Origin of the sequence: Roseobacter sp. MH60115 (assembly GCF_015644665.1) — a bacterium.
GTDB lineage: Bacteria > Pseudomonadota > Alphaproteobacteria > Rhodobacterales > Rhodobacteraceae > Roseobacter.
This window is the reverse complement of record NZ_JADOBQ010000004.1, coordinates 175283-288512: the sequence shown is the minus strand read 5'-3', so window position 1 is coordinate 288512 and position 113230 is coordinate 175283. Positions and strand designations below refer to the sequence as shown.

Here is a 113230-nt window from a genome sequence, read left to right as displayed (position 1 = left end):
GTCAGGATACGCTCTGGGCGGCGGCTGCGAACTGGCGATGATGTGTGATTTCATCATCTGCTCGGATACCGCCAAGTTTGGCCAGCCGGAGATCAATCTGGGCGTGGTTGCGGGCATCGGCGGGACGCAACGGCTGACCCGCATTGTCGGCAAATCCAAGGCGATGGACATGAACCTGACCGGTCGCTTCATGGACGCGGAAGAGGCGGAGCGGTCCGGTCTCGCCTCCCGCGTGGTGGCGTGCAAGAAACTGCTGGAAGAAGCACATAGTGCTGCTCAGAAGATCGCCGAAAAATCGATGGTCTCCGTGATGGTTGTCAAAGAAGCCGTCAACCGGGCCTATGAAGTGCCGCTGCGCGAGGGCCTGCTTTTTGAACGGCGGATGTTCCATTCGCTCTTTGCCACCGAAGACCAATCCGAAGGCATGTCCGCCTTTCTGGAAAAACGCGAAGCTCAATTTCGCGACAAGTAGGCGCCACGCGGTTGCGTGGGCACCGCGGGATCCTTCGAAAGACACCCCCGGCCATTACGCTCTTCTGCCAAAGGTCAATGTTGATTTTTGATAGGGGCATTCGTAAGAATTCGTCCTTAGATTGAACAAATGCGAGCCGCAGTTGGTTGGACAGATAGACAGATACAGTCTGACATGGCGGGTCACCCCGGACCTGTTGGGCATTCTCGACAAATCCGGTGTGTTCACGGATACGAATCCAGCCTGGCTCACGACACTCGGCCGACTTCCCGAAGACATTGAAAACCGGCAGTTTTTCGACTTCATTCACCCCGATGACATGCCGAAAACCGAACAGGCCTTTGTCGATATTCAGAACGGTGAACCCATCCTGAATTTCGAAAACAGGTATCGACACAAGGACGGCAGCTATCGGTGGCTATCCTGGAACGCGGTGCCCGAGGAGAACCTGTTCTTTTGCAGCGCCCGCGACATCACAGACGCCAAGGACAACGAAAAGTCGCTCCAGACCAGAGAGGACGAAGCGCAGCTGCGCGAGCAGTTCATCGCGGTGCTGAGCCACGACCTGCGCACCCCGATTGCAGCGGTCAGTTCCGCAATCTGGACCGCGTTGCGGCAGGAACAGACGGAAAAGTCACGCAGGCTGCTGACGACGGCGGAACTATCGCTGGGCCGGATGACGGAGCTCATCTCCGACGTCATGGATTTTGCGCGGGCGCGTCTTGGCGGGGATATCGGGATTGATCCGAAGCAGACTGTTGAACTGATACCAGTTCTGGAACAGGTGGTTCAGGAAATTCGGCTGTCCAATCCTGATACGACTATCATCGAAGACTTTCACTTTTTCGACAACGTGCAATGTGATGAAGACCGGATCGGCCAGTTGCTGTCGAACCTTGTCTCAAATGCTGTTTTTCACGGTGAGCAGGATGAACCCGTTCGTGTCCGCGCGTTCGACGAAGGCGAAAATCTTGTTCTGACCGTCGCGAATTTCGGGAAACCGATCCCACAAGCCGCGCAGGAAAAGCTGTTCGAACCCTTCACCCGCGCCGAGGTGCAGCAATCCCAGAACGGTCTGGGTCTGGGCTTGTTCATCGCCAAACAGATCGCTTTGGGACACGGTGGGACGTTGAGCGTGAGCTCGGACGATATCGAAACCGAATTCCGGCTTGTCCTGCCCAAGAAGGCCCCCGCCTCGGGCTGAATTTGCGGTTTGCAAATCCCGCCAGCTTCTTTATAGAGCGCCCGATACATGCGCGTGCAGCCCGCTTTGGCTAGAATCACCTTTGGTTGAGCATCAACCGAAACGGGGGGCATCGTGCAATCGAGACACATAACGCCCCGAGAAAAGGTGAAGCACACATGGCCAACTCGCCACAGTCCAAGAAACGCGCCCGTCAGAACGAGGCACGCTTCCAGATCAACAAAGCGCGTCGTTCGCGCATCCGTACCTATCTGCGCAAAGTCGAAGAGGCGATTGCCTCCGGTGACAAGGACGCCGCGGCAAGCGCTCTGAAAGCAGCACAACCCGAATTGATGCGGGGCGTGACAAAAGGCGTCTTCCACAAAAATACTGCAGCGCGGAAAGTCTCCCGCCTGTCTGCACGCGTCAAAGCACTGGGTTAACGTTCCCCAAAAATAGCGATGAAAAGCGCCGAGTCTTCGGCGCTTTTTTGCATTTATGAGACTCTTTCCGCGTGGCTGGAGATTCTTTTTTGAAAATTCAGAGTCAAGATTGAAGTTCAGTTGCCGTGCCGCTCACGAACTTGCTACCAGTATACAGCGATTCATTTCGCCATGGGGGGACAGGCTCTGATCGATCACTTCGCACTGCAGCGAAGACCATGACGTCAGGGACTGGGTGTCGCGGGTAACCGTAACACCTTCAGTCTGCAAAAGCTGCTCAACAGCGTTTTGCCCTGTCAAAAAAAGAGCGGACGGTGTCGTCTGATGGATCAGTGTTTCCGAGCAATCGGAGCCGCATTCCAATCAGGCTTTACCTAATCTGTATATGTCCATCGGGCGTTCACCTGTTTCCGTGTGGGAGCGGGACAGGAGAGCTGTGTCCGGTGGCAAAGAAGGTAAAGGCGGTGCGGCATACCAAAAAATGGATGCGGCGCCGGAATTGGAACGCTAAAGGGAAAACAGGTCAAACATGACTAATGAGAAGTGGGGGCAGTTGAGGCAGCGACTGCTGAAAACCGTAGGGCAAAACAACTATACGAACTGGATTGAGCCGATTGAGTTTCGCGCCGCACAGGATGGAATTGCAACATTTGATGTGCCAACCAACTTTCTGGGAAACTACGTTAACCAAAACTTTGCGGATCTGATCCTACATGAGCTGAAGACAGAAGATCCTACTGTGCGCCGCCTGTGCTTTGCCGTGCCCGCACCGGTGGGCGCACAGGAGACAGCAATGAACGATCAGCCCGCCGTAGCACCCGCGCCGCGTGCCGCGAAACCCGCAAACTCCGGCACGCTGACCACCGCGCCGCTGGACAAACGGTTCACCTTTGACACCTTCGTGGTCGGCAAACCGAATGAATTGGCCCATGCCGCCGCGCGCCGTGTGGCCGAGGGCGGGCCGGTGACATTCAATCCGCTCTTCCTCTATGGCGGGGTTGGCCTGGGTAAGACCCACCTGATGCACGCCATTGCGCATGAGCTGCATCAGCGCCGCCCGGAAATGAACGTGCTCTACCTGTCGGCTGAACAATTCATGTACCGGTTTGTGCAGGCCCTGCGGGACCGCAAGATGATGGACTTCAAGGAGATCTTCCGGTCTGTGGACGTGCTGATGGTGGATGACGTGCAATTCATCGCCGGCAAGGATTCCACGCAGGAAGAGTTCTTTCACACCTTCAATGCCCTGGTCGACCAGAACAAACAGATCATCATCTCGGCTGACCGCGCACCTGGTGAGATCAAGGACCTCGAAGATCGTGTGAAGTCGCGCCTGCAATGCGGTCTGGTCGTCGATCTGCACCCCACGGATTACGAGCTGCGCCTCGGCATCCTGCAGAGCAAGGTGGAGCAGCAGCGTGTGAACTACCCTGGGCTGGAGGTTGAAGCGGGTGTGCTTGAGTTCCTCGCACATCGGATTTCGACCAACGTGCGGGTGCTTGAAGGCGCGTTGACCCGGCTCTTTGCCTTTGCCTCGCTGGTGGGGCGCGAGATCAACATGGAACTGACGCAGGATTGCCTGTCGGATGTGCTACGCGCCTCGGAACGCAAGATCACCGTCGAGGAAATTCAGCGCAAGGTTTCGGATCACTACAACATCCGCCTCAGCGACATGATCGGGCCCAAGCGCCTGCGCTCTTACGCGCGGCCGCGGCAGGTCGCGATGTATCTGTGCAAGAAGATGACAAGCCGGTCGCTGCCGGAGATCGGGCGCCGTTTTGGCGGTCGTGATCACACCACCGTCATGCACGGGGTCAAGCGGATCGAGGAGCTGAAATCGCAGGACGGCCAGATTGCCGAAGACCTCGAATTGCTGCGCCGCGCGCTGGAAGAATAGTCACACATCCGGCCCGCAGCCTTGCAAAAGGACTGCGGGTCTTGACGCCCTGCCCTTTCCAACAGACAAACCAATAAAAGTCTTGTGAAGTCGGTGGAACAGGGTAATTTGCCTGTCCCGACTGGTGGGAAGGATAAGGCATCATGAAGATCAGCATCGAACGCGCGGCCCTGCTCAAGGCGGTGTCTCAGGCACAGTCCGTTGTGGAGCGGCGCAACACGATCCCCATCCTTGCCAATGTGTTGATCGAAGCCGAAGGCAGCGACGTGAGCTTTCGCGCCACCGATCTCGACATTGAGGTTGTCGACAAGGCCCCGGCTCAGGTCGAACGCGCTGGTGCCACCACTGTTTCCGCAACCACCTTGCATGAAATCGTACGCAAACTGCCGGATGGCGCACTGGTCACACTGACCGCAGATGGGGCAACCGGGCGTCTCACGGTCGAGGCGGGACGCTCCAACTTCTCGCTGGCGACGCTGCCAAAGGAAGACTTCCCGGTGATGGCATCGTCTGAATATGCCTCGAATTTCTCGGCTGCGGCGCCGGTGTTGCGGCGGCTTTTTGATAAGTCCAAATTCGCGATCTCGACCGAGGAGACCCGCTATTATCTGAACGGCGTCTACATGCACATCTCGGACGCCGAAGGCGGGCAAGTGCTGCGCTGCGTGGCGACCGATGGTCACCGGCTGGCCCGGATCGACGCCGATCTGCCAGAAGGTGCCGCAGACATGCCCGGGGTGATCGTCCCTCGCAAGACCGTCGGCGAATTGCGCAAGCTTCTGGACGATGACGAGATGAAAATCGCGGTATCGGTGTCGGAAACCAAGGTGCGCTTTGCCACGCCCGATATCACCCTGACCTCAAAGGTCATCGACGGTACCTTCCCGGACTACACCCGTGTTATCCCGCAGGGCAACACACGCAAGCTGGAGGTGGATGCCTCCGACTTCGCGCAGGCCGTGGACCGGGTGGCGACAGTGAGCTCCGAACGGTCCCGCGCGGTGAAGCTGCAGTTGGACGAAGACCGGCTGGTGCTGTCGGTCAATGCGCCGGATTCCGGGGCCGCCGAGGAAGAACTGGCTGTGGCCTACGGTGACGAACGTCTGGAAATTGGCTTTAACGCCAAGTATTTGCTGGAGATTGCCAGCCAGGTAGATCGCGAGAACGCGGTGTTTCTGTTCAACTCCTCCGGCGATCCGACCTTGATGCGGGAAGGCAATGACCAATCCGCTGTTTATGTCGTGATGCCGATGCGTGTTTAGATTTTTGCCTTCGGCGAGCATATTTTTGGAACAATGAAAGCCGGGCGATGGCGCTGTATCTGACATCGCTGACCCTGTCGCATTTCCGATCGCATAAAGTGGGGCGGCTGGCGCTGGATGGGCGGCCTGTGGCCTTGTATGGCGCGAATGGCGCGGGCAAGACCAATGTGTTGGAGGCGGTCTCGCTGTTTTCTCCGGGCCGCGGGCTGCGCCGGTCCAGTGCTGAGGATATGACGCGGCGGCCGGAGGCTTTGGGGTGGAAGCTGTCTGGTGTTTTGCAGTCGGTGCACCAATTACATGAAATCGAGATCTGGTCCGAAGGCGGTGCAGCCCGGCAGGTCAAGATCGATGACAAAGCGGCCGCGCAGGTGGCGTTGGGGCGGATTGCGCGGGTGCTGTGGCTGATTCCGGCGATGGACCGGCTGTGGATTGAAGGGGCCGAAGGGCGTCGGCGGTTTCTGGACCGGATGACGTTGAGCTTTGAGCCCGGGCATGCCCAAGCCACGTTGACCTATGAGCGCGCGATGCGTGAGCGGAACCGGCTTTTGAAGGACATGGTGCGGGACCCTGCGTGGTACGGGGCGCTTGAGGCGCAGATGGCGCAATCTGGCGTCTTGATCCACGCTAATCGTTGTGCGGCTTTGGCGCAGTTGGCCAAGGCGCAGACAGATGCGACAACTGCTTTCCCAGCAGCGGCGTTGACGCTTACCCATGCGGAGGGGGAACTGCCGGACACCGAGGAGGATTTGCGCGCGGCATTGGCCGACAGTCGCGCGCGTGACATGGCCGCGGGGCGCAGTCTGATTGGCCCGCATCGCGCTGATCTCTATGGGGTGTATCAGGCCAAGGATGTGCCGGCGAAAGACTGTTCAACCGGGGAGCAGAAGGCGCTTCTGGTCTCGCTGATCCTTGCCAATGCGCGGGCGCTGGCGCAGGGTTTCGACGCACCGCCGCTGCTGTTGCTCGACGAGGTTGCTGCTCATCTCGACCCGGACCGGCGCGCCGCGCTCTACGATGAAATCACCGTCCTCGGCGCGCAGGCCTGGATGACAGGCACGGAGCCTGCGCTTTTCGAGGCTCTGGGAGATCGCGCGCAATACGTCGAAGTGCGCGATAGCGATGGGCTTTCTGAACTTCTGCCCCGGTCATGAGCATCGCGTGGTCTGATCTGATTTTATACGCGGGCGCGCTGGTGATCCTGTTTCTGACGCCCGGCCCGGTATGGCTGGCACTGATGGCCCGGGCGCTGTCCGGCGGGTTTCGTGCCGCCTGGCCGCTTGCCGTGGGTGTCGCGGTGGGAGACATTCTGTGGCCGCTGGTTGCGGTGCTGGGCATCTCCTGGGTGCTATCGGTTTTTGATGTGTTCATGGCGGTGCTGCGGTGGGTGGCCTGCGGCGTATTCGTCGGCATGGGGCTCTTGCTGATCCGACACGCGGATCAGAAGATCAGCACGGACAGCCGCCTGACACGGCCCGGCCTTTGGCCCGGATTTCTCGCGGGTCTCGTTGCGATTCTCGGCAATCCCAAGGCAGTGCTCTTCTACATGGGCGTGCTGCCGGGGTTCTTTGACCTGCGCAGCGTAACGGCGGGAGACGTGAGCGCGATCATTGTGGCATCGGTTGCAATCCCGCTCATCGGAAACCTCTTGCTGGCGGGCTGTGTGAGCCACGTGCGGGCCCTGATCACGGCACCTCGAACCCTGGCGCGCATCAATGTAATCTCCGGATTTTTGCTGATCTTGGTCGGTGTGGTTCTGCCGGTCATCTGACACAAAATATTGTGCCCGTGACGTGACATTCCCCTTTAGAAACCTTATAAAATACCAAAAATACGAAGGTGTAGCGGCATGTCCGACAACGAGCAATCGCCAGAAGAATATGGCGCCAATTCCATCAAGGTTCTCAAAGGCTTAGAAGCTGTTCGCAAGCGCCCCGGCATGTACATCGGGGACACGGACGATGGCTCTGGTCTGCACCATATGGTCTATGAGGTTGTCGACAACGGCATCGACGAGGCGCTGGCCGGTCACGCGGATGCCGTTACCGTTACCATTCACGAGGATTCCTCGGTCTCCGTCAGCGACAACGGGCGCGGGATTCCGGTGGGCATTCACGAGGAAGAAGGCGTCTCAGCCGCCGAAGTGATCATGACCCAGCTGCACGCGGGCGGGAAGTTCGACAGCAATTCCTACAAGGTGTCGGGCGGTCTGCACGGGGTGGGTGTGTCGGTGGTGAACGCGCTCTCTGACTGGCTTGAGCTGCGCATCTGGCGCGAGGGCAAGGAGCATGTCGCGCGGTTCGAAGGCGGCTTTACCACCAAGCATCTCGAAGTCGTGGGTCCGACGGAGCGGACCGGCACCGAGGTGCGGTTCATGGCGTCGACGGACACCTTTTCCAACCTCGAATACTCCTTTGACGTGCTGGAGAAGCGTCTGCGGGAACTGGCCTTTCTGAACTCCGGCGTGCGGATCATTCTGGTGGACGAACGGCCCGCCGAAAACCTGCGGTCGGAGCTATTCTACGAAGGTGGCGTGAAGGAATTCGTGAAATACCTCGATCGCTCGAAATCCTCCGTGATGCCGGAGCCGATCTTCATTCAGGGCGAGCGCGACGAGATTGGCGTGGAAATCGCCATGTGGTGGAATGACAGCTACCACGAGAATGTGCTGCCCTTCACCAACAACATCCCGCAACGGGATGGCGGCACGCATATGGCGGGCTTTCGTGGCGCGCTGACACGGACGATCAATAATTACGCGCAATCGAGCGGGATTGCGAAGAAGGAAAAGGTGTCCTTCACCGGCGATGACGCGCGCGAGGGTCTGACCTGCGTACTGTCGGTCAAGGTGCCGGACCCGAAATTCAGCTCGCAGACCAAGGACAAACTGGTCAGTTCCGAGGTGCGGCCGGCGGTTGAGGGTTTGGTGAACGAAAAGCTGGCCGAATGGTTTGAGGAAAACCCCAACGAGGCACGCATCGTCGTGGGCAAGATCATCGAGGCCGCGCAGGCGCGGGAAGCCGCGCGCAAGGCCCGCGAGCTGACCCGGCGCAAGACGGCGATGGATGTGAATTTCCTTGCTGGGAAGCTGAAGGACTGTTCCGAGAAAGACCCGTCGAAGACCGAGGTTTTCCTTGTAGAGGGGGACTCTGCCGGGGGATCGGCCCAGACAGGCCGTGACCGGCAGACGCAGGCCATCCTGCCGCTGAAAGGGAAAATCCTGAATGTGGAGCGGGCGCGGTTTGATCGCATGCTGTCCAGCCAGGAGATTGGCAATCTGGTGATGGCCCTGGGCACCGGCATTGGCCGCGATGAGTTCAACATCGAAAAACTGCGCTACCACAAGATCGTCATCATGACCGACGCGGACGTGGACGGCGCGCACATCCGGACGCTGCTGCTCACCTTCTTCTACCGGCAAATGCCGGAGCTCATTGAGAACGGGCATCTCTATATCGCGCAACCGCCGCTCTACAAGGTCTCGCGCGGCAAATCCGAGGTCTACTTGAAAGACCAGGCGGCGATGGAGGATTATCTGATCCATCAGGGCATCGAAGGGGCGATGCTCAAGCAGGGCAACGGCGAGGAGATCACCGGACAGGACCTCATGCGCGTCGTCGATCTCGCCCGCCAGATGCGCCGCGTGCTGGAGGCTTTCCCGACACATTACCCGCGCCATATTCTGGAACAGGCGGCGATTGCCGGTGCCTTTGCGCCTGGCGTCGTGGACGCGGATTTGCAGGGCACGGCGGATAAGGTCGCCGCCCGTCTGAACCTGATTGCGCCCGAATACGAGCGCGGCTGGCAGGGGCGGATCACACAGGATCACGGCATCCGGCTGGCGCGGATTCTGCGCGGCGTGGAAGAGGTGCGCACGCTTGACGGGCGCATCCTGCGCGGTGGCGAGGCCAAGCGGACCGGCAGCTTTACCCGGAGCCTGCAGGATGTCTACAACTTGCCCGCCACGCTGGTCCGCAAGGACAGAACCCAGATGATCCTCGGGCCGATGGACCTGCTGGACGCAATCTTGCAGGAGGGCGAAAAGGGTCTGTCACTGCAGCGCTACAAGGGTCTGGGTGAAATGAACCCGGATCAGCTCTGGGAAACCACGCTGGACCCCGACGCGCGCACGCTCTTGCAGGTCAAGGTGGACGACATGGCCGAGGCCGATGATCTTTTCACCAAGCTGATGGGAGATGTGGTGGAGCCGCGCCGCGAGTTCATCCAACAGAATGCGCTGAGCGTGGAGAACCTCGATTTCTGACAAAAGGCTTTGTTAGGGTCTAGTCGTCCGCCCATTCCGGCATCGGTTTCTTGGTGATGAACGCGTCGATCCCGCGTTCGGTATCGCGCGCCATCATGTTTTCTGCCATGGCGGCACCCGTGTACGCGTAGGCAGAGGCAAGATCCATATCCGCCTGTTTATAGAACGCCTCCTTGCCGATTTTCACAGCAGCGGGGGCTTTCCCAACAATGGTGGCAGCCATCTTGCGCGTTGCGTCAGACACCTCCGCATCGGGCACGACGCTGTTGATCAATCCGATCTCTGCCGCCCTCTCCGCCGTCTGGAATTCACCCAGCAGCAGCATTTCCATCGCCTGTTTCCGTGTCACATTGCGCGACAGGGCCACCATGGGCGTGGAGCAAAAAAGTCCGATATTCACGCCCGACGTGGCAAAACGCGCGGTCTGCGCCGCGACAGCCAGATCGCAGGTTGCAACCAGCTGGCAGCCTGCCGCGGTGGCGATGCCCTGCACTTCAGCGATCACCGGTTGCGGCAGATTCACGATGGACATCATCATCTTGGAGCAAGTCTGGAACAGCGCGTTGAAGTAGGCTTTGCCGCCGTCCGCATCCTGTCGCCGCGCGGTCATTTCCTTGAGGTTGTGCCCCGCACAGAAATGGGCCCCCGCCCCCCGCAGGATAACGGCCCGAACCGACCGATCCGAGGCGATCTGATCCAGGGCGGATTGCAGGGCCGCCAGCACTTCCTCTGACAGCGCATTCATGGATTTCGGGCGGTTTAGGGTGATCGTCGCGATGCCATCCGATTGATCCAGCAAAACTGGCGCGGTTGTCTCTGTCATGGCCGAATGTCCCTCTGATCCCGGATAGGCGGTATCAAAGCGGGAAGCGCGGCGCGACTGCAAGCAAAATGTCACAGGCCGGTCGTCGGGGACTTCGCCGCGATGTCCTTCTCCAGGTGAAACGCCGGGTCCTGCCAGAGCAGATGCGGCACCGGGTCCTTGGTTTTCAGCAGGAACAACCCTGCGATTTGCGCGTAGGAGCGGTAGGCATAGCCGCCATTGCGTTCCAGAAACGCGGAGCGTCGCGCTAAGTAGTAGCTCTGCAACCTGTACCAAGGCAGACGCGGGCAGGCATGGTGCACCGCGTGCAGGTTGTTCTTGAGAAACAGGAAGGACAGCAACCCACGGTCCTCGATGATCACGCTGCGGCAACGGGCGCGTTCGTGGGCGCGGTGTTCCAGAAACGTCCGTATCTTGAGAATGGAATGGCTGGCATAGGCGCAGAGCAGGTAGGGCCAGACCGGCATATCTGCCATCCAGATCCACCAGAGAACGATGGGGATCAGGCCAGCGACGTGGAAAAGATATGCGTCTCTAATCTGCGTGTTTCCTCGCAAAACTGCACGAAAATCATCCCGGTAGAAAACGAGTAGCGCAATAATTGGACCAACCAGCATGCGCCCCAGAAGCGTGTTGTTCCACGTATAGATCACGCGCCGCGCCACACCCCATTTCGCCCAGACCGACGGATCGATGAAATTGCTTTCCGGATCGTCGTAGGGATCGGTGAGCGCGGGGTCGTGGTGGTGCGCCAGATGTGTGTCGCGAAAGCGCGGATAGGGAATGGCCAGTCCCAGTGCCGGAAACACAAAGGCAGTGTTTAGCACCTCATTCCGGAAGGGATGCCCGTGCAGAACTTCATGGCTGAAGGAGGAATAAAGCGTCAAGGCGAGGGCGAGGAGAATGCCGGAAATCCAGGGTCCGAGCCCGTCGTAGGAGGTGGTGGATATCGCGAAACCGACATAGCACATCACACCGATGATCACGGTCGGCCATTCGATGGCAGGAGTAGTCACGTCAGGGGATTTCAATTTTTCCCTTTCTTTCAATGATGTGTGATGTGGTAAGATCCGCGCAATAGGGTGACGGAATTGGCAAATCTCGCAAGAGCGTGAATTTGCGTTGGATGCATTACTTTCGTCACGCTTTCACGAATTTGTTGTGTTTCTGCGCAATTGTCGGATACTCGCAACATGGATAAACGTGATCTCTCCGCCCAGTTCAAAGAACGCCTTGAACAGGTGCTGGCGTCGCATCCCGCCGGTAAGGGGCAATTTCTGCGCGATGTAGGCATGGACCGGTCCGCGCTCAGCCAGTTTCTCAACCCCGAGAGCGACCGCCTGCCGCGTGCCGAAACACTGCGCCGGATCGCGCGGGTCAGCGGGGTTTCGGTGGATTGGCTGCTCTGCCTCGAAAATGCGCCGGAAGGCCGCCAGGAGGTCGCGGAAAGCGTGCAGATTGAGAAGGCCGTACAAGCGGACGGATCGACACCGCTGGATCAATGGCGCAGCGCCGCATCCGGTTTCAAGCTGCGCTATGTGCCATCGACCCTGCCCGATATGGTCAGCCTTGCCCCCGAACCGGAAACCAATGTGTCCGATGCCCGTGGCGGCGGGGTCGAGAACGTATTGGGCCAGATTTCACTGGATGACATGGATGTCGAAATCGCCATGCCGGTGCAGACACTGCAGGATTTATCCGCGCGCAGCGGGCTCTGGCGGGGTGCCGATCCCGATCAATGTCGCGCACAACTTGCCTATATGGCGCGGGTGTGTCGCAAGAATTACCCGGCGCTGCGCCTGCATCTGTATGACGGGACGCAGACGTTTTCCGCCCCGTTCACCGTTTTCGGCAAACAGCGCGTCGCGCTTTACATCGGAGACGCCTATCTGGTGATCAGCAGCCCCGACCAGATCCGCGGGTTTGCAAAGCAGTTCGACAGGCTGGTACGCCGCGCGATCATTGGGGCCGACAGGGTGCATGAGATGCTCTCTGAGCTCGCCGACAAGGTTCGTTGACGTCTAATCCGGCAGCTGCGCGCCAGCGTCCAGGTAGGTCGACATGCGGGACCTGATGTCTTCGGGCCAGGGCACCGGGCGCCCGGAATCCATATGCACATAGACCAGCACCGGCGTCGCCGTCATGCGCAACTGGTCACCACATCGCGCCTTGACGCTCAGATGCGCGGATGTCCGGCCCAGCCGCAGCACCGAGAGCGACCATGTCAGCACATCGCCCATCTTGCTGGGGGCGGTGAATTCCGCCCCGATGGAGACGGTCGGTACCCCGTGCCCTGATTCCATATGCATTTTCGAAAACGAATGCTGCAGGCCGCTGTCATGCCATTCCTCAACGGTCTGGTTCACCATTTCAAAGTATCGCGGGTAAAAGACGATGCCCGCCGGGTCGCAATGCTGGAACAGGACCTTGATGCGATGCTGGAAGATCTCACTCATGCGAGCACCCTGACGGGTCTGCCGCTGGCGTCAAGGGTCAAGCATGATCGTGATCCGCCGCCAGATCAGCCAGGATCGGACAATCGGGCCGGTCGTTTCCAGCACAGGCATCAATGAGGTGAGACAGCGTTGCGCGCATCTGGCCCAGCTCAGCGATCTTGCGATCAATCTCGCCCAGATGGGATTGTGCCAGCTTTTTCACATCCGCACTGGCGCGCGTCTGATCGTTGTAAAGCCGCAGCAGGTCGCGGCAAGCATCTATCCCAAACCCCAAGGATCGCGCACGGCCAATAAAGGCCAGCTTGTGCAGATCACTGTCGGAAAACTGGCGGTACCCATTGGCGCTGCGCGCAGGCGCGATCAGGCCGATATCCTCGTAGTACCGGATGGTTTTGACCGGCAGCCCGGTGCTGCTGGCGACATCGGAAATATTCATGCGATCCCCCGTTTCAATCCACGCAGACGCAAGGCGTTGCTGAGCACGAAAAGGCTGGACAGCGCCATGGCGCCAGCCGCCAGTTGTGGTGACAAGAGCAGCCCCAGACTGGCGTAAAGTACCCCAGCCGCGACCGGAATAAGCGCGGTGTTGTAGGCAAAGGCCCAAAACAGGTTCTGGCGGATGTTACGCATTGCGGCCTGGGAGACCGACAGGGCCGTGCTGACCCCGCGCAGATCACCGGACATCAGTACGACATCGGCTGCACCGATGGCGATATCCGTGCCGCTGCCGATGGCGATCCCGACGTCCGCGCGGGCCAGAGCGGGCGCATCGTTGATGCCGTCACCGACAAAGGCGACCTTGATACCCGCTGACCGAAACGTCTCTAACGCGGCCGTTTTGCCCTGTGGCATGACACCAGCGACAACCTCGTCGATCCCGATCCGGGCGGCCACGGCCTCTGCGGTTTCCTGTTTATCGCCGGTGATCATGACGACGCGGCGCCCTTGTTCCCGCAGTCTGGCGACCACGTCCGCCGCGTTGGGCTTGATCTGATCGGACACCGCAATCAGCGCGGCGGGCTTGCCGTCTATGGCGGCAAAAAACACGGTTTTTCCCTGCGCCGCCAATGTGTGCCCCTGCCCCAGCGCGTCGCCCAGATCGATGCCCTCTTCCTGCATCAGGCGGTCCGAACCCACCAGAACCAGATGGCCGTCCACAGATCCTCTGGCCCCCAGCCCGCTGAGCGCTGTCACATCGCGTGCTTCCGGAATCTGGACGACGTCCACATGCGCGGCCTCGACGATCGCGCCTGCCACGGGATGTTCCACCCGCGCCTCCACTGCCGCCACCAGCGCCAGGGCATGAGCACGGTCAAAATCACCCAAGGCACCGAAGTCGGTCAACACGGGCTCCCCTTTTGTCAGCGTCCCGGTTTTGTCGAACGCAATCAGATCCACATCCGCGAGCGCCTGCAGGGCATCGCCCTTGCGGAACAGCACCCCGAGTTCCGCCGCACGTCCGGTGGCCACCATGATCGACGTTGGCGTGGCCAGACCCATGGCGCAGGGGCAGGCAATGATCAGTACGGCAACACCTGCGACAAGCGCATGTGACACCACCGGTTCTGGCCCAAGAACCAGCCAGATCACCACCGTCAGCGCAGCCAGGCCAAGCACTGCCGGCACGAACCAGAGCGTCACCCGATCAACAAGGGCCTGAATAGGCAGCTTCGCACCCTGCGCCTCCTGCACCATGCGGATAATCCCGGCGAGCACGGTGTCGGCCCCGACCCTCTTGGCATCGAGACGCAGGCTGCCGGGGCCATTGATTGTCCCCGCCGTCACCGGGTCGCCCAGGGATTTTTCCACCGGCATCGGTTCCCCGGTGATCATGCTTTCGTCGATGTGGCTGGCGCCTTCGGTGACCACCGCATCGACCGGCACCCGCTCTCCCGGACGCAGCAGGATGATATCGCCGGGCACAATCTCATCGACAGCGACGGTTTGCGCGACCCCGCCCCGCAGCACCTGCGCCGTTTTCGGTTGTAGTTTCAACAAGGACCGGATGGCCGCGCCGGTCTTGCCCTTGGCGCGCGCTTCCAGCCATCGGCCCAGCAGAATGAAGGTGATGATCACCGCCGCCGCTTCGAAATAAACAACCTGCGCAGCGGCAGGCAGCAATTCGGGTGCCAGAAGAACGCAAAGCGAATACCCATAGGCGGCGGATGTCCCAACAGCGACAAGGCTGTTCATATCCGGTGCGCCCTTGCGCAGCGCTGACACACCGGCCACGTAGAACATCCGACCCGGGCCCAGCAAGATCCCTGTGGTGAGCAGCGCCTGTATCCACCAGCTTTGCGTCGTGCCAAGGGTGCCGGCAATGAAGTGGTGGAACTCCGGGATCATGTGCCCGCCCATTTCCAGCACGAAGACTGGCAGCGTCAAAAGCGCAGCAATCCATGTGCGTTTCCCAAGCGCGTCGGCCTGCGCGCTCTGGCGGTTGGCCTGGTCATCCGCGTCGCGGCCCTGCAGGACTTTGGCAGGGTATCCGGCATCCGTCGCCTGAAGCGCAAGGGTTTCCGCAGAGGGGCCATCGCCCCGCACATGTACGGTTGCCTCTTCCGTTGCGAGGTTGACGGCAACGTCAACGACACCCGGCACCTCCGCGAGGGCACGGTCCACCCGTCCCACGCAGGAGGCGCACGACATGTTTTCAACGGTCAGTGTGATCTTTTGAGTGTCCAGCACGCGCAGGCCCCCGAAGCAGTTCAGGGATAGAGATAAGGCCTCCAGTTACTGGAAGGTCAAGACCTCAGGCGCGTTTCTCTTCCAGGGCGGGCTCGCTCTCAACCACGTCGACATCGGTTACATCCGGCTCCAGCAGCTCCGCGTCTTCGATAACGTCATCCGCAGCATCGTCATCCGGTGCCTTGCTCACGTCATCTTCAACCGCGCCCACGATCAGTGGCAACATCTGCACGCCCCCGGGCATCGCCACCTCGGAAAGGGGTGGTGTCTTCCACGCCAGCGTGTCGAAACTCTCGCAGTTTTCGCAGATCGGCGCCCATTCCGCGTGGATATGCTGGCAATTGTCACAAATCCACTGCGGACCGCGCGATACGGTCAACGCCCGCGCCAGCCAGCCGCGCACCACCGCATCATCCGCACCCTCGCCCCGCTCGATGGCCGCCATCAAGGTCACGGATCGCGCGGTCGGATCGGTTTCGACCAAATCCCCAAGGGCGCGACGGGCTTCGGGGAAATCCTCATTTGCGATGTGGAGTTCGGCCAGCAGCATGCGCGTTTCAGGGTGCTGCGGATTGCTGCGCGTCAGAGCGGCAAAGCGCTTCAGGCGCTGCTCCGACGTTTCTTCGGGTTCAATGGCGGCAAAGGCAGCGGCGAGATCAGGGTGCGGCGCCACGTCCCACGCCTTTTTCAGCAACCGCGTGGCAAGGCGCGGCTTGCCTTTTTCGATGTAGCTGTGCGCCGCCATGACCGCCGCCGGGATCAGATCAGGTGACAGCTTGTTGGCCTCGATCGCCTTTTCCTGTGTCTCAATACCGCTGCCGTCCGACAGGACATCCTTGGCCTCGGACAAGGCCAGCACCGCATCGCGCCGCTTGTGCACGTCGCGCGGCAGATTGCCGTGCTTGAGCTTCGCGCTCAGCGTCTGACGTGCGCCGGACCAGTCTTCTTTCTGCGCCTGCAGCCGCAACAACACATCCTGCGTCTCTTCATGTTTGGGTTTGATTGCAAAGGCTTTTTCCGCCAGTTTCAGCGCCGTTTCAGTATCCCCATCCGCCAGTTTCTGCTTGAGAATACCGCGCACGCCCACAAACCGCGTGGCGTCATTGGTCACCAGCTTCTTGTAGGTTTCCTCCGCCTTCTGTCGGTCACCTGCCATCTCAGCCGCTTGCGCCGTCAGGAGGTTCGTCAGCTCCGGTTTGCCAAGATATTTCTCGGCCTTGGCCGCCTTGGTCATGGCCAGCCGCCCCTCGCCACTGGCCAGCGCCATCATGCCTTCGGACAGCGCGTCGAACCCTTTGCGCTCGCGGTTGCGGTCAAAATATCGCGACAGGGCCGTCTCGTCTCCGTTCAGGAAACGCCATGTTGCCACCAGCAGGGACACCAGTTTGAGCAACACCCAGAGCGCCACCACCAGCACCGCGATGGCAATCACCGACTGCAGTGGGCCAAAGGTGTATTCGCTGCCCATGACGGTGACCTGAACACCGCCTTCGCTTTCCAAAAGGTATCCGGCCCCAAGCGCCAGCAACGCGACAACACCGACAAAAAGGATAATCTTGATGAGGGACCAGAGCATGAATTCGTCTTCCTTAATTTACCGTCAGGCTGTCAGACAGAGCCTGAGCAGCGTCGCGTGCCTCTTTGCGGGCATTTGCCCCGTCCAGCCAAGTCTGCATCGCAGATTTCGAAGTCTCCGGCAGCGCGGCCAATTCGGTCAGCGCAGTCTCCAGATCACCGGACCTGACCGCTGCCTCGGCCCGCGACAGCACGGCGTCCGGGTCTGACCCCTCGCGCGGGGTGACGGAACGGGCGCTCAGTTGCCGCCGCAAAAATCCACCAATGCCCGCCACCTCCGATTCCGGAACGTCCGCCCGCGCGGCGGCCAATGCGGCCCGTGCGGCATCCGGGAAATTCTCTCGCAATGTCGTCATGCTGGGCACCCCTTCCGCCGCAGCGCTGCGCAGGGCATCCGGCACCTCCACGGGCGCCACTTCTTCGAGCGCGCCCAGGGCAGGCTCAAACGCCTCCCCATTTTCCACGGCCGTCACAACCTGCGTCAACGCGGCCCGTGCCAACAATCGCGCCGCTTCCGCGCTGGCCTGGGCATCCTGTTCCGCCAAACGCGCTTCGAGCGCCGCGATTGACGATTGCAAGGCTTCGATCTCGGCACTGTTGTCTACCGGCGGTGCGGTGGTCCCGGCTTCAGGGCGGGCTTCCAGCGCGTCAATCCGAGCCGTTTGGGCCTGCAGGGTGGACTGCATCGCCTCAAGCGCGCTGGAGACATCATCGAGGCCTGCTGTGATGGCGTCACCATCCGGCGCGGCGGCGGGGGGTGCGTTTTCGAGATCTTGGACGCGCGCTGTCAAAGCGGCGGTTTCTTCGGTCAGCGGCGTCAGATCGACCGGTTCCGGAAGATCGGCACGGGGGAAATACGCATCCAGCATGTCGCCACGCCCCGCAATGAACCCGAGCATCGCCGCGATAACACCGCCAAACACCGCGGGCCAGAAACTGCTGCGGCGCGGGGCCGGCGCAGGCACCGGCAACGGGTGCTGCAGCACAGCCTGATCTTTTACATCCCGGGTCTCCGACGCATCCTCGGTCTGTTCATCATTCGTTTTTTCGGCGGCGTCCGGTTCGGAAACGGACCACGGCGCCTTGACCGCATCATCCTTTGCAGGCTCCTCAGGCGCGGTCTCATCCGCCGTCGCTGCGGTGGACGAACCCTCTTTGGGTGTGTCAGTGTCCGTGATCACATCGTGCGGGGCCAAGGTCTCGACCTCCGTAGATGGTTCTACCTTCGTCTCGGAGATATCCTCTGTCTTGGGTCCTGCTGTCACATTTTCAGAAATATCGTTGCGCGTTTCACTTGCGGCTTGCTCCGGCGCGGTGTCGTCTTTTGGTTTTTTTGCTTTTGCCACAACATCCACCTTTTCGAATCTACCCCAGCGGCGCACCTAGGAACCTTACTCGCGCGCACCTCACTTCTTCAACCCAAGCTGATGCGCGCCACCACCTTTTCAAGGCATTTGACCACTGTCTGTGCGTCCGGCATGGACGTGATTTCCAGCGAAGCGTAATTCAAGTGTGTCATCGCCGCCGCCACGGCTTCACTCAGGGCGACGATATGTGGACATGCATCTGCCGGGCACTCTTGCGCAAACTGAGCCGCCGTGCGCGGGGAAAAAACCGGCAGAATGACCGGATTGCCGTGCTGCAGCACGCTTTTGGCCTGCGAGGTGAGCGGTCGCAGCGCCTGATCATAGACGGTAATCCGCGTCACCGGCAGCCCGCCAGCGGTCAAGCGTTCCGCAATCTGTCCCCGCGTGTGCCGCCCCGCGAGGTGCCAGAGCCTTGCGGTCGGCGGCGCCGCCAACAACGAAGAGACCAGCGCGTCCGACGTCTGACCGCAAAACACGCTCTCCCATCCTGCTGCGCCTGCCGCCTCCGTCGTCCGCTGCCCGACGCAAAAAGCCTGCCTGCCCTGCCCGCCCGGTGCGTGGCGGACGCCATTGGCCGAGGTGAAAATCACGGCCTCCCCAGCGCCAATCTCAAAATCTGCGCGCTCGGGCACAATTTCGATCAGCGGGCTTTCGATCACCGCGAGGCGCCCGGACAATGACATGGGCAATTGCGCCACAAATCGCGCATTCGCCTCAACCGGGCGCGTCATGATCAACGGTATGGGGGCGGTGCCCATGAAAACCCTCGGCATTGTTTGCGGCCCCCTACGGTGTTACCTGCGGGCAAAGACGCATGCAACGGGGTCACCGCGTGACACGATCAATGACAATCCTGGGTCTGGAAAGCAGTTGTGATGACACTGCCGCCGCGGTTCTGCGACGGCACGAAGACGGTAAAACCGACATTCTGTCCTCCGTCGTAAAGGGGCAAACGGCACTGCACGCCGATTTTGGTGGTGTCGTCCCCGAGATTGCCGCGCGGGCCCATGCCGAGCTACTCGATCATTGCGTGGAAGAGGCTCTAACAAGGGCAAAGTGTGAGTTTTCGGACCTTGATGCAATTGGTGTGACATCTGGCCCGGGCCTCATCGGGGGCGTTGTGTCCGGTGTGATGTGCGCCAAGGGGCTGTCTGCTGCAACGGGGTTGCCGCTCTATGGCGTCAACCATCTCGCTGGCCACGCGTTGACACCCCGCCTCACGGATGATGTCGCCTATCCCTACCTGATGCTGCTGGTTTCGGGCGGGCATTGCCAGTTTCTGATCGTACACGGGCCCGAACGGTTCGAGCGTCTGGGCGGCACCATCGACGACGCCCCCGGCGAAGCTTTCGACAAGATCGCGCGTCTTGTCGGCCTGCCGCAACCGGGCGGCCCATCCGTAGAACAGGAAGCACGGCGGGGAACGAGCGGCCGTTTTTCATTGCCGCGTCCCTTGCTGGACCGTGCCGGATGTGACCTGTCCTTTTCGGGGCTGAAGACAGCCGTTCTGCGAACGCGGGACGCCATCGTCTCTGAGCATGGCGGGCTGCCACAGCAGGCGCGCGCCGATCTTTGCGCCGGGTTTCAGCAGGCTGTGGTCGACGTGCTGGCGGAAAAAACCAAACGGGCCCTCGAGGCTTACGGCGCATTGTCACCCGCGCAGCCGACACTATGTGTTGCCGGAGGCGTTGCGGCCAACAAGGCCATTCGCGCCGCGTTAGAGACTGTTTCTTTGCAGAATGGAGCTCAATTCGTTGCACCTCCCCTGGCACTTTGCACGGATAATGCGGCCATGATCGCCTTTGCCGCGCTGGAGCAGATGGCCACCCGTCCGGCAGATGGTTTTGATCTCTCCGCCCGCCCGCGCTGGCCGCTCGACCAGACCAGCCCGGCCATGCTGGGCAGTGGCAAGAAGGGAGCCAAGGCATGACGATTTCGGTTCTGGGCGCAGGCGCATTTGGCACAGCGCTCGCCATCAGCCTGTCGCAAAAGACCCCGCTTCAGCTTTGGGCCCGTTCATCCGAGCATGTGCAGGAGATGTCGCGGGACCATGAAAACAAATCCCGTCTGCCCGACCGACCTTTTCCGGCGGCGCTGGCCGTCACCCCGGATATCGATCGCGCTGCCGAAGCGGATGTCCTGCTGCTGGCCGTGCCCATGCAGCAGCTGCGGTCCTTCCTGCAGGAGCACCGCGAAGCGCTGGACGGCAAGACGCTGGTGGCCTGCTGCAAGGGGATGGATCTGACCTCGGGCAAGGGACCGCTGGAGGTGATTGCAGACAGTCTGCCCGGCGCGCGCACCGCCTTGCTGACAGGGCCGAGTTTTGCCCGCGACATTGCAGCGGGCCTGCCCACCGGTCTGACGCTTGCCTGCGCGGATGATGATCTGGGGCGACAGGTGCAGGAGGCCCTCTCGACGCCGGTTTTGCGGCTTTATCGCAGCGACGACGTAGTGGGCGCGACCCTGGGCGGGGCGCTGAAAAACGTGATTGCCATCGCCTGTGGTGCTGCGATGGGGGCCGGGCTGGGCGAAAGCGCGCGCGCCGCTGTCCTGACCCGTGGGTTCGCGGAAATGCAGCGGCTGGCCCTGCACAAGGGTGCCAATCCGAACACGCTCGCAGGCCTGTCAGGCTTTGGAGATCTCGTGCTGACCTGCACCTCGGCACAATCGCGCAACTACCGGCTTGGGCTGTCGCTGGGCAAGGCGGAAGCTTTCGACGACAAAATCACCGTGGAGGGTGCGGCCACCGCCCGCGCCGCCGATGCGCTGGCGCGCGAGGAAGGGTTGGACATGCCGATTACTTCTGCGGTTGCGGGGCTGGTCGAAAAACGGTTGGATGTGCGGCAAGCGATGCATGACCTGTTGTCGCGCAGCCTGAAGGAAGAATAGATGCTTGTTGCCCTGATCGCCCATGACAAACCCGGTGCACTGTCCGTTCGGCATGAAAACCGACCCGCCCATGTGGAATATCTGAAATCCGGCACGGCTGTGCAGCAGGCGGGCCCATTGCTGGACCATGCGGGTGACATGATCGGATCATTGATCATTCTGGATGTCGCCGACATGGATGAGGCACGGATATGGGCCGACGGCGATCCCTACGGCAAAGCGGGGCTGTTCGAATCCGTTGATCTGATCCCCTGGAACAGGGTGATCGGCGGATGAACTACTGGCTGTTCAAATCCGAAACCACGACCTGGAGCTGGGACCAGCAGGTCGCCAAGGGCGATGCGGGTGAAGAATGGGATGGTGTGCGCAACTATCAGGCCCGCAACTTCATGCGCGAGATGGCCGTGGGTGATCTTGGGTTCTTTTACCATTCCCAAAAAGACCGCGAGATCGTCGGGATTGTCGAGATCATCGCCGAGGCGCATCCCGACAGCACGACGGAGGATGAGCGGTGGGAATGCGTGGATATCAAGGCGGTGAAACCGGTGAAAACGCCGATTACACTCGATGATATCAAGGCGGAACCGCGCCTGTCCGAGATGGTGCTGGTCCGCAATTCGCGACTGTCGGTGCAGCCTGTGAGACCCGAAGAATGGCAGATTATCTGCGAGATGGCTGGCGTTTCGGACTAGCCCGGCCGCCGTCTTGATGGCAGTCTCCTGTCAGAATACGGGAGGCAACTATGGAATATCTGAGTGTTTTGATCGCCGGAGTGGCGGGGTTCATGTTTGGGGCCGTCTGGTACACCGTACTGGCCGACAAGTGGATGGCGGCGTCAGGCGTGGCGCTGGATGAGAGCGGCAAACCCGCCAACAGATCGGATCCGGTTCCCTATATCACCAGTCTTTTGGGCGCGATCCTTGTGGCCGGGATGATGCGGCATACCTTTGAGCTGAGCGGCATTGACACGGTGGGCAAGGGATTGGTTTCGGGCCTGGGCATCGGGCTCTTTCTGGTCAGCCCCTGGATCGCGACGTTCTACAGTTTTGGCGCACGGCCCCGCAGCCTGATCCTGATCGATGGCGGATATGCGACATTCGGCTGTACCCTGATCGGTATCGTTTTGACCCTGTTCTGAAAAACCCGGCAAAAAAGACGAAGGGTCCTGACATGACGCCAGAACCCTTCTTCACCCCACGTGCTCCCATACCCACCGCACGTGTTTGAAACTGGTCCTGGCCATGCTGGCCGGATGAACAATCGTTACATCAGGCCGCAAAGAATTACAATTTTTCAGTAGTTTAAAAGCCTGCTAAAAAAGAAACGCCTCCTTAAGAAAAGAAGGCGTTCCGGATCAGTCATTGTCTTGATCAGCCGTAGACGGCTTCTTTGCCAAAGTGTTTGGTCAGCATGTAGTAGACAACGGCGCGGTATTTGTTGCGCTCCGACTTGCCATAGGTTTCGATGACCGTGTTGATCGCTGCATCAAGCTCCGGCCCGTCGGACAGGCCCAGTTTCTTGATCAGGAAATTGTTTTTTACGGTTTCAATCTCGCCCGCCTGGCTGGAGGCAACCGTTGCGGCGTCCGCATCATAGATCGAGGGGCCGCAGCCAATTGTGACTTTTGTCAGCAAATCCATGTCCGGCGACATGCCACATTTACTCTTCAGATCATCTGCATATTGCGCAATCAAATCGTCCCGTTTGCCCATAAAAATTCTCCCACCTGGCAAAATCGGCCGGGGTGTCCGACCGTTGCGCGCAAGACTAATCACATATTTCCATTCACAAAAGGAGTTTTTGCCCGTCGCATTCCCCGTTGCGAAGCCCTGCTCAGCGGCACAGGCCGCTGCCGCGATGCTGCAGGTGGAAATGATCGGCGTGCAATCGGTTGAAGGACGGCCCGAGGGTCAGACGAAACCACGTACAGGCCGCAGTGCGCACATCCGCAAGAAACGCGCCCGCCGGACCATCGTCCCCCCAGCTTTCCAGCAAGGAAATCCGCGTGCCATCCGAAAGGACGAACCCGGCAATGTCCACGGCTTCGGCCCGTGCATGTGTGCTCATCCGCGCGCTTGGTCCCCTGGGTGTGCGGATGGGTCGGCAGGAATAGCTGGAGATGTGGTTCACCCGGGCGACGCGCTGCCCAAAGTGCTGTTCCGCGGCGGGATGAACCCCGTGTTCGATCCACATCGCCATGCGCAGGGCTGTCTGGCACCGTGTATTCAAGGGCGCCAGATCAGCACCCGATACGCCGGACATCAGGACCTGATCGGCAATGCCGCATTGGGCGCTTTCCACAAGATCGGGCAGGGGTTGCGCCACCGCGCCGGTCGTCAGGGTCTGCAGGCATAGCTCAGGCGTCGCCAAAGCGCGGTTCAGTTTCCATTGGGTCAATGGCGTGATCGGGTCGCTGACAGAGAGCGGCGCGATGGGATTCCAGGCGGCGGGCAGGGGCGTATCCGGCAGCGTCACCAAGCGATAGGCCCCAAACAGGGCGGCACATAAAATGACAAACGCCGCCCGACCAAAGGCGGGGCGGCGTTTGTTCTTGTTAGCTTCTGTCTCCGGCTGATCCGGCACGCGGTCAGTAGCGGTAGTGTTCCGGCTTGAACGGACCCTCGGGCGCCACGCCGATATAGGCAGCCTGATCCTTATCAAGCTGCGTCAGTTTCACACCGATCCGGTCCAGATGCAGACGGGCAACCTTTTCGTCCAGATGTTTGGGCAGGATGTAGACGTCGTTCTTATACTCATCACCCTTGGTCCACAGCTCGATCTGCGCCAGCACCTGATTGGTGAAGGAGGCAGACATCACGAAAGACGGGTGCCCGGTCGCATTACCAAGGTTCAACAGACGGCCCTCAGAGAGCAGGATCAGACGATTGCCATTCGGCAATTCGATCATATCCACCTGTTCCTTGATGCTGGTCCACTTGTGGTTTTTCAGCGCTGCGACCTGAATTTCATTGTCGAAGTGGCCGATGTTGCCGACGATGGCCATGTCCTTCATCTCGCGCATATGCTCGATGCGGATCACGTCCTTGTTGCCGGTCGTGGTGATGAAGATATCCGCCGATCCCACCACGTCTTCGAGCAGGACAACCTCGAACCCGTCCATGGCGGCCTGCAGCGCGCAGATCGGATCAACCTCGGTAACCTTCACGCGGGCCCCAGCACCGCGCAGAGAGGCGGCGGAGCCCTTGCCCACATCGCCGTAACCCATCACGACGGCGACCTTGCCGGCCATCATCGTATCCGTGGCGCGGCGAATGCCATCGACCAACGATTCCTTGCAGCCGTATTTGTTGTCGAACTTCGACTTGGTCACGGAATCGTTCACGTTGATCGCGGGGAAGGGGAGTTGGCCCTGTTTCACCAGATCATAGAGGCGGTGCACGCCGGTTGTCGTCTCCTCGGACACGCCCACGATCTGGTCGCGGGTTTTGGTGAACCAGCCGGGCGTTTCCGCCATGCGCTTCTGGATCTGCGCCTTGATCACGGTTTCTTCTTCGGAGGTCGGTACGGGGATGATTTCCTCACCCGCTTCGGCACGCGCGCCAAGCAGCACGTAGAGCGTCGCATCACCGCCATCATCGAGGATCAGGTTCGGGCCGTCCTCGAACATGAAGGATTTGTCCAGATAGTCCCAATGTTCTTCCAGCGATTGACCCTTGATCGCGAAAACAGGTGTACCGCCCGCCGCGATGGCCGCCGCAGCGTGGTCCTGCGTGGAGAAGATGTTGCAGGACGCCCAGCGGACATCCGCGCCCAGCGCCACAAGTGTTTCAATCAGAACCGCCGTCTGGATCGTCATATGCAGAGAGCCCACAATCCGCGCGCCCTTGAGCGGCTTGCTCTCGCCATACTCGTCGCGCAACGCCATCAGGCCCGGCATTTCCGTTTCCGCAATGTCGAGTTCCTTGCGCCCGTAGTCAGCGAGCGCGATGTCACGCACGATAAAATCTTCTGCCATCATTCACATTCCCTGCATCCAAAGTTGCCGTTCAGATAGCACCGAGGCTTAAAAGGGACAATGGCGTAATACGACCTTACCCTTTGACGCCTTCGCCAATAGGTTGCGGGACCGAGTACCAGTCCTGGCCACTTGCAACCACACAGCTGATGCCGTCCGGGCGCGTGATGAAGATGGTGAAACTGCCGGTACGTCGGGAAGTCCAGATTTCGATCAGTCGCGATGCGTTTTGCAGACCGCCACCCGCCATTTGTTCGCTGTAAGTGCTTTTCAGCGCATTGACGAGATCGCTGCGTGGCAGGCAGGCCGTTTGAGCCGCCAAGGGAGGCGCGAGCGCTGCTGCGCCAAAGACAAGGGCTGCCGAAAAAAGACGTTTAAACATGGGATTGCTCCTTGATCAGGGGCGCACCGCATGAAGGTAGTAAGACGTCGTGCGCCTGTTGCTGTAGATACTTTTAATATAAGCCCGATCATGCGGATTTGCGACATTCCAGCCTGCACATTCCTGTGCTCTCATCGTGAGGAAGGGATTTGCCAGTGACCGGGCCGCGGGATAATCAGGTGCAAACACACGAGGATGACCCGATATGGCCAGATCGCCGGCACGCGCATGGCAGCGGATGCTGTCAGGACGCAGGCTTGACCTGCTCGACCCGACGCCAGTCGATATCGAAATCGAAGACATTGCCCACGGTTTGGCCTTTGTTGCGCGCTGGAACGGCCAGACGCGGGGAAATCACGCCTACTCCGTGGCCGAACATTCGCTTTTGGTAGAAACACTCTTTGGCCGTATCGCCCCGAAAGCACCGGCCAAATGGCGTCTTGCGGCATTGCTGCATGACGCGCCGGAATATGTCATCGGAGACATGATTTCACCGGTCAAGGCAGCCGTTGGTCCGGATTATGGTGCGCTGGATGATCGCCTCGCGGCGGCGGTGCATATTCGGTTTGGTCTGCCAGCAGCGATTCCCGTTCAGATCAAGAAACAGATCAAAAAGGCCGATAAAATCAGCGCCTGGATGGAAGCCACACAGATTGCGGGGTTTTCACAATCTGAGGCCAGCAAGTTTTTTGGCAAGCCGGACGCGAAAGCCATGCACGCCCTGCAGATCGTGCTGCGGCCCCCGGTCGAAACCCGCCGCGCCTTTACCAAGCGTCACGCGATGCTCCTGGAGGAAATGGGATGATTCACGTGCGACCGGCAATGCCCCTCGACTGCGCCTCCATGGCGCGGCTGTTGAATGAAATTATCGACATCGGCGGAACAACCGCGCTGACCAAACCCGTGACAGGTGATGATCTGAAAGACTGGATGGCAGGCCATTCAAGCGGGTCCGCCTGGCATGTGGCGGTGAACGAACAGGAAGAGGTCGTTGGGTTTCAGCTGCTTGAACCCCATCCAAAGCTGCCACCCGACGCCGCGGACATCGCCACATTCGTGAAGGTGGGTCAAACCGGCCTGGGGATTGGGTCGGCGCTGTTCGATGCGACGGCAAAAGCGGCAAAAGAACTGGGCTATGTGTGGATCAATGCGACGATCCGTGCGGACAACACAGGCGGGCTGACCTATTATCAAAGCCGAGGGTTCAGAGACTGGCACTTTGACGAGGATGTCGCTTTGGCATCCGGGCAGCTCGTCAACAAGATCAGCAAACGATACGACATCTGAAAAAGGTGGCCTGAAAGCCCACCTTACCTGTTGGCGGAGAGGGTGATGGTGGCAGGTAGGGTGGGCTTTCAGGCCACCTTGCCACGGGTCTATCTTGGCGAGCGCTTTGCTAGTATGCGCTGCAGCGTTCTGCGGTGCATGTTCAGGCGTCGCGCGGTTTCACTGACATTGCGGTCACAGAGTTCAAACACCCGTTGAATATGTTCCCACCGTACGCGATCCGCGCTCATCGGATTTTCGGGTGGCGGCGGCAAGTCATCCCCCCGCGCCAGCAAAGCATTCACGATATCCGCAGCATCGGCAGGCTTCGACAGATAGTCCGTCGCACCGATTTTCACTGCAGCCACGGCGGTCGCAATCGCGCCGTACCCCGTCAGCACAACGACGCGAATATCGGGACGTTTTTCCCGCAGCACCTCAACCACATCGAGGCCATTTCCGTCTTCGAGCCTTAAATCGACCACGGCATAGGCCGGGGGCCGGGCTGTGGCAATCGCCTTGCCTGCCGCTACGGAATCTGCTGTCTCGACGGAAAAACCGCGTTTCTCCATCGCCTTGGCAAGCCGACGCAGAAACGGTTCATCGTCATCCACCAGCAAAAGGCTGGCATCTTCTCCGAGGTCCAATTGAGCGGCTTCCTGCATCGGCGCTTTCCTTAGCACGTTGTCGGTCATCCTCATGCAATATGTGGCAGTGCAGGGCACTCGTCAAACCATGTGTGGTGGTTTCAGGTGTTTTCCACAAAGCAGGTAACTGTGTCCGCGATGTCCTGAGCCGTTGCCTCACGCCGGAAAAACTCCACGAACCCCTTTTCCGGCAGCACCAGGTAACTGAATGTCGAGTGATCGACGAGGTAGAAATCATCATCCCCGTCATGGGCCTTGTAATACGTGCGATAAGCCTCGCTCGCCGCTTTCACCTGCTCTGGCGAACCCGTCAGGCCGATCATCCGCTCGTGCAGGTTCTGTGCGAAATCTCCGACAACTTCAGGGGTGTCCCGCTTGGGATCGATGGAGATAAAAACCGGCGTGACGGAAATGTTGTTCTCCGCGAGCATATCCACGGCCTCCGCGTTGCGCGCGGTGTCGATCGGGCAAACGTCCGGGCAGAAGGTATAGCCGAAATACAGCAGCGTGGGCTCGGTGATCACATCCTGATCTGTGACGGTTTCGCCGGCCGCATTCACCAGCTCAAAGGGACCACCAATCGCACCCGCACCACCGGCAACCTGGCTTGCGCTGCACTGCGCATAGGCATCATCACCCGTCGGCGATTGCGTGGCAAACCAAATCCCGGCCAGAAGACCAACGATGGCGATAGCGGAAAGGGGGGCGATGTAGCGCATGGGTGTCGCTTCTCCTGATTTGCGGCGTTAGGGTGTTCCTATCAAATCGAAGTCGTACCGTCCTGCGACATCTATGCAACTCAACAAGCGGTGAGCCGCATGCAGGAAACCACTGTCAGACCTCTCGGCGGGGATACGCGCGCCAGCTGGATACGGCTGCGCACGATGATCCTGTTGCGCTGGTTTGCCATCGGCGGCCAGCTTACTGCGATCACGGTGGCGCAGCACTGGTACGGTCTCCAGTTGGAGCTGGGGTTTTGCTACATGGCAATTGGCGCCTCTGTCATAGCCAATCTGGTTGCCATCTTCATTTTCCCCGAAAACAAGCGGCTCGGCGAAGTCGAAAACATGCTGATGGTGCTCTTTGACCTGCTTCAACTCAGCATTCTGCTGTTTCTGACCGGTGGGCTACACAATCCCTTTGCCCTTTTGATGCTGGGCCCCGTTACGATTTCCGCCGCGGTTCTGACGCTCCGGTCGACCGTTCTGTTGGGCAGCACCGCGATCCTGATGGTTTCCATCCTGTCGCAGATCCATTTGCCGTTGCGCACAGACAGCGGGTTGATCCTGGAAATCCCGCAACTGTTCGTTTTCGGCCATTGGATCGCGCTGATCATCGCAATTGTCTTTATCAGCGCCTATTCCGTGCGGGTCACGTCCGAAATTCACTCCATGTCGGACGCTTTGGCGGCCACGCAAATGGCTCTGGCGCGCGAACAGAAACTGACGGATCTTGGCGGTGTCGTTGCGGCGGCGGCACACGAATTGGGCACGCCCTTGGCGACCATCAAGCTTGCCAGTGGTGAATTGTACGAAGAGCTGACCCACCACCCGGATCTACGGGAAGATGCCGCGCTGATCCGCGAGCAGGCGGATCGATGCCGGGACATCCTGCGGGATATGGGACGTGCCGGAAAGGACGATCTGCACCTGCGGCAAGCACCCCTCATGGCGGTGATCGAAGAGGCCGCGGAACCGCATATTGGGCGCGGCAAGACGGTACATTTTCACCACCTTCAGGACCCGGTGGCGCAACCCTCCATCCTGCGCCAACCGGAGATCATCCACGGCCTGCGAAACCTCATCCAGAACGCGGTCGATTTCGCGGAAACAGACATCTGGATCGAAGCCGGATGGTGTGACGACAGTATTTCCCTGCGCATCATGGATGACGGATGCGGCTTTCCGCCACAGCTGTTGGGGCGGATTGGCGATCCCTTCATGCGCCGTCGGCGCAACACGACGAGCAGCGGTCTGCGCCCCGGGTACGAAGGTATGGGATTGGGCCTGTTTATCGCAAAAACCCTTCTTGAAAGATCAGGTGCCGAACTCCGCTTTGCCAATGGCCGCGATCCTGTTGCCGTAGAAGAGGGAAAACGTGCCGATCTGGGTGCCATTGTGCACGTGACCTGGGAGCGACGGCGCATTGACGCCAATGGCAGCGACCAAGCCCGGCAATTCGGTGAAAACCGCCAGTTCGCCGTGTGAGCCGTTCGGCAAATTAACCAGCCGTTAACTAAGGCCAAGGAATAGTAAATCCGTCTTCATCTGATACAGGGATTGTTCGGCTCATGCCTTTTTGGGACATAGCGGCCATCGTTGCTGCAGCCGGGCTCAGCACAGGTGCCGCGCTATTCTGGATCACCCGACAGAGACGTTCGACGACACGCCCGTCTCCGGATGCGACACGGGAAACCCATCCGGACGGCATCTCTTTTCTCTTTGACCAGGAAGACCTGCACCACGCATCCGACACAGCGCAGCAGCTTTATCGGTTGATCCCGGGCCAGGATGATTGGCAATCGTGGCGCGAGCGTATGCTCAACCGGTTCCCCAGCGTGCCGGAACACCCGATGTCGAACCAGCCGGGGTCCGTCACGGTGCCCGCGCGCCATGCCGAGGATACGGCGACCCTCAAACTCACGCATCGCGGCAAGTTTACCCAGATCCACATGAACGACGACCGGATGATCAACGCCGCGCAGTCACAGAAATTGCGCGCGCTTCACCGGGAACTCGCGGATTTGCGGCGCGCCAGTGACACGACGCCCCACCCGGTCTGGCAAGTGGATTCGACCGGTAAGGTCACATGGCACAACGCGGCTTATGAAGATCTGTACAACAGGCTGCACAACACCGCACCCCTGGCCACAAAACCGGTGTTCAAAGTGACCGATACCGCGAACGAGAGCACTGGACGGCAGCGCGTCTCTACGCAGTCCAAGGCGGATGGTAGAAAAGACTGGTACGACGTCAATGCGGTGACCGTCGGTGACATCACGATTTTCCACGCGGTGGATGTGAATGCGGTGGTGAAATCGGAAGTTGCCCAGCGCAATTTCGTACAAACGCTGGCAAAGACCTTTGCGCAACTCTCTATCGGGCTGGCGATTTTTGACCGTAATGGGCAGCTGGCCCTTTTCAACCCGGCCCTGATCGACCTGACCAACCTGCCTGCGGATTTCCTGAGCGGTCGGCCCACGCTGCTGTCGTTCTTTGACCGGATGCGCGAAAACCGGCGGATGCCGGAGCCCAAGAACTACCACTCCTGGCGTCAGGAAATCTCTGAGGTGATCGCGGCGGCCACCGACGGCCGGTATCAGGAAACCTGGACGTTGGAGACCGGCCAGACCTACCGGGTCCGCGGACGGCCGCATCCCGATGGCGCCATCGCCTTTCTCATCGAAGATATCAGCGCCGAAGTGTCTCTGACACGGAACTTCCGGGCTGAGCTGGAGCTCGGCCAGTCCCTTATGGATACCTTCGATGAGGCTTTGGTTGTCTTCTCCTCCACAGGTGTTCTGACCTTTTGCAACGTCGCCTACAGGGAGCTTTGGGGGCTCGATCCCGACAATTCCTTTGCCGATGTGACCATCGCCGATTCCGTGCATGAGTGGAAACGCCTGTGCAAGCCGGGCGCGCGCTGGCCCGCACTGACGGATTTCGTGCGCGGCTATGGCGACCGCACCACGTGGGACATGCCCGCAAAGCTCAGCGATGGCACCGATCTTTCCTGCAGCGTATCGCGCATTGCCTCCGGCGCGACGGTAATCCGGTTTGTCCAGAATGGGACGGCGAAAACCAAACCGAGACGGACAAAGGTCAACCGCCCGTCGGCCTGAACCCTCTTACCTCTTGCAGCCAACCCTGCGCGCGGTAAGCATGGGGCATGACCGCCAACCGATTTTCCCATCAATTTGACACCAGCGATGCGACCGCTCTGGCGGCGGCGGCGCTCGGACCCATGCTGGAACCGGGGGATACAGTGTTGCTGAGCGGCCCCGTGGGCGCTGGCAAGACCCACTTTGCGCGGAGCCTGATCCGTTCCGTGCTGATCACGCCCGAAGATGTTCCTTCTCCAACATTCACCCTCGTACAGACCTATGACACGACCGCCGGGCCGCTTTGGCACGCCGATCTTTACCGTATTGGTACCGTCGATGAAATCGAGGAACTTGGATTGGCGGAAGCCTTCGACACCGCGATCTGTCTGGTGGAATGGCCCGACAGGCTGGGCGATCTGCGCCCGGAAAACGCACTGAACATCTGGCTGAAAGACGGCACCTCAGAGGATAGCCGCACACTCTGCGCCGACTGGCAGGATCCGCGGTGGGCGGGAAAAATGAGAGCCTGGGCTCCATGACGTCGCGCGATCACGATCTTGAGGCTTTCGTCGAGCGGGCAGGGTGGGGTGGTGCGACGATCACGCCGCTGGCCGGTGATGCCTCCACCCGACGCTATGATCGGCTGGTGCAGCCGGACGGGATGCGGGCGGTTCTGATGGACGCGCCGCCCGCCAAGGGCAATGACATCCGTCCTTTTACCCGCATCGCCGCCTATCTCGCAGGCATCGGGCTCAGCGCGCCACGCATTTTTGCTCAGGATGACCGGCGGGGGTTCCTGCTGCTCGAAGATCTGGGGGATGATCTTTTTGCCCGCGTTCTGGAACGGGAACCGCAGCGCGAGGCAGCGCTCTATGAAGCCGCTGTTGATGTGCTGGTGCATCTGCATCGTGCGCCGCCGCCACCGCTGGCAACCTATGACGCCGCAACGCTCACGTCCCTTACGGCGCCGACCTTTGACTGGTATCAGTTCGGCATAGCGGGAGAGATCGACGACGATGCGCGCACTGAGTTTTCAAAGCTGTTTGAAAAGCATCTCGCACCGCTCGACACGCAGCCAAAAGTGCTCATTCAAAGAGACTATCACGCAGAAAACCTGCTCTGGTTGCCCGACCGGGAAGGGCTTGCGCGCGTCGGAGTGCTGGACTTTCAGGACGCGGTGCTGGGGCATACGGCCTACGATCTGGTCTCGCTGCTGCAAGACGCCCGCCGGGACGTGCCCCCCGAGTTGGAGCGCCAGATGATTGACCATTTCCTGGATCAGAGCCCGCATGACCGGGAGAGATTTACCATGGCTTACGCGGTCCTCGGAGCACAGCGGAACCTGCGCATTCTGGGGGTTTTCTCATGGCTCTGCCTGCGTGACGGCAAGGCACATTACATTGACCTGATCCCACGCGTATGGGGCCATGTTCAGACCAATCTGAAACACCCGGCCCTCGCAGATCTGGCCAAGCACATCCATCAATCCTTACCGCCTCCAACCTCGGACGCCCTGACCCTGTTGAGATCGAAATGCGCGACCTTCCCGGATCGGTAATGCTGTTCGCAGCCGGGTTTGGCACGCGCATGCGACCGCTGACCGACACGCTGCCGAAACCGATGATCCCGGTGGCGGGTCGACCACTCATCGATCATGCGCTGGATCAGACAATTGGCCTGCCTGTGGACCGGATTGTCGCCAACCTGCACTACAAACCCGCGAAACTGGAAGAACATCTGGCAACACGCGGCGTGCGGACCGTGATGGAGCAGCCCGAGATCCTCGATACCGGTGGCGGGCTGCGCCATGCGCTGCCACATTTGGGGCAGGGGCCGGTCTTTACCCTGAACAGCGATTCAATCTGGAAGGGACCTGGCCCGCTGGCGCTGTTGCGAGATGCCTGGCGCCCGGACGACATGGACGCCCTGTTGATGTGCATCCCGGTGGCGCAAGCGCACGCCTATTCCGGTCAGGGCGATTTTGAAATCGACCCAGACGGCAGGCTGCACCGGGGCCACGGTTACGTCTACAGCGGCGCGCAGATCATCAAGATCGACAGGCTACAGGAGATCGCCGCCACCCGGTTCTCGCTGAACGTTCTGTGGGATTTGATGGCGGCAGACAACCGGCTCTTCGGGCTGCGCTATCCGGGACATTGGTGCGATGTCGGTCACCCCGGTGGCATCAACATCGCCGAAGCCCTGCTGACCCGCTCCGATGTTTGAAAGCGGCTCTAACCCGAGGCTTTTTGGTGTTTCACCCGGCGTTGATTTTCCGCGCGCGCTGGTCGATGGGCTGGTCACGCGGATGGCTGGACGGCCACCGGACGCCATGGCACGGGTGCAGCTTATCGTAAACACGCGCCGGATGCAGCGCCGGTTGCGCGCTCTCTTCGATACGCACCCCGCGATGCTGCTGCCGCAGATCAGGTTGATCACCGATCTCGACCTCATCGAGCCCAGCCTCGTGCTGCCGCCCCCCGTCTCGCCACTGCGGCGGCGGCTGGAGTTGATCGCCCTCGTCTCGCGTCTGATTGCACAGCAAAAGGACCTCGCCCCGCAATCCTCGCTCTATGATCTCACCGACAGCCTTGCGGGCCTCATTGATGAGATGCAGGGCGAAGGCGTGACGGCCCAGACCATTGCCAATCTCGACGTGACGGATCAATCCGGGCACTGGCAACGCGCGCAGCAATTCATCCAAATTGCGCAGGCCTATCTGGATCAAACCGACACGGCACCGGATCAGGAAGCGCGCCAACGTCTGCTGGTAACGGCCCTGGCCGAAAAATGGGACCGCGAACCGCCGGGTGATCCGGTGCTGGTCGCGGGCTCCACCGGGTCGCGGGGCACCACAATGCTGCTGATGCAGGCGGTGGCAAAGCTGCCGCAGGGCGCGCTGATCCTGCCGGGGTTCGACTTTGACATGCCGCCGGACGTCTGGGCGCAGTTGGGCAACGCCATGGTGTCGGAGGATCACCCGCAGTACCGGTTTCACAAGATGATGGCCGAGATGGCGGTGACGCCCGCCGATGTCACTCCTTGGCATGACACGCCCGCACCATCGCCCGCGCGCAACGCTCTGGTATCCCTCTCCTTGCGCCCCGCGCCGGTCACCGACGCCTGGCTGACCGAAGGTGCCAAGCTCACCAACATCGCCGAAGCCACGGCAGATGTGACACTGCTGGACGCGCCCAGCCCCCGGGACGAGGCGCTGGCCATCGCGTTACGGCTCCGTCAGGCCGCCGAGGTTGGGGAAACCGCCGCTTTGATCACGCCCGACAGGGTGCTGACCCGGCAGGTCACAGCCGCGCTGGACCAGTGGGATATCCTGCCGGACGATTCCGCAGGCATGCCGCTGCATCTCTCCCCGCCGGGGCGTTTCCTGCGCCATGTCGCCAACCTGTTCACCCGCCGCCTGGATGCCGAAGCCTTGCTGACGCTGCTCAAACACCCCTTGACCCACAGCGGTGTGGCGCGCGGCCCGCATGTGCTCAACACGCAACGGCTGGAGCTGCGCATCCGGAAACACGGGCTGCCCTATCCCGATCACACGGGCCTTGTGCGTCTGCTGGAAAAGACCGTCGCAAAACCCGAAGATCAGAAGGCGCTGCAAGACTGGGCGCAGTGGGTTGGTCAGACTTTCACCGGGCAAGTGATGTCCGAGGCGCAACCGCTTGCTACTTGGGTAGATCGCCATATCGCCTTGTCAGAGACTATTTCTGCAGGCGTCGGATACACGGAACCCGGCGCGTTATGGCAAAAGAAAGGCGGGCAGAAAGCGCTGCAGGTCATGCAGAATGTCGCGGCGCAGGCTGAACATGGCACCACCATGACCGCTGCGGACTACGGCGATCTGATCGGTGCGCTCCTGTCCGGTGAGGAAGTCCGCGACCGGGACGCGCCGCATCCCGACATCATGATCTGGGGCACGCTGGAGGCGCGGGTGCAGGGGGCCGATCTTGTCATCCTCGCCGGTCTCAACGATGGCACTTGGCCCGAAGCCCCAGCGCCCGACCCATGGCTCAATCGCGCGCTGCGACATCAGGCCGGGCTGCTCTTGCCGGAACGCCGCATTGGGCTGTCTGCGCATGATTACCAACAGGCCATCGGCGCCAAGCAGGTCTGGCTCACCCGCTCCATCCGCTCCGATGACGCGGAAACCGTCACGTCTCGCTGGCTGAACCGGTTGCGTAACCTGCTGGACGGGCTGCGGGATCAGGGCGGGCCGCAGGCCCTGGCCGATATGCTGGCGCGCGGTGATCTCTGGCTCGCTCGCGCCGCCCGTTTTGAGAGCGTTGACCCCACCGACCCGGCAAAACGGCCCTCGCCAAAACCGCCCTTGGAAGCCCGGCCGCGCGCCTTGTCGGTCACCGAAATCAAACGTCTGATCCGCGATCCTTATGCAATCTACGCGCGGCATGTGTTGAAACTCTCACGCCTTGGGCCGCTGGTGCAAAGCCCTGACGCGCTGATGCGCGGCACCCTGGCGCATGAGATCATGGAAGGTTTTGTGCAGGACACGCTGAAGGACCCGGCTCTGCTCTGCGCCGATCACCTGATCGCCGTGGCCCGCCGGGTGATGACAAAGGAGGTGCCCTGGCCCGCCGCACGCGCCATGTGGCTGGCCCGGATCGAAAAGATCGCCGATTGGTTTGTCACCCGTGAGGCGTTGCGGCAAAGCTATTCCACACCCGTCGCCTTCGAGGCGCAGGCCAAGGGGCAGCTGGTCTGGCCTGACATCGGCTTTACCCTCAGCGCCCGCGCCGACAGGATCGACCGGACCGGGGATGGCGACATCCTGATTTACGACTACAAGACCGGCAAACCGCCCACGGCCAAACAACAGGCCACCTTTGACAAACAGCTGCTGATCGAGGCGGCAATGATCGAAGAAGGTGCCTTTGACACGTTCGGCGTTTCTTCGGTCGCATCGGCGATTTTCATCGGGTTAGGCTCACATCCGGAGGAGGTTTTCGCCCCGCTGGAGACGGAACCCCCGCAGGAAACGCTGAGCAATCTGCGTGCGCTGATCGACGCCTATCTTGACACCGGGCAGGGGTTCACTTCGCGCCGCATGATGCTGCAGGACAAGATCGAAGGTGACTATGACCAGCTTGCCCGTTTCGGTGAATGGGACGCGACGGACGACCCCGCGCCGGAGGATCTGTCATGATCCGGCGGGACGATGCCACAGAAGCGCAGGTGCGCGCCGCGCGGCCCGACGCCTCCACCTGGCTGGCGGCAAATGCCGGATCCGGCAAGACACGTGTGCTGACCGACCGGGTGGCACGGCTGTTGCTGGATGGGGTGGAACCCCAGCACATCCTCTGTCTGACCTACACCAAGGCTGCGGCCTCCGAGATGCAGAACCGGCTGTTCAAACGGCTGGGTGCCTGGGCGATGCTGCCCGAACCAGCGCTGCATGCCGCGCTGCGCGACCTCGGTATCGATGGGGAGATCGACAGCTCTCGCTTGCGCAGCGCGCGCACGCTTTTTGCCCGTGCCATCGAAACGCCGGGCGGGTTGAAAATCCAGACGATCCATTCGTTTTGTGCCTCGCTCCTGCGACGGTTCCCGCTGGAAGCTCAGGTCAGCCCGCAGTTCACCGAGATCGAAGACCGCGCCGCCGACCTGCTGCGCGCCGAGATTGTGGACCAGATGGCCGAAGGCAACGACAGCGCCCTGATCGATGGCATCGCGCGGCACTATACGGGTGAAGATTTTTCCAAGCTGACCCGCGCCATTGTCCAGCATCGCGAACTGCTGTCCCAGCCCCTGACATGGCCTGAAATCCTTGCAGTCTTTGGGCAGCCAGCCACGCTGTCAGAGGAGCAGATTGCGCAGGATGTCTTTCTTGGGGGAGAGGATGATCTGATCGCCGCGATCCTGCCGGCCATGCGGGAAAAGGGCGGGAATGACGGAAAGGCCGCAGAGAAGCTCGCCGCGCTCGGGCCGATGGGCTTTGCGGCGCTTCCGGGGCTCGAAGGGGTCTTTCTGACCGGTGCCACGGCGAAATCCCCCTTCACCGCAAAGACAGGCAGCCTGCCAACCAAACCGACACAGAGCGTGTTGAGTGATCACATGCCCGCACTCAATGCCTTCATGGAGCGGGTGGAGACCGCGCGGGAAGCACGCCTTGCCTTGAATGCGGCGCGGAAAACGCAGGCCCTCCGTGATTTCGCCACCCGGTTCATTGCGCATTACGAGGAGCGCAAACTGCTGCGCGGGTGGCTGGATTTCGACGACCTGATTTTCAAGGCGCGCGATCTGCTGAACGACCCGGCGGTGGCCGCCTGGGTGCTTTTCCGGATCGACGGTGGCATTGACCACATTCTCGTAGATGAGGCGCAGGACACCAGCCCCACGCAATGGGATGTGATCCGCAAACTGGCCGCTGAATTCACCAGCGGCGAAGGCGCGCGCAAGGACATCGCGCGCACGCTTTTCGTGGTAGGTGACAAAAAGCAGTCGATCTATTCGTTCCAGGGTGCCGACCCGCGCGAATTCGACCGGATGCATGCGGAGTTCAAGACCAAGATGGAGGCGGCGGATCAGCAATTTCAGAGCCTAACACTGGGATATTCCTTCCGATCCTCTGCTGCCGTGCTGGGGGTGGTCGATGCCGCCTTTGAGCATCGCGAGGAAGCCGGGTTCACCGAAGACGCCCGCCATATCGCCTTCAAGGACGCCTTGCCCGGGCGCGTGGACATCTGGCCGGTGATCGAAAAGCAGGACGATGCGGACGACCGTCTGTGGTACGAACCGCTGGATCGTCGCGGTACTCGCCATCACACGGTGATCCTGGCCAATCAAGTTGCGGATCAGATCAAGCAGATGATCGACACCGGCCAGACTATTCCCGTCGATCTGGACGGTGGTCATGCCAGACGCCCGGTGCGACCGGGTGACTTTCTCATTCTGGTGCAACGTCGGTCCGATCTTTTTGCCGAGATCATCCGTGCCTGTAAAAATCATGATCTGCCCATTGCAGGTGCCGACCGGTTGAAGGTTGGCGGCGAATTGGCGGTGCGTGACCTCGCCGCGCTGCTGTCCTTTCTGGCCGTGGCCGAAGATAGCCTGTCGCTTGCCACAGCCTTGCGATCCCCGCTGTTCGGCTGGACGGAAAAGGAGCTTTTTGATCTCGCCCATGGCCGCAGCGAAGACCACCTCTGGCAGACCCTGCGCACCAAACCCGACACCTACCCCGAAACGCTGGGCATCCTGAACGACCTGCGTGCCAATGTGGATTTCTTGCGGCCCTATGATCTGATCGAGCGGGTGCTGACACGGCATGGCGGGCGGCGACGGCTGTTGGCCCGGCTGGGACGGGAGGCGGAGGATGGGATCAACGCGCTGCTCTCGCAGGCGTTGTCTTATGAACGCAACGCGATCCCCAGTCTCACCGGGTTTCTGGTCTGGATGGACACCGACGATCTGGAAATCAAACGCCAGATCGACAGCGCCTCGGACCAGATCCGGGTGATGACGATCCACGGCGCCAAGGGGCTGGAAGCGCCCATCGTGATCCTGCCAGATACAGGCAAGCGCGACATCCAGATCAAGGATGACATCCTGAAAATCGGGGAGCACCCGGTTTGGAAAACCAACGCCGCTGAAATGCCGCAGGTTATCGCAACGGAAGTCACCACACGAAAAGAGGCGCAGTTCGAAGAACGGTTGCGATTGCTCTATGTGGCTCTAACACGGGCGGAAAAGTGGTTGATTGTGGCAGCAGCCGGAGAACTTTCCAAGCAGAACGACAGCCTTTACCAGATTGTCGATGCAGCACTTGAGCAAGTGCCAACGGAAGAGATCGCGTTTCAGGGCCTGACCCTCAAACGACACAGCCATGGATCGTGGGACGCGCTGCCAATGCTCCAGGCAGACACGCCACCCCCGCCCAGCGCAACGCTTGATCCGCTCTTCCATCGCAAAGCGCCGCCCCGATCTGAGCCTGTGGAGACGATTTCACCTTCCGACCTCGGCGGACCAAAAGCACTTGCAGGCGAGCAGGGGCGTAATGAAGAGGCGGCCAAAGCCTATGGCAGCCTTGTGCACCTTTACCTCGAACACCTCGGTCGGACGGCGGCATCGGCATGGCCAGCCGTGGCAGCAACCCTGTCGACCGGACAGCCGGATGAAGCCGAAGCACTGGCCGAAGCGCAAGCCGTGTTGCAAACACCCACGTTGCGGCATGTTTTTGCCCCGACGACTCTGGCGGAGGTCGCGATCTCCGCCCCGCTGGGGCAGGCCCGTATGAACGGTGTCATTGACCGGCTGGTCATCACCGACGATCTGGTCCTTGCCGTGGATTTCAAAACCAACCGCGTTGTGCCGGAGACTGCGGAGAGCTGCCCGCTGGGGCTGCTCCGACAGATGGCGGCCTATGCCGAAGGGCTGCGACACATCTATCCCGACAAGCGCATAGAGACGGCGATTCTGTGGACAAAGACCTGCGGCCTGATGCATCTGCCGCACGAAATCGTGACGCAGGTGTTAGAAAGCCCGCAACATCTTGACCTCGGACCGAGGGCTACATAGGTTCATCCTCCAAGCATAGCCTGTCAGGAGAGCACCATGGCCACCCTTGCTGTAACAGACGAAACATTCGACTCCGAGGTCAAGAATTCCGACATCCCCGTGGTTGTCGACTTCTGGGCGGAATGGTGCGGCCCCTGCAAGCAGATCGGCCCCTCGCTCGAAGAGCTGTCGGACGAGATGAACGGCAAGGTGAAGATCGTGAAGGTCAACGTCGACGAGAACCCGAATTCACCCGCGCAGATGGGCGTGCGTGGCATTCCGGCGCTGTTTATCTTCAAGGATGGTCAGGTCATTTCCAATATGGCGGGCGCCAAGCCGAAGGCCGCGCTGCAAAGCTGGATCGAAGACTCCCTCTGATCCCGGCTAAGTGATCTGCAGATGAGATGGGCGTCCGGATCGGGCGCCCTTTTTCATGCCCGGCAATCCGCCAATGCGCCTTTGCGCGCCCTTGTACCCTCAAAGAGCGCAGGCCATATAGAGCAGCACGCGAAAGGAGACCAGAATGGCACAGGACGATTTCCCCGGATGGCATGGGACGACGATCATCGGGGTGAAAAAGGCCGGTGAGGTCGTGATTGCCGGTGACGGTCAGGTCTCTCTCGGGCAGACGGTGATCAAGGGCACGGCGCGCAAGGTGCGCAGGCTGAGCCCCGGCGGGTTTGATGTCGTGGCCGGGTTTGCCGGGTCCACCGCGGATGCCTTTACCCTGCTGGAACGGCTGGAGGCCAAGCTGGAAGCAACACCAGGTCAACTGGCGCGTGCCAGCGTCGATCTGGCCAAGGACTGGCGCACGGACAAATACCTGCAAAAGCTCGAAGCGATGCTGATCGTTTCCGATGGCAAGGATATCTTTGTCATCACCGGTGCGGGTGACGTGCTGGAACCTGAACATGATGTGGCGGCCATCGGGTCGGGCGGAAACTTTGCGCTCGCCGCCGCACGCGGGTTGATGGACAGCGACCGATCCGCCGAAGAGGTCGCCCGCGACGCCATGGCGATTGCCGCCGATATCTGTGTCTATACCAACGGCAACCTGACCGTGGAGAAAATCAGCGCATGATTGACAAAGACGATCTCCGGGCGTCCGTCAGCGCGGGAATCGTGACCGAAGCGCAGGCCGCGGCGTTGATGAGCCTTGCGCATAGCCGCAGTGGTGCGCGCGAAAACCTGGCACCGGGCGACGAACCTTTCGAACTCTTCAAAGGCTTCAACGAGATTTTCATCGTGGTCGGCATGGTGATCCTCGCATTCGGCTGGATCGGCATTGTCACCTTCGGGATTGCCAATGACCCGCTCGACACAAGGCAGACGCTGATCACCTCCAGCCTCGCGGCCGCCGTCGTGCTATGGCTGCTGTCGGAATACTTCATCCGCCGCCGCCGTATGGTCGCGCCAGCCATCGCACTGGCCATCCTCTTTGCCATCAACGCCGCCTACGGGCTGGCGGGGGCCTTTTCGGAAATCCTGATGGTGGCGCAGGGTGATAACAGCAGCCTGCCACTACCCTTCGCGCTCGCAACCATCGCGCTGCTTCTCTACTGGTTCCGCTTCCGCGTCCCTTTTGCACTGGCGCTCATCGCGCTTGCGGCTTTCGGGGTCGCCCTTCTGATCGCGGGGAACAGCAGCGGTTCGCCCCAATCGATTGAAGAGCTCTTCCTGCTCTCCGCCGGGGGCCCGTTTGCATGGATCACGCTGGCCCTGGGCCTTGTGGTCTTTGCCATTGCGATGACGTTCGACATGTCTGATCCGCACCGGGTCACGCGGCGCGCGGCAAACGGGTTCTGGCTGCATGTGGTGGCCGCACCCGCCCTGGTGAACACGCTTGCGCTTACCCTGCTTGACCGCGAAGGCAGCTGGGCCGATACCACGCTGATTGCCGTGTTGATGCTCATTGCGCTGGTCGCCATCATCATCGACCGCCGATCGTTTCTGATTGCCGCCATCGGCTACACGGTGATCCTCACCACCACGATTTTCGAAGGGGACGGCGCCGTCTATACCGTCTTCTTCCTCGGTGTGGTTCTGCTTTTCCTCGGCGCACGCTGGGAAGCGATCCGCGCCCGTCTGCTGGCCCTGTTGCCGGGCTTCATCCCGCTGCATCGGTTGCCCCCTTCACATGTGACAAAGGTTTTCCAATGACTGACCTGACGCCCCGCGAGATCGTCTCCGAGCTCGACCGTTTCATCATCGGGCAGAAAGACGCCAAACGCGCGGTCGCCGTGGCGCTGCGCAACCGCTGGCGGCGCAAACAGCTGGCCGATGATCTGCGGGACGAGGTCTATCCCAAGAATATCCTGATGATTGGCCCCACGGGTGTCGGTAAAACCGAGATCAGCCGCCGGTTGGCGAAACTGGCCCGCGCGCCTTTCCTCAAGGTCGAGGCGACGAAATTCACAGAAGTGGGCTATGTCGGGCGCGATGTGGAGCAGATCATCCGCGATCTGGTGGACAGCGCCATTGCCATGACCCGCGATTACATGCGCGAGGATGTAAAAGCCAATGCCCGCCACGCCGCCGAGGAACGGGTGATCGATGCGATTGCCGGTGCCGATGCCCGCGAAGGCACCCGCGAGATGTTCCGCAAGAAGCTGAAAGCGGGGGAGCTGGACAACGAGATGATCGATCTCGACGTGGCCGATACCTCCAACCCCTTCCCGATGATGGATATTCCCGGCCAGCCCGGCGGGATGGGCATGATGAATCTCGGCGATATTTTCGGCAAGGCGATGGGTAACCGTACAACACGCAAGCGCCTGTCCGTGGCCGAAAGCTATGATGTGCTGATCGGCGAGGAAGCGGACAAGCTGCTGGACGATGAGACCGTGACCAAGGCCGCCATCGAGGCGGTGGAACAGAACGGCATCGTGTTTCTGGATGAGATCGACAAGGTCTGTGCCCGCTCGGATGCGCGCGGCGGCGATGTCAGCCGCGAAGGCGTGCAACGCGATCTGTTGCCGCTGATCGAAGGCACCACCGTCAGCACCAAACACGGGCCGGTGAAAACCGATCATGTGCTCTTCATTGCGTCGGGTGCGTTCCACATCGCCAAACCATCGGACCTGCTGCCCGAGCTTCAAGGCCGCCTGCCGATCCGGGTGGAACTGCGCGCCCTGACGGAAGAGGATTTCGTGCGTATCCTGACGGAAACCGACAATGCGCTGACCCTGCAGTACACCGCCCTCATGGGCACCGAACAGGTCAATGTCCGGTTTGAGCCCGAAGGGATCGCAGCCCTTGCGAAAATCGCGGCGGATGTGAACCAGTCCGTGGAAAACATCGGGGCGCGGCGGCTTTATACCGTGATGGAACGGGTGTTCGAGGAGCTGTCGTTCAACGCCCCGGACCGGGCGGGTGACGAAGTTGTCGTCGATGCCTCATTTGTCGACAAGAACCTCGGCGCACTGACGAAATCGACGGATATCAGCCGCTACGTGCTTTAGCGCTTCCCTTTCGCCCATGCGCCTGCGACATCAGGCGTATGGGTTACATCCGCTTCCTGATCGACAACCGGCTTTTCCTGCTGGCAGGGTTTCTGTTGTCGTTCACCTCCTCCTACGGGCAGACGTTTTTCATCGCGCTCTTCGCCGGGAATATCATGCGCGACTTCGGCCTGACTGACGGGCAGTGGGGTGGGCTCTACACCCTGGGCACGACGCTGTCTGCGGTGACAATGATCTGGGCGGGCGTGCTGACGGACCGGTTCCGGGTCCGCAATCTATCTCTGGGCGTGATGGTGCTGTTGGCGCTTGCCTGCCTCGCCATGACCGCCGCGCGGGGATGGGTCGCTCTCATCCTCACCATCTATGTGCTGCGACTGCTTGGACAGGGCATTATGTCCGAGCTTGCCTATATCGCCATGTCCCGCTGGTTTGTCGCCGCGCGGGGGCGCGCGATCTCGATTGCCTCCATGGGTTTTGCGGTTGGGCAAGCGGTGCTGCCGATCTTCTTTGTCGCACTGCTCGCCATCGCGGAGTGGCGGACCTTGTGGATTGTGGCGGCTGTGTTGGTCGCGCTGACCATCCCCGTGATCCAGAGCCTGTTGCGGCGGGAACGCACCCCACAATCGCTTGCCGAAAGCAGCACAAGCCTTGGGATGGCGGACCGGCACTGGACGCGGATCGAGGTGTTGCGGCATCCGCTCTTTTACCTGCTCATCCCCCTGATGGTCGGTCCACCGGTCTGGGGGACGGCGCTTTTCTTTCAGCTGGTTCATTTGACAGAGGTGAAGGGTTGGAGCCTGACGGCTTTCGTTTCGCTTTTGCCGCTCCTGACTCTGTCGATGATCGTCTTTACCTTCCTGACGGGCTGGGCCGTAGACCGCTTTGGGGTGACACGCGTTCTGCCCTTCCAGCTTTTGCCCTTCGCACTGGCCTTCGCCGTGCTCAGCCTTGCCGATACCCTCTTTGCCGCCGGTATCGGCCTTATGATCTTTGGAATCGGACAGGGCATGCATGGCACAGCCATCACAGCGTTTTGGCCAGTGTTTTACGGCACGCGAAACCTTGGGGCGATCAAAGCGGCAGCCGCGGCCTTTATGGTTTTTGGCTCCGCCATCGGACCGGGGATCAGCGGAGCGCTGATCGATTATGGTATCACCTTTCCGCAGCAGATGATCCCTTACGCCGGGTTCTACCTCGTAGGCGCGGCGCTCGCCACCGTGGGCATTCTGCGATACCAGCGCGATCTACCTAGCGCTGGCGCCTGAGATAGACGTAATAGGCGCCGCCGCCGCCGTGGCTGATATGCGCCTCGCTGACCTGCATCACGGCGAAGGCCAGCGGCGGCGCGCTCAGCCATTGCGGCACCTGATGGCGCAAAACCCCGTGACGTACCGGGATCGGGCCCCCTTCATCGCGGTTTTTGCCCTTGCCCGTGATGACCAGCACCAATCGTTTACCCGATGCATGGCCGGAGAGGATGAACTTGGTCAGCGCCGCATGGGCGCGGTCCAGGGTCATGCCATGCAGGTCGATGCGTCCTTCGGGTTTCAGCTTGCCCCGTTTCATCTTGCCAAAGGTTTTCTGATCCATCTGCACCGGCGCATTGCGCAAACGGTCGGGCAGGGACGGTGTCAGGTTGAAGCTGGTCTTGCGCGGTTCCGGCTTGGGCGGGAAACTCTTTGCCAGCTTGCCAAAGTCCGGATTCGGGGGATCGGCACGCTTGGGTTTCGGCTGGGGCGCAAAGGCGGCGGGATCAAAGGTCTGGCGCTGTTCGAGGGCCTCGGTTCTCTCCGTCACTTTCCGCCAAAGCGCTGCTTCTTCGGCGGAGAGTTTGCGCCGTGTCACAGCGCGCCCTCCGGCGCCATGGCAAAGGCGCGCTGGATCGGCAGCAGGACAACCATGCGTCCGGGGTCTTTCAACTTGCCCGCCGCACGCCCGGCCCTGTCACCTGTGCCAAAAAACACGTCCGCGCGTTGCGCCCCTTTGATCGCCGAGCCGGTATCCTGCGCGATCATCAGGCGGCGCAGGGGTTTCTTGCCGTCTTTCTCGATCCAGACCGGCGCGCCCAGCGGCACAAAAGACGGATCGACCGCAATGGTACGCATCGGCGTGACCGACCGGTTCATGGCGCCAAGCGGACCCTTGTCTGCCGGCACTTCGCTTACTTCACGGAAGAATACGTAAGACGGGTTATGAAACAATAGCTCGCGGCCCGCCGCCGGGTTGCGCCGTACCCAGTTCTTGATCACATCGGCGCTGACCTGATGGGCGGCATAGGTGCCGCGCCGGACAAGTTCTGCCCCGATGGACCGATATGTGTGCCCATTGGCCCCGGCATAGCCGACGCGCAGCTTGCCACCGCCCGGCAGGTTCACCCGGCCCGAGCCCTGAATCTGCAGAAAGAACAGCTCCACCGGATCATCGACCCAGGCAATCTCCAGCCCGCGTCCTTCCAGCACTTGCCCCTCCAGGATTTGGCGGCGCGAATACCAGCGCGCTGTATCCTTTGCCTCGGGCGGCATCGCGTAGAGCGGATAGCGGTAGCGCCCTGTCGGCTGGCGCGCGCCATTCAGTTCGGGCTCGAAATACCCGGTGAAAAGGGCTGGCTCCCCATCCTCGATGAGAACCGGACGGAACAGAAGCTCAAAGAAGGATTTCGGATCAGGGTCCGACGTCGCATAGGCGCAGACCGCGCGCCAATCCGGGTCATCCATGTCCTGGCAGGTGTTGCGAAAGGTCTCGAAAGCGGCGGCGTGATCATCCCGCGCCCACCCATCGAGATCATCGAAGGATAGAACCTCTATGCGCGTCTCAGCATTGGCGGGGCTGATCATGGAGAGCATCCCGGCGAAAAGCACAGCCGCAAGGGCAGGCTTCATGCGTCCGTGGAAACAAGCAGCCAATTCGGATCATCCGACCCCATATCGCGGGCAAAGGCCCATGTGTCTTTCTGCCGCTTGATCTCCTTGGGATCGCCATCGACGATTTCACCCTCGGCGTTGCGCACAACGGAGGTGAGTTCGGCAACAAAGCGGATCGTCAGTTCGGCTTCCTGCGTGGCGTCATCAAACGTGGCATCCATCAGCTTCAGCTCGCGCACACCGATGAAGGTCGATTCCACCGTCAGCCCCTGATCCTCACGTACGGCAATGCCATCGACAAAGGATTCGTAAATGTCCTCGGCCAGAAAGGGCTGGATGTCGGAAAGCTCGCCCTTCTCATATCCCATGACAATCATCTCGTAGGCGCTGCGCGCACCGCCCAGAAAATCCGTCACATTGAACGATGGCTCAACCCGTTTCATCGACGCCAGCGCCTTGGCCGCGTCGCTGTCCTCATCCACGTGATCCACGATATCAAGGTCGGGACCCCCCTCGATCACTTCGAAATCGGGGCCGGACCGTTCGCGCGCTTGAGGCTTTGGCAAGGGTTGCTGTTCAAACCCTTCCCGTGTCCCCAACACGTTCTTGAGTCGCAGAATCAGAAAAACAGCGATGCCGGCCAGCACCAAAAGCTGTATCAAGGACGAATTCATAGGGACCTCATGTGGGGTAAATCATGGAAACACGCGTATATCCCCCTTATGTAGGTGTCGGGCCTGCGCAAGTCCACTCCGCGCTCCACGAAAGGACGTACCAAAATGTGGCTATTTATCGCTTTTCTTGCGGTACCACTGATTGAAATCACGCTGTTCATCCAAATCGGCGGTGCCATCGGGCTCGGCTGGACCCTGGTGACGGTGGTGCTGACGGCCATTGCGGGCACGTGGCTGGTACGCAATCAGGGTGTCCTGGCGCTCAGTCAACTCAAGTCCTCCTTCTCCGATCTGCGGGACCCGACGGAGCCCTTGGTGCATGGCGCGATGATCCTGTTTTCCGGCGCTCTGCTGCTGACACCGGGGTTTTTCACCGATGCTGTCGGCTTTTTGCTGCTGGTCCCCGCCGTCCGCATTGCGCTCTTCAAGGCCATTCGGGCGCGCATCAAGGTTCAGACCTTCGAGACAGGCCCGGCACGCAGACCGGCGCGGGGCGACATCATCGATGGCGAGTATTCCGAGGTCCAGCCGGATCGGGATCGGGTGAGCCGCCCGTCCAAGTGGACCGACCATTGAGAACCCAGGGCCAAGCTGGTAAGGCTCGCCTGATTTCATATTCACGCTAGGAGACCTCGATGGCTGAAGCCGAAGCACAACCGCAAGGACCGCAGATGCGCGTTCTTGGACAATTCATTCGTGACATGTCGTTTGAAAACATCATGGCGCAAAAGGGTGCGCCTGCCGATGTGACCCCGGACGTTCAGGTTCAGGTCAATCTGGATGCGAAAAAGCGCAGCACCGAAGGTCAGTACGAGAGCTCGATCAAGCTGAATGTGACGTCCAAGGCCAAGGATGGCGATGCCACGCTTTTTGTGCTCGAAATTGACTACGCCGGGATCTTCAGCATCGACAATGTGCCCGAGGACCAGCTGCACCCGTTCCTGCTGATCGAATGCCCGCGGATGATCTTCCCGTTCCTGCGCCGCGTGGTCAGCGATGTGACCCGCGACGGTGGCTTCCCGCCGCTGAACCTGGAAAACATCGACTTCCTGTCGCTTTACCGGAACGAGCTGGCGCGGCGTAAATCCGACTCCGAAGACCAGCCCAAGATGGACGCCTGAGCCTCAGGCTTTCAACCACACTGCATCGTCGCCCAGTTTCGCCACGAAGTCGGTATGGGCGGCGGCTTCCTCTTCCGAAATCCGGGATTTGAGCGGCACCGACCGCGGGCGCGGGGTCCATTCCTCGCCACCGGCCCCTGTGGTGTTCTGCGACGCGGTCGACAGGCCAAAATCCGGCTGCCGCCCGCCGATCAGTTCCAGATAGACCTCAGCCAGAATTTCACTGTCGAGCAAGGCGCCGTGCAGCGTCCGCGATGAATTGTCGATATTGAACCGCCGGCACAGCGCATCGAGGGAGGCAGGCGAGCCGGGAAAGCGTTTGCGTGCAATCTCCAGCGTATCGATGGCCTGTTCCCACGGAATTTGCGGCAGCCCCATCCATTTCAGCTCCGCATTCAAGAACTTGATGTCGAAAGACGCATTGTGGATCACCAGCTTTGCATCGCCAATGAAGTCCAGAAACGCCTGACCCACCTGCGCGAATTTCGGTTTGTCGCGCAGAAAATCATCGCCCAACCCATGCACCTGAAAGGCCTCTTCGGGCATGCTGCGTTCGGGGTTGATGTACTGATGGTAGGTCTTGCCCGTGGCCATGTGGCCCATCAGTTCCACCGCCCCGATCTCGACAATCCTGTCGCCGGTTTCCGGATCAAAACCGGTGGTTTCCGTGTCGAGCACTACCTCACGCATCGCGTATTCTTTCCCTGATCTGCCTGACCACATCCTGAACCTGCGCGCGGGCATGTTCAACCGTGTCTGTCATGATCACAAAATCGGACCGGGCACATTTTTCGGCGTTCGACATCTGTTTGGCGCGGATTTTTTCGAAATCGGCGCGGGTCATGGTGCCGCGTGCCAACACCCGCTGTTCCTGAATTTCCGGCGGAATGGACACGCAGGCGACGGCGTCCATCTGCGCATCGCCACCGGTTTCAAACAGCAAGGGGATGTCGAAAACGATAATTTCGGCATCCGCCGTCTCGACGAATTCTGCGCGATCTGCGGCGACCAGTGGATGCACCACGGCCTCGATTTTTTGCAAGGCGTCTGGGTCCGCACCGACAATCCTGCGCAGCGCATCGCGAGAGATCGCATCGTCCTGAATCGCGTCCGGGAAGATTTTTCGGATTGGAGCCACAGCCGCGCCACCTTTGGCATAGAGCCGATGCACGGCGGCATCCGCATCCCACAGCGCACAGCCTTCATCCACAAACATCTGCGCGGTGGTGGTCTTGCCCATCCCGATCGAGCCGGTCAGCCCCAATCGAAACATCAGCGCAGCACCGCCTGGCGCGCTTCGTCATCCACCTCGGGGCGGGGACCGAACCAGCGTTCAAATCCCGGCACCGCCTGATGCAGCAACATCCCCAGCCCATCGACCGTGACGCAGCCCTTTTCCTCAGCGACTTCCAGCAATCTGGTTTTCAGCGGCGTATAGACGAGATCCGTTACGATGGTGGATTTGCGCAACCCATCCAGCGGCACCCGCATCTCCGGCTTGCCCACCATGCCAAGGGATGACGTATTCACCACAAGGCTGGCGTCTTCGAGCATGTTGCCCGCCTGCACCCAATCCACGACGGTGATCCGATTGCCAAAATCCGCCTGCAGTTTCTCCGCCCGGACGCGGGTGCGGTTGGAGAGCAGAATTTCCGGCACCCCTGCTTCGAGCAAAGACGCGATTACCGCGCGCGCAGCGCCACCCGCCCCCAGCAGTGCTGCCCGGCCCTGCGTCGGCTGCCAGTCGGGCGCGCCTGCTTTCAGGTTTTCGAGAAAACCATACCCATCCGTATTGTCCGCATGTATCTTGCCGTCTTCTCGGAAAATCAGCGTGTTGGCCGCCCCGATTAGGGTCGCGCGGTCGGTGATCAGATCAGCGATGTCCAGAACCGCCTCTTTATGCGGGATGGTCACGTTCACGCCGACAAATCCAGCCTTGGGCAGGGTCATCAGCACATCGCGCAGATCCCGCGCGCTGACATCCATGGGCACGTAGAAGCCTCTGACATAATGCTTGTTCAGCCAGTGACGATGCAGTTGCGGAGATTTGGAATGCGCAATCGGCGCGCCGATGACCCCGGCCAGGGGAATCTTTGCCGGGGCTTTTTGAGTGTCGCTCATTGTTCAAGATCTCCGCGCAGCGTCAGATATGCCAGCAATTCCAGCAGGGGCAGGCCGAGCACATTGAAATAGTCGCCTTCGATCCGGGTGAAAAGCCGCACGCCTTCCTCTTCCAGCTTATAGGCGCCGACGGCGTGTTGGATGCTCTGCCAGTTCCGCGCAACATAGCCATCGATAAACCCGTCGGAGGCGTCCCGCATCCGCAACCGAACCTGACCCACATGCCGCCAGATCGGTTTACCCGCCTCACAGATCACCGCCGCGGACAACAGCATGTGACGGTCGTTCCGCAGGGACCGCAGCTGCGTGGTCGCTTCTTCAGGCGTAGCGGGTTTTGCCAGCAGGGTGCCCTTGTGATCCAGAACCTGATCACACCCCAGAACCAAGGCATCGGGATGTTTCTCACTCACCTTGCGCGCCTTCATTTCCGCCAACGTATCGGCAATATCCCGAGGCGGCGCGTCTTCTGCCAGCAGGGCCTCGCGCATCATTTCCTCGTCCACGCGAGCGGGTTCCACGGTGAATTCAACCGCTGCCTGCCGCAGCAGCTGCGCTCTGATAGAGGAGGTGGACGCCAGGATCAGGGGGCGGGACATGTGGGTAAACCTGTGAACAGGGTTAAGGATTTCTTAATATGTTCTTCTGGGCAAAACAGCGTGATCCTGCAAGCAAAAGCTATCCTGTGCGCAGCCCAGGTTCACGCAGGAATTGCTCCAGTGCGGAAAAGGACAAGCTGCGAGATATGCATAAGCCGGTTTTGGCAGATCCATGCACAGGCTTATCCCACCGTCAATCCGTCGAAATTCAGCCCAATACATTGATTACATTATATTAAATCTCACGTCCTGAGTTCTCAACCTCAAAGGAAAACTCTTCTCCCCAGGCGGATAAATGGACGTAAAACCACGTAATCCACAGATAGGACGCCCCCTACAAAATCATCATCCTTTTATCTTTCTTTTATTATTAATAAGAGGAGCAAACGGATCGGAGTTCTCAATGTCGGACCTGCTCGCTCTTGCCTATCCATGGACGAAGGCATTTCACATCATGGCGGTGATCGCCTGGATGGCAGGTCTGTTCTATCTTCCTCGCCTCTTTGTCTACCACGCAGAGCAGGTCGGACAAAGCGGGGAGACGCATGATCTCTTTCAGACCATGGAATTGAAACTGCTGCGGGTGATCATGAACCCCGCGATGATCGCCACCTGGATCCTGGGTCTCTGTCTGGTCTTTACCCCGGGGATTGTCGATTGGTCGGCCATCTGGCCCTGGACCAAGACGGCGGGCGTGTTGGCGATGACATGGTTTCACCATTGGCTGGGGCTGCGACGCAAGGACTTCATGAGAGGCGAGAACAAGCTGACCGGGCGGCAATACCGCCTGATGAACGAAGTGCCGACCTTGCTGATGGTGCTGATTGTCCTCTCGGTGGTTGTGCGGTTCTGAATCAATTGACTCACCCGGCCTGCGCGCCTATGTACCCAGTACCACCCCGTCCGGGGATGGCGCAGACCTGACATTCCAGAATTACATCAGCCGGCAACTGTGCTGCGGCTGATCACGGGTATTTCCATGACCACAGATATGACCGACACACCCTCTGTTCCTGAAACGCTTGAGACGTTGAACCTTGCGGATCTGAAGCGCAAAAGCCCCAAGGACCTGCTGTCCATGGCGGAAGATTTGGAGATCGAAAACGCCTCCACCATGCGCAAGGGCGAGATGATGTTCCAGATCCTGCGCGAACGTGCGGATGAGGGCTGGGAAATCTCCGGGGATGGCGTGCTGGAAGTGCTGCAGGATGGGTTCGGATTTCTGCGGTCCCCCGAGGCGAACTATCTGCCGGGTCCCGATGATATTTATGTGTCCCCGGAAATGATCCGCAAATTCTCCCTGCGCACCGGTGACACGATTGAAGGGGTGATCAAGGCCCCGGATGACAACGAGCGGTATTTTGGCCTGCTGGACGTCACGCAGATCAACTTCGAAGACCCTGAAAAAGCGCGTCACAAGGTGGCGTTCGAAAACCTCACGCCGCTGTATCCGGACGAGCGTCTGACGATGGAAACCGACGACCCGACGGTCAAGGATCGGTCCTCGCGGATTATCGACCTGGTGGCGCCGATCGGGAAAGGCCAGCGGTCGCTGATTGTGGCGCCGCCGCGGACGGGTAAGACGGTGCTGTTGCAGAACATCGCCAATTCCATCGAACGCAACCACCCGGAATGCTACCTGATCGTTCTGCTGATCGACGAGCGGCCCGAAGAGGTGACGGACATGCAGCGGTCGGTGAAGGGGGAGGTTGTCTCCTCCACCTTTGATGAACCTGCGACCCGGCACGTGGCCGTCTCGGATATGGTGATCGAAAAAGCCAAACGTCTGGTCGAACACAAACGCGACGTGGTGATCCTGCTCGATTCCATCACGCGTCTGGGCCGGGCCTTCAATACGGTTGTGCCGTCGTCGGGCAAGGTTCTGACCGGTGGTGTGGATGCCAACGCTTTGCAACGCCCCAAGCGGTTCTTTGGTGCTGCTCGGAACATTGAGGAGGGCGGTTCGCTCACCATCATCGCCACAGCGCTGATCGACACCGGCAGCCGGATGGACGAGGTGATCTTTGAGGAATTCAAAGGCACGGGTAACTCCGAAATCGTTCTGGATCGCAAAATCGCTGACAAGCGCGTCTTCCCGGCGATGGACATCCTGAAATCCGGCACACGGAAAGAAGATCTGCTGGTCGACAAGATTGATCTGCAGAAGACCTTTGTGCTGCGTCGCATTCTCAATCCGATGGGCACCACGGATGCGATTGAATTCCTGATTTCGAAACTGAAACAGACCAAGACGAATTCGGATTTCTTCGACTCCATGAATACGTAACTTATTGTTTAATTACAGTGGGTTAAAATATGGATACGATTTATGCACTGGCCTCGGCACAGGGCCGTGCCGGGGTGTCGGTGATCCGGATATCCGGCCCATCGGCTTTCTCCGCAGGTGCATCACTGGCTGGTCCTCTGCCGGACCCGCGCAAGGCGGCCACGCGTATCCTGCGGAATCACCATGGTGAGATTCTCGATCATGCCCTGGTTGTCTGCTTCAAAGGACCACGCAGTTTCACCGGCGAAGACGTGGTTGAGCTGCATGTGCATGGCAGCATTTCTGTGGTGCAGGTGGTCTTGGCTGAGCTTGGGTTGCAAGATGATTTGCGGCTGGCGGAACCCGGTGAATTCACACGGCGTGCGCTGGAAAACGGCAAGCTGGATCTCGCGCAGGTCGAAGGTCTCGCAGATCTCATTGACGCGGAGACCGAGGCACAGCGCAAGCAAGCCGTCAGGGTTTTCTCCGGCGCGCTGGGGGATCGCGTCGAGAGTTGGCGCAGTAAGCTGATCCGCAGCGCGGCGCTACTTGAAGCCACCATAGATTTTGCTGACGAAGACGTTCCCGTGGATGTGAGTCCTGAAGTTCTGGATTTGCTCGGGCAGGTCAAGAGCGACCTGGAAAGCGAAATCGCCGGAACCTTTGTGGCGGAACGTATTCGGCTGGGGTTTGAGGTTGCCTTGGTGGGTCCACCCAACGCGGGTAAATCAACGCTCCTCAATCGGCTGGCAGGACGCGATGCCGCCATCACCTCCGATATCGCCGGGACAACCCGGGATGTCATCGAAGTTCGCATGGATCTGAAAGGTCTGCCTGTCACATTTTTGGATACCGCAGGTCTGCGGGACAGCGAGGACGAAATCGAATCCATCGGTGTTGCGCGCGCGGTAGAGCGCGCAAAGTCAGCGGATCTGCGCGTTTTTCTTTCTGTGCCCGGCGAAGAATTGATGTTGTCGCCTGTCGAGGATGACCTGGTTTTGCACGCCAAGGCCGATTTGGTCGACGCGGTTGAGAATGGCATATCTGGCAAAACGGGTACTGGTGTTTCGGAGCTTGTGGACCGTATTCAACACACCTTGCAGCAGCGCACGGCGGGAGCTGGCCTTGCGACGCATGCGCGGCATCGGTTGGCGATGGAGCGGGCAGGAAGTGCGCTTGATCGGGCTTTGGATATCGTCGCGCGGGGGCCAGAGCAGTATGATATAGCAGCGGAAGAGCTTCGGAGTGCGATTCGAGCGTTGGAAGCGCTGGTAGGTCGTATTGACGTCGAAAACCTGTTGGACGAAATATTCTCGAGTTTTTGCTTGGGAAAGTAGCGGAGTGTTTCACGTGAAACATTTTGATGTTGTGATCATCGGTGGCGGGCATGCGGGCTGTGAGGCCGCACATGCATCCGCGCGCATGGGGGCAAGCACAGCCCTGATTACACTATCCGAAGATGGGATCGGCGCGATGTCTTGCAACCCGGCCATTGGTGGGTTGGGAAAAGGCCACCTCGTGCGGGAAATTGATGCCCTTGATGGTGTGATGGGTCGGGTCGCAGATAAAGCGGGCATCCAATTTCGTCTGCTCAACCGGCGCAAGGGTCCGGCGGTGCAAGGCCCGAGGGCGCAATCTGACCGGCTCATCTACCGAACTGAAATGCTTGCGGAAGTCAAAGCGCAGCAAAATCTCACTGTTTTGACGGCGGAGGTCGTTGATTTCCTGATGGATGGCCCGCGTGTTATCGGTGTCCGGCTACAGGATGACAGCGAGATCAAGGCAACGTCCGTTGTGCTCACTACGGGCACGTTCTTGCGGGGCGTTATCCATATCGGGGATGTCTCGCGCTCAGGCGGGCGCATGGGCGAAAAGGCGTCGATCAAGCTGGCGGACCGTATCGATTCCTTTGATCTGCCGCTTGGACGTCTGAAAACCGGGACGCCACCACGGTTAGATGGGAAGACAATTCGATGGGACGATCTTGAAAACCAACCCGGTGATGACGAGCCAACGCTTTTTTCCTTCCTGTCAAAGGGCACCTATGCGCGCCAGGTGTCCTGCGGGATCACGCATACAAACGCAAAAACCCATGATATCATTCGGGAAAATCTGGATCGCTCTGCGATGTATGGCGGTCATATCGATGGGATCGGCCCACGGTATTGCCCCTCCATAGAAGACAAAATCGTGCGGTTTGCAGATAAAGACTCGCATCAGATTTTTCTTGAGCCGGAAGGGTTTAGCACCCAAACGGTGTATCCTAACGGTATTTCGACGTCGTTGCCGGAAGCTGTGCAGGAGGACTATGTGCGCTCAATCTTCGGGCTTGAGCAAGCTGTCATTCTGCAGCCGGGATATGCCATTGAATACGACTACGTCGATCCGCGCGCGCTGGATGCGACGCTCGCGCTTCCAACGGTTCCAGGTCTTTACCTGGCTGGGCAGATCAACGGAACAACCGGGTATGAAGAGGCGGCAGCACAGGGGCTTGTTGCCGGGCTGAACGCAGCGCTCAGAGCATCTGGCCGGGAGCCCCTGCAGTTTTCGCGGGCGCAGAGCTATATCGGGGTGATGATCGACGATCTCACAACACGCGGTGTCAGCGAGCCTTACCGCATGTTCACCTCCCGCGCTGAATTCCGGCTGTCATTGCGCGCGGACAATGCAGACCAGCGCTTGACGCCTTTGGGGATTGAGATCGGATGTGTTGGTGCCGCGCGGGCAAAAACCTTTGCGCATAAGTTGGACAGACTGGAAAAAGCACGCGATATCCTGACCGGCGCAACCTTCACGCCCTCGCAAGCCGCATCCGTTGGGATCAAAATCAACCAGGACGGATCCAGGCGGACAGCGATGCAGCTTCTTGCATTCCCGGATGTGTGTTTCTCCGAGGTTGGAGATCTTGATCCTGCTTTCGGGGAGATCGACGGCGAAACGCGGGCGCAAATGGAGCGGGAAGCGCTCTATGCCAATTACATTCTGCGCCAGCAAAAAGACATTGAATTGATGCAGAAGGACGAAAACCTGCTGATTCCAAAGGGTTTTGACTACGCGGCGATGGAAGGGCTGTCTAACGAACTAAAAGCAAAACTCATTGCGACGCAGCCAAGTTCGCTTGCGCAGGTAGCGCGTATCGATGGAATGACACCTGCCGCATTGACGCTCATCCTTGCTCGGTTGCGGTCCCTCAAAAGAAAGCAATCTGCGTGACAGTACTGGATTTGGATGTTTCACGTGAAACATTGGATCGGCTGTCCAGTTTTCATGATCTTCTGACCAAGTGGAATCCCAAAATCAATCTTGTTTCCAAGACCAGCCTTGCTGAGGTCTGGGACCGACACATTCGGGATTCAGCACAAATGTACCCTCTTGCTGGCATCTGCCGGAACTGGGTTGATATGGGCAGCGGTGGTGGTTTGCCGGGGTTGGTCATTACGATTATTGCGCGGGAATTGGATCCCGAGCTTCATGTGACCATGATCGAAAGCGATATGCGCAAAGCGACGTTCCTGCGAACAGTGATACGCGAGTTGGGCCTGACGGCGACGGTTCTCACCTCCCGAATTGAACAAACTGATCCTCTGAATGCGGATGTCCTCTCTGCGCGGGCGCTTGCTGATCTGTCTTCGCTGTTGTCTTTTGCGGATCGTCATTTGAGCCCAACAGGCCAGGCGTTGTTCTTCAAGGGTGAGACTTGGCAAAAAGAGGTCGATGAGGCGCGTAAGGCGTGGTCTTTTGACCTCGTGAGCCATACAAGCAAAACGAACCCAAATGCTGCCATCCTTGAGGTGAGGGAAATCGAACGTGTCTGACTTTTCACGCCCTGTGGGTCCGAAAATCATTGCGGTTGCGAACCAGAAGGGCGGGGTTGGCAAAACGACAACCACCATCAATCTTGCCGCCGCATTGGCGGAGGCGGGCAAAAGGGTCCTTGTTGTTGACCTCGATCCGCAGGGGAATGCGTCTACCGGCCTGGGCATTGAGCTGGGGGATCGTGAGTTCACCACATATGAGCTTCTGCTGGAGGATGTCGACCTCAAGTCTGTTGTTTTGCCCACAGTGACGCCGGGGTTGATGATCGTGCCGGCGACCGTTGACCTGAGTTCTGCTGATATTGAGCTGATTTCGAACGAAAAGCGTAGTTTTCTGCTGCATGACGCCCTGCGCCAGACGGCTATGGATGTATTTGAGCTGGACTATATCCTCATTGATTGCCCACCGTCGCTGAATCTGCTGACGGTGAATGCAATGATCGCGGCGGATTCGGTGTTGGTGCCATTGCAAAGTGAGTTCTTCGCATTGGAGGGATTGTCCCAGCTGATGCTGACCATTCGAGAGGTTCGGCAGAGTGGCAATAAAGACTTGCGGATCGAAGGTGTTGTGTTGACCATGTATGACAGACGCAACAACCTGTCCCTACAGGTGGAACAGGATGCGCGGGACAATCTGGGGGAATTGGTGTTTTCCACTCGAATTCCGCGGAATGTGCGGGTGAGCGAAGCACCGTCTTTTGCGATGCCGGTCCTGACCTACGACACCGCATCCAAGGGGGCGCAGGCCTACCGGGCGCTTGCGCGGGAAGTTTTGAGCAGAAATAGCGAAAAAGTGGCATAGGGGGCTGACATGGCAGGTGGAGCGGATCGCAAAAGGGGCCTTGGACGGGGTCTGTCGGCCTTGATGTCGGATGTGGCGGAGACGGAGAAAGCGACCAGTGCGGGACCGTCGGCGGCTGAGCGTCTGATCCCGATTGAACAGATTGCGCCCAACCCGGATCAGCCGCGTAAACGTTTTGCGGAGGGCGATCTGGATGATCTTGCGGCTTCCATCAAGGAGAAAGGCGTCATTCAGCCATTGATCGTGCGGGCCGTGGGGGATGATCGTTACGAGATCGTGGCGGGCGAGCGCCGCTGGCGAGCGTCGCAGATGGCCAAGCTGCATGAGCTGCCGGTGGTGGTGCGGGACTTCACCGATGTCGAAGTGCTCGAAGTTGCCATCATCGAGAACATTCAGCGGGCCGATCTGAACCCAATTGAAGAGGCGGCGGGGTACCGTCAACTGATGGATCGGTTTGGCCACACCCAGGAAAAGATGGCCGAAGCCTTGGGTAAGAGCCGCAGTCATATCGCCAATCTGCTGCGCTTGCTGAACCTGCCGGAAGCCGTGCTGGAGATGGTCCGCAAGGGAGAGTTGAGCTCGGGTCATGCCCGCGCGTTGATCCCGGCGGACGATCCGCTGAAGCTGGCGCAGATGATTGTGAAAGGTGGTCTGTCGGTGCGGGCGGCCGAAGCTTTGGTGAAAAAGCAGGCGGCGGGTGGCGAGAACAGTTTTGGAACGCCTGAAGCGAAGCCGATGAAAGAGGCGAAGGATGCGGACACCAAGGCGCTGGAAGGTGATCTTTCCGCGACGCTCGGGATGAAGGTGGTTCTGTCGCACAAGCCGGGTCAGGAATCCGGTCAGATGACACTGCACTACAAATCGTTGGATGACCTGGACGAGCTTTGCCGCATTCTCAGTGGGTCTTAAGTCTGCAGCAGGTTTTCAATCACAGCGTTCAAAACCATAAACCCTTGATTTGAAACGATTAAATTTTCACCTCTTACTGAGATCATACCCAGTTCTTCGAGGTCCTGAAGCTTTTCAGGTGCCAAACCTCGGCCATTCAATTGCGCGAAACGGTTCAGGCTGACCCCTTCTTTCAGGCGTAAGCCCATCAGGAGGAATTCGCTTGCCTGATCGGATGCGGATAAGGGTGTTCTGCGCTTCTCCGGCGTTGTCTTGGCGACATCTTCAAGCCAACGGTTCGGGTTGGAGACGCATTCCGTTGCCCAGCGTTGTCCTTCCAATGTCAAACGGCCATGGGCGCCGGGACCGATGCCCACATAGTCGCCGTAACGCCAGTAGATCAGATTGTGCCGCGATTGCGCGCCGTCCCGCGCGTGGTTGGACACCTCGTAGGCAGGCAACCCATGCGCGCCACAGATGTCTTGCGTCATCGCAAAGAGGTCTGCGCCCAAATCCTCATCCGGCAACCCGCGCAGCTTGCCCGCGTTGTAACGATCCCCAAAGGCGGTGCCTTGCTCGACCGTCAATTGGTAGAGCGACAGGTGATCAACCGCCATGGACAGTGCTTGTTCAAGTTCTGCGCGCCAGTCCGCCAGCGACTGACCCTGCCGCGCGTAAATCAGATCAAAACTGACCCGGTCGAAGGTGGCGCGCGCGATGTCAAAGGCCTTCATCGCCTCATCAGCGGTATGAATACGCCCGAGACGCTTCAGATCTGCATTGTTCAGGGCCTGCACGCCCATGGAGATGCGATTGACACCCGCGTCGCGAAAGGCACGGAACTTACCTGCCTCGACCGATCCCGGATTTGCCTCCAGTGTGATCTCCAGATCATTTGCCACGGGCCACAGGCTGTGAATCTTTTCGATGATCCGGCCCACCGTTTCTGGCTGCATGAGGCTGGGGGTGCCGCCGCCGAAAAACACCGACCGCAGGACGCGGCCATGCGTTTCCGATGCGGCGCGGTCCAATTCTTTCAGATAGGCATCGCACCAGGCGGCGTGGTCAATCTGCCGCGACACATGGCTGTTGAAATCGCAGTAGGGGCATTTGGCCTCGCAATAGGGCCAGTGCAGGTAAAGTCCGAAACCGCCTGCTTCCCAATCCTCAGCCAAAGCAGCCCGCAATCAGCTTGGCAAAAGCATCCGCCCTGTGGCTGATGCTGTTTTTCTCAGCCGGGTCCATTTCCGCATAGGTGATGTCATAGCCATCGGGTTGGAACATCGGGTCATATCCGTGGCCGGTTTCGCCGCGCATGGGCCAGACCAGCGTGCCATTTGCCCGCCCGGCAAAAATCTCTTCATGTCCGTCAGGCCAGGCAAGCACGAAGGTCGCGCAGAAACGGGCCTTGCGGGGATGCGGGGCGGCTTTCTCTTCAAGCAGGTTGTGCGTCTTGGTCATGGCCATGACGAAATCACGCCCGTTCGGTGTCTCTGCCCAATCGGCAGTATAGACGCCGGGGGCATTGTCCAAGGCTTCGATCTCGATCCCGGAGTCGTCCGCCAACGCAGGCAGGCCCGTCGCCTCCACCGCGGCGCGCGCCTTGATCCGGGCATTGCCGACAAAACTGTCTTCGGTTTCTTCGGGTTCGGCCAGGTCCATTTCCGCAGCACCAACAACCGTGACGCCGTGAGGTTCGAACAACTGCCGCATCTCGTCGAGCTTGCCCGCGTTATGCGTGGCAATCAGGATGCGCTTGCCGTCGAACTTGCGGGTCATGCGGTGGCGGCTTTCTGTGCAGCGGCGAGTTCCGACACGCCCTTTTCAGCCAGATCCATCAGGGCGTTCATCTGGTCGCGCGAATAGGTGGAGCCTTCGGCGCTCATCTGTACTTCAATCAATTGATGCGAGCCCGTCATGATGAAATTGCCGTCGACGCCCGCTTCGGAATCCTCTGGATAGTCCAGATCCAGCACCGGCTGGCCCGCGTAGATGCCGCAGCTGATCGCCGCCACGGGGTCAACCATCGGGTCGCTGATCACATCGCCCGCTTTCATCAGCTTGTTCACCGCCAGCCGCAGTGCAACCCAGCCGCCGGTGATCGAGGCGCAGCGGGTGCCGCCGTCGGCCTGTAGAACGTCACAATCCACGGTGATCTGACGTTCTCCCAGCGCCACACGGTCGACACCGGCGCGTAGGGATCTGCCAATCAACCGTTGAATTTCCACTGTGCGTCCACCTTGCTTGCCAGCGGCGGCTTCGCGGCGCATCCGCGTGTTGGTGGCGCGGGGCAGCATGCCGTATTCTGCGGTGACCCAACCCAGACCCGATCCCTTGATGAACGGGGGCACGCGATCCTCGATGGTGGCGGTGCACAACACATGCGTATCGCCCATCTTGATCAGGGCCGACCCTTCGGCGTGTTTCGTGAAACCTGTTTCGATGGAAACGGTACGCATTTCGTCCAGAGCTCGACCAGAAGGGCGCATGGAATATCCTTTGCTGTGTACGCCCCCCCGATACCGTCCAGCGGTGTGAAGATGCAACCCCGATTGAATTCTGCGGGTTTCATGCTTTTATAGCGGTTCAATCGGGATCTGATCATGAGTGACGTGCCAAACATCCTTGGAGAGATGAACGACCGATCCCGCGAAGTGTTTCGCCGGGTGGTCGAGGGCTATCTGGAGGACGGCGTCCCGGTTGGATCGCGAACGTTGACCCGTGATTTCAGCGAAAAGGTGAGCGCGGCGACCATCCGTAATGTGATGCAGGACCTTGAATATCTGGGTCTTCTGGACAGCCCCCATGTCAGCGCGGGGCGTATTCCGACACAGATGGGCCTGCGCATGTTTGTGGACGGGCTGCTGGAGATTGGGAACCCGGATGAAACGGACCGCGAAAAGATCGACGCAACCCTGGGGTCGAATGAGCAGGATGTCAGCGGGTTGCTGGATCGTGTGGGCTCCGCGCTCTCCGGCGTGACCCATGGGGCGTCGCTGGTGCTGACCCCGAAACATGAAGCACCGATCAAACACATTGAATTCGTGTCGCTCTCGCCCGATCGGTCGCTGGTGGTGCTGGTTTTTGCGGATGGACATGTTGAAAATCGTCTTTTCACGCCACCGCCCGGACAGACACCCAGCTCCATGCGCGAGGCGGCGAACTTCCTCAATGCGCTGATCGAAGGCAGAACGCTCAGCGAGGTGCACAGCACGATCCAGAGGGAAATCGCCACCCGTCGTCAGGAGATTGATTCGCTGGCCCGCGATCTTGTGGAAAGCGGTTTGGCGGTCTGGGAGGGTGAGGGCGATCAGATTGAACGTCTGATCGTGCGCGGGCGGTCGAATCTCCTCAGCGAAGATGGCGAAACTGAGGATCTTGAGCGCATCAGACGCCTCTTTGATGACCTTGAACGCAAACGTGATATTGCCGAATTCCTTGAACTTGCTGAAGAAGGCGACGGTGTGCGCATTTTTATCGGTTCTGAGAACAAACTTTTTTCACTTTCGGGTTCCTCTCTGGTGGTTTCCCCATATATGAACGCTGATCGAAAGATCATTGGCGCCGTGGGTGTTATTGGTCCGACGAGACTGAATTATGGACGCATTGTGCCGATTGTGAATTACACGGCACAGCTGGTCGGAAAGCTGATCTCTGACCGGAGCTAGAGGTGAACTATGGCAGAGCCCAAGAACGAAGAGTTTCTGGACGATATTGAAGATGCGGAAGCGCAGGCTTTTGCGGATGAAATGGAAGAGATTGACGACGAAGCGCTGGAGCTGGACCAGCTGCGCGCCGAGCGGGATGAGTTTCGCGACCGTTTCATGCGGGCGCTGGCAGATGCCGAAAACGCGCGCAAACGCTCGGATCGGGACCGGCGCGAGGCCGAGAACTACGGTGGTTCCAAACTCTCGCGCGATATGTTGCCCGTCTATGACAACATGAAGCGTGCAATTGAAACCATCACGGAAGAGCAGAAAGAAGCGAATTCTGCTTTGATCGAAGGCATCGAGCTGACCATGCGTGAGCTTTTGAGTGTTTTCAAAAAGCACGGGATCGAAATCATTGCGCCTGAAGTGGGGGACCGCTTTGACCCGCAGCAGCATCAGGCGATGTTCGAAGCGCCGGTGCCCGGCACCAAGGCAGGGGATATCATCCAGGTTGCTGCCGAAGGGTTTATGCTGCATGACCGGCTGCTGCGCCCGGCGCAGGTTGGGGTGTCGTCGACACCGGCGAGCTGAGCGCTTTTTGAGTGCGACCCTCCGGGGGGCATATTTTTCGGAACAATGAAGACGCGGTCAGGATTTGGCCGCGTCTTTCAGTTTGTACAGCGCGTCCAGCGCTTGCCGGGGTGTGAGTTCGTCCGGAAGGATGTCGGCCAGAAGCGTCTCGACTTCGGATGTTTTCTGTCTTGGCGGCGCGGCGACCGGTGTTGTGGAGAAGAGCGGCAGGTCGTCGATCAGGGTTTTCTGGGTCGCGCCGCCTTCTCGTTCACCCTTTTCCAGTGCATCCAGAACAACGCGGGCGCGGGCGATCACTGGCGCTGGAAGCCCGGCAAGCTGTGCCACCTGCACACCGTAGGATCGGTCGGCGGCGCCCTTGTGCACCTCGTGCAGGAAGATCACTTCGCCTTCCCACTCCTTCACCGCAACGGTCGCATTGTCCACGCCTGCCAGTTTCCCGGCCAGCGCGGTCATTTCGTGATAATGTGTGGCGAAAAGTGCGCGGCTCTTGTTTACGTCATGCAGATGTTCAAGTGTCGCCCAGGCGATCGACAGCCCGTCATAAGTGGCTGTTCCGCGCCCAATCTCATCGAGAATCACCAGCGCCCGGTCGTCCGCCTGATTGAGGATTGCTGCGGTTTCGACCATCTCGACCATGAATGTGGAGCGCCCGCGCGCCAGATCATCCGAGGCCCCGACGCGGCTGAAGAGCTGGCTGATCAGCCCGATATGGGCGCTCTCTGCCGGTACGAAGCTGCCCATTTGTGCCAGCAGGGCGATGATCGCATTCTGCCGCAGGAAAGTGGATTTACCTGCCATGTTCGGACCGGTGAGCAGCAAGACGTTTGCCTGATCCGCCTCGGCGTTCAGATTGCAGTCGTTTGCGATGAACGGTTCGCCTGACTTATCCTTCAGCGCGCGCTCCACCACCGGGTGACGCCCGCCGCAGATATCGAACGCCCGCGTATTGTCGACCTTGGGGGCTGCCCAGTTTTCGGATACGGCCAATTCCGCCAGCGCTGTGGTCAGATCAAGTTCTGCCAAGCCACGGGCGGCTTCCGCAACGGGCCCTGCGGCCACCAACACATTTGCGCGCAGCACTTCGAAGAGGCGCTTCTCAATCTCCAGCGCCCGTGCACCGGCGTTGAGGATCTTTGTCTCCATTTCGGAAAGTTCAACCGTGGTGAAACGCACCTGGTTCGCGGTAGTTTGGCGGTGGATGAAGGTTTCCGACAGTGGCGGTGACAGCATCCTTTCCGCATGGGTCGCCGGCGTTTCGATAAAGTAACCCAGGACGTTGTTGTGTTTGATCTTGAGAGACGAAATCCCCGTGTTAGAGACGAATTCGGACTGCATCTGCGCAATCACACTGCGGCCTTCGTCGCGGAGTTTGCGGGCCTCATCGAGCTCTGCATCATGTTCCGGGGCGATGAAGCCACCGTCGCGGGTCAGGAGCGGAGGCTCGGCCACCAATGCTGCGTCCAGCTGATCGATCAGTGCATCATGACCGGACATGGCGCGCAGGGCCTCGGTCAGCAGCGGCGGTAACTCCGATGTTCCCAAAGACGCGCAGAGATTTTCCGCCTGAGACAAGCCATTTCGAATGGCGGCAAGGTCACGCGGCCCGCCGCGATCCAGTGACAGACGTGAGAGTGCGCGGTCCAGATCGGGCACTTTGCGCAGGGTATCGCGGGTACTGTGCCGCTCCTGTGTTTCCGAGACTGCCCAGCGCACGGCGGCCAGCCGGTTCTGCACCACGTCCAGAACCCTTGAGGGGCTGGAGAGCCGCCGTTCCAACAGGCGGGCACCCCCGGCAGTCACCGTTTTATCCATGACGGAGAGCAAGGAACCGGCGCGGCCCCCAGACAGCGCCTGGGTTAGTTCAAGGTTGCGCCGCGTGGCGGCGTCGATCTGCACCGTGCGGGCTTCTGCCTCTTTCTGGGGTGGGCGGAGCAGCGGCAGTTTGCCTTTTTGCGTGATCTCCAGATACTGCAGGATTGCGCCCATTGCGGCGATCTCGGCGCGGGTGAAACTGCCATAGGCATCCAGCGTTTCAACGTCGAAAAGATCGCAAAGGCGCTTTTCACCGCCCGCGCTGTCAAAGGCAGAGCGTGCAATCCCGGTCAGGGCGATCCCGAATTCCTCGACCATCTCACGCAGGTCCGCTTCGCGTGCTTCCGATACGATCAACTCTGACGGGGCCAGCCGTGCCAGTTCCGGACCCAGCCGCAAATCCGTCAGCGGCATCACGTGAAACGCCCCGGTGGAGATGTCGACCCAGGCCAGCGCCTGCGCATCGCGCACCTCGGCAAAGGCGGTCAGATAGTTGTGCCGTCGCGCTTCCAGCAGGGCCTCTTCGGTCAGTGTGCCCGGCGTCACCAGACGCACGACATCCCGCTTTACCACCGATTTAGAGCCGCGTTTTTTCGCCTCTGCCGGGCTTTCCATCTGTTCACAGACCGCAACGCGGAAGCCCTTGCGGATCAACGTCAACAAATACCCGTCGGCGGCATGCACGGGCACCCCGCACATGGGGATATCCGCGCCGTCGTGCTTGCCACGCTTGGTCAAGGCGATGTCCAGCGCCTCGGCCGCGGCCACCGCATCGTCAAAGAACATCTCGTAGAAATCGCCCATGCGGTAGAACAGCAGGGCATCCGCGTAACCGGCTTTCAGATCGAGATATTGCGCCATCATCGGCGTGACGGTCATGGGCACCCCCGCAGTTTCGGCAGACCTTACAAACGCGGGCGGGTGGGGAAAAGCCTCAAATGCTGCCTGCTTGAGGCTACCTGCGCGCTGGGCTAGAGGTTATGCGCTCGGAACTGCAGTAAAGGCCTTTTCTCATGTCCAAAAACCGCGTGACGCCCGAAGAGGCGCTGGCCTTTCACCTTGAGCCGACCCCCGGCAAGTTCGAAATCACCGCGACGGTGCCGATGACCACACAGCGGGATCTGAGCTTGGCCTATTCGCCTGGTGTGGCCGTGCCCTGCGAGGCGATCGCGGAAAATGCAGAGACCGCTTATGACTACACCAACAAAGGCAATCTGGTTGCGGTGATTTCCAACGGGACGGCGGTTCTGGGCCTCGGGAACCTTGGGGCGCTGGCGTCAAAGCCGGTGATGGAAGGCAAGGCGGTTTTGTTCAAACGCTTTGCCGATGTGAACAGCATCGATATCGAGCTGGACACCGAAGATACGGATGCGTTTGTTGACGCCGTCAAGCTGATGGGGCCGACCTTTGGCGGCATCAACCTTGAAGACATCAAGGCACCCGAATGCTTTATCATCGAACAGCGTCTGAAAGAGGAGATGGACATCCCCGTCTTTCACGATGATCAGCATGGGACGGCGGTGATCTGCGCCGCCGGTCTGCTGAATGCGCTGAAGCTGTCGGGCAAGAAAATCGAGGACGTGCGCATTGTGCTGAACGGGGCAGGAGCTGCGGGCATTGCCTGTCTGGAACTGCTGAAGGCGATGGGCGCCAAGCATCAGAACTGCATCATGTGCGACACCAAGGGCGTGATCTATCAGGGCCGTACCGAAGGTATGAACCAGTGGAAATCGGCCCATGCGGTGGCCACGGATCTGCGTACGCTGGAAGAGGCGATGAAGGGCGCGGATGTTTTTCTGGGTGTGTCCGTGAAAGGGGCGGTGACGCAGGATATGGTGTCCAGCATGGCCGATAATCCGGTGATTTTCGCCATGGCGAACCCGGATCCGGAGATCACGCCCGAAGATGCGCATGAGGTGCGGCCCGATGCGATTGTGGCGACCGGGCGCAGCGATTATCCCAATCAGGTCAATAACGTGCTTGGGTTTCCCTACCTCTTCCGCGGTGCGCTCGACATTAACGCGCGCGCGATTAATGACGAGATGAAGATCGCCTGCGCTCATGCGTTAGCCAATCTTGCGCGCGAGGATGTGCCGGACGAAGTGGCCTTGGCCTATGGCAAGAATCTCAGCTTCGGGCGCGATTACATCATTCCGACGCCGTTCGATCCGCGCCTGATCCACCGGGTACCGCCCGCCGTGGCGCAGGCGGGGATGAACACCGGGGCTGCCCGCCGCCCGATCATCGACATGGAAGCCTACGAGCTGTCGCTCAAGTCTCGCATGGACCCGACGGCCAGCATTCTGCGCGGCATCAATGCCCGCGCCCGCGCCAATCAGGCGCGCATGATTTTCGCTGAAGGGGATGATCCACGGGTTCTGCGTGCTGCGGTGATGTATCAGCGTGCCGGGTTCGGCAAGGCGCTGGTTGTTGGCCGTGAAGATGACGTGAAAACCAAGCTGGAGGCGGCAGGTCTGGAAGACGCGCATCGCCAGATCGAGATTGTGAATGCGGCGAACACCCAGCATCTGGAGACCTACAAGCAGTTCCTCTACGACCGTTTGCACCGGCGCGGTTTCGATGCGCAGGACATTCACCGGCTGGCGGCGCGCGACCGGCATGTGTTCTCGGCGCTGATGTTGCAGCACGGGCATGGGGATGGGTTGGTCACCGGGGCGACGCGCAAGTCGGCGCATATCCTCGACCGGATCAATCACGTCTATGACGCGGATAAGGACCATGGCGTTGCGGGCATCACGGCAGTGCTGCACAAGGGTCGGATTGTGTTCATCGCGGATACCATCGTGAACGAATGGCCCGACGAAGAAGACCTTGCCAATATCGCCGAACGCGCCGCCACGGTTGCACAGAACATGGGGTTGGAGCCGCGCGTGGCCTTTGTGAGCTTCTCGACCTTCGGCTACCCGGTCTCGGAACGGGCGGAGAAGATGGCCAAGGCGGCGGATGTGTTGGATCAGCGCGGCGTCAGTTTTGAGTACGAAGGCGAGATGACCGTCGATGTGGCGCTGAACGCGCTGGCGCAGGAGGCCTATCCGTTCTCCCGCCTGACAGGGCCGGCGAATATCCTGATCGTGCCCGCGCGCCATTCGGCGAGTATCTCGGTCAAGCTGATGCAGGAGATGGCGGGCGCCACGGTGATCGGACCGATCCTTGCAGGCGTCGACGGATCGATCCAGATTTGCTCCACCGTGTCTACGGCCAACGACATCCTGAACATGGCCGTGCTTGCCGCCTGCAAGGTCGGCTGATCAGCTGTTCACGAAAGGCGCGTCAGTGCCCCAGAGTTGCTTGACCCGCGCGTCGCGTCCGCAGGCTTCGCGATAGGCCTTGTAGGCTGAGGCCTGACGTTTCGGGCCAAACCGGGTGATCACCAGCTGACGGCCTTTATAATAGTCCTGGTGGTAGGCATCGGCGGGATAGAATTCCGCTGCATCAAGGATCGGGGTTACAACTTTCTGGCCGAGATCAGCAGTGGCCTTGGTTTTCGCGGCCTGTGCCGCTTGTTTTTCGGCCAGGGTGTTGGTGAAAATCGCGGTCCGATAGCTTTCACCCCGATCACAGAATTGTCCGCCCGCATCCGTCGGATCAACCGACCGGAAAAACAGATCGAGCAGGGTACGGCGGCTGACCACATCTGCATCGAAGGTGATCTGCACTGCCTCATAATGCCCCGTGCCACCCGAGGTCACCTGCTTGTAGGTCGGGTTCGCAACGGTGCCGCCGGTAAAGCCCGAGACGGCCTCCTTCACGCCTTTGACCTTTTCGAAATCGGCCTCGACACACCAGAAACAGCCGCCCGCAACCGTCAGCGTCTGCAGGTCCGCCGCATGGGCATTTTTACCCTGTGCAACAAAGCCAAGGGCGATCATCCCGGCAAGGGCAATGGATTTGAACGTTTCCCGTGTGAACATATCGCGTCTCCTTTGCGCAACAATCTGTCCAATCCAGATCGTTCAAACAATTCACGAGCTTGCGATGTCACGGGCAGGTGAAAACAGTTTACGGACTTGGCATTCCGGGGCGTGGTTTCTACGCTGTTCTGAAACATCTCATCGTGCCGGGCACGTGGGTTGAAACAAAACATGTGAAGGCAAGGCGCTGATGAAGATTGCGATGTGGTCGGGGCCGCGGAACCTCTCAACCGCGATGATGTACAGCTTTGGCGCGCGGTCGGATTTCACCGTGATGGATGAGCCGTTTTACGCGGCCTACCTCGCACAGTCCGGCGCAGACCATCCGATGCGCGAGGAGATCCTCGCAGCGCAGGCCACCGATCCGGATGAGGTTGCCGCCCTGTGCCGCGCGCCCTTTCCAACGCCGCATCTCTACATGAAACACATGCCGCATCACATGCTGGAGGGCTTCCCGCTCGACTGGGCGCAGGACTGTGTGAATGTGCACCTGATCCGCCACCCCGCGCGCGTCATCGCCAGCTATGCGGCCAAACGCGAGGCGCCCACGTTGGAGGACATCGGCTTTGTCCAGCAACATGCGCTCTATGAGAAACTGGGTGGCGTCGTGATCGACAGCACGGATATCCGCGCGCGTCCCGAACATATGCTGCGGGCTTTGTGTGACGCGATTGACCTGCCCTTTGATCCCGCGATGCTCAGCTGGCCCGCCGGGCCGCGCGCGGAGGACGGTATCTGGGCGGAACATTGGTACGGCGCGGTGCATCAGAGCACCGGGTTTGCGGGTGCGGAAGGTGAATTACCCGCGCTTGAGGGAAGTCTGGCCGATCTTCTGGATGCCGCGCAGCCTTACTATAGTGCGTTGTTTGAGCGTAAGATCAGCTAAGTGACTGAAATTGAGTCCAAATATTGAGAATTAACCCTTTGAATTTATTGATTGAATCTCGTACACTACGCTGTAGTATGAAAACAGGGCGGTCACCCCTGCAAGAGATAACCGCCCTGAACCTTACTTGCCCTTTCTGGGCTTTGAGTTTTTCACGGTCTCGACGACATGAGTTTTACTCCTGCGTCGGGCCGTGGCTACCGTAGTGAAACGACCAGTGATCGCGCTACGGCCTACCTTGCGAGTAGATTTAGCCATCTGGCATCACCTCCTTTCCCGGACTGTCGTCCGCCCTCATCAGACAACAAGTTGGGGTCGGCAGTGATTCTACTAATACATATGGTAGTGTTGGGGTTTATGTTGAGTCCAGAATATTCGGCCAGCTCTTCTAAGTTTACTACTTCAACCGACGATCCCGCGCGGCCAGTAGCTTCAGGCGCAGCGCGTTCAACTGGATGAACCCGGCGGCGTCTTTCTGATCGTAGGCGCCTGCGTCATCCTCGAACGTTACATGCGCTTCGGAATAGAGGCTGTGGTCTGACCAGCGGCCCACTGTCCGCGCGTGCCCCTTGTATAGTTTCAACCGCACAGTGCCGGTCACATGGGTCTGGCTGGCGTCGATCGCCGCCTGCAGCATCGTGCGTTCGGGCGAGAACCAGAAGCCGTTGTAGATCAGTTCGGCATAGCGCGGCATCAGCTCGTCCTTGAGGTGCATAGCCCCCCGGTCGAGCGTGATCGATTCAATGGCCCGGTGCGCCTCCAGCAGCAGGGTACCGCCCGGCGTCTCGTAGATGCCGCGCGATTTCATCCCGACAAAACGGCCCTCGACCAGATCGAGACGGCCGCAGCCATGCTTGCCGCCCAGCTCGTTTAGTTTTGTCAGGATCGTGGCGGGGGACATGGCAACGCCGTCGATGCTGACCGCGTCGCCTTTCTCGAACCCGACCTCGATGTATTCGGGTGTGTCTGGCGCATCTTCCGGGTTCACCGTGCGTTGATAGACATAGTCGGGCGCGTCCACGGCCGGGTCTTCCAGCACTTTACCCTCGGAGGAGGTGTGCAGCAGGTTCGCGTCGACGCTGAACGGCGCCTCGCCGCGTTTGTCCTTGGCAATGGGGATCTGGTTTTTCTCGGCGAAATCCAGCAGCTTGGTGCGGCTCGACAGGTCCCATTCACGCCAGGGCGCGATGACCTTGATGTCGGGGTTGAGCGCATAGGCGGCCAGCTCAAAGCGGACCTGGTCGTTGCCCTTGCCGGTGGCCCCATGCGCCACCGCATCTGCGCCGGTTTCTTCGGCAATCTCGACCAGACGTTTGGAAATCAGCGGGCGCGCAATGGAGGTGCCCAGCAGGTAGAGCCCTTCGTAGACCGCATTGGCCCGGAACATCGGAAAGACGAAATCGCGCACGAATTCCTCGCGTACATCCTCGATGTAGATCTCCGATGCGCCCATCTGCTCGGCCTTCTTGCGCGCCGGTTCCAACTCCTCGCCCTGGCCCAGATCGGCGGTGAAAGTCACCACTTCGCAGCCGTATTCAGTTTGCAGCCATTTCAGGATGATCGAGGTATCAAGACCGCCGGAATAGGCGAGCACGACTTTTTTGGGCGCGGACATGAGCATCTTCCTTCGTCACGAAATCCCGGCTGCGATATCGGGTTTTGACAGGGGCGGCAAGGTCGATGCGCGTTGACCGCCAGGGTCTGCGCGCCTACTGAACAGGGACCCTGCAGATATAAGGACCCGGTGGATGAAGGCAGATGCATTTGCACAGGCTGCACGCGCGGCGGAGCTTGAAATGCGCGCCGTGTTTCCGCCCACGCCTTTGTTGCGCAACGACCACCTGTCGGATCGCTATGGTGCCGATGTCTGGCTGAAACGCGAAGACCTCAGCCCGGTGCGGTCCTACAAGCTGCGCGGGGCCTTCAACGCGATGCGCAAGGTGATCCCGGCGCAGTCGCTTTTTGTCTGTGCAAGCGCGGGCAATCACGCGCAGGGCGTGGCCTTCATGTGCCGTCATTTCGGGGTGCGCGGGGTGATTTTCATGCCGGTCACGACACCCCAGCAAAAGGTGCAGAAAACGCGGATGTTCGGCGGCGATCACGTGGAAATTCGCCTTGTTGGAGACTATTTTGACCAGACGCTCAGCGAGGCGCAGGGGTTTTGCGCCAAGGAAGGTGCGCATTTCCTGTCGCCCTTCGACGATGAAGACGTGATCGAAGGGCAGGCCTCCGTTGCCGTGGAAATCGAAGCGCAGCTGGGCCGCGCGCCGGATCGGATCATCCTGCCGGTGGGCGGTGGCGGTCTCTCGGCCGGTGTGCGCAGTTTCTTTGGCGAGACTTGCGCCTATACCTTTGTCGAGCCCACCGGTGCGCAAAGTCTTGGATTTGCGCTGCGCGAAGGCGAACCGGTCGATGTCTCCCCGATCAACAGTTTTGTGGATGGGGCGGCGGTTGCCAAGCTGGGCGCGCGCACCTTTGCGCGGCTGCGCGGGGTCGACCCGGTGGACGTCATTCACCTGTCCGAAGACAGGATTTGCACGACGATTGTCGAGATGCTGAACGTCGAAGGGATCGTGCTGGAGCCTGCTGGTGCGCTGGCCATCGAAGCCCTGTCGGTCCTTGCAGAGCAAATCAGGGGCAAGACTATTGTCTGCGTGGCCTCCGGCGGGAATTTCGATTTTGAACGTCTGCCCGAGGTGAAGGAGCGGGCGCAGCGCTATTCGGGGATAAAGAAGTACTTCATCCTGCGCATGCCGCAGCGGCCCGGGGCGCTCAAGGAGTTCCTGTCCATCCTGGGGCCGGATGACGACATCGCCCGGTTTGAATATCTCAAGAAATCCGCGCGGAACTTCGGCTCGGTTCTGATCGGGATTGAAACCACCCGTCCGGAAAACTTCAACCGGTTTCTGGCGGAGCTGGATGCGGCGGGCTTTACCTACACCGACATCACCAACGACGAAACACTAGCGCAATTCGTCATTTGAGAGGCGATAATGGAGCTTGACGGCAAAATAGTTGTTATCACCGGGGGTGCCAGTGGGATCGGCGCGGCGCTGGCGCGCGCCCTTCAGGCAAAGGGCGCGCGGGTCGCCATTGCGGATCGGGATGCGGCGGGGGTCAGGAATGCGGCAGAAGAGATGGGCTGTCTTGGGCTCACCTGCGATGTGACTGTCGAAGCGGAGATCGAGGCTTGCATTCGCGATGCGACCACGGCGCTGGGCCGGATTGATGTTTTTGTCTCTAACGCAGGTGTTTTTCGCGGTCAGGAGGGGCACGCCGCATCCGCCGCCGACGCGGTATGGATGCAAAATTGGATGGTGCATGTCATGGCACATGTCTACGCCGCGCGATGCCTGCTGCCGGATATGCTGGCGCGGGGGGCGGGGTATTTTGTGAATATGTCCTCAGCTGCCGGTCTGCTCAACCAGATCGGGGATGCGGCCTATTCTGCCACGAAACACGCCGCGGTCAGTTTCGCGGAATCTCTGGCCATCAGCCATGGGGCGCAGGGCATTGGCGTGTCGGTGGTGTGCCCGCAATATGTGGCGACCCCGCTGATTGGCATGACCGCCCCGGACGCAGAGGCGCGACCGGCGTTACTGACAGCCGAGGAAGTGGCGCAGTCGATTGTTGCCGGTGTTGAGGACGGCCAGTTTCTGATCCTGCCCCATGCAGAGGTGGCGCAACATGCGCAGCGGCGGGCGCAGGACCACGACCGGTGGATCGACGGTATGCGCCGCCTGCAGCAGAAATCGGTGTCCGAATTGGGCGACGCTCACCAAGCAGAGCTTTACCGGTTGGATTAACTGGCAACCTTGGTCTGCAGATCGGTGAGGAAGGATTGCCGCGACTGGGCGTAGCATTGCAGGATTTCGTCGAGATCGACCATTGGGGTTGCTGATTGCGCCGCAGCGCTTTCCCCGGCGTGGCACAGATCAGAAAACGACCGGAATCCGAGGCTGAGCGCGCTGCCTTTCAGGAAGTGAAGCTTTTCCTCAAGATCGTCATGCTGCTTTTGTGCGGCAAGCGCGTCAATGGCTGCATCCACCTCGTCCAGGAAGAGCTCAACCACCTCCTCGAAATCTTCCGCACCAACTTCTTCTTTCAGCGTTGCCACTCTGTCCCAGTCGATCATGACCGTACTCTCCGACCAATGTGAACCGTCAGTGTCGCCAAAAAGGGCTAACAGTTGGTGTGCAGCGCCTGGTTTTTATCGCAAACTTTAGATTTCATCACACCTTAAGCTTTCGCGGCGTAAACAGCGTGCACTCCAGTTTCGAGCATTAAATGGCGAATAAGTTACTTCTTCCGGAGACCGATAAGCTGTCCGATCCTTCGGACGGCCCCAGACTCGTTCTGGTCGTCGATGACAGCCGGTTGCAGCGTAAAATCCTGTCCAGCTCGCTCAAACGCTGGGGATACCGGGTGGTGGAGGCGGATTCAGGCGAGGCTGCTTTGGCGGCCTGCAAAATTCGCGCGCCGGATCTGGTGTTGAGCGATTGGATGATGCCCGGGATGTCCGGGATCGAGTTCTGCAAGGCCTTTCGCGAGATGTCGGGCGAACACTATGGCTATTTTATCCTGCTGACCTCGAAGAGTGAAAAAAACGACGTGGCCGAAGGATTGGACGCGGGCGCCGATGATTTTCTGACCAAACCGGTGGATGGCCATGAATTGCGCGCGCGTATGACCGCCGGGACCCGCATTCTGGAAATGCAGCGGGAACTGACGCTGAAGAACCGCGTCATTACCGACACGCTGGACGAATTGCAGCGGCTTTACGATTCCCTCGACAGCGATCTGATTGAGGCAAAACAGCTTCAACAGTCGCTGGTGCGCGAACGGTTCAAAACCTTTGAGGGTGGGGATCTGTCCCTCCTGCTGCGCTCCAGTGGTCATGTGGGCGGCGATCTGGTCGGGTTTTATCCTGCCGCGCCCGGGCACCTTGGCCTCTATTCCATTGATGTATCAGGCCACGGGATCAGTTCCGCGCTGATGACGGCCCGACTGGCGGGGTATTTGTCGGCCAGCGCGCTGGACCAGAACATCGCGCTGGAGAAAACAGAAGACGGGTACAGGTCGCGACCGCCGGATGAGGCTATCGAGACGCTGAACGAGCTTGTTCTCGATGAAATGGAAACCGAACACTACTTCACTCTGATGTTGGCTGATGTTGATCTGAAGACCGGCAAAGTGGTGCTCGGGCAGGCAGGCCATCCGCACCCGGTTATTCAACGCGTGGACGGCACGATGGAGCAGGACGGCACGGGCGGCTTTCCGGTCGGCCTGATGTCCGGTGTGACGTTTTCGAAGTTCGAGATGCAGCTGCACCCCGGTGACAGGCTGATGATCTTCTCGGACGGGATAACGGAATGTCCGGACGGTTGCGGCGCCCTGATCGGTGAGGAGGGGTTGGAGGAAATCCTGGACGGGCTGGGCGAGGTCAAAGGCCCAGACCTCTTCGACTCGCTGGTCGCGTCGCTGACGGAGATCTCCGGTCTGTCGGAGTTCCCGGACGATGTCTCAGGTGTCCTCTTTGAATTTACCGGACAACATCAGGAAAAATAGCGCGCAAGAAACAGGCGATCCCCATCGTTGCCCAAGGCGTCCACGGCATCCTGCGCGGACAGAACCAGCGTTTCGTGATCCGGTTCCGACGGCGCGGTCATACAAAACACCGGACGCGCGACATAGATATGGCAGATCTTTTCCGCCATCATGTCGTACTCGGGCATATAGACGAACCGGCGAAACGCGCCCAGTTTCCGAGGGTTTGCAATGCGCCAGCCGGTCTCTTCCATCACCTCGCGGTGCAGCGCCTGCACCGGGCTTTCACCCGGATCAATACCGCCGCCAGGCAGTTGGATATCCACCCTCTCTCCCATCTGAGCGGTCAATAAAACAGAGCGTTCAAGGGGCAGGATGGCATAGGCGCCGGGCCGTGCAACATATCTCTGGTCTGCACGGGGTGCATGGCCGACGCGTCTTATCATTCTGGCTTGCCCTCTTTTCAACCGACCCAAGACGGTTATATGGAGCCGGTATGCCAACCCCTTGGCGATAAGGAAACCCCAATGACACTCGGACACCAGATCGCGTGGGACGATACGGTCCTGCCTTTCCAACTTGATGCCAGCGACATCCGCGGCCGTGTTGCGCGGCTGGACGGGGCGTTGAATGGTATTCTGAAACAGCATGATTACCCGCCGCAGGTCGAAGCCTTGGTGGCCGAGATGGCGTTGCTGACTGCCTTGATCGGACAAACGATCAAACTGCGCTGGAAACTGCAGCTGCAGGTCCAGTCCAAGGGCGCGGTGCGCATGATTGCCACGGACTACTACGGTCCCGAGGTCGAAGGCGAACCCGCGCGGATCAGGGCCTATGCGAGCTATGATGCGGATCGGCTGACCGATGCGGCTCCGTTCGATCAGGTCGGCGAAGGGTATTTTGCGATCATGATCGATCAGGGTAAGGGCATGACCCCCTATCAGGGCATCACGCCGCTCGAGGGCGGATCGCTTGCGGCCTGTGCAGAGACGTATTTTGCGCAGTCTGAACAGTTGCCGACGCGTTTCTCGCTGAGCTTTGGGAAATCGACCGAACCCGGTGTGGCCGAGCATTGGCGCGCCGGGGGCGTCATGCTGCAGCATATGCCCAAGGCCTCGCCCTTTGTGGCCGAGGGCGACGGCAACGGGGAAACGCTCACCGCGGCGGATCTGGTGCAGGACGACGAGGCTGAGAACTGGAACCGCGCGAACATCCTGCTCGACACAGTTGAAGAGATCGAGCTGATCGGTCCGACGCTGGCGCCGAACGATCTGTTGCTGCGCCTCTTTCACGAGGAACAGCCGCGGGTTTTTGACGCGCAAACCGTCCGGTTCGGGTGCACCTGCTCGGAAGATCGCGTGCGTCAGAGCCTGTCGATCTATTCGGCGCGCGATATCGAAAAGATGACCACCGATGCGGGGCGCGTCACGGCGGACTGCCAGTTCTGCGGTGCCCATTACGATCTGGACCCGTTGTCCGTCGGGTTCGAAGCTGAAAAAAGCGGCGATGACGCCTGATCTGGAAACGCTGCGCGCGGCGCTGGGCCGTCCCGGTCGCTCCTCGTCTGACTTTGACCTGAACCCGGAGACGGTTCTGCCCGCCGGGCGCAAATTGCGTCCGGCGGGTGTTCTGGCGCCCATCGTGGCACAGGACGACGGGCTGCATCTGCTGCTGACCAAACGCTCCTCCGCGCTGAAACACCACCCGGGTCAGATTGCCTTTCCGGGCGGCAAGCAGGACGAGGGGGATGCGGATGTCACCGCCGCCGCCCTGCGTGAAGCGCATGAGGAAATCGGACTGCCGTCTGATAATGTCCAGGTGCTCGGCACACTGCCCGCGCATGAAACGGTCACCGGGTTCATTGTCACGCCAATCATCGGCCTTGTGACAAGCCCTTTCGAGATTGTGCCCGAGCGGGGAGAGGTGGAGGAAGTTTTCTCCGTGCCGCTGACCCATGTGATGACGGAGGCGAATTACGTGATCCAGTCGCGCCGGTGGCGGGGGCAGCAACGATCCTATTTCGCGGTGCCTTACGGCCCCTATTACATCTGGGGCGCAACTGCGCGTATGTTGCGGGCATGGACCGACCAGATTTCGCAATAGTCCCCGCAGAAACCCCCTGGCTGACCGACCCGGCGGTGCGGGCCGTCTGTGAGGCCTTGGGTGTGGATCAGGTTTTCATGGTCGGCGGCTGCGTACGCGATGCGGTGTTGCGGCTCGATGGGTCGGACGTCGATATGTCCACCGCTCTGACGCCGCAGGAGGTGGTGCGGCGGGCGGCGGCGGCGGGGCTGAAAACCGTGCCCACCGGGATAGATCATGGCACGGTCACCGTCGTCGCGCAGGGCACCGGTTTTGAGGTCACCACCTTCCGGCAAGATGTGGACACGGATGGCCGGCGCGCCACGGTCGCCTTTTCAACCGACATCGCCCAAGACGCGCGGCGCCGGGATTTCACGCTTAACGCGCTCTATGCCACCCCGGAGGGTCGGATTATCGATCCGCTGGGTAGTTTGCCGGATTGTCTGGCGCGGCGCATCCGCTTCATTGAAAACGCGCAGGACCGCATTCGCGAAGACTATCTGCGGGTGTTGCGGTTCTTTCGGTTTCATGCCTGGTACGCGGACCCCGAAAACGGGTTCGACGCCGAGGCTTTGGATGCGATTGCCTCCAACACCGATGGGTTGGAGAGGTTGTCGGCAGAACGCGTGGGCATGGAGATGCGCAAGCTGCTGGCCGCACCCAATCCGGTGCCTGCTGTCGCCGTGATGCATCAGTCGGGCGTTCTGTCCCGCGTGTTGCCGGGGGGGGATCCAACCCTGCTGGGGCCGGTTGTGCATCTGGAAGAGCGGTTGAACCGCCGCCCCGACTGGCGCCTGCGCCTTGCAGCACTGGGCGGTTCCGATGTGCGGGACCGGCTGCGGCTCAGCAGCAAGGACGCCAAAGTGTTGGCGGCCTTGAAAACCGCCATGGGCGAGATGACGCCAGTGCCTGAAATCGCCTACCGGCAGGGGTTCGACATCGCCGCCTCAGTGGTCATTCTGCGTGCGGCTTTGGCCAATCAATCGGTGGACTTGGACGCTCTTGAACCTTTGAAAACAGCGGCCAGCGCCCGGTTTCCCATACGCGCGCAGGATCTGATGCCCGCCCTCAGCGGCAAGGCGTTAGGGGCGCGGCTGGAAGCGCTGGAACAGCGCTGGATCGCGTCTGACTTCCGGCTCACACGTGAAGAATTGATGACATCGGAATGAAGTGGTCGACAAGCCGCCACATCTTTTGTACATACAAATCATCAAGACGGAGGAATACGAAATGTATCGTGGGATTTGGTTCAACTGACTTTGTCATAACCACGCTCCTGAAGGCCTGCTCCGCAGTGCCCGATCATTTCGAATTTTCCGACGAAGGCCCCCACCATGTTCCGTTTCTTTGAACGTCTTGTAGACCCCTATTGCCCCTATACAGAGACAAATAACCCACCGCAGACGCTGTGGCCGTTCATGCTGCAATACGCCCAGCCGTTCAAAAAGGTCTTTGTCTGGGCAGGCATTATGTCGGTCATTGTGGCCGCGATTGAAATCAGCCTGATCTTTTACATGGGCCGCGTCGTCGACGTGCTGGAGGGTGCGCCCGAAACCGTCTGGGAAACCTATGGCACCGAGTTGATTCTCATGGCCATTTTCATCCTGACCGCGCGGCCTCTGTTGCAGGCGCTGGATGTCTTGCTGCTGAACAACGCGATTCTGCCGAATTTCGGCACGATGATCCGCTGGCGGGCACATCGGCAGGTGTTACGGCAATCGGTGGGCTGGTTCGAGAACGACTTCGCCGGACGGATCGCCAACCGGATCATGCAGACACCGTCCGCCGCGGGGGAGGTGGTGTTTCAGGTCTTTGACGCGATTTCCTTCTCGCTGGCCTATCTTCTGGGGGCGGCGATCCTGTTGTCATCCTCTGATCCACGGTTGCTGATCCCGTTGCTGGGGTGGTTCCTGCTCTACGGCCTATTGCTGCGGTGGACCATCAAGCGGGTGGGTCCGGCCTCGCAGGCGGCCTCCAACGCGCGGTCGGTTGTGACCGGACGTGTGGTTGACGCCTATACCAACATTCATTCGGTGAAGATGTTCGCGCATCATGAGCAGGAGCTGGACTACGCCAAAGAGGCTATCGAGGAGACGCGCAAGACCTTCCAGGTCGAGATGCGGATTTTCACGATCATGGATGTCTCGCTTGTCCTGCTCAACGGTCTGCTGATCGTCGGCGTTGTAGGCTGGGCTATTCTGCTGTGGATGCAAGGGACCACCAGTGTGGGTGTTGTTGCGGCGGCCACGGCCTTGACACTGCGGCTGAACGCCATGACGGGCTGGATCATGTGGGCGCTGACCACGTTTTTCCGCGAGTTCGGCGTGGTGTCCGAGGGGATGGAGACCATTGCGCAGCCCGTGACCCTGACCGATGATGAGCACGCGACGCCACTGAAACTGACCGATGGCACCATCGAGGTCAAAGGTCTGTCGCATCACTATGGGCGCGAGTCCGGCGGGTTGGACGGCATCGATCTGACCATCCGGCGGGGCGAAAAAATCGGCCTCGTGGGCCGGTCCGGTGCCGGGAAATCGACGCTGGTGAAGCTGCTGCTGCGGTTCTATGACCCGGAGAGAGGGCAAATCCTGATCGATGGTCAGGACATCACCAAGGTTCAGCAGGACACGTTGCGTCTGGCGATTGGCATGGTGCAACAGGACAGCTCGCTTCTGCATCGCTCGGTGCGGGACAACATCCTCTACGGACGTGTGGATGCGACCGAAGAGGACATGTATTCTGCCGCCCGGCAGGCACAGGCGCATGAATTCATCCTCGATTTGGAGGACCCGCAGGGCCGCCGGGGCTATGACGCGCAGGTGGGCGAACGCGGCGTGAAACTGTCGGGTGGTCAGCGGCAGCGGGTTACGCTGGCGCGGGTCATTCTGAAAAATGCGCCGATCCTGCTGCTGGATGAGGCGACAAGCGCGCTCGACAGCGAAGTGGAGGCGGCAATTCAGGATACGCTCTATGGCATGATGAAGGGCAAAACCGTGATCGCCATTGCCCACCGCCTGTCGACCATTGCCCAGATGGACCGGATTCTGGTGCTTGATCAGGGGCGCATTGTCGAAGATGGCAGCCATGACGCGCTTTTGGCCCAAGGCGGACTATATGCAGATTTCTGGGCCCGGCAGTCGGGCGGATTTCTGGCCATTGAGGAGGCGTCGTGAAGATATCGGACTGGATTGACGCCTTCCGGCCCGCGGAAGGCCCACCACCACAGACGCTTGGCGCCTTCATGCGGTGGTGCCTGAGCGGGTCCTGGCCTGCGCTCTGGCTCGCCGCTTTCCTCTCCGCCGCCGCCGGGGCGATGGAGGCGGGCACGGCGCTGATCCTGGGCCTTGTCATTGATGCCACGGCGAGCGCTGGGCCAGAGGCGTTTTTTGACGGTCGGAACATCGGGATGATCGTCGCGGCGGTGGCGTTTTTCATGGTGGCGCGGCCGATATTCTTTGGTCTCTCGGCCTCGGCCAATGCGATCATCGTGCAGCCCAATGTGAACCCGCTGGTCCTGTCGCGCCTGCATCGCTGGACGCTGGGGCAGACGGTTGGGTTTTTCGACGATGATTTCGCAGGCCGGATCGCGCAGAAGCAGATGCAGGCGGCGCGCGCCGTCACGGATGTGGTGTCCGAAGCCATCAACGTCGTGGCCTTTGCGCTGGCCTCGCTGGCCGGGTCGGTGCTGCTGTTGCTGGCGATTGATCCGCGCGTGGCGCTGGGGTTTGCCGTCTGGCTGGTGCTTTACTTTGCCATGATCAACTGGTTCCTGCCACGCGTCCGCAAACGCTCCGCCGGGCGGGCGGGGGCGCGGGCGATGGTCTCGGGCCAGGTGGTGGACACGATCACCAACATCAAGACGGTCAAGCTTTTTGCCCATGCGGATCACGAAGACCGCGCCGCCCTTGGCGCGATGCAGACCTTTCGCGCGCGGGCTTTGGAATTCGGATACCTCGCTGCGGGCTTTCGGTTTTCGCTGATGACGCTGGCCGGGTTGCTGCCCGTGCTCCTGCTGGGCGGCACGATCCTGCTCTGGCAATCGGGGCAGGCGAGCCAGGGGGATATCGTGGCGGCAGGTGCAGTGGCCATCCGCATCGCGCAGATGACCGGTTGGGTCAGTTTCACGCTGATGGCGATCTACTCCAACATCGGCGAGATCGAAGACGGCATTCGCACGCTGACCCCGCGCAACCGTGTCGAGGATGACCCCGAGGCCAGCGCCTTACAGGTGCCTGACGGGCAGATCGTGCTGCGCGATATCGGCTTTGCCTACGGGCGGGACACCGGCGGCGTGCGGGACATCAATCTGACCATCAAGCCCGGCGAAAAGCTGGGGATCGTTGGCGCCTCCGGTGTGGGTAAATCGACGTTGGTGGCGTTGCTCTTACGGCTCTACGATGCCGAAGAGGGTGCCATCGAGATCGACGGGCAGGATGTTACCGCCGTGACGCAGGAAAGCCTGCGCCGCAACATCGGGATTGTCACGCAGGAAACGGCCATGTTCAATCGCTCCGCGCTGGACAACATCATCTACGGGCGGCCTGACGCGGGTGAGGACGCGGTGATCGAGGCGGCAAAAAAGGCCGAAGCGCATGACTTCATTGTCGATCTGGTCGATCACCGGGGGCGCACCGGCTATGACGCGCATCTGGGTGAGCGCGGCGTGAAGCTTTCGGGCGGGCAGCGTCAACGGATTGCTCTGGCGCGGGCGATTCTCAAGGACGCGCCCATTCTGGTGCTGGACGAGGCGACAAGCGCGCTGGACAGCGAGGTTGAGGCCGCGATTCAGGCCGCACTTGAGCGTGTGATGGACGGCAAGACCGTTCTGGCCATTGCGCACCGCCTGTCGACGCTCACCGAAATGGACCGGATCATCGTCATGGATGACGGGCAGATCGTCGAGAATGGCAGCCATGAGGAATTGCTGGCCAAAGGTGGGCTCTACGCGCAGTATTGGGACCGGCAATCGGGTGGGTTCATTCGGACACAGGCTGCGGAATAGGGGCTTTTGCGCGGGCTGATCCTGCCGTAAGGCAGGCGGCATGACGGAATTCGTGATTAAGCATTTGGGTCTTCAGGGCGATGGCGTGGCCGAGGGCCCTGTTTTTGCACCGCTGACCCTGCCGGGGGAAATTGTCACCGGGCGGTTGGAGGGGTCCTCCTTGCAGGATGTGAAGGTCCTGACCCCCTCTGACCGCCGTGTTGCCCCTCCCTGCCGCCATTTCAAATCCTGCGGCGGCTGCCAGCTGCAGCATGCGGATGATGATTTTGTCGCCGCGTGGAAGGTCGATGTGGTACGGCGTGCGCTGGAAGCGCAGAGATTAGAGACTGTTTTCAGGCCGATCCAGACGTCGCCCGCCCAGTCCCGCAGACGCGCGGGCTTTGCCGCGCGGCGCACCAAGAAAGGGGCCTTGGCGGGGTTCCACGGGCGCGCGTCTGATACCATTGTGGCCATTCCGGATTGTAAATTGGTGGCGCCGGAGGTGCTGGACGGGATGGCCGTGGCTGAGGCGCTTGCCGGTATCGGTGCCAGCCGCAAAACGCCACTTTCCGTCATGGTCACGACAACCAAAACCGGCCTCGATGTGGCGGTCAGCAATGGCAAACCGCTGGACGGCCCCTTGCGTCAGCAGCTCGCGGCGATCTGCGATCAGATGGGGTTGGCGCGTCTGACGTGGGCGGATGAGGTTGTGGCGATGCGCACCCCGCCGGTGCATAGTCTGGACAGTATCGACATCACGCCGCCACCGGGTGCCTTTTTGCAGGCCACGGCCCATGGAGAGGCGGCACTGCTGGCCGCCGTGCAGGAGATCACCGACGGGGCCACGCGGATCATTGACCTCTTTGCAGGGTGTGGGACTTTTGCCTTGCCCTTGGCGCGGACCGCCGAAGTGCATGCGGTGGAGGGCGCGTCCGAGATGATCGCCGCACTGGATCAGGGATGGCGCAAGGCCAAAGGGCTGAAACAGGTCACGTCCGAAGTGCGCGACCTGTTCCGGCGGCCGCTTTTGCCGGACGAGATGACAAAGGCACAGGCGATTGTGCTGGACCCGCCGCGCGCGGGCGCGGAGGCGCAGATCATTGAACTGGCAAAGACAACAACCCCTCGCATCGCCTATGTATCCTGCAACCCGGTGAGTTTCGCCAGAGATGCGAAGGTCCTGCTAAACGCGGGCTTTACGCTTGATTGGGTACAAGTGGTCGATCAATTCCGCTGGTCGGCGCATGTAGAGCTTGCCGCCAGCTTCACCGCCCCCCATATGCGCGGATAGCTCTTGAGGAGAGATCGATGACGTTGCGCCAAAAACTGGATGTCTGGCTGGATCAGACCTGGGTGATCAACCTTGTGATGGGGGTGATCATTTTCAATGCGATCCTGTTGGGGATGGAGACGTCGCCGACCCTGATGGCGCAGGCGGGCACGTTGATCGTTGCGCTGGATACGGCCTGTCTGGGGTTTTTCATCGCAGAGCTTCTGTTGAAGATTTTCGCGCGGGGGAAGCGGTTTTTCAAAAGCGGCTGGAACCTCTTTGATTTCGCCATCGTGACCGCTGCGCTGATCCCGGGGTCACAGACCATGTCGGTGCTGCGGGCCCTGCGGATTTTGCGGGTGCTGCGGGTCATCTCGGTGGCACCGCGCCTGCGCCGGGTGGTCGAGGGGTTCGTGACCGCGCTGCCGGGCATGGCGAGCGTGTTCCTGTTGATGGCGATCATTTTCTACATCGGGGCGGTGATCGCAACCAAACTGTTCGCCGCCAGTTTCCCCGACTGGTTCGGCTCGCTGGCGCTGAGCGGATACACCCTGTTCCAGATCATGACGCTGGAAAGCTGGTCCATGGGCATCGTGCGCCCGGTGATGGAAGTCTACCCCTATGCCTGGGTGTTCTTCGTCCCCTTCATCATGATCACCACCTTCGCCGTGGTAAACCTGCTGGTCGGTCTGATCGTGAACTCCATGCAGGACGCGCATCAGGAAGAGGCGGGCGCGGTGACCGACGCCTACCGCGACGAAGTGCTCAGCCGTTTGATTGCAATCGAAAAACAACTGGCGAAAAAATCAGATACCTGACAAATTTGTGAGGTGGTTTAACCGATTTTCCATGGTATCCGTGCCACAAGAGCAGAATGTCGAAAAGACAAACGGGACAGCAGAAAATGCGTCGCAGAGATTTGATGATCACCACGGTCGCCGCAATGGCGTTGGGTGGATGTGCAGGCAGTTCAAAGTTTCGCCGGTATGATGGGCCGGAGGTCACCTATGTCGTGGTCAACAAGGGTCAGCGCCGGATGCATCTTTTGCATCACGACGCGCTGCTGAAAAGCTATGACATCAACCTGGGATTTGCGCCTGTCGGCCACAAGCAGATCGAAGGTGACGGCAAAACGCCGGAAGGCGTCTACCGGATCGACCGCCGCAATCCCAACTCTCAGTTTCACCTGTCACTGGGTATCTCCTACCCGAACGTTAACGATGTTGCCTTGGCCAAAGCCATGGGGAAATCTCCGGGAGGCGACATCTTTATCCACGGTCAGAGAAATCCGTTCAGGCGGGACAAGAAGGATTGGACCTGGGGCTGTATTTCGGTGACCAATGACGAGATGGAAGAAATCTATGCGATGGTGCGTGACGACACTCTGATCGTCCTGAACGCCTGATCCTCAGACCGGACCGGCGCCGGGGATCGTACTGCCAGTGACCAGGGTCCACCAGATTTTACCGTTGCGTTCCTGATACCAGGAAAATCCCATCTGGGTCGCATCCGGCGACAGGATCACGCGGCGGGTATCCGGTTTTTCCATCCAGGCCCCCAGTGTCTCCAACTCGGATTCATATGTCTCGGAGATGTTCTCGCCGATGAGAACGCCGGGGTATCCCACGCGCTGCACCCGATCAATTGGCGAGGATCCGTCTGAGCCAAAGTGCCACGGGCGGTTCTGGATGGACATGTCGCGGGAGTGTGTTGCGGCGGCTGCGTTGAGCTTGGAATCAAGTTCGAGCGGGGCCTGACCGGAGGCACTGCGCAGCGCATTCACGGAGTCCAGCATGCGGAACTGGATCTTGCCCGTATCCCCGCGACTGATTCGATAAAGCTGGGGTGCATCCGTGCCATCTGTGATCACCGGACCGGGCGCACATGCCGCCAATGTTAACCCTAGCGCGAGAAAAATCGAAATCAGGCGGATCATTTTGCACTCCTTAAGCGTTGCTTTACCGCATATCTTGCAATGCGTTGTAATTCAAACGCACATCAGGGCATGAGGTTCAGATGACAAGTGTTTGATTTGCGACTGCGACTTTCGCGCAATAAAATGCGCGGAATTCCCTGTCGATCGTGCATATGGAGGCATCCGATGTCTGTTAAACGTTTTACAACCCCGAGTCGCCGGTCCTTTCTCGCAGGCAGCGCGGCGATGCTGGCCACACCTGCGCTTGCGCAGGACGCGTCATCTGTGAACTCCGCTGCGACCACACAGGGCGAGCGCGACCTGAGCGAAGTGGTGCGCCGGAACATTTCCAGCTTTCGCACGCTGGACTGGCGGCCCTATTTCTCCAACCTCAGAAACGGTGCCGTCCTGGTCGATATCGACAGCCGGGCCCTGCATTACTGGGCCGAGGACGAAAGCTTCTACAAACTATACCCCTCAAGCGTTCCGCTGACCGAAGAGCTGACGCGGCGTGGACGCACGAAAGTCGTGCGCAAAGTCGAGGGCCCCAGCTGGCGCCCGACACCCTCCATGCTCAAGCGCAATCCGGAATGGCCGGAATACATCGGACCCGGTCCGGATAACCCGATGGGAACACACGCACTTTACCTCAGCTGGACCTACTACCGCATCCACGGGACGCATGATACGCGCAAAATCGGGCGGCAATCGTCGAACGGCTGCATCGGTCTTTACAACGAACATATCGCCGAGCTTTTCGGTCTGACGAAGGTCGGCACGCAAGTGTTGCTAATTTGACGACATTAACTTTCATCTGTCGAATTGCACGGGAATCCAGTTTGCAAACATCATCTTATGATGCTTTACCAAAATCACGAGGTAAGTCTTGAGTGCGTGCCGTCGCTTTGCGTGGCTCGCCGATTCTGGAGGTTATGATATGAAAAAACTCGTTCTCGCCGCTGCTCTGACAGCTGCCGCATCGACAGCATACGCAGGTTCGCTTGCAGAGCCAGTCGTTGAGGCACCGGTTGTGGTTCAGGAAGCTGAAGGTTCGTCTACTGGCGTTCTGCTGCCGATCCTGCTTCTGATCATCGTGGCTGCTGCTGTTTCCTAATCGGAAACTCAGTTCTACAGTCTAAAAAGGCGGTGCTTTTAGCGCCGCCTTTTTTTGTCCACCAGTGTCGCGCACTATAATCAGCCGATCCAACCCTTGAGATTGTCGTCGATGACATTCGACAAGGCTTCTATATGGGCCCGGTCATCGTTGAGGCAGGGGATATAGGTGAAGGTTTCGCCGCCTGCTTCCTCGAAGCTCTCCTTGATCTCCTCGTTGATCTCTTCGAGCGTCTCGATACAGTCGGCTGAGAAGGCCGGGGCACAGACCGCGATGTTCTTCTTGCCCGCTTCCGCCAGCCGCGCGACCTCTTCGACCGTATAGGGCTGCAGCCACTCTTCGGGCCCGAATTTCGACTGGAATGTCGTTGTGATTTCAGTATCTTCCCAGCCCAGACGTTCCTTGAGCAGCCGTGTCGTTTTCTGGCATTGGCAGTGGTAGGGGTCACCTTCCATCAGGTAGCGGATAGGCACGCCGTGATAGGAACAGACCAGGATATCGGGCTTCTTTTCCATGTGGCCATAGGCCCGCTCAATCGATTGCGCCAGCGCCTCAATGTAGTCCGTTCGGTCGAAATAGGGCTCCACTGTCCGGGTCACCGGCTGCCACTTTTCATAGGTCAGCGCGCGAAAGAATTCGTCGTTTGCCGTAGCCGATGTGGCCCCCGCGTAGTGCGGATAGAGCGGGAAAAACAGGATTTTCCGACATCCCGCTGCGGTCATTGCGGCCACCTTTGACCGGGTCGACGGGTTGCCGTAGCGCATGCAGAAATCCACCATCACTTCGTCACCGTGGCGTTTGTGCATTTCGGCGGTGATCTTGGCGACCTGCGCCTTGGTGATCGTCATCAGCGGGCTTTCGCCCTCTGCCTCGTTCCAGATGGATTTATAGGCGGCGCCGCTGGAAAACGGACGTTTCGACAGGATGATCAGCTGCAAAAGCGGCTGCCAGATCCACGGGCTGTAGTCGATCACCCGGCGGTCGGACAGGAATTCGTTCAGATAGCGGCGCATGGACCAGTAATCGTAGTTGTCCGGCGTGCCGAGATTCGCAAGCAGGATGCCGACCTTCGGGGTTGCAATCGCCGGGTGGTCATTTTTGGCATGTGCCGGGCGCACGGTCACGGGCGCGGAGGCGCGGCTGTCCAGCATGATATGGTCCTTGTGCAGCAAGTATTGGCCTCAGATAGACAGTTTTACGCGGGCGTCAATCGCGCAGGGGAGTTTCAGGGACCGCCAAAGCGTCCGCCAGACGCTGACGGGCGGAGCCGGGGCGCAGCGGTTTTTGCTGGCTTTCATCCGGGGCCCATCCGGTCAGGAACACCATTTCAAAGGTGGCCGGGACGCGATCCTCCGCCGTCGCGTAATGTGCAGTATAGAGCCGCGATGTCTCTTCAAAAAGAGCGCGCCGCGCGGGTGTCCTATGCCGGTCGTGCAACGCGTTGCTTTCCCCCATCGCCCGCAGATCCCGCATCAGGTGCCAGGCGTCGCGGTATTCCACCGTCAGGGTGAGACTATCTGCCACGGGCAGAGCGAGGCCCGCGCGCTGCAGCAAGGCGCCCAGATCGCGGATTTCGCCCATGGGCGCGATGCGCGGTGACAGCCCGCCGGTCAGGGCGATTTCTGCCTGACCTAAACAGCTGCGCAATTGTTCGAGTGTTTGCCCGCCCAGGCTGGCCACGATCAGCATGCCATCGGGTTTCAAAGCGCGGCGGCATTGGATCAGCTGGCCCACCGGGTCGTTTGCCCAATGCAGTCCCATGGCGTGGATGACCAGATCATGGGCACCTTCGGACAGAGCAAGCCGATCACTGTCTGTGCAGATCACCGCATTCGGTAGTCTTGGCGTCCAGACTTTCGAGAAAGGCGTCACAACAGCGGGTGATGTAAACGACCTATTAACCATCATGAGGCGATCCTGCACTTCGTCCGCTGCGGCCTCTTGCAGAAAGAGCGCGTCGGCGCGCGCGCGATGTCGCTGCAATGCAGGGATGTCCGTCAGGATTTTTGGGTCAGTCATGAAGGGAACAATAGGGTGGCGGAACTGAGTTTTCAAACAGCGGTCTCGATGATCTATCCGCCCCGGTGTCTGGGCTGTGGCGGCAAGGTGCTGAGCGATTTCGGCCTTTGCGGGACCTGTTGGCGCGACACGCTCTTTATCGGCGGGTCGATCTGCGATTGCTGCGGGACGCCGCTGCCGGGGGAGGATCATTCGGATACACTTAAATGTGATGATTGCATGCGCACCCCGCGACCCTGGAAACAGGGGCGATCAGCGCTGATCTACAAGGATAACGGCAGGCGGCTGGTGCTGGGCCTGAAACACGGTGACCGGCAGGAGATCGCAAAGCCGGCGGCCCAGTGGATGGCGCAGGCCATGGCGGATCTGCCCAAGGACAACATGATTGTCGCCCCGGTGCCGCTGCATTGGACGCGGATGGTGAAACGGCGCTACAATCAATCGGCACTCCTCGCGCAAGCCCTTGCAAAACAAACAGGATTGCCCGTTTGCCCGGATCTTTTGCAGCGACAGAAGCGCACCCTTCCGATGGAAGGCATGACCCGGGAAATACGATTCTCCTCCGTTAAGGGCGCGATCTCGGTGCATCCTCGGCGCAGGCACCGGCTGGTGTCCCGTCCGGTGCTGATCGTTGATGATGTGTTCACCTCCGGGGCGACGCTGTCGGCGGCCGCGGATGCCTGCCTTGCAGCAGGGTCAGGGCCGGTATACGTCGTAACACTGGCACGCGTGGTCAAGGATGCCTAAGTTCCTCACCAACGCTTCGCGCAATGAGGAAAAGCCACGATGCAAACCGTTGAAATTTACACTTCGCCGCTCTGTGGATTTTGCCACGCGGCCAAACGCCTGCTGAAACAGAAAGGCGTCGACTTCGCCGAAGTCGATGTCTGGGCCAACCCGGACCGCAAGCCGGAGATGATCCAGCGGGCCAATGGCGGCCGCACCGTGCCGCAGATTTTTGTGGGTGAAACCCATGTGGGCGGTTGCGATGATCTCTACGCGCTCGAACGGGCCGGGAAACTCGACACACTTCTGGCGGCATGAGAACCGCCCTCCTGCAGCTGAATGTTTCGGATGATCCCGTGGCGAACCTTGAGGGTACGCTCGGGTATCTGCGACAGGCGGCTGCGGAGGGGGCGGAGTTTGTCCTGACGCCCGAGGTCACGAATTGTGTCTCAACCAGTCGGACGCATCAAAATGCTGTGTTGCAGCATGAAGAGGATGATATCACCCTGGCCGCATTGCAGGCCGAGGCCAAGGCTTTGGGCATTTGGTTGCTCATCGGATCGCTGGGGCTCAAGACGCGGGATGCGGACGGGCGGTTTGCCAACCGCTCCTTCATGATCGACCCGCTGGGCGATGTCGTCGCGCGCTATGACAAGATCCACATGTTCGATGTCGATGTTTCCCCCGAAGAGACCTGGCGCGAATCGCAAGGGTACCGCCCGGGCACGCAGGCGGTTGTGGCCGAAACCGCCTTTGGCCCGGTGGGGCTGACCATTTGCTACGATCTGCGATTCCCCAAACTGCACGCCGCGCTGGCCGGCGCGGGGGCGCATATCCTGACCGTTCCTGCCGCCTTTTCGCCCGTCACCGGTGCCGCGCATTGGCATACGTTGCTGCGGGCCCGCGCCATTGAAACCGGATGCTTTGTCCTCGCTCCAGCGCAGACCGGTTTGCACGCCAGCGCGGCCCACAAAACGCGCCGCACTTATGGGCATTCGCTGGTCGTAACCCCTTGGGGCGAGGTCCAAATGGACGCAGGGGACGTGCCGGGCGTTTACATCACGGACCTCGATATGGGAGAAGTGGCCAAGGCGCGGGGACGTGTGCCCAGCCTTGAGAATGCGCGACCTTTTGATGGACCTTGATGACCGAAGACAGAAATGCCTTGGCGATTGCGCTCTTTAGCGAGGTGCTTGCAGCGGATCAGATGGTGCGCGCGCGGCTGAGTAAAGTGCTGCCGAAAGGCATGGAAATCTCTCACTTTTCGGTGTTGAACCATCTGGCGCGCACGATGGATGAACGCACGCCTGCGCAGCTGGCAGAGACGTTTCATGTGACCCGTGGTGCGATGACCAACACGCTGAGCAAGCTGGAATGGGCGGGCTATGTACATATCCGGCCCGATTGGGACGACGCGCGGCGCAAGATGGTCGCGATCAGCCCGGCGGGGCGGCAGGCGCGGGATCATGCGGTGGGCTCGATCACGCCGCTGATCAATCAGGTGGTGGAGAAACTGGGCGATGCCCAGGTGCGCGAGGCGCTGCCGATCCTGCGGGAGATGCGCCGCCAGTTGGGCGAGGACGCCTAGGCCGCGTTTGTCATGCTGTGCCGATCTTGGCGAGGGAGCGCCCTCCCCCCCCGTCGAAGGGGGTCGGACGCTGGCCAGCGATGCTGGCCGGGCGCCCGGGATCAGAGGGCGGGTGCAGACTTTCGCCGGGTGATCAGGCTGGCTTTACGCTGGCGGTCACGTAGTTCACGCTCAGATCCCGATCCGACAGCCGCCAGGACCAGGTGAGTGGGTTGAAGACGAACCCCTTGCGGTCCACCGGATCGAGGCCCGCATCGCGCATCAGGTCGTAAAGTTCATCCGGTGTGATGAACTTTGACCATTCATGGGTGCCTTTGGGCAGCCAGCGCATCACATGTTCGGCCCCTATGATCGCCATCATGTAGGACTTTGGATTGCGGTTCAGGGTGGAGCAGATGTGCAGCCCGCCGGGTTTCAGAAGTTTCCGGCAGGCGATCAGGTAGTCGATGGGGGAGGCGACATGTTCGACCACCTCCATGTTCAGCACCACGTCGAATTGCTCGCCCACTTCGGCCATATCCTCGGCGGTGGTATGGCGATAGTCGATCACCAGCCCGGATTGCTCCGCGTGGATCTGCGCCACGGGGATGTTCCGCTCTGCCGCATCCGCGCCGACCACATCGGCACCCAGCCGCGCCATGGGTTCCGCCAGTAAGCCGCCGCCGCAGCCGATATCTAGAATGCGTAGCCCCTTGAACGGCGCTGGCGCCTTCAGATCACGGTCGAATTCAGCGGCGATCTGGGTGGTGATATAGTCGAGCCGGCAGGGGTTCAGCATGTGCAGCGGTTTGAACTTGCCGTTCTCGTCCCACCACTCCGCCGCCATCGCCTCGAATTTAGCGATCTCCGAGGGGTCAACCGTGGTTTGAGGCGCTTGCATTCTGATCTCCATGTGCTCAAGTGCGTTTTCGTATTATATAGGCCTGTAATGGACAAATTCTCGGACCAAAAGCGCGCAGTGCAATATCTTTACCCGCCGATCGATCCCTTCGATCAGCGGATGCTGGACGTGGGTCAGGGGCACAAGGTCTATGTGGAGCAATGTGGTAACCCCGATGGCATCCCGGTCATTGTTTTGCACGGGGGTCCGGGCGGCGGCTGCAGCCCGGCGATGCGGCGCTATTTCGATCCGGAAGTCTACCGGGTGATTCTGTTTGATCAGCGCGGCTGTGGCCGCTCGCGCCCGCATGCCAGCGTCACGCACAATACCACGTGGCATCTGGTGGATGATATCGAGCTCATTCGGCACGCGCTGGACGTCGATCACTGGATCGTCTTTGGCGGCAGCTGGGGGGCGACGCTGGCGCTGATCTATGCGCAGGCGCATCCCGATCATGTCCGCCACATCGTCCTGCGGGGCGTTTTCCTGATGACCCGCGCCGAGCTGGACTGGTTTTACGGTGGCGGGGCGGGCAAGTTCTGGCCCGAGGTCTGGGCGCGGTTCACGGCGTTGATCCCCGAAGACGAGCTTGGTGATCTGATCGAGGCTTACCGCCGCCGCCTTTTCTCCGGCGATATCGGGCTGGAGACACGATACGCCAAAGCATGGTCCGCCTGGGAAAACGCGTTGGCCTCGATTCATTCGTCAGGCGCCACCGGGGAAAGCCCCGGCGAATATGCGCGCGCCTTTGCCCGGCTGGAGAATCACTATTTCTCGAACAACGGATTTCTGGAGTTCGATGGCCAGATCCTCGCCCATGTCGGGCGGATTGCACATATCCCCGGCGTGATTGTGCAGGGTCGTTACGATATGATCTGCCCCCCGGACAGCGCCTATGCTCTGGCGCAGAAGTGGGACAATTGCGATCTCAAGATGGTGCGCAACGCCGGTCACGCCCTGTCGGAGCCCGGTATCAGTGCGGAACTAGTACGCACGATGGACCGGATTGGCGGCAAATGAGCCGGGCCTTGCGTCATATCGACAGGCGGGCGCTTTTTGCTTCCGGTGCGGCGGCGGCATTGCTGGCGGCGACCGGTGTATCGGCTGGCCCGTCGCCGGTGCGCGGCGGGCGGTTGCGATTGGCGCTATCCGGCGCGATGCGCTCGGATAGCTTCGATACACGGTTATCAAAGGGCCTTTTTATGCAGGTCGCCATGGTGGGTATGGTGTTTGACACGCTCACCGAGGTCGGCGCCGACGGCACCCTGCGCGGAGAGCTTGCAACGCATTGGCAGGGCAGCGCGGACGCAAGGGTCTGGCATATCGACCTGCGTCCCGGCGTCACTTTTCACAATGATGCTCCCTTTGCCTCGGGGGATGTGCTGGCCTCCTTGGCGCTGCATCGAGACGCCCTCCTGTCAGATGTCGTAGAGATCGACGCGGTGGGTGCCCATCAGATCCGGATTACGTTGACCGACCCTGATCCGGACTTCCCATATCGTCTGTCCGCGCCTGAGCTGGTGATCTACCCGTCAAACCACATGGCCGAGGCGATTGTGGGCGGAATCGGCACCGGTCTCTACCGGGTGCACAAGTTTCTGCCCGGCCGGCAGTTGATCGGCCGACGTGTCGATCAGCACTACAAGGACGGCGCGGCAGGCTGGTTTGACAGCGTCGAGCTTGTTTCCGTGCCCGCCGAGCCGGTGCGTGCCGAAGCCTTGCGCGACGGCTATGTCGATGCGGTCGATCTGGCCGAGGCGGGGCTGCTGGAGGGTGTGGCGGATGTTGCCCTGCTGCCGGACTCCAAACAGATCACCTCTGCCGCAGCCCTAAATCTGCACATGCGGCAAATGGTTGGCAGCCGTGCGCCTCTGGACAATCTGCGCGCGGCGGAACGGTGGTGGATGGGCTGACCTGATCAGGGGTTGCAGACTCAGGTCCGCGCGCGTATATCCTGCGGTAACAGCGGCGCGTTCGGGTCCAAACCAGACGCACCACCGAAACACGATACGGGCCGCGCGCCCGTTTTTTTGTGCCTGAAAGACTGATGACAAACGACCTGATTGCAAAAGCTGCCATTGATCGCCGCATGGCCGAGATCATCACCCCGGTGATCGAGGATATGGGGTTTGAACTGGTGCGCGTGCGCCTGATGTCGGGGAAATCCACGATCCTGCAGATTATGGCCGACAAGCCCGACGGCGGTATCGAGGTCGATGATTGCGCCGAGATCAGCCAGGCGGTTAGCGCTATTCTCGATGTCGAAGACCCTATTCTCGACGAATATACGCTAGAGGTGTCCAGCCCCGGGATCGACCGTCCGCTGACACGGCTCAAGGACTTCGAGATGTTCGAAGGCTATGAGGCCAAGATCGAGACGGGCGAGATGATTGACGGCCGCCGCCGCTTCAAGGGCGAGTTGGCAGGCATTGAGGACGACGAAGTTCTGATCAATGTCGCCGAAGGCACCATCGGTTTGAAATTCGACTGGCTGTCGGATGCGAAACTGGTGCTGACGGACGATCTGATCAAGGAAATGCTGCGCCAGCGCAAAGCAAGCGGCGCAATTGACGAGACGAAATTTGACGAAATTTCCGATGAGGTGTCATCGGAGAATTCCGCTGAGGGAGACCAATAAATGGCAATTACTTCTGCAAACCAGCTTGAACTGCTGCAAACGGCTGAGGCCGTGGCCCGCGAAAAGATGATCGACCCCGGTCTGGTGGTCGAGGCGATGGAAGAATCGCTCGCCCGCGCGGCCAAGTCCCGCTACGGCGCGGAGATGGATATTCGCGTCTCCATCGACCGCAAGACCGGCCGCGCCACGTTCACCCGCGTGCGCACCGTGGTCGAGGATGAAGAGCTGGAGAATTATCAGGCCGAATTCACGGTCGAGCAGGCCAAGCAGTACATGGAAAACCCCGAAGTCGGGCAGGAGTTCATCGAGGAAGTCCCGCCCGTGGAGATGGGCCGCATCGCCGCGCAATCCGCGAAACAGGTGATCCTGCAGAAGGTGCGCGAAGCCGAGCGGGACCGTCAGTTCGAGGAATTCAAGGACCGCGCGGGCACCATCATCAACGGTCTCGTCAAACGCGAGGAATACGGCAACGTCATCGTCGACGTGGGCGCCGGTGAGGCGATCCTGCGCCGCAACGAGAAGATTGGCCGCGAAAGCTACCGCCCCAATGACCGCATCCGCGTCTACATCAAGGACGTGCGCCGCGAGCAGCGCGGCCCGCAGATTTTCCTCAGCCGTACGGCACCGGAATTCATGGCGGAGCTCTTCAAGATGGAAGTGCCCGAAATCTACGACGGCATCATCGAGATCAAGGCGGTGGCCCGTGATCCGGGGTCCCGGGCGAAGATTGCAGTGATTTCTTATGACGGGTCGATTGACCCGGTGGGTGCCTGCGTCGGTATGCGGGGGTCTCGTGTGCAGGCCGTTGTGAACGAGCTGCAGGGCGAGAAAATCGACATTATTCCGTGGAACGAAGACCAGCCCACGTTCCTGGTGAATGCGTTGCAGCCTGCGGAAGTCAGCAAGGTGGTCCTCGACGAGGAAGCGGGCAAGATCGAAGTTGTGGTTCCGGAAGAGCAGCTGAGCCTCGCTATTGGCCGTCGCGGTCAGAACGTGCGTCTGGCCAGCCAGCTGACCGGGCTCGACATCGACATCATGACCGAGGAGCAGGAGAGCGCGCGCCGTCAGGCCGAGTTCGAACTGCGCACCAAGCTCTTTGTCGATAACCTGGACCTGGACGAATTCTTCGCACAGCTTCTCGTGTCGGAAGGTTTCTCGAACCTCGAAGAGGTGGCCTATGTCGAGCTCGACGAGCTGCTTGTCATCGACGGTGTGGACGAAGACACCGCGAACGAGTTGCAGGCCCGTGCCCGCGATGTGCTGGAAGCCCAGAACAAGGCGGCCCTTGAGAATGCCCGCAGCATGGGTGTCGAGGACAGCCTGGTTGAATTCGAGGGTCTCACACCCCAGATGATTGAGGCGCTTGCCAAGGATGACGTGAAGACGCTGGAAGACTTCGCCACCTGCGCCGACTGGGAGCTGGCTGGCGGATGGACAACCATCGACGGCGAGCGTGTCAAGGATGACGGTGTTCTGGAGCCCTTTGATGTCTCGCTGGAAGAGGCGCAGGATCTGATCATGACCGCACGTGTCATGTTGGGCTGGGTCGATCCGGCCGATCTGGAGGCCGAGGCCGAAGAAGAGTTGGAAGCGGCAGACGCCGAGGAGGCCGAGGCCTGATCTCAGGCCTCGGGGTCAGCTGATGGGTCGCGGTGGCGCTCCAAAAGACCGCACGGACGGTCCGGATCGCAAGTGTATTGCCACAGGCGAGGTGCAGCCAAAATATGGGCTGATCCGCTTTGTGGCCGGTCCAGAGGGGCAGATTGTGCCGGATGTTCTGGGCAAACTGCCCGGGCGCGGGATCTATGTGGCGGCGGACAGGGGCGCGCTTGAAAAAGCGGTTCAAAAGCGCCTCTTTGCCCGCGGTGCAAAGCAACCGGTGACGGTGCCAGAGGACTTGGTGGGGGAAGTGGAACGGCAGCTGGCGCGCCGGGTGATCGACCTCATTTCTCTGCAACGCAAGGCCGGTAAGGCCGTCGCCGGGTACGAAAAGGTCAAAAGCTGGCTTCAGATGGAAGAGGCCGAAGTTCTGATCCAGGCAGTTGATGGATCGGGACGTGGGAAATCGAAATTGAGCACGCCGCACTATGGCCATTACATCGGCTGGCTGACGGCAGACGAATTGGGTTTGGCATTCGGACGTCAAACTGTGATACATGGGGCGCTCGCCTCTGGTGGACTCACGCAACGTGTTGTAGAGGAAGCCAACCGACTTAAAGGCGTGCGCGAAAACGAGGGTGGCAACGGCCACTCGAAAGGATAGACGAGCTTCATGAGCGATACTGACGGCAAGAAAACATTGGGTCTGCGTGGCGGTGGCGCGCGTCCGGGCAACGTAAAGCAGAGCTTTAGCCACGGACGGACCAAAAACGTCGTGGTGGAGACCAAGCGCAAGCGCGTTGTGGTGCCGAAACCGGGTGCGGGTAAAACCGGATCGGGCGGCGCTGCCACAGGTGATCCGTCCCGGCGTCCGGCGGGTATTTCCGATGCGGAGATGGACCGCCGCCTGAAGGCTGTTCAGGCTGCCAAGGCGCGTGAGGTCGAAGAGGCCGCGGCGCGTGAAGCAGAAGAAAAGGCGCGCGCCGAAGACCGCGAGCGTCGCCGTGCCGAACAGGAAGCGAAAGAGCAGCAGGAACGCGAGCGCGAGGAAAGCCTCAAGGCCAAGGCCGAAGAGGACGAACGCCGCAAGCAGGAAGCCGAAGCGGCGGCCAAGGCGGCTGCGGCGCCGGTTGAAGAACCCGTTGTTGCCCGCCCCACCAGCACCAAGGCGCCGGAAGCGGCACCGCGCAAGCAGCAGGACCGCGACCGCGACAACAAGCGCGGCAAGGGCGGCGACGACAACCGCCGGTCGGGCAAGCTGACATTGAACCAGGCGCTGTCTGGCGGTGAAGGCGGGCGTCAACGCTCCATGGCCGCGATGAAGCGCAAGCAGGAACGGGCACGTCAGAAAGCGATGGGCGGCACGGTTGAGCGCGAAAAGGTCGTCCGCGACGTGCAGGTGCCCGAGGCGATTGTCGTCTCCGAACTGGCCAACCGGATGTCCGAAAAGGTTGGCGAGGTCGTCAAGGCGCTGATGAACAACGGCATGATGGTCACGCAGAACCAGACCATCGATGCGGATACCGCCGAACTGATTGTCGAGGAATTCGGCCACAAAGTGGTCCGCGTGTCCGATGCGGACGTGGAAGACGTGATCAAGGAAGTCGAAGACGACGACAAGGATCTCAAATCGCGGCCCCCGGTCATCACCATCATGGGCCACGTTGACCACGGTAAAACCTCGCTGCTCGATGCGATCCGCAACGCCAAGGTTGTTGCCGGTGAAGCGGGCGGGATCACGCAGCACATCGGCGCCTATCAGGTGAAAACCGATGGCGGTCAGCTGCTGAGCTTCCTCGATACGCCGGGCCACGCGGCCTTTACGTCGATGCGGTCCCGCGGGGCGCAGGTGACGGATATCGTGGTTCTGGTTGTGGCGGCGGATGACGCCGTGATGCCGCAGACCATCGAGGCCATCAACCACGCGAAGGCAGCCGAAGTGCCGATGATCGTGGCGATCAACAAGATTGACCGCCCGGCGGCTGATCCGGACAGGGTTCGGACCGACCTGCTGCAGCACGAGGTTATCGTCGAGAAGATGTCTGGTGAAGTGCAGGACGTTGAAGTTTCCGCGATCACCGGTCAGGGTCTGGATGAACTGCTGGAGGCCATCGCGCTTCAGGCGGAAATCCTTGAGCTGAAGGCGAACCCGGATCGTGCGGCACAGGGTGCGGTGATCGAAGCGCAGCTGGACGTGGGTCGTGGGCCCGTGGCCACCGTTCTGGTTCAGAACGGCACGTTGCGCCAGGGCGATATCTTCGTCGTGGGCGAGCAATACGGTAAGGTCCGTGCGCTGATCAACGATCAGGGCGACCGCGTGAAAGAGGCCGGACCTTCGGTGCCTGTCGAGGTGTTGGGTCTGAACGGTACGCCCGAAGCGGGTGACGTGCTGAACGTGACCGAGACCGAAGCGCAGGCCCGCGAGATCGCTGAGTATCGCGAGCAGGCCGCGAAGGACAAACGCGCGGCGGCTGGGGCGGCGACGACGCTCGAACAGCTGATGGCAAACGCCAAGGCGGATGAGAACGTCAACGAGTTGCCCATTCTGGTCAAAGCCGATGTGCAGGGCTCTGCCGAGGCGATCGTCCAGGCGATGGAAAAAATCGGCAACGAAGAGGTGCGCGTGCGCGTGCTGCATTCGGGTGTCGGCGCCATCACCGAAACCGATGTGGGTCTGGCCGAAGCATCGGGTGCTCCGATCATGGGTTTCAACGTGCGGGCAAATGCCTCTGCGCGGAACACCGCGAATCAGAAGGGTGTGGAGATCCGCTACTACTCGGTGATCTATGATCTTGTGGATGACGTGAAAGCGGCGGCTTCTGGCCTACTCAGCGCGGAAATCCGCGAGAACTTCATCGGCTATGCGACGATCAAGGAAGTCTTCAAGGTGACCGGCGTCGGTAAAGTGGCCGGTTGTCTGGTGACGGAAGGCGTTGCACGCCGGTCTGCCGGGGTCCGTTTGCTGCGCGACAACGTGGTGATCCACGAAGGCACGCTGAAAACGCTCAAGCGTTTCAAGGACGAAGTGGCGGAAGTTCAGTCCGGTCAGGAATGCGGTATGGCGTTCGAAAACTACGACGATATCCGTGCCGACGACGTGATCGAGATTTTCGAGCGCGAGGAAATCACGCGGACCCTGAGCTAAGTATCAGCTTTATAAAACAAAAAAGGGAACAGCGCGAACGCTGTTCCCTTTTTCGTGTGTGTTTGAGTGCTCTATCAGGCGGCTTTGGTGACCGGCGCGCCAGTATAGCTTGTGTCATCTACTTTCACGACGATACGCCCATCGGGCAACGCCCGCACGTAAAGTCCCTGAATCGACACAGCACTCCCCAGAGTGATCGTCCGTAACATGTCGTTCTCCTCCCCAGGATAGTGACATCAAAAAAAATATCGTAATTTGATTAAATTACCATAAACAAAAAAAGCGATTTCGTGCAATAGGCGAAAAGTCGCGGATGACGTCGCCTAAAAAGTGACCTGCTACAACCAATCGCGCAAAATGGGAATCAACGGAACGTCAGCGGCTGGCATCGGATAGTCCCTGAGCGCCGCCGGACGCACCCATTTCAGCAGCTGGTTTTCACGTGACATCGGGGTGCCTTCCCACTTGCGGCAGGCAAAGAGCGGCATCAGCAGATGGAAGTCATCGTAGCTGTGACTGGCGAAAGTGAGCGGGGCCAGGCAGGAGGCCCATGTATTGATCCCCAGCTCTTCTTCCAGCTCGCGGATCAAGGCCACTTCGGGTGTCTCGCCCGGCTCGACCTTGCCACCCGGGAACTCCCAGAGACCGGCCATGGATTTGCCTTCGGGCCGTTGCGCCAGCAAGACGCGCCCATCCACATCAATCAGGGCAACAGCGGAAACGAGAACAGTTTTCATGGAAGTCAGGACCGGTAATCGGCGTTGATGTCGATGTAGCCATGGGTCAGATCGCAGGTCCAGACGGTGGCCCGGCCGTTCCCCAAACCGATGTCCACACCGATGAAAAGCTCGTGGTCCTTCATATGTGCGGCGGCCTGCGCCTCGTCGTACCCCGGGCTGACCCATCCCTTTTCCGCCACAACCACGTCTCCGAACCGGATAGACAACAGGTCGCGATCTGCTGCGGCACCGGATTTGCCCACGGCCATAACCACGCGGCCCCAGTTGGGATCCTCGCCCGCGATGGCGGTTTTCACCAGCGGGGAATTGGCAACCGATAAGGCATGCGTTTTGGCGTCGGCATCTGTTGCGGCACCGGTGACGCTGATCTCCACGAACTTCGTCGCGCCTTCGCCGTCGCGGACAACCTGATGCGCAAGGTCCAGCATGACCCCATGCAGCGCGTCGGAAAACGCCAGGTCACCGCTGACGTCCACGCCGGACGCACCCGTCGCCGCGACCAGAAGCGTGTCGGAGGTCGAGGTGTCACTGTCGACGGTAATGCAATTGAAGGTGCAGGCATTGTGACCCGACACCATTGCCTGAAGTTCTGCCTGCGGAATTTTCGCATCCGTAAAGATGTAGACCAGCATGGTCGCCATGTCCGGCGCGATCATGCCGGAGCCCTTTGCGATGCCCGCGATGGTCACGCGCCTGCCCGCAATATCGACGGTGGCGCTGGCGCCCTTGGGGAAGGTGTCGGTTGTCATGATGGCACGCGCCGCCGCTTCGATGCCTGCGGCATCCTGCGCCTCGGCCAGAGCCCTAAGGTGCGCGGTGATGCGGTCGAAGGGCAAGGGCTCTCCGATCACCCCGGTCGACGAGGTGAAAACGCGCTCTTGCGGGATATCGCAGGCGGTTGCGGTGGCAAGGGTGATGGCCCCCACCGCATCTTCGCCATTGCGTCCGGTGAAGGCGTTTGCGTTGCCCGAATTGACAAGGAACGCAGCTGCCGATCCGGACGCTCCGCCCAGCTTGGCCTGACAGTCCAGCACCGGTGCAGCCCGTGTGGCCGAGGTGGTGAAGACCCCGGCAATCGCCGTGCCAGGCGTCATGCACGCCAGCATGACGTCATCGCGCCCCTGATACCGAACGCCCGCGGCGATGGTGGCAAATGTCACACCCTCGACAATGGGCAAAGCCGGAAACGCCTCTGGCGCCAGCGGCGAAACCGCAGAAATCTTTGCCATGGTGCGTTATTCCAGAAGGTCAGTCTGTTTCAGCACCGCCGGATCGATTTCGAGATCAGCAGGGACCTGGACGTCTGCAGCTTCGGTGGCGTCCTGGATCGCTTCCTGCGCTGCAATCTGGCTGAGCTCCTGGGTCAAATCTCCCCGCACGTCTTCCAAGGTCGGAATCTCTGCCTTGCGCGTTTCGTTGAGCTTGATGATATGCCAGCCGAACTGGGTCTGCACCGGGGCCGAAACCTCACCTACCTCAAGCGCGATGGTCGCGGCCTCGAACGCAGGCACCATCATACCGGGGCCAAACCATCCCAACTCCCCGCCATTCGGACCGGACGGACCCGTCGATTTTTCCCGCGCCGTGGCACCGAAATCGGCACCCCCGTCAATGGTTTCCTTGACGGCCAAGGCGGCCTCTTCGGTTTCCACCAGAATATGGGAGGCGTTATATTCCTCTTCGGGATCGATATCCCCGAATTGCCGATCATAGAGCTCCTGAAGGGCCTCTTCGGTGATCGCGTCCTGCAACACCGCCTCGACGACTTCGCCGGCAAGCAGTGAGCGCTCCTCGTTTTCCAGTGACTTGGTGATCCGCAGCGGCACGTCACCCTCGAAGTTCTGTGCCAGGGCGCTTTGCTGCACCAGCTGCTCCAGAATGCCGTCATAGAGGACCTCGTCCTCCAACTGCTGATATTGCTGCGGCAGGCTGGCGCGCGCGACGATCATGTGACCCAGCGTGATCTCAACACCGTTCACAGTGGCCACCACCGTTTCAGCGGTGGGCGGCTCTGCGTTTGTGTCCGTTGAAGTCTGGGCCCAGGACGGCGCGGCCAATGTGACCAGCAAGGCGGCGCCGGCCATGAGGGTGAGGTGTTTTTGCATGGATTGGTCCTTGGGCTGCGTCACGGCAGGGCGCGACATTGACACGGTTTGGCGTGACCCTTACATCGCCCTATGGGCGCGGCCAGAGTGCTGCGTTCCCTTTCTATCTATGGGCTGTGCCGCAGACGAGCAAGCAAATCGGCGCCATTCCCTAAACTTCGGCTGGAGAACGCATGCTGGGCATCGGAACACTCGCAAAAAAGGTCTTTGGGACACCAAACGACCGCAAAGTCAAAGCGACCCGCCCGCTGATCGAGAAGATCAACGCGCTTGAGCCAGAGTTCGAAAAACTGAGTGACGACGGCATCAAGGAAAAGACCGAAGAGCTGCGCAAGCGCGCGCTGGATGGCGAAAACCTTGACGACCTGCTGCCCGAAGCCTTTGCCAACTGCCGTGAAGCCGCGCGCCGGGCCCTGGGCCTGCGCGCCTTTGACACGCAGCTCATGGGGGCGGTGTTCCTGCATCAGGGCAATATCGCGGAACAGAAGACCGGCGAAGGCAAGACGCTGACCGCCACATTCGCGGCCTACCTGAACGGGCTGACCGGCAAGGGTGTGCATATCGTCACCGTGAACGAATACCTCGCCAAACGCGATGCCGCCTGGATGGGGCAGGTGTTCGGCGCGCTGGGCCTGACCACCGGCGTGGCCTATTCCGAGATGTCCGAGGAGGACAAGCGCGACGCTTACGGCAGCGATATCACCTACGCGACGAATAACGAGCTTGGGTTTGATTATCTGCGCGACAACATGAAGTCCGAGCTGAGCCAGATTTTCCAGAAGCATCACAACTTCGCGATTGTGGACGAGGTGGATTCGATCCTGATCGACGAAGCGCGCACGCCCTTGATCATTTCCGGTCCCGCGCAGGACCGATCCGAGATGTACAAGACCGTCGACGTGGTGATCCCGGAACTGGACGACAGCCATTTCGAACTTGATGAAAAAACCCGGAACGTGACCTTCACGGATGAGGGCAACGAATTTCTGGAAGACCTGCTGCGGTCGCGCGAGCTGCTGGAAGAGGGGCAAACCCTCTACGATCCGGAAAGCACGACCATCGTGCACCACGTCAATCAGGGTCTGCGGGCGCATAAGCTGTTTCAGCGCGACAAGGACTATATCGTCCGCGATGACGAGGTGGTGCTGATCGATGAATTCACTGGTCGGATGATGACCGGGCGTCGCTTGTCGGACGGCCTGCATCAGGCCATCGAGGCCAAGGAAAACGTGCCCATCAAACCCGAGAACGTGACGCTGGCCTCGGTGACCTTCCAGAATTATTTCCGCCTCTATGACAAGCTGGCAGGCATGACCGGGACCGCGCTGACCGAAGCGGAAGAGTTCCAGGAAATCTACGGGCTGGGTGTGGTCGAAGTGCCGACCAACAAGCCGATTGCCCGGATCGACGACGACGATCAGGTCTACCGCACCGTGCGCGAGAAATACTCCGCCATGCTGGACCAGATTAAAGAGAGCAATGCCAAGGGCCAGCCCGCGCTGGTCGGCACCACCTCGATCGAGAAGTCCGAAGTGCTGAGCAAGATGCTGACGGATGCGGGGATCAAGCACAACGTGTTGAACGCGCGCCAGCACGAGCAGGAAGCGCAGATCGTCGCGGACGCGGGCAAATTCGGCGCGGTGACCATTGCGACCAACATGGCGGGCCGCGGGACGGACATCCAACTGGGCGGCAACGTGGACATGCAGGTGATGAACGCCATCGCCGCCGATCCCGAAGCCGATCCGGAGGAAATCCGCGCCAAGGTCGAAGCCGAACATGCGGGCGAGAAATCCAAGGTGCTGGAGGCTGGCGGGCTCTATGTTCTGGCCTCCGAGCGCCACGAAAGCCGCCGGATCGACAACCAGCTGCGTGGGCGTTCAGGACGTCAGGGAGACCCCGGTCGGTCGTCATTTTACCTGAGCCTCGAAGACGATCTTATGCGTATTTTTGGGTCCGAGCGTCTCGAAAAGGTGCTGACAACGCTCGGCCTGAAGGAGGGGGAAGCCATTATTCACCCTTGGGTCAACAAGTCGCTGGAGCGGGCGCAGGCCAAGGTCGAAGGGCGCAATTTCGACATCCGCAAGCAGCTTTTAAAGTTCGATGACGTGATGAACGAACAGCGCAAGGTGGTCTTCACCCAGCGCCGCGACATCATGGAAGCGGCTGACCTTAGCGAGATCACCACCGACATGCGCCACCAGGTGATCGACGACATGATCGACCAGCATCTGCCGCCGAACACCTATGCCGATCAGTGGGACTCCGAAGGCCTTTATGAGGCGGTGAAAGAGCAGCTCGGCGTGGATGTGGCGGTCATGGACTGGGTCGAAGAGGAAGGCGTTGATGATGAGGCGATCCGGGATCGTCTGGTCGCGGCCACCGACGAGTTCATGGCGAGCAAGGCCGAGCTGTTCGGTTCCGAGAACATGCGCAACATCGAAAAGCAGCTTTTGCTGCAGGCCATCGACGGCAAGTGGCGCGAGCATCTGCTGACGCTGGAACACCTGCGGTCGGTTGTGGGCTTTCGCGGATATGCGCAGCGTGACCCGTTGAACGAATACAAGAACGAATCCTTCCAGCTTTTCGAAGGCATGCTGGACAGTCTGCGGGCCGACGTCACACAGAAGCTGTCGCAGATCCGTCCGCTCTCCGAGGATGAGCAACGCGAAATGCTCGAACAGATCCGGGCCCAACAGGCAGCGGCCCAGAATGCGGCAGCCGTTGCACCGGCGGGTGCCGCACCAGCGGCGGAATCGGGCGGCGATGCGGCAGCGGGCTTTGTGGAAGACGATCCGTCAACCTGGGGAAACCCGGGCCGGAACGAGCAATGCCCTTGTGGATCAGGGAAAAAGTTCAAACACTGCCACGGGCGTCTCGTCTGACACCTCCGCCATCTTCTTGCCCGAATTACACCCTTCGGCGGCCATAACTCAGCCGTGTTTACCTTTCATTAAGGTTTTCGTTCCGACTGGTGGAGAGGGATCACACGTAGATGTCGCAAAAGAAAGAGATCATGACGGCTGCTGGCACCTTGGCCTGCGCTGTCGGCATCGGTTTCGTGATGCAGAGCGGTGAGGCGGCCAAGCTCCGCTATGGGTCTGCGTCGCCCCCTGCGGAGAACCTGCAGGTCCGAAACGTCCCACCGCCGGACATCATCGAGGTTCCCGGCGCGATGGTCTTCGAAGCCGAACCTGTGCTGGACATCAATGGCATTGTCCTGACCTCAGCCGGGGTCGAGGCGCCGCTGAATGCTCAGGCATTGCACGAGCCGGTTCTGATCTATGCCTCCGCTGCCAGCCCGCTTTATCAACCAGTCGCGCCCGAGAGCCATCCGAAACACATATGCCCGGTAAAACTGTCCGCCACGACCTCTGCCGCCGCCATGGTGAGTTTGAGCCTGACTGCTCCCTGCATGCAGAATGAGCGAGTAACCGTCCGTCACGAAGGCCTGGAGTTCACCGAAACGACCTCTGCGTTTGGTGGGTTGGACATGACCGTGCCCGCTCTGGCAGAAGATGCGGCATTCGGCATTACCTTCGTCAACGGATATACCGCCCATGCCGAAGCGAAAGTTCCAAGCGTGAAACTCTATGACCGCGTGGCCGTTCAGTGGGAAGGCAACAACGTCGTGCAACTGCACGTGCGTGAGTTTGGCGCGCATTATGGGGAGGACGGTCACGTCTGGGCGGGGGCCGCGCGTGACATCTCGAGTGTGGCGGATGGGTCCGGTGGGTTTCTGACGCGACACGGGGACCGCGCCGCGCACAACGCCAGAATGACCGAGGTTTATACCGCCCCGGCACAAACAGCGCAGACCGAAGGCGCCATCGAAATCAGCATCGAAACCGAAGTGACGCCGGCCAACTGCGGACGCGAGATAGAGGCAACAGCCTTGAAGCTGATGGGCGGGAGCACGCTGTTGACCGGCACGGTGTCGCTTTACGTGCCGGGGTGCAGCACTGTCGGCAATTTTCTGGTGTTGAATAATCCGCTCGAAGACCTGACAGTCGCAGCGAACTGACACTGCGACGAGGCGCTTTCAGATGAGATTGACACGTGCAGCGGTTTGGGCTGCACTTTTTCTTTGCGCATTCTGGCGTTTTGCCGTCGCGCAGGATGTGACGCTGACGTCGCGTGATGGCCGGATTGAGCTGACCGGTACCCTGCTCGGGTTCGACGGGGAGTTTTACCGGATCGACACGCTCTACGGTGAATTGACGGTCGATGGATCCGGCGTTCTGTGTGACGGGCCCGGCTGTCCCAATCTGCAGGACTATGTTGCAGAGCTGAGCATTTCGGGATCGGCAACCATGGGTGCCGTCCTGATGCCAGCGCTGATCGAAGGGTTTGCCTTGCGCAACGGGTACATCGCGCTGCGCATGGTCGAGGATAAAACCCATTTCAACTACAGCCTGACGGATGAACAGACCGGCAAGCTCGCCGCTGTTTTCTTTTTCCGCGTGACCAATACGGATGAAGGTTTTGCGGATTTGCTGGCCAATGAAGCGGATATCGTCATGGCGCTGCGCGAAATTCGCGAAGATGAGCTGTCGCGTGCCGCCGAGGCGGGCATGGGCGATATGACCGGCACCAACCGCAGCCGGGTTCTGGCCCTCGATGCTGTGGTGCCCATCGTGGCGCCGAACAATCCCGTGCGGGACATCTCGCCCGGTAATCTTGCGCGGGCCTATGCAGGACAGATCACCAACTGGTCCGATCTGGGAGGGCCCGATGCGCCCATCACCCTGCACGCGCCCGCGCCCGAAACCGGGTTGGGGCAAGCCATCGAGGATGAAATCATCGCACCTGCCGGATTGCAGATGTCACCCAACATAATGCGTCACATGCGCGGGACAGACCTGGCGGGTGAGGTGTCCCGGGATGCCTTTGCCCTGGGGGTGGCAAGTTTTGCCGAAGTGGGAAATGCGCAGGCGCTGACGCTGACGGGTGTCTGCGGGCGGGCGTTACGCGCCACCCGGCGCACGATCAAGACAGAGGATTACCCGCTTACGGCCCCGATGTTCATCTACCTGCCCGCACGCCGCCTGCCCAAGATCGCGCGTGAGTTTCTGGCCTATACACGCGGCCCCTCCGCCCAGATCGTGATCCGGCGTGCGGGGTTCGTGGATCAGGCCCCCGAAGAGGTGCCGGTGGACGATCAGGGCAACAGGTTTGTCAATGCAATTGCCTCGGCTGGCGCAGAGGTGCCACTCTCCGAATTGCAACGTATGGTCTCTGTGTTGTCGTCGATGAAACGGTTGACGACGTCTTTCCGCTTCGAGGCGGGATCGGTTCGGCTGGATGCGCAATCGCGGTCCAACATCCAGCAGTTGGCGCGTGGGCTGGAACAGGGCCGCTATGACGCGCGTAAGCTTCTGCTTGTCGGTTTCAGCGATGGTGAAGGGCCAGCTGAGGTCAACCGCAGCATTGCCCTGCGGCGCGCAGAGGCGGTGCGCAGTGCCATCATCGAGGCCGCGGAAACCGCCGATCTGGATCGGGTGGTGATGGATGTGGATGCCTTCGGCGAGGCGATGCCGATGGCCTGTGATGGCAGCGCCTGGGGGCGTCAGGCCAATCGCCGGGTCGAGGTCTGGGTGCGTTAAGGCTCAGAGATAGCCTTCGCTGCGAAAACTCAATTCGCGCGATTTTCCGATGATCAGATGGTCATGCAGCGTGAGCCCCAGGGCCTGACAGGCGGCGTTGATCTGATCCGTCATGGCGATATCGGTTTGAGACGGGGTCGGATCACCGGAAGGATGATTATGCACCAGGATCATGGCGCTGGCATTTAACTCCAACGCCCGTTTGGCGACTTCGCGCGGATAAACCGGCACATGGTCGACCGTGCCCCGGGCCTGCTCTTCGTCTGCGATCACCACGTTCTTCCGGTCCAGATACAGCACGCGGAATTGCTCGGTCTCCCGGTGGGCCATGGTGGTGTGGCAATAGTCGAGCAAGGCGTCCCAGCTGCTGACAACATTCTGCTCGAGCACGCGGGCGCGGGCCATCCGGTGCGCCGCTGCTTCGACAATCTTCAGTTCGGTGATCACCGCGTTGCCGACCCCGGCAACATCGCGCAGCCGTTCCGCAGGCGCGGTCAGCACACGGTTGAAATCCCCAAACCGGTCCATTAATGCGCGGGCCAGTGGTTTTACATCGCGCCGTGGGATTGCCCGAAACAGAACCAACTCCAACATCTCGTAATCCGGCATGGCGGCTGCGCCGCCTTCAGTGAAACGAAGGCGCAGACGCTTGCGGTGATCTGCGATGTAGGAGGGTGTCGTGCCGCTGGGAAGGGGCACAGGCTCCGCTTCGTCAAGCAGGAAGGGCAGGGTGGATTCGGCGAAGGTATTCGGATCACGACTCATGAACCCGACTGTGCGGACTCATGGTTTCCGATTGGTTAACCCCAGCGTCAAAATAGTGATCGGGCCTGCCCCGCAGCACCAAGGATGGCAGACCCTGGGGCAACCGGCGAGCTGACAGGTAGGGTGGGCTTTAGGCCACCCCTGGGTGAAGTCCCATTGGACGTCCCGACCGTCAGGTCACCCCTTCATGGAGTCCCAGAAGGTTTTCACGGAGGAAAAGAAGCTGGAGGTCTCCGGGTTGTTGTTCTCAGAGAGATCCTCGAATTCAGCCAGCAGTTCCTTTTGCCGGGCGGTCAGGTTCACCGGGGTCTCCACCGCCAATTCGATGAACATATCGCCCGATCCGGCCCCGCGCAGCGCGGGCATGCCCTTGCCGCGCAGACGCATCTGGCGGCCGGATTGGCTGCCCGACGGGATTTGCACGCGTCCACGCCCGCCGTCGATGGTCGGCACCTCGATAGACCCGCCAAGCGCGGCTTTCGCCATGGAAACCGGCACGCGGCAGAAGAGGTTCCCGCCTTCGCGTGAGAAGAGCTCATGCTCGATCACATCGATGAAGATATAGAGATCGCCCGACGGCCCCCCCCGCATGCCCGCTTCACCTTCACCGGCAAGACGGATGCGGGTGCCGGTTTCGACCCCGGCAGGGATGTTCACGTTCAGCGCCCGCTCTTTTTCGATCCGGCCAGCGCCGTTGCAGGATTTACAGGGATTGTTGATGTGCTGACCGAGGCCAGAACACGTCGGGCAGGTCCGTTCTACCGTAAAGAAACCCTGCTGTGCCCTCACCTTGCCCATGCCGGAACAGGTCGGGCAGGTGGTCGGCTCGGCCCCGCCTTCGGCCCCGGAGCCGTTACAGCTGTCGCAGCCGACCGAGCCGGGCACATTGATTGTCTTTTGCAGGCCGGAGTAGGCGTCTTCGAGAGAAATGCGCAGATTGTAGCGCAGATCCGATCCCCGTGCCGCCCGGCGTCCGCCGCCGCCACGCTGGCCGCCCATGAAATCGCCAAAAAGATCGTCGAAGACGTCCGAGAAGGCAGAGCCGAAATCGCCCTGGCCGCCGCCAAACCCGCCACCGGGACGGCCACCGCCGCCGCCCATGCCGCCTTCAAATGCAGCGTGGCCAAAGCGGTCGTAGGCGGCTTTCTTGTCGGCGTCTTTCAGAACTTCATAGGCCTCGTTGGCCTCTTTGAACTGGGATTCAGCTTCTGGATTATCCTTGTTGCGGTCCGGGTGGAGTTCTTTCGCCTTCTGGCGATACCCCTTTTTAATCTCGTCCGCGGAAGCGCCTTTGGCGACACCAAGCACGTCGTAATAGTCACGTTTTGCCATCCGATAGTCCCCTTACTGGAACGTGAGAGGCCGACCCGGAGGTCGGCCTATGCAGTGGTTCCGGGTATCGCGCAACTTATGCGCGCTTGTCGTCGTCGAGATCTTCGAACTCGGCATCGACGATATCGTCATCGTCACCGCGCGGGGCATCCGCGGCCTCTGCCACGTCCTCACCCTCTTCCTGCGCGGCCTTGTAGATGGCCTCGCCCAGTTTCATCGCCGCTTCGGTCACGTTCTGGATGCCGGATTTGATCTTCTCGGCATTTTCAGTTTCCAGCTCATCCTTGAGCGCGGCAATCGCCAGTTCGATGGCTTCGATGGTGGTCGGATCGACCTTGTCGGCATGCTCTTCCATCGACTTCTCTGTCGAATGGATGAGGCTTTCCGCCTGGTTCTTGGCTTCGATGAGCTCGCGGCGTTCCTTGTCGGCTTCCGCGTTCTCTTCGGCGTCCTTGACCATTTTGTCGATGTCTTCGTCCGACAGACCGCCCGACGCCTGGATCGTGATCTTCTGCTCTTTCATCGTGCCCTTGTCGAGCGCGCCCACCGACACGATGCCGTTGGCGTCGATGTCAAAGGTCACTTCGATCTGCGGCATGCCGCGCGGGGCGGGCGGGATGTTCTCAAGGTTGAAGGCCCCGAGGATCTTGTTGTCCGACGCCATCTCACGCTCACCCTGGAAGACCCGGATTGTCACCGCGTTCTGGTTATCTTCGGCGGTGGAGAAGATCTGGGACTTCTTGGTTGGGATCGTGGTGTTGCGGTCGATCAGGCGGGTAAACACACCACCCAGCGTTTCGATGCCCAGCGACAGCGGGGTCACGTCCAAGAGGACCACGTCCTTCACGTCACCCTGAAGAACACCGGCCTGGATGGCGGCGCCCATGGCGACGACTTCATCCGGGTTCACACCCTTGTGCGGCTCCTTGCCGAAGAACTTGGTCACTTCTTCGACCACTTTCGGCATGCGGGTCATACCACCAACCAGCACCACCTCGTCAATGTCGGAAGCAGAAAGACCAGCATCTTTCAGCGCCGCCTGGCAGGGCTTGATCGAATTCTTGATCAGATCGCTCACGAGGCTTTCCAGCTTGGAGCGGGTCAGCTTCATGACCATGTGTAACGGCTGACCGGTGGCGCCCATGGAGATAAACGGCTGGTTGATCTCGGTCTGGCTGGAGGAGGACAGCTCGATCTTGGCTTTCTCAGCGGCCTCTTTCAGGCGCTGCAGAGCCATCTTGTCCTGCGTCAGGTCGACCTGGTGCTCTTTTTTGAACTCATCCGCGAGGTAGTTCACGATGCGCATGTCGAAGTCTTCCCCACCGAGGAACGTGTCGCCGTTGGTGGATTTCACTTCGAAGAGGCCATCGTCGATCTCAAGGATCGTCACGTCAAAGGTACCACCGCCGAGGTCGTAGACCGCGATAGTTTGCGTTTGCTCTTTGTCGAGACCGTAGGCCAGCGCCGCCGCTGTGGGCTCGTTGATGATGCGCAGCACTTCGAGGCCCGCGATCTTGCCGGCGTCTTTGGTGGCCTGACGCTGGGCGTCGTTGAAATAGGCAGGCACGGTGATGACCGCCTGGGTCACGTCTTCGCCGAGATACGACTCAGCGGTCTCTTTCATCTTGCCAAGGATAAAGGCGGAGATTTGCGACGGCGAGTATTTCTCACCACGGGCTTCCACCCAGGCGTCGCCGTTGCCGCCATCGATGACGTTGAACGGCATGTTCTTCTTGTCCTTGGCCAGATCCGCATCGTCGAACCGACGACCGATCAGACGCTTGACGCCGAAGATGGTGTTTTCAGGGTTGGTGACGGCTTGTCGTTTCGCGGGCTGACCCACGAGGCGCTCATCATCCGTGAAAGCGACGATGGACGGGGTCGTCCGCGCGCCTTCGGAGTTTTCGATGACACGGGGTTGGCTGCCATCCATGATGGAAATGCAGCTGTTGGTGGTGCCTAGGTCGATACCAATCACTTTGGCCATTTTTAGATCCCTCATTTACTCAAGGCGATGACACGGAGCATTGGCCCGTTATGGCGCCGTTGCCCCGATCGGATAACACAGGAAGCGGGTCGCTTCGTGCGGTTCGCAGCGTATATAAGGAGGGGTCTCGGGCGCTGCAACCTTTAGGCGCGGCATCCTCGGGGATTCTTATGGCAAATTCTGCGCAATTGGCACATCGGCGGGAGATGTATGGCACATTTGACGGTTGCGGGCTTCGAAATCCACGACACTTACCTCACGTCGGACGCGCAACGCGCGCTGCTGGACGCCCTTCGGGAGGTGGTTCGGGCCGCGCCTCTTGTCGATCCGGTGACCCCCAGCGGTAAAAAGATGTCGGTGCGGATGACCGCGGCGGGGCAATACGGCTGGATCACCGACCGGCAGGGGTACCGATACGCGCCGCAGCATCCCCAGGGGACGCCATGGCCTGCCATTCCCGAAAGCGTTCTGGACATCTGGCGCGATCTGACAGGGCTGGCGCGCATTCCGGATTGCTGCCTGATCAATTACTACGGCGAAGGCGCGCGCATGGGTCTGCATCAGGATAAGGACGAGGCCAGCTATGACTGGCCTGTGGTGTCCATATCGCTGGGGGACGACGGGCTTTTCCGCATGGGTGGGCCGCAGCGTGGTGGCAAGACCCAATCGATCTGGCTGAAGTCGGGGGACGTCGTGGTCATGGGCGGGGCCGCACGGCTGGCCTATCACGGTGTGGACCGCATCCGCTTTGGCTCCAGCACGTTGATGCCAAAGGGCGGGCGCATCAACCTGACGCTCCGGGTGGCGACATAGCGGTGGTCATGAACAATTGAAATGATACCGGGGCTGTGCAACCATCAATCGTTTTCAATCTGCGCGTCTCTTTTATGCTGTTTCTCCGCTCCGTTTTTCTTGCAGCTCTCCTGATGGTGTCCCTGCCTGTCGTCCTGTCCGCAAAGGATCGCGTGGCGCTCGTGCTTGGCAACTCAGACTATGCCCATCTGGGGTACCTGCCGAATGCGGCGCAGGACGCGCAGGATGTCTCCGATGCACTGCGCGCGCTGGAGTTCGAGGTCTTTGAGGGCATCGATTTGACGCGCAAGCAGATCGGGCGGCTGGTGTTGCGGGTGATGTCGCGGCTGGACGAAGACGATCTGGCCCTTTTTTACTATGCCGGACATGGGATTCAGTTCGGGTCCCAGAACTACATTCTGCCCGTCGATGCCTCTGGCACCACCGAGGAGAAAGTGCAGAAATCGGCGATCCGGCTGCAATCCATTATCGAGGATATCGAACAACGGGCAAGCCGGAACGTGGTCATCATGGATGCCTGCCGGGACAATCCGTTTGCCCAAGGCCTCGATGAACCGCTTCAGAGCATGGCTGCAACCGGTCTTGCAGAACTCAAAGGCGGGCTCAGCACTTTCATCGCCTTTGCGACGGAACCGGGCATGGCTGCTTCGGACGGGGCGGGCAGGAACAGCCCCTTTACCGGTGCCTTGCTGCGTTACATCAACGATGCGGACAAGGACGTGCACGAGTTGATGCGCAAGGTGCGCATTGATGTCGTCGAGGCAACCAACAGCGCGCAGACTCCGTGGGAAAGCTCCTCTCTGCTCAAAAAGATATGCCTTGCCCGACCCGGTGGCCATTGCGCACAACCGGTGAGCCTGCCGACACCCGCGCCGCAACCGGAGGTCACCGCGCCAGCTCAACCGCAACCACAACGGCCCGATCTGGTGCTCACGCATGTGGTGTCAGGGCTCGACCCGAACGGCG

General features: G+C 60.2%; 109 protein-coding genes (2 of these 109 cut by a window edge). 69 read left to right on the top strand and 40 right to left on the bottom strand.

Going from position 1 to position 113230, the window contains the following annotated elements:
- The 8 genes from ISX84_RS14445 to gyrB all read left to right on the top strand — a co-directional run.
- Window positions 1-472 carry the 3' portion of an enoyl-CoA hydratase gene (locus ISX84_RS14445; RefSeq protein ID WP_195821081.1) on the top strand. 305 nt of this gene lie to the left of the window's left edge, so 472 of the gene's 777 nt are visible here — the last part of the coding sequence; its start codon lies off the left edge, out of view; its stop codon occupies window positions 470-472.
- Between the two features lie 142 nt (window positions 473-614).
- Window positions 615-1676: a PAS domain-containing sensor histidine kinase gene (locus tag ISX84_RS14440; protein ID WP_229884323.1), complete on the top strand. Its 1062-nt coding sequence runs from the start codon at window positions 615-617 to the stop codon at window positions 1674-1676.
- A 158-nt stretch (window positions 1677-1834) separates the two neighbouring features.
- Entirely contained in the window at window positions 1835-2098 is a 264-nt protein-coding gene (gene rpsT, locus ISX84_RS14435) for a 30S ribosomal protein S20 (RefSeq protein ID WP_195821080.1), read from the top strand.
- 529 nt (window positions 2099-2627) lie between these two features.
- A complete protein-coding gene (dnaA, locus tag ISX84_RS14430; protein ID WP_195821079.1) occupies window positions 2628-3995 on the top strand; it encodes a chromosomal replication initiator protein DnaA in 1368 nt (455 codons plus the stop codon).
- 143 nt (window positions 3996-4138) lie between these two features.
- Complete coding sequence (gene dnaN / locus ISX84_RS14425; RefSeq protein ID WP_195821078.1) at window positions 4139-5257, top strand: DNA polymerase III subunit beta; 1119 nt, start codon at window positions 4139-4141, stop codon at window positions 5255-5257.
- Between the two features lie 47 nt (window positions 5258-5304).
- Entirely contained in the window at window positions 5305-6408 is a 1104-nt protein-coding gene (gene recF, locus ISX84_RS14420) for a DNA replication/repair protein RecF (protein ID WP_195821077.1), read from the top strand.
- Window positions 6405-7025, top strand: a complete 621-nt coding sequence (locus ISX84_RS14415) for a LysE family translocator (RefSeq protein WP_195821076.1) — start codon at window positions 6405-6407, stop codon at window positions 7023-7025. Before recF ends, ISX84_RS14415 begins: the two co-directional genes overlap by 4 nt.
- 78 nt (window positions 7026-7103) lie before the next feature.
- A complete protein-coding gene (gene gyrB, locus ISX84_RS14410; RefSeq protein WP_195821075.1) occupies window positions 7104-9518 on the top strand; it encodes a DNA topoisomerase (ATP-hydrolyzing) subunit B in 2415 nt (804 codons plus the stop codon).
- A gap of 19 nt (window positions 9519-9537) precedes the next feature.
- On the opposite strand, the gene ISX84_RS14405 is transcribed toward gyrB, so the two are convergent.
- Together ISX84_RS14405 and ISX84_RS14400 are read right to left on the bottom strand one after the other, a co-directional pair.
- Window positions 9538-10341: an enoyl-CoA hydratase gene (locus tag ISX84_RS14405; protein ID WP_195821074.1), complete on the bottom strand. Its 804-nt coding sequence runs from the start codon at window positions 10339-10341 to the stop codon at window positions 9538-9540.
- 71 nt (window positions 10342-10412) lie between these two features.
- Complete coding sequence (locus ISX84_RS14400; RefSeq protein WP_326838741.1) at window positions 10413-11357, bottom strand: fatty acid desaturase; 945 nt, start codon at window positions 11355-11357, stop codon at window positions 10413-10415.
- Window positions 11358-11534: 177 nt separating this feature from the next.
- Between ISX84_RS14400 and ISX84_RS14395 the strand changes: the two genes are divergently transcribed.
- Window positions 11535-12359 carry a helix-turn-helix domain-containing protein gene (locus ISX84_RS14395; protein ID WP_195821073.1) on the top strand — a complete coding sequence of 275 codons (825 nt, stop codon included), beginning with the start codon at window positions 11535-11537 and terminating at the stop codon, window positions 12357-12359.
- Between the two features lie 3 nt (window positions 12360-12362).
- Here the strand turns inward: ISX84_RS14395 and ISX84_RS14390 are convergent, their stop codons facing one another.
- The 6 genes from ISX84_RS14390 to ISX84_RS14365 all read right to left on the bottom strand — a co-directional run bounded on the left by ISX84_RS14390 (window position 12363) and on the right by ISX84_RS14365 (window position 19200).
- Window positions 12363-12797: an acyl-CoA thioesterase gene (locus tag ISX84_RS14390; RefSeq protein ID WP_195821072.1), complete on the bottom strand. Its 435-nt coding sequence runs from the start codon at window positions 12795-12797 to the stop codon at window positions 12363-12365.
- A gap of 37 nt (window positions 12798-12834) precedes the next feature.
- Window positions 12835-13233, bottom strand: coding sequence for a Cu(I)-responsive transcriptional regulator (cueR, locus tag ISX84_RS14385; RefSeq protein WP_195821071.1), 399 nt, complete (start codon window positions 13231-13233; stop codon window positions 12835-12837).
- Window positions 13230-15485, bottom strand: a complete 2256-nt coding sequence (locus ISX84_RS14380) for a heavy metal translocating P-type ATPase (RefSeq protein ID WP_195821070.1) — start codon at window positions 15483-15485, stop codon at window positions 13230-13232. The genes cueR and ISX84_RS14380 overlap by 4 nt, the downstream gene beginning before the upstream one ends.
- Window positions 15486-15549: 64 nt before the next feature.
- Complete coding sequence (locus tag ISX84_RS14375; RefSeq protein ID WP_195821069.1) at window positions 15550-17061, bottom strand: heme biosynthesis protein HemY; 1512 nt, start codon at window positions 17059-17061, stop codon at window positions 15550-15552.
- A gap of 13 nt (window positions 17062-17074) precedes the next feature.
- A complete protein-coding gene (locus ISX84_RS14370; RefSeq protein WP_195821068.1) occupies window positions 17075-18406 on the bottom strand; it encodes a COG4223 family protein in 1332 nt (443 codons plus the stop codon).
- A gap of 68 nt (window positions 18407-18474) precedes the next feature.
- Entirely contained in the window at window positions 18475-19200 is a 726-nt protein-coding gene (locus tag ISX84_RS14365) for a uroporphyrinogen-III synthase (RefSeq protein WP_195821067.1), read from the bottom strand.
- A 71-nt stretch (window positions 19201-19271) separates the two neighbouring features.
- Here ISX84_RS14365 and tsaD point away from each other — a divergent pair, with 71 nt between their 5' ends.
- Genes tsaD through ISX84_RS14340 form a run of 5 tightly spaced genes read left to right on the top strand, consistent with a single transcriptional unit; the run spans window position 19272 to window position 22454 of the window.
- A complete protein-coding gene (tsaD, locus tag ISX84_RS14360; protein ID WP_229884322.1) occupies window positions 19272-20357 on the top strand; it encodes a tRNA (adenosine(37)-N6)-threonylcarbamoyltransferase complex transferase subunit TsaD in 1086 nt (361 codons plus the stop codon).
- The gene (locus tag ISX84_RS14355) at window positions 20354-21316 is read left to right on the top strand and encodes an NAD(P)H-dependent glycerol-3-phosphate dehydrogenase (protein WP_195821065.1); all 963 of its coding nucleotides are present in this window, start codon (window positions 20354-20356) and stop codon (window positions 21314-21316) included. The genes tsaD and ISX84_RS14355 overlap by 4 nt, the downstream gene beginning before the upstream one ends.
- Window positions 21317-21592, top strand: a complete 276-nt coding sequence (locus ISX84_RS14350; protein ID WP_195821064.1) for a YciI family protein — start codon at window positions 21317-21319, stop codon at window positions 21590-21592.
- Window positions 21589-22008, top strand: a complete 420-nt coding sequence (locus ISX84_RS14345; RefSeq protein ID WP_195821063.1) for an EVE domain-containing protein — start codon at window positions 21589-21591, stop codon at window positions 22006-22008. The genes ISX84_RS14350 and ISX84_RS14345 overlap by 4 nt, the downstream gene beginning before the upstream one ends.
- A 50-nt stretch (window positions 22009-22058) precedes the next feature.
- Entirely contained in the window at window positions 22059-22454 is a 396-nt protein-coding gene (locus ISX84_RS14340) for a DUF1761 domain-containing protein (protein WP_195821062.1), read from the top strand.
- A 232-nt stretch (window positions 22455-22686) separates the two neighbouring features.
- Here the strand turns inward: ISX84_RS14340 and ISX84_RS14335 are convergent, their stop codons facing one another.
- From ISX84_RS14335 to ISX84_RS14320, 4 genes are all read right to left on the bottom strand, one after another.
- Window positions 22687-23028, bottom strand: coding sequence for a DUF2853 family protein (locus tag ISX84_RS14335; protein ID WP_195821061.1), 342 nt, complete (start codon window positions 23026-23028; stop codon window positions 22687-22689).
- A gap of 121 nt (window positions 23029-23149) precedes the next feature.
- Window positions 23150-23899 carry an extensin-like domain-containing protein gene (locus ISX84_RS14330; protein ID WP_195821060.1) on the bottom strand — a complete coding sequence of 250 codons (750 nt, stop codon included), beginning with the start codon at window positions 23897-23899 and terminating at the stop codon, window positions 23150-23152.
- Window positions 23900-23903: 4 nt separating this feature from the next.
- Window positions 23904-25292, bottom strand: coding sequence for an adenosylhomocysteinase (ahcY, locus tag ISX84_RS14325; protein WP_195821059.1), 1389 nt, complete (start codon window positions 25290-25292; stop codon window positions 23904-23906).
- 76 nt (window positions 25293-25368) lie between these two features.
- The gene (locus ISX84_RS14320) at window positions 25369-25674 is read right to left on the bottom strand and encodes a hypothetical protein (RefSeq protein ID WP_195821058.1); all 306 of its coding nucleotides are present in this window, start codon (window positions 25672-25674) and stop codon (window positions 25369-25371) included.
- Between the two features lie 205 nt (window positions 25675-25879).
- On the opposite strand from ISX84_RS14320, the gene ISX84_RS14315 reads away from it, so the two are divergent.
- Complete coding sequence (locus ISX84_RS14315; protein ID WP_195821057.1) at window positions 25880-26479, top strand: HD domain-containing protein; 600 nt, start codon at window positions 25880-25882, stop codon at window positions 26477-26479.
- Entirely contained in the window at window positions 26476-26961 is a 486-nt protein-coding gene (locus ISX84_RS14310) for a GNAT family N-acetyltransferase (RefSeq protein ID WP_195821056.1), read from the top strand. Before ISX84_RS14315 ends, ISX84_RS14310 begins: the two co-directional genes overlap by 4 nt.
- 89 nt (window positions 26962-27050) lie before the next feature.
- Here the strand turns inward: ISX84_RS14310 and ISX84_RS14305 are convergent, their stop codons facing one another.
- A complete protein-coding gene (locus ISX84_RS14305) occupies window positions 27051-27605 on the bottom strand; it encodes an ActR/PrrA/RegA family redox response regulator transcription factor (protein ID WP_195821055.1) in 555 nt (184 codons plus the stop codon).
- A gap of 83 nt (window positions 27606-27688) precedes the next feature.
- On the bottom strand, window positions 27689-28306 hold the full coding sequence (locus ISX84_RS14300) for an SCO family protein (RefSeq protein WP_195821054.1): 618 nt from the start codon (window positions 28304-28306) through the stop codon (window positions 27689-27691).
- A 99-nt stretch (window positions 28307-28405) separates the two neighbouring features.
- Between ISX84_RS14300 and regB the strand changes: the two genes are divergently transcribed.
- The 12 genes from regB to ISX84_RS14240 all read left to right on the top strand — a co-directional run bounded on the left by regB (window position 28406) and on the right by ISX84_RS14240 (window position 44659).
- Window positions 28406-29794: a sensor histidine kinase RegB gene (regB, locus tag ISX84_RS14295; RefSeq protein WP_195821053.1), complete on the top strand. Its 1389-nt coding sequence runs from the start codon at window positions 28406-28408 to the stop codon at window positions 29792-29794.
- An 83-nt stretch (window positions 29795-29877) separates the two neighbouring features.
- Complete coding sequence (locus ISX84_RS14290) at window positions 29878-31428, top strand: PAS-domain containing protein (RefSeq protein ID WP_195821052.1); 1551 nt, start codon at window positions 29878-29880, stop codon at window positions 31426-31428.
- A 47-nt stretch (window positions 31429-31475) separates the two neighbouring features.
- A complete protein-coding gene (tsaE, locus tag ISX84_RS14285) occupies window positions 31476-31949 on the top strand; it encodes a tRNA (adenosine(37)-N6)-threonylcarbamoyltransferase complex ATPase subunit type 1 TsaE (RefSeq protein WP_195821051.1) in 474 nt (157 codons plus the stop codon).
- Window positions 31946-32968, top strand: coding sequence for an aminoglycoside phosphotransferase family protein (locus ISX84_RS14280; protein WP_195821050.1), 1023 nt, complete (start codon window positions 31946-31948; stop codon window positions 32966-32968). The genes tsaE and ISX84_RS14280 overlap by 4 nt, the downstream gene beginning before the upstream one ends.
- The gene (locus ISX84_RS14275; RefSeq protein ID WP_195821049.1) at window positions 32944-33636 is read left to right on the top strand and encodes a nucleotidyltransferase family protein; all 693 of its coding nucleotides are present in this window, start codon (window positions 32944-32946) and stop codon (window positions 33634-33636) included. The genes ISX84_RS14280 and ISX84_RS14275 overlap by 25 nt, the downstream gene beginning before the upstream one ends.
- Window positions 33629-36586, top strand: coding sequence for a double-strand break repair protein AddB (gene addB / locus ISX84_RS14270; protein ID WP_195821048.1), 2958 nt, complete (start codon window positions 33629-33631; stop codon window positions 36584-36586). Before ISX84_RS14275 ends, addB begins: the two co-directional genes overlap by 8 nt.
- Entirely contained in the window at window positions 36583-39954 is a 3372-nt protein-coding gene (addA, locus tag ISX84_RS14265) for a double-strand break repair helicase AddA (protein ID WP_195821047.1), read from the top strand. The genes addB and addA overlap by 4 nt, the downstream gene beginning before the upstream one ends.
- A 36-nt stretch (window positions 39955-39990) precedes the next feature.
- The gene (trxA, locus tag ISX84_RS14260; RefSeq protein ID WP_195821046.1) at window positions 39991-40311 is read left to right on the top strand and encodes a thioredoxin; all 321 of its coding nucleotides are present in this window, start codon (window positions 39991-39993) and stop codon (window positions 40309-40311) included.
- Window positions 40312-40456: 145 nt separating this feature from the next.
- Window positions 40457-41014, top strand: coding sequence for an ATP-dependent protease subunit HslV (gene hslV / locus ISX84_RS14255; protein ID WP_195821045.1), 558 nt, complete (start codon window positions 40457-40459; stop codon window positions 41012-41014).
- Window positions 41011-42093 (top strand): hypothetical protein, encoded by a 1083-nt coding sequence (locus ISX84_RS14250; RefSeq protein WP_195821044.1) that lies wholly within the window; start codon window positions 41011-41013, stop codon window positions 42091-42093. The genes hslV and ISX84_RS14250 overlap by 4 nt, the downstream gene beginning before the upstream one ends.
- Window positions 42090-43394 (top strand): ATP-dependent protease ATPase subunit HslU, encoded by a 1305-nt coding sequence (gene hslU, locus ISX84_RS14245; RefSeq protein WP_195821043.1) that lies wholly within the window; start codon window positions 42090-42092, stop codon window positions 43392-43394. The genes ISX84_RS14250 and hslU overlap by 4 nt, the downstream gene beginning before the upstream one ends.
- Before the next feature lie 38 nt (window positions 43395-43432).
- The gene (locus tag ISX84_RS14240; RefSeq protein WP_195821042.1) at window positions 43433-44659 is read left to right on the top strand and encodes an MFS transporter; all 1227 of its coding nucleotides are present in this window, start codon (window positions 43433-43435) and stop codon (window positions 44657-44659) included.
- Here the strand turns inward: ISX84_RS14240 and ISX84_RS14235 are convergent.
- From ISX84_RS14235 to ISX84_RS14225, 3 genes are read right to left on the bottom strand one after another with little or no spacing between them, the layout of a single operon-like run.
- Complete coding sequence (locus ISX84_RS14235; RefSeq protein WP_195821041.1) at window positions 44643-45239, bottom strand: Smr/MutS family protein; 597 nt, start codon at window positions 45237-45239, stop codon at window positions 44643-44645. The genes ISX84_RS14240 and ISX84_RS14235 overlap by 17 nt on opposite strands.
- The gene (mltA, locus tag ISX84_RS14230; RefSeq protein WP_229884321.1) at window positions 45236-46273 is read right to left on the bottom strand and encodes a murein transglycosylase A; all 1038 of its coding nucleotides are present in this window, start codon (window positions 46271-46273) and stop codon (window positions 45236-45238) included. The genes ISX84_RS14235 and mltA overlap by 4 nt, the downstream gene beginning before the upstream one ends.
- A complete protein-coding gene (locus tag ISX84_RS14225) occupies window positions 46270-46929 on the bottom strand; it encodes a Tim44/TimA family putative adaptor protein (RefSeq protein WP_195821040.1) in 660 nt (219 codons plus the stop codon). Before ISX84_RS14225 ends, mltA begins: the two co-directional genes overlap by 4 nt.
- Window positions 46930-47034: 105 nt before the next feature.
- Between ISX84_RS14225 and ISX84_RS14220 the strand changes: the two genes are divergently transcribed.
- Window positions 47035-47505, top strand: coding sequence for an FxsA family protein (locus ISX84_RS14220; protein WP_195821039.1), 471 nt, complete (start codon window positions 47035-47037; stop codon window positions 47503-47505).
- A 59-nt stretch (window positions 47506-47564) separates the two neighbouring features.
- On the top strand, window positions 47565-48050 hold the full coding sequence (gene secB, locus ISX84_RS14215; RefSeq protein WP_195821038.1) for a protein-export chaperone SecB: 486 nt from the start codon (window positions 47565-47567) through the stop codon (window positions 48048-48050).
- A gap of 3 nt (window positions 48051-48053) precedes the next feature.
- Here the strand turns inward: secB and dnaQ are convergent, their stop codons facing one another.
- Genes dnaQ through ISX84_RS14195 form a run of 4 tightly spaced genes read right to left on the bottom strand, consistent with a single transcriptional unit; the run spans window position 48054 to window position 50767 of the window.
- Window positions 48054-48740 (bottom strand): DNA polymerase III subunit epsilon, encoded by a 687-nt coding sequence (dnaQ, locus tag ISX84_RS14210; protein WP_195821037.1) that lies wholly within the window; start codon window positions 48738-48740, stop codon window positions 48054-48056.
- Window positions 48733-49326 carry a dephospho-CoA kinase gene (gene coaE, locus ISX84_RS14205; protein WP_195821320.1) on the bottom strand — a complete coding sequence of 198 codons (594 nt, stop codon included), beginning with the start codon at window positions 49324-49326 and terminating at the stop codon, window positions 48733-48735. Before coaE ends, dnaQ begins: the two co-directional genes overlap by 8 nt.
- Window positions 49323-50171 (bottom strand): shikimate dehydrogenase, encoded by an 849-nt coding sequence (locus ISX84_RS14200; RefSeq protein WP_195821036.1) that lies wholly within the window; start codon window positions 50169-50171, stop codon window positions 49323-49325. Before ISX84_RS14200 ends, coaE begins: the two co-directional genes overlap by 4 nt.
- A complete protein-coding gene (locus tag ISX84_RS14195) occupies window positions 50168-50767 on the bottom strand; it encodes a Maf family protein (protein WP_195821035.1) in 600 nt (199 codons plus the stop codon). The genes ISX84_RS14200 and ISX84_RS14195 overlap by 4 nt, the downstream gene beginning before the upstream one ends.
- 403 nt (window positions 50768-51170) lie before the next feature.
- Here ISX84_RS14195 and hemJ point away from each other — a divergent pair, with 403 nt between their 5' ends.
- From hemJ to ISX84_RS14160, 7 genes are all read left to right on the top strand, one after another.
- Window positions 51171-51620 carry a protoporphyrinogen oxidase HemJ gene (gene hemJ / locus ISX84_RS14190; protein ID WP_195821034.1) on the top strand — a complete coding sequence of 150 codons (450 nt, stop codon included), beginning with the start codon at window positions 51171-51173 and terminating at the stop codon, window positions 51618-51620.
- A gap of 126 nt (window positions 51621-51746) precedes the next feature.
- The gene (rho, locus tag ISX84_RS14185) at window positions 51747-53054 is read left to right on the top strand and encodes a transcription termination factor Rho (RefSeq protein WP_195821033.1); all 1308 of its coding nucleotides are present in this window, start codon (window positions 51747-51749) and stop codon (window positions 53052-53054) included.
- A 29-nt stretch (window positions 53055-53083) separates the two neighbouring features.
- The gene (gene mnmE, locus ISX84_RS14180; RefSeq protein ID WP_195821032.1) at window positions 53084-54370 is read left to right on the top strand and encodes a tRNA uridine-5-carboxymethylaminomethyl(34) synthesis GTPase MnmE; all 1287 of its coding nucleotides are present in this window, start codon (window positions 53084-53086) and stop codon (window positions 54368-54370) included.
- A 13-nt stretch (window positions 54371-54383) separates the two neighbouring features.
- Window positions 54384-56246: a tRNA uridine-5-carboxymethylaminomethyl(34) synthesis enzyme MnmG gene (gene mnmG / locus ISX84_RS14175; RefSeq protein WP_195821031.1), complete on the top strand. Its 1863-nt coding sequence runs from the start codon at window positions 54384-54386 to the stop codon at window positions 56244-56246.
- Window positions 56243-56848 carry a 16S rRNA (guanine(527)-N(7))-methyltransferase RsmG gene (gene rsmG, locus ISX84_RS14170; RefSeq protein ID WP_195821030.1) on the top strand — a complete coding sequence of 202 codons (606 nt, stop codon included), beginning with the start codon at window positions 56243-56245 and terminating at the stop codon, window positions 56846-56848. The genes mnmG and rsmG overlap by 4 nt, the downstream gene beginning before the upstream one ends.
- Window positions 56841-57650 (top strand): ParA family protein, encoded by an 810-nt coding sequence (locus ISX84_RS14165; RefSeq protein WP_326838740.1) that lies wholly within the window; start codon window positions 56841-56843, stop codon window positions 57648-57650. The genes rsmG and ISX84_RS14165 overlap by 8 nt, the downstream gene beginning before the upstream one ends.
- Window positions 57651-57659: 9 nt before the next feature.
- Window positions 57660-58559, top strand: coding sequence for a ParB/RepB/Spo0J family partition protein (locus ISX84_RS14160; protein ID WP_195821029.1), 900 nt, complete (start codon window positions 57660-57662; stop codon window positions 58557-58559).
- Here ISX84_RS14160 and hemW read toward each other — a convergent pair.
- Genes hemW through rph form a run of 3 tightly spaced genes read right to left on the bottom strand, consistent with a single transcriptional unit; the run spans window position 58556 to window position 61027 of the window.
- A complete protein-coding gene (hemW, locus tag ISX84_RS14155; protein WP_195821028.1) occupies window positions 58556-59713 on the bottom strand; it encodes a radical SAM family heme chaperone HemW in 1158 nt (385 codons plus the stop codon). The genes ISX84_RS14160 and hemW overlap by 4 nt on opposite strands.
- Complete coding sequence (gene rdgB, locus ISX84_RS14150) at window positions 59706-60317, bottom strand: RdgB/HAM1 family non-canonical purine NTP pyrophosphatase (protein ID WP_195821027.1); 612 nt, start codon at window positions 60315-60317, stop codon at window positions 59706-59708. Before rdgB ends, hemW begins: the two co-directional genes overlap by 8 nt.
- Complete coding sequence (rph, locus tag ISX84_RS14145) at window positions 60314-61027, bottom strand: ribonuclease PH (RefSeq protein ID WP_195821026.1); 714 nt, start codon at window positions 61025-61027, stop codon at window positions 60314-60316. The genes rdgB and rph overlap by 4 nt, the downstream gene beginning before the upstream one ends.
- A 114-nt stretch (window positions 61028-61141) precedes the next feature.
- Between rph and hrcA the strand changes: the two genes are divergently transcribed.
- On the top strand, window positions 61142-62206 hold the full coding sequence (gene hrcA, locus ISX84_RS14140; RefSeq protein ID WP_195821025.1) for a heat-inducible transcriptional repressor HrcA: 1065 nt from the start codon (window positions 61142-61144) through the stop codon (window positions 62204-62206).
- A gap of 9 nt (window positions 62207-62215) precedes the next feature.
- Window positions 62216-62779: a nucleotide exchange factor GrpE gene (locus ISX84_RS14135; protein ID WP_195821024.1), complete on the top strand. Its 564-nt coding sequence runs from the start codon at window positions 62216-62218 to the stop codon at window positions 62777-62779.
- Between the two features lie 57 nt (window positions 62780-62836).
- On the opposite strand, the gene mutS is transcribed toward ISX84_RS14135, so the two are convergent.
- Window positions 62837-65473 carry a DNA mismatch repair protein MutS gene (mutS, locus tag ISX84_RS14130; RefSeq protein ID WP_195821023.1) on the bottom strand — a complete coding sequence of 879 codons (2637 nt, stop codon included), beginning with the start codon at window positions 65471-65473 and terminating at the stop codon, window positions 62837-62839.
- Window positions 65474-65607: 134 nt separating this feature from the next.
- On the opposite strand from mutS, the gene ISX84_RS14125 reads away from it, so the two are divergent.
- Window positions 65608-67863 carry an NADP-dependent malic enzyme gene (locus ISX84_RS14125; protein WP_195821022.1) on the top strand — a complete coding sequence of 752 codons (2256 nt, stop codon included), beginning with the start codon at window positions 65608-65610 and terminating at the stop codon, window positions 67861-67863.
- On the opposite strand, the gene msrA is transcribed toward ISX84_RS14125, so the two are convergent.
- Entirely contained in the window at window positions 67864-68526 is a 663-nt protein-coding gene (gene msrA, locus ISX84_RS14120; protein ID WP_195821021.1) for a peptide-methionine (S)-S-oxide reductase MsrA, read from the bottom strand.
- Between the two features lie 190 nt (window positions 68527-68716).
- On the opposite strand from msrA, the gene ISX84_RS14115 reads away from it, so the two are divergent.
- A complete protein-coding gene (locus tag ISX84_RS14115) occupies window positions 68717-69412 on the top strand; it encodes an HAD family hydrolase (RefSeq protein ID WP_195821020.1) in 696 nt (231 codons plus the stop codon).
- Window positions 69413-69809: 397 nt separating this feature from the next.
- Here ISX84_RS14115 and ISX84_RS14110 read toward each other — a convergent pair whose 3' ends face one another.
- Entirely contained in the window at window positions 69810-71027 is a 1218-nt protein-coding gene (locus ISX84_RS14110; protein WP_195821019.1) for an argininosuccinate synthase, read from the bottom strand.
- Between the two features lie 133 nt (window positions 71028-71160).
- Here ISX84_RS14110 and ilvA point away from each other — a divergent pair, with 133 nt between their 5' ends.
- Together ilvA and ISX84_RS14100 are read left to right on the top strand one after the other, a co-directional pair.
- Window positions 71161-72396, top strand: coding sequence for a threonine ammonia-lyase IlvA (gene ilvA / locus ISX84_RS14105; protein ID WP_195821018.1), 1236 nt, complete (start codon window positions 71161-71163; stop codon window positions 72394-72396).
- A gap of 9 nt (window positions 72397-72405) precedes the next feature.
- A complete protein-coding gene (locus tag ISX84_RS14100; protein ID WP_195821017.1) occupies window positions 72406-73218 on the top strand; it encodes an SDR family oxidoreductase in 813 nt (270 codons plus the stop codon).
- On the opposite strand, the gene ISX84_RS14095 is transcribed toward ISX84_RS14100, so the two are convergent.
- The gene (locus ISX84_RS14095) at window positions 73215-73547 is read right to left on the bottom strand and encodes an Hpt domain-containing protein (protein ID WP_195821016.1); all 333 of its coding nucleotides are present in this window, start codon (window positions 73545-73547) and stop codon (window positions 73215-73217) included. The genes ISX84_RS14100 and ISX84_RS14095 overlap by 4 nt on opposite strands.
- Before the next feature lie 152 nt (window positions 73548-73699).
- On the opposite strand from ISX84_RS14095, the gene ISX84_RS14090 reads away from it, so the two are divergent.
- Window positions 73700-74980, top strand: a complete 1281-nt coding sequence (locus ISX84_RS14090; protein ID WP_195821015.1) for a PP2C family protein-serine/threonine phosphatase — start codon at window positions 73700-73702, stop codon at window positions 74978-74980.
- Here ISX84_RS14090 and ISX84_RS14085 read toward each other — a convergent pair.
- Window positions 74968-75405: an NUDIX domain-containing protein gene (locus tag ISX84_RS14085; protein WP_195821014.1), complete on the bottom strand. Its 438-nt coding sequence runs from the start codon at window positions 75403-75405 to the stop codon at window positions 74968-74970. The genes ISX84_RS14090 and ISX84_RS14085 overlap by 13 nt on opposite strands.
- An 81-nt stretch (window positions 75406-75486) precedes the next feature.
- On the opposite strand from ISX84_RS14085, the gene hslO reads away from it, so the two are divergent.
- The 8 genes from hslO to ISX84_RS14045 all read left to right on the top strand — a co-directional run bounded on the left by hslO (window position 75487) and on the right by ISX84_RS14045 (window position 84697).
- Window positions 75487-76476 carry an Hsp33 family molecular chaperone HslO gene (hslO, locus tag ISX84_RS14080; RefSeq protein ID WP_195821013.1) on the top strand — a complete coding sequence of 330 codons (990 nt, stop codon included), beginning with the start codon at window positions 75487-75489 and terminating at the stop codon, window positions 76474-76476.
- Window positions 76466-77062 (top strand): CoA pyrophosphatase, encoded by a 597-nt coding sequence (locus ISX84_RS14075; protein WP_195821012.1) that lies wholly within the window; start codon window positions 76466-76468, stop codon window positions 77060-77062. The genes hslO and ISX84_RS14075 overlap by 11 nt, the downstream gene beginning before the upstream one ends.
- Complete coding sequence (locus ISX84_RS14070; RefSeq protein ID WP_195821011.1) at window positions 77038-78210, top strand: CCA tRNA nucleotidyltransferase; 1173 nt, start codon at window positions 77038-77040, stop codon at window positions 78208-78210. Before ISX84_RS14075 ends, ISX84_RS14070 begins: the two co-directional genes overlap by 25 nt.
- Before the next feature lie 165 nt (window positions 78211-78375).
- Window positions 78376-80214, top strand: a complete 1839-nt coding sequence (locus ISX84_RS14065; RefSeq protein ID WP_195821010.1) for an ABC transporter ATP-binding protein — start codon at window positions 78376-78378, stop codon at window positions 80212-80214.
- Complete coding sequence (locus ISX84_RS14060; protein WP_195821009.1) at window positions 80211-82043, top strand: ABC transporter ATP-binding protein; 1833 nt, start codon at window positions 80211-80213, stop codon at window positions 82041-82043. Before ISX84_RS14065 ends, ISX84_RS14060 begins: the two co-directional genes overlap by 4 nt.
- A gap of 40 nt (window positions 82044-82083) precedes the next feature.
- On the top strand, window positions 82084-83313 hold the full coding sequence (locus tag ISX84_RS14055; RefSeq protein WP_195821008.1) for a class I SAM-dependent RNA methyltransferase: 1230 nt from the start codon (window positions 82084-82086) through the stop codon (window positions 83311-83313).
- Window positions 83314-83330: 17 nt separating this feature from the next.
- Window positions 83331-84110, top strand: coding sequence for an ion transporter (locus ISX84_RS14050; RefSeq protein WP_195821007.1), 780 nt, complete (start codon window positions 83331-83333; stop codon window positions 84108-84110).
- 86 nt (window positions 84111-84196) lie between these two features.
- Window positions 84197-84697, top strand: coding sequence for a L,D-transpeptidase family protein (locus ISX84_RS14045; protein WP_195821006.1), 501 nt, complete (start codon window positions 84197-84199; stop codon window positions 84695-84697).
- A 3-nt stretch (window positions 84698-84700) separates the two neighbouring features.
- On the opposite strand, the gene ISX84_RS14040 is transcribed toward ISX84_RS14045, so the two are convergent.
- Window positions 84701-85228 (bottom strand): CAP domain-containing protein, encoded by a 528-nt coding sequence (locus ISX84_RS14040; RefSeq protein WP_195821005.1) that lies wholly within the window; start codon window positions 85226-85228, stop codon window positions 84701-84703.
- 165 nt (window positions 85229-85393) lie between these two features.
- Between ISX84_RS14040 and ISX84_RS14035 the strand changes: the two genes are divergently transcribed.
- Both ISX84_RS14035 and ISX84_RS14030 read left to right on the top strand, forming a co-directional pair.
- Window positions 85394-86005 (top strand): L,D-transpeptidase, encoded by a 612-nt coding sequence (locus tag ISX84_RS14035; RefSeq protein ID WP_195821004.1) that lies wholly within the window; start codon window positions 85394-85396, stop codon window positions 86003-86005.
- A gap of 139 nt (window positions 86006-86144) precedes the next feature.
- Complete coding sequence (locus ISX84_RS14030) at window positions 86145-86321, top strand: hypothetical protein (protein ID WP_195821003.1); 177 nt, start codon at window positions 86145-86147, stop codon at window positions 86319-86321.
- Window positions 86322-86401: 80 nt separating this feature from the next.
- Here ISX84_RS14030 and hemH read toward each other — a convergent pair whose 3' ends face one another.
- Together hemH and ISX84_RS14020 are read right to left on the bottom strand one after the other, a co-directional pair.
- Window positions 86402-87472 carry a ferrochelatase gene (hemH, locus tag ISX84_RS14025; protein WP_195821002.1) on the bottom strand — a complete coding sequence of 357 codons (1071 nt, stop codon included), beginning with the start codon at window positions 87470-87472 and terminating at the stop codon, window positions 86402-86404.
- 55 nt (window positions 87473-87527) lie between these two features.
- On the bottom strand, window positions 87528-88340 hold the full coding sequence (locus ISX84_RS14020; protein WP_195821001.1) for a methyltransferase domain-containing protein: 813 nt from the start codon (window positions 88338-88340) through the stop codon (window positions 87528-87530).
- A 15-nt stretch (window positions 88341-88355) separates the two neighbouring features.
- On the opposite strand from ISX84_RS14020, the gene ISX84_RS14015 reads away from it, so the two are divergent.
- Genes ISX84_RS14015 through ISX84_RS14000 form a run of 4 tightly spaced genes read left to right on the top strand, consistent with a single transcriptional unit; the run spans window position 88356 to window position 90654 of the window.
- Window positions 88356-89087 carry a ComF family protein gene (locus ISX84_RS14015; RefSeq protein ID WP_299956050.1) on the top strand — a complete coding sequence of 244 codons (732 nt, stop codon included), beginning with the start codon at window positions 88356-88358 and terminating at the stop codon, window positions 89085-89087.
- Between the two features lie 39 nt (window positions 89088-89126).
- The gene (grxC, locus tag ISX84_RS14010; RefSeq protein ID WP_195821000.1) at window positions 89127-89384 is read left to right on the top strand and encodes a glutaredoxin 3; all 258 of its coding nucleotides are present in this window, start codon (window positions 89127-89129) and stop codon (window positions 89382-89384) included.
- The gene (locus tag ISX84_RS14005) at window positions 89381-90211 is read left to right on the top strand and encodes a carbon-nitrogen hydrolase family protein (protein ID WP_195820999.1); all 831 of its coding nucleotides are present in this window, start codon (window positions 89381-89383) and stop codon (window positions 90209-90211) included. The genes grxC and ISX84_RS14005 overlap by 4 nt, the downstream gene beginning before the upstream one ends.
- Complete coding sequence (locus ISX84_RS14000; protein WP_195820998.1) at window positions 90211-90654, top strand: MarR family winged helix-turn-helix transcriptional regulator; 444 nt, start codon at window positions 90211-90213, stop codon at window positions 90652-90654. The genes ISX84_RS14005 and ISX84_RS14000 overlap by 1 nt, the downstream gene beginning before the upstream one ends.
- Window positions 90655-90787: 133 nt before the next feature.
- Here ISX84_RS14000 and ubiG read toward each other — a convergent pair whose 3' ends face one another.
- Window positions 90788-91534 (bottom strand): bifunctional 2-polyprenyl-6-hydroxyphenol methylase/3-demethylubiquinol 3-O-methyltransferase UbiG, encoded by a 747-nt coding sequence (gene ubiG / locus ISX84_RS13995; protein ID WP_195820997.1) that lies wholly within the window; start codon window positions 91532-91534, stop codon window positions 90788-90790.
- Between the two features lie 48 nt (window positions 91535-91582).
- Here ubiG and pip point away from each other — a divergent pair, with 48 nt between their 5' ends.
- The 6 genes from pip to infB all read left to right on the top strand — a co-directional run bounded on the left by pip (window position 91583) and on the right by infB (window position 98916).
- A complete protein-coding gene (gene pip, locus ISX84_RS13990) occupies window positions 91583-92554 on the top strand; it encodes a prolyl aminopeptidase (RefSeq protein ID WP_195820996.1) in 972 nt (323 codons plus the stop codon).
- Window positions 92551-93447, top strand: a complete 897-nt coding sequence (locus ISX84_RS13985) for an ABC transporter substrate-binding protein (RefSeq protein WP_195820995.1) — start codon at window positions 92551-92553, stop codon at window positions 93445-93447. Before pip ends, ISX84_RS13985 begins: the two co-directional genes overlap by 4 nt.
- 134 nt (window positions 93448-93581) lie before the next feature.
- On the top strand, window positions 93582-94172 hold the full coding sequence (gene rimP / locus ISX84_RS13980) for a ribosome maturation factor RimP (RefSeq protein WP_195820994.1): 591 nt from the start codon (window positions 93582-93584) through the stop codon (window positions 94170-94172).
- Window positions 94173-95792, top strand: a complete 1620-nt coding sequence (nusA, locus tag ISX84_RS13975) for a transcription termination factor NusA (protein ID WP_195820993.1) — start codon at window positions 94173-94175, stop codon at window positions 95790-95792.
- Window positions 95793-95814: 22 nt separating this feature from the next.
- Window positions 95815-96435 (top strand): RNA-binding protein, encoded by a 621-nt coding sequence (locus ISX84_RS13970; protein ID WP_195820992.1) that lies wholly within the window; start codon window positions 95815-95817, stop codon window positions 96433-96435.
- Window positions 96436-96444: 9 nt separating this feature from the next.
- Window positions 96445-98916, top strand: coding sequence for a translation initiation factor IF-2 (gene infB / locus ISX84_RS13965; protein WP_195820991.1), 2472 nt, complete (start codon window positions 96445-96447; stop codon window positions 98914-98916).
- A gap of 74 nt (window positions 98917-98990) precedes the next feature.
- Here infB and ISX84_RS23400 read toward each other — a convergent pair whose 3' ends face one another.
- From ISX84_RS23400 to ISX84_RS13950, 4 genes are all read right to left on the bottom strand, one after another.
- A complete protein-coding gene (locus tag ISX84_RS23400) occupies window positions 98991-99125 on the bottom strand; it encodes a hypothetical protein (RefSeq protein ID WP_268247480.1) in 135 nt (44 codons plus the stop codon).
- Between the two features lie 129 nt (window positions 99126-99254).
- A complete protein-coding gene (locus tag ISX84_RS13960) occupies window positions 99255-99653 on the bottom strand; it encodes a (deoxy)nucleoside triphosphate pyrophosphohydrolase (RefSeq protein WP_195820990.1) in 399 nt (132 codons plus the stop codon).
- Between the two features lie 5 nt (window positions 99654-99658).
- Window positions 99659-100885 carry a bifunctional glutamate N-acetyltransferase/amino-acid acetyltransferase ArgJ gene (gene argJ, locus ISX84_RS13955; protein WP_195820989.1) on the bottom strand — a complete coding sequence of 409 codons (1227 nt, stop codon included), beginning with the start codon at window positions 100883-100885 and terminating at the stop codon, window positions 99659-99661.
- Window positions 100886-100891: 6 nt separating this feature from the next.
- Complete coding sequence (locus ISX84_RS13950; RefSeq protein WP_195820988.1) at window positions 100892-101761, bottom strand: peptidylprolyl isomerase; 870 nt, start codon at window positions 101759-101761, stop codon at window positions 100892-100894.
- A gap of 173 nt (window positions 101762-101934) precedes the next feature.
- Here ISX84_RS13950 and secA point away from each other — a divergent pair, with 173 nt between their 5' ends.
- From secA to ISX84_RS13935, 3 genes are all read left to right on the top strand, one after another.
- Window positions 101935-104646 (top strand): preprotein translocase subunit SecA, encoded by a 2712-nt coding sequence (gene secA / locus ISX84_RS13945; RefSeq protein WP_195820987.1) that lies wholly within the window; start codon window positions 101935-101937, stop codon window positions 104644-104646.
- Window positions 104647-104756: 110 nt separating this feature from the next.
- On the top strand, window positions 104757-105785 hold the full coding sequence (locus ISX84_RS13940; protein ID WP_195820986.1) for a hypothetical protein: 1029 nt from the start codon (window positions 104757-104759) through the stop codon (window positions 105783-105785).
- 22 nt (window positions 105786-105807) lie between these two features.
- The gene (locus ISX84_RS13935; RefSeq protein ID WP_195820985.1) at window positions 105808-107367 is read left to right on the top strand and encodes a substrate-binding domain-containing protein; all 1560 of its coding nucleotides are present in this window, start codon (window positions 105808-105810) and stop codon (window positions 107365-107367) included.
- 3 nt (window positions 107368-107370) lie between these two features.
- Here ISX84_RS13935 and radC read toward each other — a convergent pair whose 3' ends face one another.
- From radC to dnaK, 3 genes are all read right to left on the bottom strand, one after another.
- Window positions 107371-108132 (bottom strand): RadC family protein, encoded by a 762-nt coding sequence (radC, locus tag ISX84_RS13930; protein WP_195820984.1) that lies wholly within the window; start codon window positions 108130-108132, stop codon window positions 107371-107373.
- Between the two features lie 177 nt (window positions 108133-108309).
- The gene (dnaJ, locus tag ISX84_RS13925) at window positions 108310-109464 is read right to left on the bottom strand and encodes a molecular chaperone DnaJ (RefSeq protein WP_195820983.1); all 1155 of its coding nucleotides are present in this window, start codon (window positions 109462-109464) and stop codon (window positions 108310-108312) included.
- A 76-nt stretch (window positions 109465-109540) separates the two neighbouring features.
- Window positions 109541-111451 carry a molecular chaperone DnaK gene (gene dnaK, locus ISX84_RS13920; RefSeq protein WP_195820982.1) on the bottom strand — a complete coding sequence of 637 codons (1911 nt, stop codon included), beginning with the start codon at window positions 111449-111451 and terminating at the stop codon, window positions 109541-109543.
- 210 nt (window positions 111452-111661) lie between these two features.
- Between dnaK and ISX84_RS13915 the strand changes: the two genes are divergently transcribed.
- On the top strand, window positions 111662-112264 hold the full coding sequence (locus tag ISX84_RS13915) for an alpha-ketoglutarate-dependent dioxygenase AlkB family protein (protein ID WP_195820981.1): 603 nt from the start codon (window positions 111662-111664) through the stop codon (window positions 112262-112264).
- 113 nt (window positions 112265-112377) lie between these two features.
- Window positions 112378-113230, top strand: the 5' portion of a protein-coding gene (locus ISX84_RS13910; RefSeq protein ID WP_195820980.1) for a caspase family protein. The gene runs 395 nt beyond the window's last position; 853 of the gene's 1248 nt are visible here — the first part of the coding sequence; it begins with the start codon at window positions 112378-112380; the stop codon falls past the right edge of the window.

Excerpts from the sequence above, each read along its gene's own strand:
- rpsT (WP_195821080.1), top strand. The coding sequence starts at position 1,835 with ATGGCCAACTCGCCACAGTCCAAGAAACGCGCCCGTCAGAACGAGGCA.
- dnaA (WP_195821079.1), top strand. The coding sequence starts at position 2,628 with ATGACTAATGAGAAGTGGGGGCAGTTGAGGCAGCGACTGCTGAAAACC.
- dnaN (WP_195821078.1), top strand. The coding sequence starts at position 4,139 with ATGAAGATCAGCATCGAACGCGCGGCCCTGCTCAAGGCGGTGTCTCAG.
- recF (WP_195821077.1), top strand. The coding sequence starts at position 5,305 with ATGGCGCTGTATCTGACATCGCTGACCCTGTCGCATTTCCGATCGCAT.
- ISX84_RS14415 (WP_195821076.1), top strand. The coding sequence starts at position 6,405 with ATGAGCATCGCGTGGTCTGATCTGATTTTATACGCGGGCGCGCTGGTG.
- gyrB (WP_195821075.1), top strand. The coding sequence starts at position 7,104 with ATGTCCGACAACGAGCAATCGCCAGAAGAATATGGCGCCAATTCCATC.
- ISX84_RS14405 (WP_195821074.1), bottom strand. The coding sequence starts at position 10,341 with ATGACAGAGACAACCGCGCCAGTTTTGCTGGATCAATCGGATGGCATC.
- ISX84_RS14395 (WP_195821073.1), top strand. The coding sequence starts at position 11,535 with ATGGATAAACGTGATCTCTCCGCCCAGTTCAAAGAACGCCTTGAACAG.
- ISX84_RS14390 (WP_195821072.1), bottom strand. The coding sequence starts at position 12,797 with ATGAGTGAGATCTTCCAGCATCGCATCAAGGTCCTGTTCCAGCATTGC.
- cueR (WP_195821071.1), bottom strand. The coding sequence starts at position 13,233 with ATGAATATTTCCGATGTCGCCAGCAGCACCGGGCTGCCGGTCAAAACC.
- ISX84_RS14375 (WP_195821069.1), bottom strand. The coding sequence starts at position 17,061 with ATGCTCTGGTCCCTCATCAAGATTATCCTTTTTGTCGGTGTTGTCGCG.
- ISX84_RS14365 (WP_195821067.1), bottom strand. The coding sequence starts at position 19,200 with ATGCCGAGGGTTTTCATGGGCACCGCCCCCATACCGTTGATCATGACG.
- tsaD (WP_229884322.1), top strand. The coding sequence starts at position 19,272 with ATGACAATCCTGGGTCTGGAAAGCAGTTGTGATGACACTGCCGCCGCG.
- ISX84_RS14355 (WP_195821065.1), top strand. The coding sequence starts at position 20,354 with ATGACGATTTCGGTTCTGGGCGCAGGCGCATTTGGCACAGCGCTCGCC.
- ISX84_RS14350 (WP_195821064.1), top strand. The coding sequence starts at position 21,317 with ATGCTTGTTGCCCTGATCGCCCATGACAAACCCGGTGCACTGTCCGTT.
- ISX84_RS14345 (WP_195821063.1), top strand. The coding sequence starts at position 21,589 with ATGAACTACTGGCTGTTCAAATCCGAAACCACGACCTGGAGCTGGGAC.
- ISX84_RS14340 (WP_195821062.1), top strand. The coding sequence starts at position 22,059 with ATGGAATATCTGAGTGTTTTGATCGCCGGAGTGGCGGGGTTCATGTTT.
- ISX84_RS14335 (WP_195821061.1), bottom strand. The coding sequence starts at position 23,028 with ATGGGCAAACGGGACGATTTGATTGCGCAATATGCAGATGATCTGAAG.
- ahcY (WP_195821059.1), bottom strand. The coding sequence starts at position 25,292 with ATGGCAGAAGATTTTATCGTGCGTGACATCGCGCTCGCTGACTACGGG.
- ISX84_RS14320 (WP_195821058.1), bottom strand. The coding sequence starts at position 25,674 with ATGTTTAAACGTCTTTTTTCGGCAGCCCTTGTCTTTGGCGCAGCAGCG.
- ISX84_RS14315 (WP_195821057.1), top strand. The coding sequence starts at position 25,880 with ATGGCCAGATCGCCGGCACGCGCATGGCAGCGGATGCTGTCAGGACGC.
- ISX84_RS14310 (WP_195821056.1), top strand. The coding sequence starts at position 26,476 with ATGATTCACGTGCGACCGGCAATGCCCCTCGACTGCGCCTCCATGGCG.
- ISX84_RS14305 (WP_195821055.1), bottom strand. The coding sequence starts at position 27,605 with ATGCAGGAAGCCGCTCAATTGGACCTCGGAGAAGATGCCAGCCTTTTG.
- ISX84_RS14300 (WP_195821054.1), bottom strand. The coding sequence starts at position 28,306 with ATGCGCTACATCGCCCCCCTTTCCGCTATCGCCATCGTTGGTCTTCTG.
- regB (WP_195821053.1), top strand. The coding sequence starts at position 28,406 with ATGCAGGAAACCACTGTCAGACCTCTCGGCGGGGATACGCGCGCCAGC.
- ISX84_RS14290 (WP_195821052.1), top strand. The coding sequence starts at position 29,878 with ATGCCTTTTTGGGACATAGCGGCCATCGTTGCTGCAGCCGGGCTCAGC.
- tsaE (WP_195821051.1), top strand. The coding sequence starts at position 31,476 with ATGACCGCCAACCGATTTTCCCATCAATTTGACACCAGCGATGCGACC.
- ISX84_RS14280 (WP_195821050.1), top strand. The coding sequence starts at position 31,946 with ATGACGTCGCGCGATCACGATCTTGAGGCTTTCGTCGAGCGGGCAGGG.
- ISX84_RS14275 (WP_195821049.1), top strand. The coding sequence starts at position 32,944 with ATGCGCGACCTTCCCGGATCGGTAATGCTGTTCGCAGCCGGGTTTGGC.
- addB (WP_195821048.1), top strand. The coding sequence starts at position 33,629 with ATGTTTGAAAGCGGCTCTAACCCGAGGCTTTTTGGTGTTTCACCCGGC.
- addA (WP_195821047.1), top strand. The coding sequence starts at position 36,583 with ATGATCCGGCGGGACGATGCCACAGAAGCGCAGGTGCGCGCCGCGCGG.
- trxA (WP_195821046.1), top strand. The coding sequence starts at position 39,991 with ATGGCCACCCTTGCTGTAACAGACGAAACATTCGACTCCGAGGTCAAG.
- hslV (WP_195821045.1), top strand. The coding sequence starts at position 40,457 with ATGGCACAGGACGATTTCCCCGGATGGCATGGGACGACGATCATCGGG.
- ISX84_RS14250 (WP_195821044.1), top strand. The coding sequence starts at position 41,011 with ATGATTGACAAAGACGATCTCCGGGCGTCCGTCAGCGCGGGAATCGTG.
- hslU (WP_195821043.1), top strand. The coding sequence starts at position 42,090 with ATGACTGACCTGACGCCCCGCGAGATCGTCTCCGAGCTCGACCGTTTC.
- ISX84_RS14240 (WP_195821042.1), top strand. The coding sequence starts at position 43,433 with ATGGGTTACATCCGCTTCCTGATCGACAACCGGCTTTTCCTGCTGGCA.
- mltA (WP_229884321.1), bottom strand. The coding sequence starts at position 46,273 with ATGAAGCCTGCCCTTGCGGCTGTGCTTTTCGCCGGGATGCTCTCCATG.
- ISX84_RS14225 (WP_195821040.1), bottom strand. The coding sequence starts at position 46,929 with ATGAATTCGTCCTTGATACAGCTTTTGGTGCTGGCCGGCATCGCTGTT.
- ISX84_RS14220 (WP_195821039.1), top strand. The coding sequence starts at position 47,035 with ATGTGGCTATTTATCGCTTTTCTTGCGGTACCACTGATTGAAATCACG.
- secB (WP_195821038.1), top strand. The coding sequence starts at position 47,565 with ATGGCTGAAGCCGAAGCACAACCGCAAGGACCGCAGATGCGCGTTCTT.
- dnaQ (WP_195821037.1), bottom strand. The coding sequence starts at position 48,740 with ATGCGTGAGGTAGTGCTCGACACGGAAACCACCGGTTTTGATCCGGAA.
- ISX84_RS14200 (WP_195821036.1), bottom strand. The coding sequence starts at position 50,171 with ATGAGCGACACTCAAAAAGCCCCGGCAAAGATTCCCCTGGCCGGGGTC.
- ISX84_RS14195 (WP_195821035.1), bottom strand. The coding sequence starts at position 50,767 with ATGTCCCGCCCCCTGATCCTGGCGTCCACCTCCTCTATCAGAGCGCAG.
- hemJ (WP_195821034.1), top strand. The coding sequence starts at position 51,171 with ATGTCGGACCTGCTCGCTCTTGCCTATCCATGGACGAAGGCATTTCAC.
- rho (WP_195821033.1), top strand. The coding sequence starts at position 51,747 with ATGACCACAGATATGACCGACACACCCTCTGTTCCTGAAACGCTTGAG.
- mnmE (WP_195821032.1), top strand. The coding sequence starts at position 53,084 with ATGGATACGATTTATGCACTGGCCTCGGCACAGGGCCGTGCCGGGGTG.
- ISX84_RS14160 (WP_195821029.1), top strand. The coding sequence starts at position 57,660 with ATGGCAGGTGGAGCGGATCGCAAAAGGGGCCTTGGACGGGGTCTGTCG.
- rdgB (WP_195821027.1), bottom strand. The coding sequence starts at position 60,317 with ATGACCCGCAAGTTCGACGGCAAGCGCATCCTGATTGCCACGCATAAC.
- rph (WP_195821026.1), bottom strand. The coding sequence starts at position 61,027 with ATGCGCCCTTCTGGTCGAGCTCTGGACGAAATGCGTACCGTTTCCATC.
- hrcA (WP_195821025.1), top strand. The coding sequence starts at position 61,142 with ATGAGTGACGTGCCAAACATCCTTGGAGAGATGAACGACCGATCCCGC.
- ISX84_RS14135 (WP_195821024.1), top strand. The coding sequence starts at position 62,216 with ATGGCAGAGCCCAAGAACGAAGAGTTTCTGGACGATATTGAAGATGCG.
- mutS (WP_195821023.1), bottom strand. The coding sequence starts at position 65,473 with ATGACCGTCACGCCGATGATGGCGCAATATCTCGATCTGAAAGCCGGT.
- ISX84_RS14125 (WP_195821022.1), top strand. The coding sequence starts at position 65,608 with ATGTCCAAAAACCGCGTGACGCCCGAAGAGGCGCTGGCCTTTCACCTT.
- msrA (WP_195821021.1), bottom strand. The coding sequence starts at position 68,526 with ATGTTCACACGGGAAACGTTCAAATCCATTGCCCTTGCCGGGATGATC.
- ISX84_RS14115 (WP_195821020.1), top strand. The coding sequence starts at position 68,717 with ATGAAGATTGCGATGTGGTCGGGGCCGCGGAACCTCTCAACCGCGATG.
- ISX84_RS14110 (WP_195821019.1), bottom strand. The coding sequence starts at position 71,027 with ATGTCCGCGCCCAAAAAAGTCGTGCTCGCCTATTCCGGCGGTCTTGAT.
- ilvA (WP_195821018.1), top strand. The coding sequence starts at position 71,161 with ATGAAGGCAGATGCATTTGCACAGGCTGCACGCGCGGCGGAGCTTGAA.
- ISX84_RS14100 (WP_195821017.1), top strand. The coding sequence starts at position 72,406 with ATGGAGCTTGACGGCAAAATAGTTGTTATCACCGGGGGTGCCAGTGGG.
- ISX84_RS14095 (WP_195821016.1), bottom strand. The coding sequence starts at position 73,547 with ATGATCGACTGGGACAGAGTGGCAACGCTGAAAGAAGAAGTTGGTGCG.
- ISX84_RS14090 (WP_195821015.1), top strand. The coding sequence starts at position 73,700 with ATGGCGAATAAGTTACTTCTTCCGGAGACCGATAAGCTGTCCGATCCT.
- ISX84_RS14085 (WP_195821014.1), bottom strand. The coding sequence starts at position 75,405 with ATGATAAGACGCGTCGGCCATGCACCCCGTGCAGACCAGAGATATGTT.
- hslO (WP_195821013.1), top strand. The coding sequence starts at position 75,487 with ATGACACTCGGACACCAGATCGCGTGGGACGATACGGTCCTGCCTTTC.
- ISX84_RS14075 (WP_195821012.1), top strand. The coding sequence starts at position 76,466 with ATGACGCCTGATCTGGAAACGCTGCGCGCGGCGCTGGGCCGTCCCGGT.
- ISX84_RS14070 (WP_195821011.1), top strand. The coding sequence starts at position 77,038 with ATGGACCGACCAGATTTCGCAATAGTCCCCGCAGAAACCCCCTGGCTG.
- ISX84_RS14065 (WP_195821010.1), top strand. The coding sequence starts at position 78,376 with ATGTTCCGTTTCTTTGAACGTCTTGTAGACCCCTATTGCCCCTATACA.
- ISX84_RS14055 (WP_195821008.1), top strand. The coding sequence starts at position 82,084 with ATGACGGAATTCGTGATTAAGCATTTGGGTCTTCAGGGCGATGGCGTG.
- ISX84_RS14050 (WP_195821007.1), top strand. The coding sequence starts at position 83,331 with ATGACGTTGCGCCAAAAACTGGATGTCTGGCTGGATCAGACCTGGGTG.
- ISX84_RS14045 (WP_195821006.1), top strand. The coding sequence starts at position 84,197 with ATGCGTCGCAGAGATTTGATGATCACCACGGTCGCCGCAATGGCGTTG.
- ISX84_RS14040 (WP_195821005.1), bottom strand. The coding sequence starts at position 85,228 with ATGATCCGCCTGATTTCGATTTTTCTCGCGCTAGGGTTAACATTGGCG.
- ISX84_RS14035 (WP_195821004.1), top strand. The coding sequence starts at position 85,394 with ATGTCTGTTAAACGTTTTACAACCCCGAGTCGCCGGTCCTTTCTCGCA.
- ISX84_RS14030 (WP_195821003.1), top strand. The coding sequence starts at position 86,145 with ATGAAAAAACTCGTTCTCGCCGCTGCTCTGACAGCTGCCGCATCGACA.
- hemH (WP_195821002.1), bottom strand. The coding sequence starts at position 87,472 with ATGCTGGACAGCCGCGCCTCCGCGCCCGTGACCGTGCGCCCGGCACAT.
- ISX84_RS14020 (WP_195821001.1), bottom strand. The coding sequence starts at position 88,340 with ATGACTGACCCAAAAATCCTGACGGACATCCCTGCATTGCAGCGACAT.
- grxC (WP_195821000.1), top strand. The coding sequence starts at position 89,127 with ATGCAAACCGTTGAAATTTACACTTCGCCGCTCTGTGGATTTTGCCAC.
- ISX84_RS14005 (WP_195820999.1), top strand. The coding sequence starts at position 89,381 with ATGAGAACCGCCCTCCTGCAGCTGAATGTTTCGGATGATCCCGTGGCG.
- ISX84_RS14000 (WP_195820998.1), top strand. The coding sequence starts at position 90,211 with ATGACCGAAGACAGAAATGCCTTGGCGATTGCGCTCTTTAGCGAGGTG.
- ubiG (WP_195820997.1), bottom strand. The coding sequence starts at position 91,534 with ATGCAAGCGCCTCAAACCACGGTTGACCCCTCGGAGATCGCTAAATTC.
- pip (WP_195820996.1), top strand. The coding sequence starts at position 91,583 with ATGGACAAATTCTCGGACCAAAAGCGCGCAGTGCAATATCTTTACCCG.
- ISX84_RS13985 (WP_195820995.1), top strand. The coding sequence starts at position 92,551 with ATGAGCCGGGCCTTGCGTCATATCGACAGGCGGGCGCTTTTTGCTTCC.
- rimP (WP_195820994.1), top strand. The coding sequence starts at position 93,582 with ATGACAAACGACCTGATTGCAAAAGCTGCCATTGATCGCCGCATGGCC.
- nusA (WP_195820993.1), top strand. The coding sequence starts at position 94,173 with ATGGCAATTACTTCTGCAAACCAGCTTGAACTGCTGCAAACGGCTGAG.
- ISX84_RS13970 (WP_195820992.1), top strand. The coding sequence starts at position 95,815 with ATGGGTCGCGGTGGCGCTCCAAAAGACCGCACGGACGGTCCGGATCGC.
- infB (WP_195820991.1), top strand. The coding sequence starts at position 96,445 with ATGAGCGATACTGACGGCAAGAAAACATTGGGTCTGCGTGGCGGTGGC.
- ISX84_RS23400 (WP_268247480.1), bottom strand. The coding sequence starts at position 99,125 with ATGTTACGGACGATCACTCTGGGGAGTGCTGTGTCGATTCAGGGACTT.
- ISX84_RS13960 (WP_195820990.1), bottom strand. The coding sequence starts at position 99,653 with ATGAAAACTGTTCTCGTTTCCGCTGTTGCCCTGATTGATGTGGATGGG.
- argJ (WP_195820989.1), bottom strand. The coding sequence starts at position 100,885 with ATGGCAAAGATTTCTGCGGTTTCGCCGCTGGCGCCAGAGGCGTTTCCG.
- ISX84_RS13950 (WP_195820988.1), bottom strand. The coding sequence starts at position 101,761 with ATGCAAAAACACCTCACCCTCATGGCCGGCGCCGCCTTGCTGGTCACA.
- secA (WP_195820987.1), top strand. The coding sequence starts at position 101,935 with ATGCTGGGCATCGGAACACTCGCAAAAAAGGTCTTTGGGACACCAAAC.
- ISX84_RS13940 (WP_195820986.1), top strand. The coding sequence starts at position 104,757 with ATGTCGCAAAAGAAAGAGATCATGACGGCTGCTGGCACCTTGGCCTGC.
- ISX84_RS13935 (WP_195820985.1), top strand. The coding sequence starts at position 105,808 with ATGAGATTGACACGTGCAGCGGTTTGGGCTGCACTTTTTCTTTGCGCA.
- radC (WP_195820984.1), bottom strand. The coding sequence starts at position 108,132 with ATGAGTCGTGATCCGAATACCTTCGCCGAATCCACCCTGCCCTTCCTG.
- dnaJ (WP_195820983.1), bottom strand. The coding sequence starts at position 109,464 with ATGGCAAAACGTGACTATTACGACGTGCTTGGTGTCGCCAAAGGCGCT.
- dnaK (WP_195820982.1), bottom strand. The coding sequence starts at position 111,451 with ATGGCCAAAGTGATTGGTATCGACCTAGGCACCACCAACAGCTGCATT.
- ISX84_RS13915 (WP_195820981.1), top strand. The coding sequence starts at position 111,662 with ATGGCACATTTGACGGTTGCGGGCTTCGAAATCCACGACACTTACCTC.